The 115042-nt window shown below is 72.8% G+C and carries 96 protein-coding genes, 1 pseudogene and 2 riboswitches (2 of these 99 cut by a window edge); of the genes and pseudogenes, 34 read left to right on the top strand and 63 right to left on the bottom strand.

Features of this window, described 5'->3' with window-relative positions:
- Positions 1 to 37, bottom strand: a riboswitch (ZMP/ZTP riboswitch); it reaches 50 nt to the left of the window's first position.
- Positions 38 to 96: 59 nt separating this feature from the next.
- From AMK11_RS08740 to pdxR, 3 genes are all read right to left on the bottom strand, one after another.
- Positions 97 to 1281: a glutathionylspermidine synthase family protein gene (locus AMK11_RS08740; RefSeq protein WP_073724866.1), complete on the bottom strand. Its 1185-nt coding sequence runs from the start codon at positions 1279 to 1281 to the stop codon at positions 97 to 99.
- A 9-nt stretch (positions 1282 to 1290) separates the two neighbouring features.
- On the bottom strand, positions 1291 to 1650 hold the full coding sequence (locus AMK11_RS08745) for a hypothetical protein (RefSeq protein WP_073724868.1): 360 nt from the start codon (positions 1648 to 1650) through the stop codon (positions 1291 to 1293).
- A 76-nt stretch (positions 1651 to 1726) separates the two neighbouring features.
- Positions 1727 to 3142, bottom strand: coding sequence for a MocR-like pyridoxine biosynthesis transcription factor PdxR (gene pdxR, locus AMK11_RS08750; protein WP_073724870.1), 1416 nt, complete (start codon positions 3140 to 3142; stop codon positions 1727 to 1729).
- A 47-nt stretch (positions 3143 to 3189) separates the two neighbouring features.
- Between pdxR and AMK11_RS08755 the strand changes: the two genes are divergently transcribed.
- Together AMK11_RS08755 and AMK11_RS08760 are read left to right on the top strand one after the other, a co-directional pair.
- Positions 3190 to 3699 carry a carboxymuconolactone decarboxylase family protein gene (locus tag AMK11_RS08755; protein ID WP_073724872.1) on the top strand — a complete coding sequence of 170 codons (510 nt, stop codon included), beginning with the start codon at positions 3190 to 3192 and terminating at the stop codon, positions 3697 to 3699.
- Positions 3696 to 4448 carry an isocitrate lyase/PEP mutase family protein gene (locus AMK11_RS08760; protein WP_241846922.1) on the top strand — a complete coding sequence of 251 codons (753 nt, stop codon included), beginning with the start codon at positions 3696 to 3698 and terminating at the stop codon, positions 4446 to 4448. Before AMK11_RS08755 ends, AMK11_RS08760 begins: the two co-directional genes overlap by 4 nt.
- A gap of 3 nt (positions 4449 to 4451) precedes the next feature.
- On the opposite strand, the gene AMK11_RS08765 is transcribed toward AMK11_RS08760, so the two are convergent.
- The 9 genes from AMK11_RS08765 to AMK11_RS08805 form a co-directional block, all read right to left on the bottom strand.
- Positions 4452 to 5414 carry an ABC transporter substrate-binding protein gene (locus AMK11_RS08765; protein WP_073724874.1) on the bottom strand — a complete coding sequence of 321 codons (963 nt, stop codon included), beginning with the start codon at positions 5412 to 5414 and terminating at the stop codon, positions 4452 to 4454.
- Position 5415: 1 nt separating this feature from the next.
- Positions 5416 to 7362, bottom strand: coding sequence for an ABC transporter permease (locus AMK11_RS08770; RefSeq protein WP_073724876.1), 1947 nt, complete (start codon positions 7360 to 7362; stop codon positions 5416 to 5418).
- Positions 7362 to 8495 carry a quaternary amine ABC transporter ATP-binding protein gene (locus tag AMK11_RS08775; protein WP_073724878.1) on the bottom strand — a complete coding sequence of 378 codons (1134 nt, stop codon included), beginning with the start codon at positions 8493 to 8495 and terminating at the stop codon, positions 7362 to 7364. The genes AMK11_RS08770 and AMK11_RS08775 overlap by 1 nt, the downstream gene beginning before the upstream one ends.
- Complete coding sequence (locus AMK11_RS08780) at positions 8492 to 10024, bottom strand: GMC family oxidoreductase (RefSeq protein ID WP_073724880.1); 1533 nt, start codon at positions 10022 to 10024, stop codon at positions 8492 to 8494. Before AMK11_RS08780 ends, AMK11_RS08775 begins: the two co-directional genes overlap by 4 nt.
- Positions 10025 to 10079: 55 nt before the next feature.
- Positions 10080 to 11609, bottom strand: coding sequence for an aldehyde dehydrogenase family protein (locus tag AMK11_RS08785; RefSeq protein ID WP_073724882.1), 1530 nt, complete (start codon positions 11607 to 11609; stop codon positions 10080 to 10082).
- 233 nt (positions 11610 to 11842) lie between these two features.
- Entirely contained in the window at positions 11843 to 12832 is a 990-nt protein-coding gene (locus AMK11_RS08790; RefSeq protein ID WP_073724884.1) for a malate dehydrogenase, read from the bottom strand.
- A gap of 400 nt (positions 12833 to 13232) precedes the next feature.
- Entirely contained in the window at positions 13233 to 14513 is a 1281-nt protein-coding gene (locus AMK11_RS08795) for an XRE family transcriptional regulator (protein WP_073724886.1), read from the bottom strand.
- A gap of 406 nt (positions 14514 to 14919) precedes the next feature.
- On the bottom strand, positions 14920 to 15486 hold the full coding sequence (locus tag AMK11_RS08800; protein ID WP_073724888.1) for a DUF3017 domain-containing protein: 567 nt from the start codon (positions 15484 to 15486) through the stop codon (positions 14920 to 14922).
- Entirely contained in the window at positions 15476 to 16330 is an 855-nt protein-coding gene (locus AMK11_RS08805; protein ID WP_073724890.1) for a bifunctional methylenetetrahydrofolate dehydrogenase/methenyltetrahydrofolate cyclohydrolase, read from the bottom strand. Before AMK11_RS08805 ends, AMK11_RS08800 begins: the two co-directional genes overlap by 11 nt.
- A gap of 274 nt (positions 16331 to 16604) precedes the next feature.
- Between AMK11_RS08805 and AMK11_RS08810 the strand changes: the two genes are divergently transcribed.
- The 6 genes from AMK11_RS08810 to AMK11_RS08835 all read left to right on the top strand — a co-directional run bounded on the left by AMK11_RS08810 (position 16605) and on the right by AMK11_RS08835 (position 22525).
- Positions 16605 to 17186: a hypothetical protein gene (locus AMK11_RS08810; protein WP_073724891.1), complete on the top strand. Its 582-nt coding sequence runs from the start codon at positions 16605 to 16607 to the stop codon at positions 17184 to 17186.
- 127 nt (positions 17187 to 17313) lie between these two features.
- Positions 17314 to 18081: an FHA domain-containing protein gene (locus AMK11_RS08815; RefSeq protein ID WP_073724893.1), complete on the top strand. Its 768-nt coding sequence runs from the start codon at positions 17314 to 17316 to the stop codon at positions 18079 to 18081.
- Positions 18078 to 19658 carry a protein kinase domain-containing protein gene (locus tag AMK11_RS08820; RefSeq protein ID WP_073724895.1) on the top strand — a complete coding sequence of 527 codons (1581 nt, stop codon included), beginning with the start codon at positions 18078 to 18080 and terminating at the stop codon, positions 19656 to 19658. The genes AMK11_RS08815 and AMK11_RS08820 overlap by 4 nt, the downstream gene beginning before the upstream one ends.
- Before the next feature lie 101 nt (positions 19659 to 19759).
- A complete protein-coding gene (locus tag AMK11_RS08825; RefSeq protein ID WP_073724897.1) occupies positions 19760 to 20230 on the top strand; it encodes a hypothetical protein in 471 nt (156 codons plus the stop codon).
- A 199-nt stretch (positions 20231 to 20429) separates the two neighbouring features.
- Positions 20430 to 21170, top strand: a complete 741-nt coding sequence (locus AMK11_RS08830; RefSeq protein WP_073724899.1) for a hypothetical protein — start codon at positions 20430 to 20432, stop codon at positions 21168 to 21170.
- Positions 21167 to 22525, top strand: a complete 1359-nt coding sequence (locus AMK11_RS08835) for a protein kinase domain-containing protein (RefSeq protein ID WP_073724901.1) — start codon at positions 21167 to 21169, stop codon at positions 22523 to 22525. Before AMK11_RS08830 ends, AMK11_RS08835 begins: the two co-directional genes overlap by 4 nt.
- A gap of 119 nt (positions 22526 to 22644) precedes the next feature.
- Here the strand turns inward: AMK11_RS08835 and purH are convergent, their stop codons facing one another.
- On the bottom strand, positions 22645 to 24222 hold the full coding sequence (purH, locus tag AMK11_RS08840; protein ID WP_073724903.1) for a bifunctional phosphoribosylaminoimidazolecarboxamide formyltransferase/IMP cyclohydrolase: 1578 nt from the start codon (positions 24220 to 24222) through the stop codon (positions 22645 to 22647).
- Positions 24219 to 24857 carry a phosphoribosylglycinamide formyltransferase gene (gene purN / locus AMK11_RS08845; RefSeq protein ID WP_073724905.1) on the bottom strand — a complete coding sequence of 213 codons (639 nt, stop codon included), beginning with the start codon at positions 24855 to 24857 and terminating at the stop codon, positions 24219 to 24221. The genes purH and purN overlap by 4 nt, the downstream gene beginning before the upstream one ends.
- Positions 24858 to 25157: 300 nt before the next feature.
- On the opposite strand from purN, the gene AMK11_RS08850 reads away from it, so the two are divergent.
- Positions 25158 to 25946: a hypothetical protein gene (locus AMK11_RS08850; protein ID WP_073724907.1), complete on the top strand. Its 789-nt coding sequence runs from the start codon at positions 25158 to 25160 to the stop codon at positions 25944 to 25946.
- Between the two features lie 160 nt (positions 25947 to 26106).
- Here the strand turns inward: AMK11_RS08850 and AMK11_RS08855 are convergent, their stop codons facing one another.
- Positions 26107 to 27720 carry a cell division protein PerM gene (locus AMK11_RS08855; protein ID WP_073725698.1) on the bottom strand — a complete coding sequence of 538 codons (1614 nt, stop codon included), beginning with the start codon at positions 27718 to 27720 and terminating at the stop codon, positions 26107 to 26109.
- 107 nt (positions 27721 to 27827) lie between these two features.
- On the opposite strand from AMK11_RS08855, the gene AMK11_RS08860 reads away from it, so the two are divergent.
- On the top strand, positions 27828 to 29093 hold the full coding sequence (locus tag AMK11_RS08860) for a helix-turn-helix domain-containing protein (protein ID WP_073724909.1): 1266 nt from the start codon (positions 27828 to 27830) through the stop codon (positions 29091 to 29093).
- Positions 29094 to 29173: 80 nt separating this feature from the next.
- Here the strand turns inward: AMK11_RS08860 and sucD are convergent, their stop codons facing one another.
- From sucD to AMK11_RS08895, 7 genes are all read right to left on the bottom strand, one after another.
- Positions 29174 to 30058 carry a succinate--CoA ligase subunit alpha gene (gene sucD / locus AMK11_RS08865; RefSeq protein ID WP_073724911.1) on the bottom strand — a complete coding sequence of 295 codons (885 nt, stop codon included), beginning with the start codon at positions 30056 to 30058 and terminating at the stop codon, positions 29174 to 29176.
- 28 nt (positions 30059 to 30086) lie between these two features.
- Entirely contained in the window at positions 30087 to 31268 is a 1182-nt protein-coding gene (gene sucC / locus AMK11_RS08870; protein ID WP_073724913.1) for an ADP-forming succinate--CoA ligase subunit beta, read from the bottom strand.
- A gap of 472 nt (positions 31269 to 31740) precedes the next feature.
- Positions 31741 to 32685 carry a hypothetical protein gene (locus AMK11_RS08875; protein WP_073724915.1) on the bottom strand — a complete coding sequence of 315 codons (945 nt, stop codon included), beginning with the start codon at positions 32683 to 32685 and terminating at the stop codon, positions 31741 to 31743.
- Between the two features lie 170 nt (positions 32686 to 32855).
- Positions 32856 to 33797, bottom strand: coding sequence for a hypothetical protein (locus tag AMK11_RS08880; protein WP_073724916.1), 942 nt, complete (start codon positions 33795 to 33797; stop codon positions 32856 to 32858).
- A 175-nt stretch (positions 33798 to 33972) separates the two neighbouring features.
- Complete coding sequence (locus AMK11_RS08885; RefSeq protein WP_073724918.1) at positions 33973 to 35142, bottom strand: vWA domain-containing protein; 1170 nt, start codon at positions 35140 to 35142, stop codon at positions 33973 to 33975.
- A complete protein-coding gene (locus AMK11_RS08890; RefSeq protein WP_443333924.1) occupies positions 35139 to 37748 on the bottom strand; it encodes a DUF5682 family protein in 2610 nt (869 codons plus the stop codon). Before AMK11_RS08890 ends, AMK11_RS08885 begins: the two co-directional genes overlap by 4 nt.
- A 102-nt stretch (positions 37749 to 37850) precedes the next feature.
- Positions 37851 to 39005, bottom strand: coding sequence for an ATP-binding protein (locus tag AMK11_RS08895; RefSeq protein ID WP_073724920.1), 1155 nt, complete (start codon positions 39003 to 39005; stop codon positions 37851 to 37853).
- A gap of 131 nt (positions 39006 to 39136) precedes the next feature.
- Between AMK11_RS08895 and AMK11_RS08900 the strand changes: the two genes are divergently transcribed.
- Both AMK11_RS08900 and AMK11_RS08905 read left to right on the top strand, forming a co-directional pair.
- On the top strand, positions 39137 to 40492 hold the full coding sequence (locus AMK11_RS08900; RefSeq protein WP_073724922.1) for an SWIM zinc finger family protein: 1356 nt from the start codon (positions 39137 to 39139) through the stop codon (positions 40490 to 40492).
- Between the two features lie 48 nt (positions 40493 to 40540).
- Positions 40541 to 42172 carry a DUF5691 domain-containing protein gene (locus AMK11_RS08905; RefSeq protein ID WP_073724924.1) on the top strand — a complete coding sequence of 544 codons (1632 nt, stop codon included), beginning with the start codon at positions 40541 to 40543 and terminating at the stop codon, positions 42170 to 42172.
- Positions 42173 to 42421: 249 nt separating this feature from the next.
- On the opposite strand, the gene AMK11_RS08910 is transcribed toward AMK11_RS08905, so the two are convergent.
- Positions 42422 to 42838, bottom strand: coding sequence for a cobalamin B12-binding domain-containing protein (locus tag AMK11_RS08910; protein ID WP_073724926.1), 417 nt, complete (start codon positions 42836 to 42838; stop codon positions 42422 to 42424).
- A 432-nt stretch (positions 42839 to 43270) separates the two neighbouring features.
- Here AMK11_RS08910 and AMK11_RS08915 point away from each other — a divergent pair, with 432 nt between their 5' ends.
- A complete protein-coding gene (locus AMK11_RS08915) occupies positions 43271 to 44227 on the top strand; it encodes an esterase/lipase family protein (RefSeq protein ID WP_073724928.1) in 957 nt (318 codons plus the stop codon).
- Positions 44228 to 44457: 230 nt separating this feature from the next.
- Complete coding sequence (locus AMK11_RS08920; RefSeq protein WP_073724930.1) at positions 44458 to 46029, top strand: M23 family metallopeptidase; 1572 nt, start codon at positions 44458 to 44460, stop codon at positions 46027 to 46029.
- A 76-nt stretch (positions 46030 to 46105) separates the two neighbouring features.
- Here AMK11_RS08920 and pcrA read toward each other — a convergent pair whose 3' ends face one another.
- On the bottom strand, positions 46106 to 48601 hold the full coding sequence (gene pcrA / locus AMK11_RS08925; RefSeq protein ID WP_073724932.1) for a DNA helicase PcrA: 2496 nt from the start codon (positions 48599 to 48601) through the stop codon (positions 46106 to 46108).
- Positions 48602 to 48832: 231 nt separating this feature from the next.
- Positions 48833 to 49012, top strand: a riboswitch (cyclic di-AMP (ydaO/yuaA leader).
- A gap of 7 nt (positions 49013 to 49019) precedes the next feature.
- On the opposite strand from pcrA, the gene AMK11_RS08930 reads away from it, so the two are divergent.
- Together AMK11_RS08930 and AMK11_RS08935 are read left to right on the top strand one after the other, a co-directional pair.
- Positions 49020 to 50210, top strand: a complete 1191-nt coding sequence (locus AMK11_RS08930; RefSeq protein ID WP_073724934.1) for a C40 family peptidase — start codon at positions 49020 to 49022, stop codon at positions 50208 to 50210.
- Between the two features lie 27 nt (positions 50211 to 50237).
- A complete protein-coding gene (locus AMK11_RS08935; RefSeq protein ID WP_073724936.1) occupies positions 50238 to 51269 on the top strand; it encodes a tellurite resistance/C4-dicarboxylate transporter family protein in 1032 nt (343 codons plus the stop codon).
- Here the strand turns inward: AMK11_RS08935 and AMK11_RS08940 are convergent.
- The gene (locus AMK11_RS08940) at positions 51247 to 51600 is read right to left on the bottom strand and encodes a hypothetical protein (protein WP_073724938.1); all 354 of its coding nucleotides are present in this window, start codon (positions 51598 to 51600) and stop codon (positions 51247 to 51249) included. The genes AMK11_RS08935 and AMK11_RS08940 overlap by 23 nt on opposite strands.
- Positions 51601 to 51981: 381 nt before the next feature.
- Here AMK11_RS08940 and AMK11_RS08945 point away from each other — a divergent pair, with 381 nt between their 5' ends.
- The gene (locus AMK11_RS08945; protein WP_079187320.1) at positions 51982 to 53037 is read left to right on the top strand and encodes a C40 family peptidase; all 1056 of its coding nucleotides are present in this window, start codon (positions 51982 to 51984) and stop codon (positions 53035 to 53037) included.
- Positions 53038 to 53042: 5 nt separating this feature from the next.
- Here the strand turns inward: AMK11_RS08945 and AMK11_RS08950 are convergent, their stop codons facing one another.
- A complete protein-coding gene (locus tag AMK11_RS08950; RefSeq protein WP_073724942.1) occupies positions 53043 to 53786 on the bottom strand; it encodes a LuxR C-terminal-related transcriptional regulator in 744 nt (247 codons plus the stop codon).
- Positions 53783 to 55075 carry an ATP-binding protein gene (locus AMK11_RS08955; protein WP_073725700.1) on the bottom strand — a complete coding sequence of 431 codons (1293 nt, stop codon included), beginning with the start codon at positions 55073 to 55075 and terminating at the stop codon, positions 53783 to 53785. Before AMK11_RS08955 ends, AMK11_RS08950 begins: the two co-directional genes overlap by 4 nt.
- A 180-nt stretch (positions 55076 to 55255) precedes the next feature.
- Between AMK11_RS08955 and AMK11_RS08960 the strand changes: the two genes are divergently transcribed.
- The 3 genes from AMK11_RS08960 (at position 55256) to AMK11_RS08970 (ending at position 57630) form a co-directional block, all read left to right on the top strand.
- Complete coding sequence (locus AMK11_RS08960; protein ID WP_073724944.1) at positions 55256 to 56683, top strand: PspC domain-containing protein; 1428 nt, start codon at positions 55256 to 55258, stop codon at positions 56681 to 56683.
- On the top strand, positions 56670 to 56912 hold the full coding sequence (locus AMK11_RS08965; protein ID WP_073724946.1) for a hypothetical protein: 243 nt from the start codon (positions 56670 to 56672) through the stop codon (positions 56910 to 56912). Before AMK11_RS08960 ends, AMK11_RS08965 begins: the two co-directional genes overlap by 14 nt.
- A gap of 187 nt (positions 56913 to 57099) precedes the next feature.
- Positions 57100 to 57630 (top strand): DoxX family membrane protein, encoded by a 531-nt coding sequence (locus AMK11_RS08970; RefSeq protein WP_198941320.1) that lies wholly within the window; start codon positions 57100 to 57102, stop codon positions 57628 to 57630.
- A 31-nt stretch (positions 57631 to 57661) separates the two neighbouring features.
- On the opposite strand, the gene AMK11_RS08975 is transcribed toward AMK11_RS08970, so the two are convergent.
- Entirely contained in the window at positions 57662 to 58957 is a 1296-nt protein-coding gene (locus tag AMK11_RS08975) for a hypothetical protein (RefSeq protein WP_073724950.1), read from the bottom strand.
- 359 nt (positions 58958 to 59316) lie between these two features.
- On the opposite strand from AMK11_RS08975, the gene AMK11_RS08980 reads away from it, so the two are divergent.
- Positions 59317 to 59826 (top strand): pyridoxamine 5'-phosphate oxidase family protein, encoded by a 510-nt coding sequence (locus AMK11_RS08980; protein ID WP_198941321.1) that lies wholly within the window; start codon positions 59317 to 59319, stop codon positions 59824 to 59826.
- 11 nt (positions 59827 to 59837) lie between these two features.
- Here the strand turns inward: AMK11_RS08980 and guaA are convergent, their stop codons facing one another.
- Complete coding sequence (guaA, locus tag AMK11_RS08985; protein WP_073724952.1) at positions 59838 to 61418, bottom strand: glutamine-hydrolyzing GMP synthase; 1581 nt, start codon at positions 61416 to 61418, stop codon at positions 59838 to 59840.
- A gap of 398 nt (positions 61419 to 61816) precedes the next feature.
- On the opposite strand from guaA, the gene AMK11_RS08990 reads away from it, so the two are divergent.
- Positions 61817 to 62104 carry a chorismate mutase gene (locus AMK11_RS08990; protein ID WP_073724954.1) on the top strand — a complete coding sequence of 96 codons (288 nt, stop codon included), beginning with the start codon at positions 61817 to 61819 and terminating at the stop codon, positions 62102 to 62104.
- A 609-nt stretch (positions 62105 to 62713) separates the two neighbouring features.
- Positions 62714 to 63736 carry an LAETG motif-containing sortase-dependent surface protein gene (locus AMK11_RS39200; RefSeq protein ID WP_073725704.1) on the top strand — a complete coding sequence of 341 codons (1023 nt, stop codon included), beginning with the start codon at positions 62714 to 62716 and terminating at the stop codon, positions 63734 to 63736.
- A 77-nt stretch (positions 63737 to 63813) separates the two neighbouring features.
- Here the strand turns inward: AMK11_RS39200 and AMK11_RS09000 are convergent, their stop codons facing one another.
- The 8 genes and pseudogenes from AMK11_RS09000 to AMK11_RS09035 all read right to left on the bottom strand — a co-directional run bounded on the left by AMK11_RS09000 (position 63814) and on the right by AMK11_RS09035 (position 78770).
- Positions 63814 to 65631, bottom strand: a complete 1818-nt coding sequence (locus AMK11_RS09000) for a GMC family oxidoreductase (protein ID WP_073724956.1) — start codon at positions 65629 to 65631, stop codon at positions 63814 to 63816.
- Between the two features lie 49 nt (positions 65632 to 65680).
- On the bottom strand, positions 65681 to 67294 hold the full coding sequence (locus tag AMK11_RS09005) for a succinic semialdehyde dehydrogenase (protein WP_073724958.1): 1614 nt from the start codon (positions 67292 to 67294) through the stop codon (positions 65681 to 65683).
- Between the two features lie 176 nt (positions 67295 to 67470).
- Positions 67471 to 69210 (bottom strand): serine/threonine-protein kinase, encoded by a 1740-nt coding sequence (locus tag AMK11_RS09010; RefSeq protein ID WP_073724960.1) that lies wholly within the window; start codon positions 69208 to 69210, stop codon positions 67471 to 67473.
- Between the two features lie 82 nt (positions 69211 to 69292).
- Positions 69293 to 70322 (bottom strand): annotated as a pseudogene (locus AMK11_RS09015) (serine/threonine-protein kinase).
- Between the two features lie 120 nt (positions 70323 to 70442).
- On the bottom strand, positions 70443 to 72143 hold the full coding sequence (locus AMK11_RS09020) for a serine/threonine-protein kinase (protein ID WP_073724962.1): 1701 nt from the start codon (positions 72141 to 72143) through the stop codon (positions 70443 to 70445).
- Positions 72144 to 72299: 156 nt separating this feature from the next.
- Complete coding sequence (locus tag AMK11_RS09025) at positions 72300 to 74744, bottom strand: protein kinase (protein ID WP_073724964.1); 2445 nt, start codon at positions 74742 to 74744, stop codon at positions 72300 to 72302.
- A gap of 152 nt (positions 74745 to 74896) precedes the next feature.
- On the bottom strand, positions 74897 to 76915 hold the full coding sequence (locus AMK11_RS09030; RefSeq protein WP_073724966.1) for a serine/threonine-protein kinase: 2019 nt from the start codon (positions 76913 to 76915) through the stop codon (positions 74897 to 74899).
- Between the two features lie 148 nt (positions 76916 to 77063).
- Positions 77064 to 78770, bottom strand: a complete 1707-nt coding sequence (locus AMK11_RS09035) for a glycerol-3-phosphate dehydrogenase/oxidase (protein ID WP_073724968.1) — start codon at positions 78768 to 78770, stop codon at positions 77064 to 77066.
- Between the two features lie 303 nt (positions 78771 to 79073).
- On the opposite strand from AMK11_RS09035, the gene AMK11_RS09040 reads away from it, so the two are divergent.
- Positions 79074 to 80282, top strand: a complete 1209-nt coding sequence (locus tag AMK11_RS09040) for a nucleotide sugar dehydrogenase (protein ID WP_073724970.1) — start codon at positions 79074 to 79076, stop codon at positions 80280 to 80282.
- Between the two features lie 69 nt (positions 80283 to 80351).
- Here the strand turns inward: AMK11_RS09040 and AMK11_RS09045 are convergent, their stop codons facing one another.
- The 4 genes from AMK11_RS09045 to AMK11_RS09060 all read right to left on the bottom strand — a co-directional run bounded on the left by AMK11_RS09045 (position 80352) and on the right by AMK11_RS09060 (position 84710).
- Positions 80352 to 81476, bottom strand: coding sequence for a GuaB3 family IMP dehydrogenase-related protein (locus AMK11_RS09045; RefSeq protein WP_073724972.1), 1125 nt, complete (start codon positions 81474 to 81476; stop codon positions 80352 to 80354).
- A gap of 115 nt (positions 81477 to 81591) precedes the next feature.
- Positions 81592 to 83097 carry an IMP dehydrogenase gene (gene guaB / locus AMK11_RS09050; protein ID WP_073724974.1) on the bottom strand — a complete coding sequence of 502 codons (1506 nt, stop codon included), beginning with the start codon at positions 83095 to 83097 and terminating at the stop codon, positions 81592 to 81594.
- Positions 83098 to 83235: 138 nt separating this feature from the next.
- Entirely contained in the window at positions 83236 to 83823 is a 588-nt protein-coding gene (locus AMK11_RS09055; protein WP_019329587.1) for a sigma-70 family RNA polymerase sigma factor, read from the bottom strand.
- A gap of 275 nt (positions 83824 to 84098) precedes the next feature.
- A complete protein-coding gene (locus tag AMK11_RS09060) occupies positions 84099 to 84710 on the bottom strand; it encodes a response regulator transcription factor (RefSeq protein ID WP_003948568.1) in 612 nt (203 codons plus the stop codon).
- A 388-nt stretch (positions 84711 to 85098) separates the two neighbouring features.
- On the opposite strand from AMK11_RS09060, the gene AMK11_RS09065 reads away from it, so the two are divergent.
- Complete coding sequence (locus AMK11_RS09065; RefSeq protein WP_073724976.1) at positions 85099 to 85443, top strand: WhiB family transcriptional regulator; 345 nt, start codon at positions 85099 to 85101, stop codon at positions 85441 to 85443.
- A 44-nt stretch (positions 85444 to 85487) separates the two neighbouring features.
- Here the strand turns inward: AMK11_RS09065 and AMK11_RS09070 are convergent, their stop codons facing one another.
- Positions 85488 to 86414 carry a LysR family transcriptional regulator gene (locus AMK11_RS09070; RefSeq protein ID WP_073724978.1) on the bottom strand — a complete coding sequence of 309 codons (927 nt, stop codon included), beginning with the start codon at positions 86412 to 86414 and terminating at the stop codon, positions 85488 to 85490.
- 81 nt (positions 86415 to 86495) lie between these two features.
- Here AMK11_RS09070 and AMK11_RS09075 point away from each other — a divergent pair, with 81 nt between their 5' ends.
- From AMK11_RS09075 to AMK11_RS09085, 3 genes are all read left to right on the top strand, one after another.
- The gene (locus AMK11_RS09075; RefSeq protein ID WP_107429654.1) at positions 86496 to 87164 is read left to right on the top strand and encodes an MOSC domain-containing protein; all 669 of its coding nucleotides are present in this window, start codon (positions 86496 to 86498) and stop codon (positions 87162 to 87164) included.
- Between the two features lie 97 nt (positions 87165 to 87261).
- Positions 87262 to 88035 (top strand): SDR family NAD(P)-dependent oxidoreductase, encoded by a 774-nt coding sequence (locus AMK11_RS09080; RefSeq protein WP_073724982.1) that lies wholly within the window; start codon positions 87262 to 87264, stop codon positions 88033 to 88035.
- Positions 88036 to 88168: 133 nt separating this feature from the next.
- On the top strand, positions 88169 to 89416 hold the full coding sequence (locus AMK11_RS09085; RefSeq protein WP_073724984.1) for a hypothetical protein: 1248 nt from the start codon (positions 88169 to 88171) through the stop codon (positions 89414 to 89416).
- 155 nt (positions 89417 to 89571) lie between these two features.
- On the opposite strand, the gene groL is transcribed toward AMK11_RS09085, so the two are convergent.
- The 4 genes from groL to AMK11_RS09105 form a co-directional block, all read right to left on the bottom strand.
- Complete coding sequence (gene groL / locus AMK11_RS09090; protein ID WP_073724986.1) at positions 89572 to 91197, bottom strand: chaperonin GroEL; 1626 nt, start codon at positions 91195 to 91197, stop codon at positions 89572 to 89574.
- 119 nt (positions 91198 to 91316) lie between these two features.
- Positions 91317 to 91625, bottom strand: coding sequence for a co-chaperone GroES (groES, locus tag AMK11_RS09095; RefSeq protein WP_019329594.1), 309 nt, complete (start codon positions 91623 to 91625; stop codon positions 91317 to 91319).
- Between the two features lie 242 nt (positions 91626 to 91867).
- Positions 91868 to 92587: a polysaccharide deacetylase family protein gene (locus AMK11_RS09100; protein WP_073724988.1), complete on the bottom strand. Its 720-nt coding sequence runs from the start codon at positions 92585 to 92587 to the stop codon at positions 91868 to 91870.
- Complete coding sequence (locus tag AMK11_RS09105; protein WP_198941322.1) at positions 92584 to 93525, bottom strand: polysaccharide deacetylase family protein; 942 nt, start codon at positions 93523 to 93525, stop codon at positions 92584 to 92586. The genes AMK11_RS09100 and AMK11_RS09105 overlap by 4 nt, the downstream gene beginning before the upstream one ends.
- A gap of 90 nt (positions 93526 to 93615) precedes the next feature.
- Between AMK11_RS09105 and AMK11_RS09110 the strand changes: the two genes are divergently transcribed.
- A complete protein-coding gene (locus AMK11_RS09110; RefSeq protein ID WP_073724992.1) occupies positions 93616 to 94806 on the top strand; it encodes a class I SAM-dependent methyltransferase in 1191 nt (396 codons plus the stop codon).
- Here AMK11_RS09110 and AMK11_RS09115 read toward each other — a convergent pair.
- The 8 genes from AMK11_RS09115 to tsaB all read right to left on the bottom strand — a co-directional run bounded on the left by AMK11_RS09115 (position 94803) and on the right by tsaB (position 101450).
- Positions 94803 to 96062, bottom strand: coding sequence for an RNA polymerase sigma factor (locus AMK11_RS09115; protein ID WP_073724994.1), 1260 nt, complete (start codon positions 96060 to 96062; stop codon positions 94803 to 94805). The genes AMK11_RS09110 and AMK11_RS09115 overlap by 4 nt on opposite strands.
- Before the next feature lie 44 nt (positions 96063 to 96106).
- Positions 96107 to 96463, bottom strand: coding sequence for a YciI family protein (locus tag AMK11_RS09120; RefSeq protein ID WP_073724996.1), 357 nt, complete (start codon positions 96461 to 96463; stop codon positions 96107 to 96109).
- Positions 96464 to 96572: 109 nt separating this feature from the next.
- The gene (locus AMK11_RS09125) at positions 96573 to 97622 is read right to left on the bottom strand and encodes an LCP family protein (RefSeq protein WP_073724998.1); all 1050 of its coding nucleotides are present in this window, start codon (positions 97620 to 97622) and stop codon (positions 96573 to 96575) included.
- Positions 97623 to 97762: 140 nt separating this feature from the next.
- Entirely contained in the window at positions 97763 to 98815 is a 1053-nt protein-coding gene (locus AMK11_RS09130; protein ID WP_073725000.1) for a LacI family DNA-binding transcriptional regulator, read from the bottom strand.
- 110 nt (positions 98816 to 98925) lie between these two features.
- Positions 98926 to 99183: a hypothetical protein gene (locus AMK11_RS09135; RefSeq protein WP_073725002.1), complete on the bottom strand. Its 258-nt coding sequence runs from the start codon at positions 99181 to 99183 to the stop codon at positions 98926 to 98928.
- Positions 99180 to 100271 (bottom strand): tRNA (adenosine(37)-N6)-threonylcarbamoyltransferase complex transferase subunit TsaD, encoded by a 1092-nt coding sequence (tsaD, locus tag AMK11_RS09140; protein ID WP_073725004.1) that lies wholly within the window; start codon positions 100269 to 100271, stop codon positions 99180 to 99182. Before tsaD ends, AMK11_RS09135 begins: the two co-directional genes overlap by 4 nt.
- Positions 100264 to 100749 (bottom strand): ribosomal protein S18-alanine N-acetyltransferase, encoded by a 486-nt coding sequence (rimI, locus tag AMK11_RS09145; protein ID WP_073725706.1) that lies wholly within the window; start codon positions 100747 to 100749, stop codon positions 100264 to 100266. The genes tsaD and rimI overlap by 8 nt, the downstream gene beginning before the upstream one ends.
- Before the next feature lie 47 nt (positions 100750 to 100796).
- On the bottom strand, positions 100797 to 101450 hold the full coding sequence (gene tsaB, locus AMK11_RS09150) for a tRNA (adenosine(37)-N6)-threonylcarbamoyltransferase complex dimerization subunit type 1 TsaB (RefSeq protein ID WP_073725006.1): 654 nt from the start codon (positions 101448 to 101450) through the stop codon (positions 100797 to 100799).
- 215 nt (positions 101451 to 101665) lie between these two features.
- On the opposite strand from tsaB, the gene AMK11_RS09155 reads away from it, so the two are divergent.
- Positions 101666 to 102220, top strand: coding sequence for a hypothetical protein (locus AMK11_RS09155; RefSeq protein ID WP_073725008.1), 555 nt, complete (start codon positions 101666 to 101668; stop codon positions 102218 to 102220).
- Positions 102221 to 102245: 25 nt separating this feature from the next.
- On the opposite strand, the gene AMK11_RS38120 is transcribed toward AMK11_RS09155, so the two are convergent.
- The 4 genes from AMK11_RS38120 to alr form a co-directional block, all read right to left on the bottom strand.
- Positions 102246 to 102407, bottom strand: a complete 162-nt coding sequence (locus AMK11_RS38120; protein ID WP_198941323.1) for a hypothetical protein — start codon at positions 102405 to 102407, stop codon at positions 102246 to 102248.
- A 164-nt stretch (positions 102408 to 102571) separates the two neighbouring features.
- A complete protein-coding gene (gene tsaE / locus AMK11_RS09160; RefSeq protein ID WP_073725010.1) occupies positions 102572 to 103114 on the bottom strand; it encodes a tRNA (adenosine(37)-N6)-threonylcarbamoyltransferase complex ATPase subunit type 1 TsaE in 543 nt (180 codons plus the stop codon).
- A complete protein-coding gene (locus AMK11_RS09165; protein ID WP_073725708.1) occupies positions 103080 to 104339 on the bottom strand; it encodes an alpha/beta fold hydrolase in 1260 nt (419 codons plus the stop codon). The genes tsaE and AMK11_RS09165 overlap by 35 nt, the downstream gene beginning before the upstream one ends.
- Before the next feature lie 93 nt (positions 104340 to 104432).
- Positions 104433 to 105599, bottom strand: a complete 1167-nt coding sequence (gene alr, locus AMK11_RS09170) for an alanine racemase (RefSeq protein ID WP_073725012.1) — start codon at positions 105597 to 105599, stop codon at positions 104433 to 104435.
- Between the two features lie 82 nt (positions 105600 to 105681).
- Here alr and AMK11_RS09175 point away from each other — a divergent pair, with 82 nt between their 5' ends.
- The gene (locus tag AMK11_RS09175; RefSeq protein WP_073725014.1) at positions 105682 to 106053 is read left to right on the top strand and encodes a holo-ACP synthase; all 372 of its coding nucleotides are present in this window, start codon (positions 105682 to 105684) and stop codon (positions 106051 to 106053) included.
- Positions 106054 to 106068: 15 nt separating this feature from the next.
- Here the strand turns inward: AMK11_RS09175 and AMK11_RS09180 are convergent, their stop codons facing one another.
- Positions 106069 to 106689: a helix-turn-helix domain-containing protein gene (locus AMK11_RS09180; protein WP_073725016.1), complete on the bottom strand. Its 621-nt coding sequence runs from the start codon at positions 106687 to 106689 to the stop codon at positions 106069 to 106071.
- A gap of 71 nt (positions 106690 to 106760) precedes the next feature.
- Here AMK11_RS09180 and AMK11_RS09185 point away from each other — a divergent pair, with 71 nt between their 5' ends.
- Positions 106761 to 108221 (top strand): bifunctional ADP-dependent NAD(P)H-hydrate dehydratase/NAD(P)H-hydrate epimerase, encoded by a 1461-nt coding sequence (locus AMK11_RS09185; protein WP_073725018.1) that lies wholly within the window; start codon positions 106761 to 106763, stop codon positions 108219 to 108221.
- A 48-nt stretch (positions 108222 to 108269) separates the two neighbouring features.
- Here AMK11_RS09185 and AMK11_RS09190 read toward each other — a convergent pair whose 3' ends face one another.
- From AMK11_RS09190 to AMK11_RS09200, 3 genes are all read right to left on the bottom strand, one after another.
- Entirely contained in the window at positions 108270 to 109406 is a 1137-nt protein-coding gene (locus AMK11_RS09190) for an acyltransferase family protein (protein WP_073725020.1), read from the bottom strand.
- Positions 109407 to 109640: 234 nt separating this feature from the next.
- Entirely contained in the window at positions 109641 to 111488 is a 1848-nt protein-coding gene (glmS, locus tag AMK11_RS09195; protein ID WP_073725022.1) for a glutamine--fructose-6-phosphate transaminase (isomerizing), read from the bottom strand.
- A 100-nt stretch (positions 111489 to 111588) separates the two neighbouring features.
- Positions 111589 to 112401: a hypothetical protein gene (locus AMK11_RS09200; protein WP_073725024.1), complete on the bottom strand. Its 813-nt coding sequence runs from the start codon at positions 112399 to 112401 to the stop codon at positions 111589 to 111591.
- A 271-nt stretch (positions 112402 to 112672) separates the two neighbouring features.
- Between AMK11_RS09200 and coaA the strand changes: the two genes are divergently transcribed.
- A complete protein-coding gene (coaA, locus tag AMK11_RS09205) occupies positions 112673 to 113641 on the top strand; it encodes a type I pantothenate kinase (RefSeq protein WP_383584971.1) in 969 nt (322 codons plus the stop codon).
- A 29-nt stretch (positions 113642 to 113670) separates the two neighbouring features.
- Positions 113671 to 114612: a DUF389 domain-containing protein gene (locus AMK11_RS09210; RefSeq protein ID WP_073725028.1), complete on the top strand. Its 942-nt coding sequence runs from the start codon at positions 113671 to 113673 to the stop codon at positions 114610 to 114612.
- Positions 114613 to 114698: 86 nt separating this feature from the next.
- On the opposite strand, the gene glmM is transcribed toward AMK11_RS09210, so the two are convergent.
- Positions 114699 to 115042 carry the end of a phosphoglucosamine mutase gene (gene glmM / locus AMK11_RS09215; protein WP_073725047.1) on the bottom strand. 1015 nt of this gene lie beyond the right edge of the window, so the window shows 344 of its 1359 coding nt (coding positions 1016–1359); its start codon lies off the right edge, out of view — the gene reads right to left on this strand; the stop codon is at positions 114699 to 114701.

Here is a 115042-nt window from a genome sequence, read left to right on the forward strand (position 1 = left end):
TCGGTCCCATCCCAGCGCGCCAGTCACGGCCCACGGGCAGCCTACCGGGCGGCCCGGAGTGCCGGGGTGCGGCGTCCACCATGCGAGCGACGGTGCTCAGAGGATCACATGGGGCAGGAAGCGCGCGTACTCGTCCGTCACCAGGCCCGACGACTCCCTGATGCCGAGGCCCGCCGACTCGTTCTCCACCACCCAGGCACCGAGGACGACCCGGTTGCCGTCGAAGTCGGGCAGGGGGGCCAGCTCCTGGTAGCAGCAGGGCTCGGTGCGCTCGGGCGCCTCGGTGCCGGGGCGGTGGATCGTGACGCCGGCGCCCTCGCGGCCGAGGAGGGGCTTGGCGACGTAACCGGTGGTGTCGGCGAGGTCGCGGGGGCCGTCGAGGTAGGCGGGGAGGAGGTTGGGGTGGTCCGGGTACAGCTCCCAGAGGATCGCGAGCAGTGCCTTGTTGCTCAGCAGCATCTTCCAGGCGGGCTCGATCCACAGGGTGGTGCCGGTGCCGCCGCCGTTGTCGAGGGTGTCGAGGACGTGGTCGGCGAAGCGGTCGGTGGTCAGCCACTCCCAGGGGTAGAGCTTGAAGATGCTGCGGATGAAGCGCAGCTTGGTGTCGACGAAGCGGCCGGAGAGGCGGTCCCAGCCGATCTCCTCCATGGAGATCCACTCGGTGGCCAGCCCGGCCTGCTCGGCGGTCTCCTTGAGGTAGGCGACCGTCATCAGGTCCTCGCCCAGCTCGTCGGCCTCGGAGTTCGCGAAGTACAGCGGGGTGCCGGGCGGGAGGAGGGCGGCCTGCCTCTTCCAGGCGTCGATCAGACGCTCGTGGAGGCTGTTCCACTGGTCGGCGCCGGGGAAGCGCTCCTCCATCCAGAACCACTGCGGGGAGGCGGCCTCCACCAGGGAGGTCGGGGTGTCCGCGTTGTACTCCAGGAGCTTGGCGGGCCCCGTGCCGTCGTAGCGCAGGTCGAAGCGGGCGTAGACGGAGGGGAGTTCGGCGCGGCGGTGCCAGGCCTCGGTGACCGCGCGGACCACGCGCGGGTCGGTGATGCCGAGGTCGGCGAAGCGGTTCGCGGTGACGATGTGCTCGGCCGCCGCCAGGCACATGCGGTGCAGTTCCTCGACGACCTCCTCCAGCGCCTCGACCTCCGGCAGGGAGAAGACGTAGTAGGCGCTCTCGTCCCAGTAGGGGCGCAGGGTGTCGTCGGGGTAGCGGGTCAGGGGGTAGATGCACCCCTGTTCCTCGACGGTCTGCTGCCAGCCGGGGCGGGGTTCGGTGGTGCGGCGTTCCATGGTCCGGGCTCAGCCGCCGCCGCTGCCGGAGCCGGAGCAGCCGAAGCCGCCGCGGTCGACGGCCTCGTCACGGCTGAAGGTGCCGTAGTCGGCCCAGCCGTTGCTGACGTCGGCGTCGTAGTACCAGTCGGCGTCGTCGACGCCCTTGGCGCCCTTCTTCTTGCCGCCCTTGCCGTACGAGCCGCCGGTGGAGCCGGACTTGCAGTTCTTGTCGGCCACGACCTTGTAGCCGTTGATGTAGTCGTAGCTGTCGCGGTCCACACAGCGGCGGTCGGGGTCCGACCCGCACGCGCTCAGGGCCGCCGCGAGCACTCCCATGCCGCCGAGCACCACGGTGCTCGACCGCAGCCGTCGCCGGGTCTCCGCCATGTCCGTCTCTCCCCCGTTGTCCGCTTTCCGGTAAGACAGTTGAGCCGATCGAGTGTACGGCCGTCGCCGGGGGACTTTACGGCAGCGCCCGGCAGAGCGCGTCCAGGGCCCCTGCCCAGGCGTGGTCCGGCGGGGTGCCGTAGCCGACGACGAGGGCGTCCAAGGGGGCGACGTCCGCGTCGGGGTGGCGGAAGGTGGACAGGCCGTGGACGGCGAGTCCGTGCCAGGCGGCGGAACGGACGGCCTGCTGCTCGGTGCCGGGCGGCAGCCGGAGTACGGCGTGCAGTCCGGCGGCGATGCCGGTGACGCGGACGCCGGGGGCACGTTCGGCCAGCGCGGCGACCAGGGCGTCGCGGCGGCGCCGGTAGCGCAGGCGGGCGGCGCGGACGTGACGGTCGTAGTCGCCGGAGGCGAGGAACTCGGCGAGGGTCAGCTGGTCCAGGACACCGGGGGTGCGGCCCGCCATGGCGTCCATGGCGTCCTCGACGAGCCCGGGCGGCAGCACCAGCCAGCCCAGGCGCAGGGCGGGGGCGAGGGACTTGCTGGCGGTGCCGAGGTAGACGACGCGGTCGGGGTCGAGGCCCTGGAGGGCGCCGACGGGCTGGCGGTCGTAGCGGAACTCGCCGTCGTAGTCGTCCTCCAGGACCAGTCCGCCGGTGCGGCGGGCGCGGTCGATCAGGGCGGTGCGGCGTTCGGGGAGCAGGGGCAGGCCCATCGGGAACTGGTGGGAGGGGGTGAGGAGGACGGCCCCGGCGGCGCCCGTGCCCGCGTCCGGGTCGCCGTCCGGGTCTTCCTCGGGCGGCCGGGTGCCGCGGTCGTCGAAGGGCAGCGGCGGCGTGGCGAGGCCCGCGCGGGTGAGCAGGCCGCGGTGGTGGGGCAGGCCGTAGGACTCGACCGACACGGAGCGGGTGCCCCGGTGGCGCAGCAGGTCGGCGAGGACGCCGAGGCCGCCGAGGAAACCGGCGACGACCACGATGCGGTCGGGGTCGGCGTGCACGCCGCGGGCGCGGGAGAGGTAGCCGGCGAGCGCGGTGCGCAGTACGGCGTGGCCGCGCGGGTCGCCGTAGCCGAGGGTCCGGTCGGGGGCGGCGGTCAGGGCGCGGCGGGCGGCGCGCAGCCACTGGGTGCGGGGGAACGAGGCGAGTTCGGGGGTGCCGGGGATCAGGTCGTAGGCGGGGCGGGCCGGTTCCCGGCGGTGCGGCGCGGGGTGGTCGTCGGGGGTGGCGGGGGTGCGGTCGGCGACGCGGGTGCCGGAGCCCTGGCGGGCGGCGAGCCAGCCCTCGGCGACGAGGTCGGCGTAGACCTCGGCGACGGTGTTGCGGGCCACGCCCAGGTCGGCGGCGAGGGAGCGGGAGGAGGGCAGCCGGGTGCCGGGGGCCAGCCGGCCGCCGCGGACCGCCTCGCGCAGCGCGTCGGTGAGACCCCGGCGCAGTCCGGGGCCGGACCGGTCGAGGTGCAGGTCCACGCCGAAAGTGGCCCATGGTTTCGCCATGGGAATGGACCATACCCGTGGGCTGCCTCGCCCATAGTCTCGACGGCATGACGACGACGAACGAGAACACCGCAACCGATGCCTTCGCCCCCGAGGAGCCCGCCCGGCTGGAGTGGGCCAAGCACGCCCCCGAGGTCTGGAAGGCGATGCTGGGGCTGGAGAAGGCGGCGGGCCGGGGCCTGGACCCGAAGCTCAAGGAACTGGTGAAGATCCGCGCCTCGCAGCTCAACCACTGCGCCTTCTGCCTGGACATGCACACCAAGGACGCGCTCGCGGCCGGTGAGAGCGTGGAGCGGATCGTGCAGCTCTCCGCGTGGGAGGAGTCGCGGCACTTCTACACGGAGAAGGAGATCGCGGCGATCGAGCTGACCGAGGCGGTCACCGTGCTGACGGACGGCTTCGTCCCGGACGACGTGTACGCGAGGGCCGCCAAGCTCTTCGACGAGAGCGAGCTGGCCCACCTGATCGCCGCGATCACGGTGATCAACGCCTGGAACCGCTTCGGTGTGACGTGCCGGCTGACGCCGGGGCACTACACGCCGGGGCAGCACGGATGACCGACCGTACGGCGCGGCCGGTGACGGATGCGGACCGTTTCCGTGCCCTGCACCACGGCCGCGCGCCCGGCGACCCTCTCGTCCTGCCCGGCCCGTGGGACGCGGCGAGCGCCCGCGTCTTCGCGGACGCCGGGTTCCCGGCGCTCGCCACGCCCAGCGCGGGCGTGGCGGCGTCCCTCGGGTACGAGGACGGGGCGACCCCGGCCGACGAGATGTTCGCGGCGGTCGCGCGGATCGCGCGGTCCGTGGACGTGCCCGTCTCGGCGGACGTCGAGGACGGGTACGGGCTGGCGCCGAAGGAGCTGGTGGAGCGGCTGCTGGAGTCGGGCGCCGTGGGCTGCAACCTGGAGGACTCCGCAGGCGGGGTGCTCAAGGACCCGCGCGAGCACGCGGAGTGGCTGGGCGAGGTGCGGGCGGCGGCCGGGGACCGGCTGTTCGTCAACGCCCGGATCGACACGTTCATCAGGGGCGTCGCCGACCCGGACGCCGCGATCGGGCGGGCCGCGCTGTACGTCGCGGCGGGCGCCGACTGCGTGTATCCGATCGGCGCCCCCGTCGGCGTACTGCCGCTGCTGCGGTCCGGCATCCAGGGGCCGGTGAACGTCGGCGGGCGGCCCGGGGAGGGCCCCGCGTCCGCCGAGCTGAGGAGGCTCGGCGAACTCGGGGCCACCCGGATCACGTTCGGGCCGGGCCTCCAGCGGCGCGCGGAGGGCGCGCTGCGGGAGATCGCGGCGGAACTGGTGAGGTGAGGGTCAGGGCAGCCACTGCTTCCAGACGGACTCGTGGCTGTCCACCCACTTCTTCGCGGCCTCCTCGGGCCGCATCTTCTGCTCGGCGATCATCAGGGAGACCTGGTTCTGGTCCTCGGTCGTCCACTTGAAGTTCTTCAGGAACTCCGCCGCCTCGCCGCCGTTCTCCGCGAAGTCGGCGTTGAGGTACTTCTGGAGCTCGGTGACCGGGTAGGCGCAGTCGACCTTCGCCGGGTCGGCGTCGCAGCCCTCCTCGTACGGCGGAAGCTTCACCTCCGTCATCGGGACCTTCTCGAACAGCCACTGGGGGGTGTACCAGTAGGTGAGGAAGGGCTTCTTCTCCTTGGCGAACTGCTGGATCTGGGTGATCTGGGCGGCCTCCGAGCCGGCGAAGACGACCTTGTAGTCCAGGTTCAGGTTCTTGACCAGCGCCTTGTCGTTGGTGACGTAGGACGGGGAGCCGTCCATCAGCTGGCCCTTGTCACCACTCTCCGCGGTACGCATCTGGTCGGCGTACTTGTCGAGGTTCTTCCAGTCCGTGACGTCCGGGTGCTTCTTCGCGAAGTACGTCGGCACGAACCAGCCGATGTGGCCGGTGACGCCGAGGTCGCCGCCGGGGGCGATGGTCTGCTTGTCCTCGACGTACCGCTGTTCCTGCTCGGGGTGGCCCCAGTCCTCCAGGATGGCGTCGACCCGGCCCTGGCTGAGCGCGTCCCACGCGGGGACCTCGTCGACCTGGACGGTGTCGACGCGGTAGCCGAGCTCGTGCTCCAGCAGGTACTGGGCGACGGCCACGTTGGCCTGGGCGCCGACCCAGGACTGCACGGACAGGGTGACGGTCCTGGCGCCCTGGGCGTTCGCGAACGGGGACGCCTGCTTGGTCATGTCGGCGGCGCCGCAGCCGGTGAGCAGCGTCAGCGCGGCCACGCCGGCGATCGCGGAGGTCGTACGCATACGCGGTCGCATGTCAGGCTCCCTTCTTCGTCGTACGGCGTTCGGTGGGCTGGGTGACCCGGTCGAGCATCAGGCCGAGGCAGACGATCGCCGCGCCGGCCACCAGGCCGGTCGCCAGGTCGCCCTGCGCCAGGCCGAAGACGACCTGGTAGCCGAGGGCGCCGCCGCCGACCAGGCCGCCGATGATGACGACGGCGAGGACCAGGACGACGCCCTGGTTGACGGCGAGCAGCAGGGCCGGGCGGGCCAGCGGGAGCTGGACCTGGCGGAGCTGCTGGCCGCTGGTGGCGCCGAGCGAGCGGGCCGACTCCATGGCGGCCGGGTCCACCTGGCGCAGGCCCTGGGCGGTGATACGGACGACGGCCGGGAGGGCGTAGACGACCGCGGCGGCCACGGCGGGCGCCCGGCCGACCCCGAAGAGGGCGACGACAGGGATCAGGTACACGAACTGCGGCATCGTCTGGAAGACGTCCAGGACGGGCCGCAGCGCGCGCTCGACGCGGTCGCTGCGGGCGGCGGCGACACCGGTCGCGAAGCCGATGACCAGGGTGACGGCGACGGCCGCGAGGACCTGCGAGAGCGTGTCCAGGGACGGGTTCCACACGCCGAGGACGCCGATCGCCGCCATGGCGAGGACGGCGGTGAGCGCGGTGCGCCAGGTGCCGATCAGCCAGGCCAGTGCGGCGACGATCAGGAGCACCGACCACCAGGGCAGCCATTGGAGGCCGTCCCGCAGCGGGTTGAGGACCCAGTTGGTGAAGTGCGCGGCCCAGTCGGCGGTGCCGCCGACGACGGGGACGCCGGAGTACAGGTGGGCGGTCATCCAGTCGACGGCCCGGTTGACGGGCTCGGCGATGTTCAGCTCCCAGCCGTCGGGCCACTCCAGGAACCCGGCGAGACGTCCGGCGACCGCGACGGCCGCGGCGGCGGCCAGGGCGTACAGCCAGGTCAGCGGGGGCTTCCCGGGCTCGCCGAGCCGCTCCCCCGCCGCGCCGGTCACGCGGTCCAGGACGACGGCGAGCAGCACGATCGGGATGCCGGCCGCGAGGGCCGCGCCGACGTCGACCGAGGCGAGGGCCTGGTAGACGCGGTCACCGAGGCCGCCGGCGCCGATGACGGAGGCGATGACGGCCATGGAGAGCGCCATCATGATCGTCTGGTTGACGCCGAGCAGGAGTTCCTTGCGGGCCAGCGGAATGCGGGCGGTCAGCAGGCGCTGGCGGCTCGTGGTACCGAGGGACTCGACGGCTTCGAGGACCTCCTTGTCGGCGCCGCGCAGGCCGAGGGCGGTGAGGCGGGCCATCGGCGGGGCGGCGTAGACGACCGTGGCCAGGACGGCGGCGGGGACGCCGATGCCGAAGACCAGGACGACGGGGAGCAGGTACGCGAAGGCGGGGAGCACCTGCATGGTGTCGAGCACCGGGCGCAGGACGCGGTCCATGCGGTCGGAGAGGCCGGCGGCCAGGCCCAGCAGGGCGCCCACGGCGACCGACGCGAGCACGGCCACGACCATGAGCGCGAGGGTCTGCATGGTCGGCACCCACATGCCGAGCAGGCCGCAGGCCAGGAACGCGGCGGCCGTGCCGAGGGCCAGCTTCACGCCGGCCACGCGCCATGCGACCAGCGCGCCGATCGCGGTGACCCCGGCCCAGCCGACGGCGAGGAGGGCGAGGTAGACGGCGCGTACGGCGATGACGACGACGTTGCTGACGTGCCCGAAGAAGTAGAGGAACAGCGGGTGGCTGTCCCGGTTGTCGATGATCCAGTCGCTGGCCTTGCCGAGGGGTTCGGAGAGGTCGACGGTGAGGGCGCTCGGCCAGGTGGTGCCGCCCCACTGGGTGACGGCCAGGGGGACGAGAATCGCGGCGGCGACCGCGAGGGTGAGGAGCTTGCGGACGGCGGGGCGGGTGAGGACGCCCGGCGGGGCGGCCTTGGCGGGCGCCGCGGTGATCGTCGCCATCAGACCGCCTCCTTGGGCAGCTCCGCCTCCCCCGGGAGCACGGCCGCCCCCTCGGGGCGTTCCGCGGGTACGGCCGTACCCGCGACGACACCGAGCAGATCCCCCGCGTCGACCACGCCCAGGCAGCGGCCCTCGTCCATGACGCGGGCGGGGGAACCGGCCCGCGCCACCGCCTCGATGGCCTCCGACACCGTGGCCTCGGGCCGGATCGCCGGGCCCGTGCCCGCCTCGTCCGCCGAGGTCGCGGGGCGCATCGCCGTGCGGACGGTCAGGACCTGCTCGCGCGGGACGTCGCGGACGAACTCGCGGACGTAGTCGTCGGCGGGCGAGCCGACGATCTCCTCCGGCGTGCCGAGCTGCACCACGCGGCCGTCCCGCATCAGGGCGATGCGGTCGCCGAGCTTGAGGGCTTCCTGGAGGTCGTGGGTGATGAAGACCATCGTGCGGCCCTCCTCGCGGTGCAGCCGGACGACCTCCTCCTGCATGTCCCGCCGGATCAGCGGGTCGAGCGCGCTGAACGGCTCGTCGAAGAGCAGGACCTCGGGGTCGACGGCGAGGGCGCGGGCGAGGCCGACGCGCTGGCGCTGGCCGCCGGAGAGCTGGCCGGGGCGGCGGTGCTCCAGCCCCTCCAGGCCGACCTTGGCGACGACGGCGGCGGCCCGTTCGCGGCGCTCGGCGCGGCCCATGCCCTGGACCTCCAGGCCGTAGGCGACGTTGTCGAGGACCGTGCGGTGCGGGAGCAGGCCGAAGTGCTGGAAGACCATCGCGGCGCGGTGGCGGCGCAGTTCGCGCAGCCGGGACTTGTCCATCGCGCGGACGTCCTCGCCGTCGATGGCGATGGACCCGGCCGTCGGCTCGATGAGCCGGGTCAGGCAGCGTACGAGGGTGGACTTGCCGGAGCCGGACAGGCCCATGACGACGAAGACCTCGCCCTTGCGCACGTCGAAGGAGACGTCCGCGACGGCGGCGGTGCAGCCGGTGCGCGAGCGCAACTCGGCCGGGCTCAGGGCGGCCAGCCCGGGGTCGGCGGGGATCTTGGCGGCCTTCGGGCCGAAGACCTTCCACAGGCCGTCCACGGAGAAGACCGGGGGACGCTCGGCCACGGTCTCGGCGTCGGTGACGGTCGCGCTCATCGGGCGTCACCGCCGATCAGCTCGACGGCGCGCTCGCCGACCATGAGGACGCCGATCATCGGGTTCACCGCGGGCATCGTCGGGAAGACGGAGGCGTCGGCGATGCGGATGCCCTGCAGGCCGCGGACGCGCAGCTCGGGGTCGACGACGGCGGACTCGTCGGTGGCGGCGCCCATCTTGCAGGTGCCCGCCGGGTGGTAGACGGTGTGGGCGACCTTGCGGGCGTACTCGCTCAGCTCCTCGTCGCCGGTGACGTCCGGGCCGGGGCAGACCTCGCGCTTGAGCCAGCCGGCCAGCGGCTCGGTCTTGGCGATCTCGCGGGCGATGCGGATCCCGTCGACGAGGGTGCGGCCGTCGTAGTCGTCCTCGTCGGTGAAGTAGCGGAAGTCCAGGGCGGGCTTCACGGACGGGTCGGCGCTGGTGAGGTAGAGGCGGCCGCGGGACTTCGGCTTGGGGATGTTCGGGGTCATGGAGACGCCGAACTCCGGGCGCTCGTAGCCCAGTCGCTCCGGGTTGTCCGTGAACGGGATCTGGTAGAAGTGGAACATCAGGTCGGGGCCCGCGTGTTCGGGGTCGCGGCGCACGAACAGACCGGCGTCGGAGTCCATCGCGGAGTTGTCCGGGATGGGGCCGTTGGTCTCCCACACGATCACCGACTCGGGGTGGTCGAGCAGGTTCTCGCCGACGCCGGGCAGGTCGAGCGCCACGGGTATGCCGAGGGCCTCCAGCTGGTCCTTCGGCCCGATGCCGGAGTGCATCAGCAGGCGCGGGGAGTCGACGGCGCCGGCGGACAGGACCACTTCGCCCCGGGCCTTGACCAGGATCTCCTCGCCGTCCTTGGTGCGGACGTGGACGCCCTCGGCGCGGGTGCCGTCGAGCTGGAGCTGGTACGCCCAGGTCTCCAGCATGATCGTGAGGTTGGGGCGCTCGTCCATCACCGGGTGGAGGTACGCCACCGACGCCGACGAACGCTTGTTGTTCTCGGGGTGGTAGGCGAGGTCGAAGAAGCCGACGCCGTCGTTGAACGGCTTCTTGTTGAAGCCCTCGATCCGGGGGACCTCCAGCGTCTTCTGCGCGGAGTCGACGAAGTCGCGGGCGATGGCGTTCCGGTCCTTCTCGTCGACCGGGACGATGTTGTTCTTCAGCCGGGCGAAGTACGCCTCCATCTGGACCGCGCCCCAGCCCTTGGCGCCGGCGGCCTCCCACTCGTCCCAGTCGGACGGCAGCGGCTTGAAGGCGATGAGGGTGTTGTGCGAGGAGCAGCCGCCGAGGACGCGGGCGCGGCTGTGCCGGATGTACGAGTTGCCGCGCGGCTGCTCGGTGGTGGGGTAGTCGTAGTCCAGTTCGCCGCCGAGCAGGCCCATCCAGCGGCGCAGGGTCAGCACGTCGTCGCGGCCGACGTCACTGGGGCCGCCCTCGATGACGGCGACGGTGACGTCCGGGTTCTCGGTGAGGCGGGAGGCGATGACGGAGCCTGCCGTGCCGCCGCCGATGACGACGTAGTCGTATTCGTGAGTGGTCTCGGACATGGGGGTACTCCAGTGGGGCGAGCGGATGGTGCGGGGACGTACGGAAACGGGAGTGTCAGCCGGTGAACCAGCGGACGGGCTGCGGTGCGAGGTTCTGGTAAACGTGCTTGCTCTCGCGGTACTCGGCAAGGCCCGCGGGGCCCAGTTCGCGGCCGACGCCGCTCTTGCCGAAGCCGCCCCACTCCGCCTGCGGCAGGTAGGGGTGGAAGTCGTTGATCCACACGGTGCCGTGGCGCAGCCGGCCGGCGACCCGGCGGGCGCGGCCCGCGTCGGCGGTCCACACGGCGCCCGCGAGGCCGTACTCGGTGTCGTTGGCGAGGGCGACGGCCTCGTCCTCGGTGCGGAAGGTCTCGACGGTGAGGACCGGCCCGAAGACCTCCTCCCGCACGACCCGCATCTCGCGGTGGCACTGGTCGAGGACGGTCGGCTCGTAGAAGTAGCCCGTCTCCGGCCGCTGGGGGGACGGCTCGGGGCGCTTGCCGCCGCAGCGCGGTACGGCGCCCTCGGCGAGGGCGGAGGCGACGTAGTCCTCGGTCTTGGCGCGCTGCTGCTCGGAGACGAGCGGGCCGCACTCGACGCCGTCCTCCGTGCCGCGGCCGAGGCGGATCTTGGCGGCGCGGCGGGCGAGTTCGGCGACGAAGCGCTCGCGGACCGACTCCTCGATGATCAGGCGCCCGCCGGCGGAGCAGACCTGGCCGCTGTGGATGAAGGCGGCGTTGAGGGCCTGGTCGACGGCGGTGTCGAAGCCCTCTTCGGTCTCGCAGGCGTCGGCGAAGACCACGTTGGGGTTCTTGCCGCCGAGTTCGAGGGCGACCTTCTTGACGGTGACGGCGGCGGCCTGGGCGACCTTGGTGCCGCTGACCAGGCCGCCGGTGAAGGAGACCAGGTCGACGTCGGGGTGTTCGGCGAGCCGGGCGCCGACGGTGTGGCCGGGGCCGGTGACGATGTTCGCGACGCCGGTGGGGAGGCCGGCCTCGGTCAGCAGGTCGATCAGGGCGACGGTGGTCATGGGCGTGATCTCGCTGGGCTTGATCACGAAGGTGTTGCCGGCAGCGAGAGCGGGGGCGATCTTCCAGCTGGCCTGGAGGAGGGGGTAGTTCCAGGGGGTGATCATCGCGCAGACGCCGACCGGCTCGTGCACGACGACGCTGTGGATGTCCGGCGAGCCCGCGTCGACGACCCGGCCGGGTGCCTCGCCGGCGACGAGGTCGGCGAAGTACCGGAAGGCGTCGGCGACGCAGTCGATGTCGACGCGGCCCTCCTCCACGGTCTTGCCCGCGTCGCGGCTTTCCAGCAGGCCGAGCGCTTCCCGGTCGCGCACGAGGAGGTCGGCGACACGGCGCAGCAGGGCGGCGCGTTCGGCGACCGGGGTGTGCGGCCACTCGCCCGCGTCGAAGGCGCGCCGGGCGGCGGCCACCGCGAGGTCGGTGTCCTTCTCGTCGCCCTCGGCGACCACGGCGAAGGGCTGGGCGTCGGCCGGGTCGAGGACGTCGCGGGTGGCGCCGGAGGACGCCGCCAGCCACTCGCCGCCCGCGTGAATGGTGCGGTGACCCCGCTCCGCCTGGGTTTCCGTTCGGTTCGCCATGGTGGGAAATGCCTTTCGTTCCTGATCAACCCCTGTGTCACACGCGTGTCACTCTCGGGGACCGTGAGCCCCTGCCCCACGGCCCGGTATGCATGCCGAATCGGTGTCCGAAAGTGCGGCGCATCACTTGCAAAAGGGTCGAAGGGCACGGAAACGGGCCCCGTTCCGGTCGTGACCGGAACGGGGCCCGTGCGGGGCCTGCGGGGCCGCGGGCGGCCCGGAACGCGGGTGGCTCAGATGAGGCCGAGGGCGCGGACCGCCTCGCGCTCTTCCGACAGCTCCTTGACGGAGGCGTCGATGCGGGCGCGGGAGAAGTCGTTGATCTCCAGGCCCTGGACGATCTCGTACTTGCCGTCCTTGGTGGTGACCGGGAAGGAGGAGATGATGCCCTCCGGGACGCCGTAGGAGCCGTCCGACGGGATGCCCATGGAGGCCCAGTCGCCGTCGGCGGTGCCGTTGACCCAGGTGTGGACGTGGTCGATGGCGGCGTTGGCGGCGGAGGCGGCCGACGAGGCGCCGCGGGCCTCGATGATGGCGGCGCCGCGCTTGGCGACGGTCGGGATGAAGTCCTCGGCCAGCCACTTCTCGTCGTTCACGGTCTCGGCGGCGTTCTTGCCGGCGATCGTGGCGTTGAAGATGTCCGGGTACTGGGTGGCGGAGTGGTTGCCCCAGATGGTCAGGCGCTTGATGTCGGTGACCGACGAGCCCGTCTTCTTCGCGAGCTGGGTCAGCGCGCGGTTGTGGTCGAGGCGGGTCATCGCGGTGAAGCGCTCGGCCGGTACGTCCGGGGCGGCGGCCTGGGCGATCAGGGCGTTGGTGTTGGCCGGGTTGCCGACGACGAGGACCTTGATGTCGTCCGCGGCGTGGTCGTTGATGGCCTTGCCCTGCGGCTTGAAGATGCCGCCGTTGGCCTCCAGGAGGTCGCCGCGCTCCATGCCCTTGGTGCGGGGGCGGGCGCCGACGAGGAGGGCGACGTTGGCGCCGTCGAAGGCGACGTTCGGGTCGTCGGTGATCTCGATGCCCTGGAGCAGCGGGAACGCGCAGTCGTCCAGCTCCATCGCGGTGCCCGCGGCGGCGTTGAGCGCCGGGGTGATCTCCAGGAGGCGCAACTTGACCGGCACGTCCGCGCCGAGCAGCTGGCCGGAGGCGATGCGGAAGAGCAGGGCGTAACCGATCTGGCCGGCCGCGCCGGTGACGGTGACGTTCACGGGAGTGCGAGTCATGGCGTTCTCCGTATGACAGCTGGCGGTGGGGCGTCCCGGCCCCGGGCGTTTGATCGATCTCTTGGTATCAAGAGATCGATCCAGCGGTCAGGCTATCGCGCCCGCGGTGCCCGGCACCTCCGGGTCGGTGTGGCCCGGCCCACAGGGCCACCGTCGGAGCACGCCACGCCCGCCGCGGGGGGGTACGCGCGGGCATGAGGAGGCGGCCGCCTGTCCGGGAGAGGGGGGACGAAGGCGACCGCCGTTCGGGGATACCGTTGCCGGACTCCCGTGGGGGTACTTCTCGCGTGCCCGCCCCCGGGAGGGCCATGCCTGGCGCCGGGGGACTTTCTTCAGGACGGTCCGACGCGGGGCCGGCCCGGGGACGGCGCGCGGTGCGGCCCGTCCCCGGTCGCGCCGGTCACTCCGTGCAGCCCTTCTGGCCCGCGGCCAGCGTCACGCACGCCTTGGCGTCGGCCGCGGACTTCACGGCCACCATCGGGGTGTACGCGACGGTGTCGGTGGCCCCGGTGACCGCGCCCGTCTGGCGGTTCGCCCCGTCCGCGCTCACCTCGACCTCGGCGCCCTGCGTGGCCTGGGTGACGCGGGCCCACGCGGCACCGCAGGTCTTGCTGTAGCGGACCTCGACGGAGGCCGCGCCGACCGTGGCGGTCGCGGCGGTGGTCACCAGGTCGCCGCCGCAGCCCATGATCTCCGGGTCCTTGCCGGTGCAGGCGTCGCCGCTGCACTTCACGCCCGGCGGCAGGGCGGCGTCGGTGGTCACGGTCGGAGACGGGGACGGCTCGGCGCCCTCGCTCTTGCCCCCCTCCTCGTTCATGACGTAGAAGGCGCCCGCGATCACCACGAGCACGCCGACGACACCCGCGACGAACGTGGTCACCCGCTTGCCTCCGCCCCCCGAGGAGCCGCCCCGGGCCCGGGAGCCGCCGCGCGGAGGCTCGCCGCGCGCGTTCGTGCGGCCGTGACCGCTCGGGGCGACGGACGCCTGTGCGGGTGGCGTCGCGGGGCCCGCGGCGTCCCCGCGGTCGGCCCGCGTGCCGAGCCGCGCCGTACGGTCGCCGGCCGGTGCCGGACCCCGGTAACCGGCGAGGCCCCACGAATTGCCGTCGGCCGCCCCGCCGGAGGAAGGGACCGAGGGCGCGCCGGGTGAGGCGCCGCCCCGGGCCGTGCCGACGGCCGAGTCGGCGCTGTCGGCGGCGGTCGGCTGCGCCGGGACCGACGGCGGCAGCGTGGGCGCCACACCGGCCGGTCCGGCGACGCCGGGCTTGGCCGTCGCGCCGCCGGCGTGGCGGCCGGCCCGGCTGCCCCGGCCGGCGCCGCCCGACTTGGCGGCGGGCGTGCCCAGCTCGCCGAGCGCGGCACGCGCCTGGGAGATCCGGATGGCCTCCATGGTCATGTCGTGACGCATCTCCGAGCGGCTCCAGGCGCGCTCGGCCAGCTCCCACATGGTGGTGAGGTGCATCGGGTTGGTGCCCGTCACCTCGGCCAGGGCCACGATGGCGCCCTTCGGCGCCAGCAGCCGACCGTTCAGATACCGCTCCCATGACGTCTTGCTGTAGCCGGTGGCGTCCGCCACCGACGCGATGCTCAGGTCGTGGCGGTCCACGAGCCGCCGCAGCTGGCTCGTGAACTCCTTGATCTGCGGATCGAGTTCCTCCGGCAAGGCCTTCCAACGAGGCATTGCTTCCCCCCTCTTACCCCCGGCGACGTGCTGTTCGTTCCCCGCTTGGTCCTCTCGCGCGGCGTCCCGCGCGAAGTCCCCGTTCTGGCTACCCACAGGGATGCGCCCGGTCAGGATCTCAGTTCCCGGGGTGGGGGCGCACAGGAGCACAGAGGCCGCGAGCATGCACCGTCGCACGCCCAGCGGTTGGGGTCCAGTGTCCCACCGGCTCTGCCGTGCCCGGAACCGAACCCCGTTTTTCACGACACGTGCGGTGGGGGCACGTAGCGGAGTAGCGGAACGGTCACTTCCGTGCCACAGCGCCCTGACAGGCGTTGAACAGGGCCTTCGCCGTGCAGGAGGGTTGGTCCCGGCGGCGGCCCGTCCTCTCACGGGGGTGAGGACGGGCCGCCGTACCGGACCAGCGCTAGCTGACCGTGAAGTGCAGGATGTCCTGGAGGAACGGGAGCTTCAGCACCGGTTTCGGCTGGACCATCAGCGCCAGCAAGGCGATGGCGAGGCCCAGGACGCCGTAGGTGGCGACGTCCGTGAAGCGCGAGCGCACGGCGAGCATGCCGACGTCGGGCAGCGTCCAGCGGAGCGCGGCGCCGACCAGGAGCGCGGCGCCGACCAGGAACGTCCCCCAGCGGAACACGTCCAGCGCCGTCAGCAGGAGCCCCAGGCCGACCAGCAGCACCACGGTGAGCACGGGCCACTGCCGGGCGGGCGCCGGCGCGTCACCGGCCGCGGCCCGGCCGCCGCCCTCGGGGCGCGCGGTGTCGCGGGTGAAGAGCGGGAAACGCCGGGTGGTCCGGCGCGGCCTGCCCTCGGCGTCGGGCGCGCTGACGGGGTCGCGGACGGTGAGGTCGTCGGAGTCGGAAGGGCCGTCGGGGTCCGGGGTCTCGCCGGGCTCGAGGCTGCTCTCCGCGCTCTCCGCGCTCCGCGAGCGCCCCAGGTTTCCCGGGCGCCCCCCATGGGTGTCCTCAGCCGGCACTGCGCTCCGCCGCCTCCACCACGTTCACGAGCAGCTGGGCACGGGTCATGGGGCCGACGCCGCCGGGGTTCGGGGAGATCCAGGCGGCGACCTCGGCCACGCCGGGGTGGACGTCGCCCACGATCTTGCCCTCGGCGTTGCGGGAGACGCCGACGTCGAGGACGGCGGCGCCCGGCTTGACGTCCTCGGGGCGGACCAGGTGCGGGGAGCCGGCGGCGGCGACGACGATGTCCGCGCGCTTGAGGTGGGCGGACAGGTCCCGGGTGCCGGTGTGGCACTGGGTCACGGTGGCGTTCTCGCTGCGCCGGGTCAGCAGCAGCGGCATCGGCCGGCCGATGGTGACGCCGCGGCCGACGACCACGACCTCGGCGCCCTTGATCTCCACGCCGTAGCGGCGCAGGAGGGTGAGGATGCCGTTGGGGGTGCAGGGCAGCGGGGCGGGCTCGTTCAGGACGAGACGGCCCAGGTTCATCGGGTGCAGGCCGTCCGCGTCCTTGTCCGGGTCCATCAGTTCCAGGATGCGGTTCTCGTCGATGCCCTTGGGCAGCGGCAGCTGGACGATGTAGCCGGTGCAGGCCGGGTCGTCGTTCAGCTCGCGGACGACCGCCTCGATCTCCTCCTGCGTCGCCGTGGCCGGCAGCTCGCGCTGGATGGACGCGATGCCCACCTGGGCGCAGTCGCGGTGCTTGCCGGCGACGTACTTCTGGCTGCCGGGGTCGTCGCCGACCAGGACGGTGCCGAGGCCGGGCGTGACGCCCCTCTCCTTCAGCGCCGCCACGCGGGCGGTCAGTTCGGACTTGATCGCGGCTGCGGTGGCCTTGCCATCGAGAATCTGGGCGGTCATGCCCCCATCCTCGCGGATGACCGGCCCCGGGTTCCAATCCGGCCGTCGTACGGACGCCACGGGACGCGTCCGCCCGTACCCGCGCATGATCGGCGTTGTTGCACTTGCACAACACCTTGCGGCCGGACTGGACAAGTAAGAGATAGGTCAAGAACGATTGGGCAGTAGCACAGTGCCGCGGGGCCGTACCGGGGGGACGAACCGCACGAAGTACCTCCTCCGAGCCGAGCCGCGCGCCGTCCCCGCACGTGACAGCTACGGAGGAAGTCCCGCCATGAGTTTCGGCGATCCGAACAACCCCTACGGTCCGCCGCAGGGCCAGCAGCCGGGCTACGGCAACCAGCAGCCGCCCCAGGGCCAGCCCGGCTACGGCTACCCCCAGGGGCAGCAGCCCGGCTACGGCTACCCGTCGGCGCCGCCCGTGCAGCAGCCGTACGGCGGCGGCGCCCCCACCACGATGCCGGGCACCGTCAGTGCCGCCCGGGTCATGCTGTGGGTGATCGTCGGCCTCCAGGTGATCGGCACGATCCTGTTCGCCTTCTCGGCCGTCGCGGTCGACCAGGCCAAGGACGACCCCGCCTTCGAGGAACTGGCCGACTACCCGACCGGCGCGCTGTGGGGCATCGCGGTGCTCGCGCTGGCGTGGGGCGTCTGGGCGGCCGTCCTGGCGGTGAAGTTCAAGGCGGGCGGCAACGGCCTGCGCATCACCGCCCTGGTGTTCGGCGTCCTCACCGCGGTCCTCGCCATCTACCCGTTCCTCGTCTTCGGCATCATCCACCTGGTGCTCGGCATCCTCATCGCCGTGTTCGCGGGCAACTCCAACGGCGCCGCCTGGTTCAAGCGCCCGCGCTACTGACGCACCGCTGAGCGCTTTCGCGCCAATCACGACCCGGGGCCGTGTCTCACCCGTACGAGGGGAGGCACGGCCCCGGTGCGTCGCAATAGTCTGACGCGGGTAGCCGTCAGGCACGGGGAGACGCACCTTGTACAGCATCATCGTGGTACCTCCGCCGACCACGGAGGACGAACCCACCCGCACCCAGTACCGGCTCGCACCCGGCGAACGGCTCGTCTTCGGGCGGTCCGTGCCCGAGGGCGGACTGCTGATCGGGCACGACGGAGTGTCCCGCAGAGCCGGCGAGATCACCGCCCACGGCACCTTCTGGACCCTGAGCAACCTCTCCGCCCACCAGACCTACGTGGTGGAGAACCCGGAGGGCGCCGGCGAGCACATCAAGGTCGCGCCGGGCCGGCTGGACGCACCCGTGCCCTTCGAGTTCTCGCGGATCGTGCTGCCCGCGGCCGGCGACCTGCTGCCGCTGGAGGTCTGGGCGCCGCGCCACGACTACCTGCGCGCCGAGGAGGACACCGACGGCGAACCGGCCGGCACCGACGGTGAACCGACCGCCCCCGCCTTCTCCGTCGACCGCACCAAGCGCTACTTCGCGGTGCTGGCCGCCCTGTGCGAGCCGCGGCTGCGCGGGGCACCGCACGCGCCGCTGCCGACCGTCGAGCAGGTCGTCGAGCGGCTGCGGCCGCTCTGGCCGGCCGCGTCGCGCACGTCCGTGCAGTGGAACATCGACTACCTGGCGGTGAAGCTGCGGCTGAAGCCGGGCCCGGAGACGGCGGAGGCGGGCGCGCGGCTCAACGGCAAGAAGGAGTCCCTGGTGGCCATGGCGCTCCGCTTCGACCTGGTCCGGGAGGACGACCTCGTGGTCCTGACCGCGCCGCCGCGCCGGGTGCCCCGGTGACCGAGGCGTACGCCGTCCCGGTGCCGAAGGGCTACCGGGTCGGCGACTGGGAGGTGCGGGCGCCGATCGCGACGGGTGCCTTCGGCAGCGTGTACGAGGCCCGCCGGGTCGGCGACGACGGGGCCGGGCTGCCCAGGACGGCCGCCCTGAAGTTCCTGCCCACCGGCACGGGCACGCCCCGCCAGCTGACACACCTGCGGGAACTGGTGGAGCGCGAGGTCGAGTTGCACCGCAGGCTGCGGCGGCCCCGGCTGGTGCGGATGTACGAGACCCTCGTCGTCGACGACCCGGCCCGCCCCGCGCTCGACGGCGCCACCGTCCTCGTACTGGAGAAGGCCGAGGGCTCCCTCTCCGCGCTGCTGTCCGCCGCGCCCCGCCCGGCCGACGGGACCGCGCTGGTCGCCGGGATCTGCGAGGGCCTGGCCCAGCTGCACCGTGCCGGATGGGTGCACGGGGATCTGAAACCGGCCAACGTGCTCCTGATGAAGGACGGTTCGGTCCGCCTCGCCGACTTCAACATGGCCGCCGAACTGGAGGGCACCCACGCCTACACACCCGCCTTCTCCACCCCGGACTACACCCCGCCGGAACTGCTCTGGTCGGAGATCGGCGAACGCGGCCGGCGCATCCGCCCCTCCGCCGACGTGTGGGCCTTCGGCGTCCTCGCCCACCTCGTGCTCACCGGCTCCTTCCCGCTGCCCGGCGGCACCCCGGCCGCCCGCCGCGACGCCGCGGCCGCCTACGCGCGCGGCACGGAGGAGCTGCGCCTGTCGCCCCAGCTGCCCGAGGCGTGGCGCGAGGTCGTGCGCGCCTGCCTGACCCGGACGCACGCCGAGCGCATCGGCACGGACGCCCTGGCCCGGCGGGTGGCGGCGGCCGCCGGGACCGGCACCGTCGCCGGCACCGTCCGGTCCTTCCTGCCGCGCCGGGCCCGCTCCCGGCGGGCGGTCCTCGCCGCGGCGACCGCCACCGCGGCCGTCGCCGCGCTGGGCTACGGCGTCACCGTCCTCGTCGACGGCGACGACGGCGGCGGCCCCGGCCAGGGTGTCCCGGGCGCCGGCGGCAGCGCGTCCAATGTCTCCGCCGCCTCCTACGGCGCCGGCGAGCTGCGCACCGACAAGGGCGTGCCGGCGGCCTACCGTCTGCTCATCGTCGAGACGGCCCACGATTGCGATCGCAAGGAGGTCAGTCCGCCCCTGATCGCCGCCATGCTGAAGGTGGAGAGCGACTTCGACCCGGGCCTCTCCGACCCCGCCAAGGACGAGTACGGCATCGCCCGCTGGACGCCGAAGGTGCTGCGCTGGTGGATGAACGAGGACGGCACCCCCGGCGAGACCGTCCCCGAACCCCCGTTCCCGCCCGCCGAGTCCATCCCGGCGATGGGCCGCTACCTGTGCTGGATCACTCCGCGCCTCGACGCCGGCCTGCCGGGCGACCGCCGGGTGCTGATCGCCGTGGCCTACCGGACGTCGTACGACAAGGTGAACGACGCGGGCGGGGTTCCCCCGAAGTACCGCGACTACGCCGACCGCGTCGCTCACCACCTCAAGGAGTACACGCCGCCGGGCAGGAAGTGACCCTGAGAGTTGTGAGGTACCGCCCGGCGGGGGCGGCGGGCACGGTGTGAGCACACCGCTTCGGCGGTGCGACACCGACCGACGTTCATGGGGGAACCACAGTGAACATCTTCAAGCCCGCCGCGCTGCTCCTCGCGGCCTCGGCCCTGGTCGCCGGCTCGACGGTCACGGCCGCCGCCGGCGACGCCCCGGGCGGCACCCGGGTGACCGCTCTGCAGCAGGCGGCCGACGAGGTGCTGGCCGACAACCCGAAGCCCCTGCACGTGACCGCCGACGCGGTGAAGTACGAGGGCCTGACCGTCACCAAGGCGCCCCGGACCAAGGGTGCCCAGGACCTGGCCTGCGGATACGGCCACCTGTGCATGATCGTCAAGGGCACCAAGTTCGACTTCTACAAGTGCCAGACCTGGAACCTCACCAACTGGACCGGTGACGGCCCGTTCACCAACAACCAGACGCCGGGCACGGTCGCCAAGTTCTTCAACAAGGACGGCAGCGTCCGCTGGACGTCGACGGCCTACCAGGCGGGCACGGCGACCTGGGACCCGATCTGGTCGCTGCGCCCCTGCTGATCCGCCCCACCGGAGCCGGCAGGACGACGGCCCCCGGTCCCCTCCGCGGAGGGGACCGGGGGCCGCTTCGGCTCCGCGTTCCACCGACCCGCCGAGCCGTCCGAATGCTTGGGGCGCCCTCACTCGCCTCCCGTACGCTGCCCCTTGTTGGACTGGGGAAGGTTGACCCCGAGGGGAATCGGGGGAGGGGGACGACTCCATGTACAGCGTCATCGTCGTGCCGCCGTCGTGCGGCAGTGTGGCCGACCAGTTGAGGATCAGCGCGGGTGAGCGCGTCGAGTTCGGCAGGGCCGGATCCGGCGGCGGGCTCACCATCGCCCACGAGGGGGTGCCCCGGGTCGCCGGGGAGATCGCGGCGCACCGGACGTTCTGGCTGCTGAGCAACCTCAGCGAGGATCAGACCTACGTGGTGGAGAACCCGGAGGGCGCCGGCGAACACATCAAGGTCGCTCCGGGCCGCGTGGAGGCGCCCGTACCGTTCGAGCTGGCACGGGTGACCCTGCCCGCAGCGGGTGACCTGCTCACCTTCGACGTCTGGGCACCGCGGCACGTCTTCCGCAGCGTCGAGCGCGGGGGTCTGGAGGGGACGGGGACCGTACCGGCGTTCGCGCTGGACCGCACCAAACGGTACTTCGCGGTGCTGGCCGCGCTGTGCGAGCGGCGCCTGCGCGGTGAGCCCCGCGCCCCGCTGCCCGCCGTCGAGGAGATAGTGGAACGGCTGCGCCCGAGCTGGCCCAGGGTCAGCCGCTCCGCCGTCTACTGGAACATCGACTACCTCGCCGTCAAGCTGCGGCTGAGACCCGGCCCGGAGACTGCGGAACCGGGTCGGCGCACCCACGGCAAGAAGGAGTCCCTGGCCTCGCTCGCCCTCCGCTTCGACCTGGTCCGCGAGGACGACCTCGTGGTGCTGGAGCCGGTCCCGAGCGGGGCGCAGCGGTGACCGGGCGGCCGTACGCGGTCCCGGTGCCGAGGGGATACCGGATCGGGCCGTGGGAGGTGCGTGAGCCGCTCGCGTCCGGAGCGTTCGCCACGGTCTACGAGGCGGTCCGTGACGGTTCCGCCGGACCGGACCGCGCCTCCGACGGCGGTGGGCCACCACGCCGGGCGGCACTGAAGTTCCTGCCCACCGGCACCCGTACCCCGCGCCAACTGCACCACCTGCGCGACCTGGCCGAACGCGAGGTGCAACTGCTGCGGCGGCTGCGCTCGCCCCGGCTGATCCGCATGTACGACACGCTGACGGTCGACGACCCGGACCATCCGGAGCTGGACGGCGCGACCGTCCTCGTCCTGGAGCTGGCCGAGGGCTCCCTGGACGCGGTACTGGCCCGGACACCGAACCCGGAGTCGGGGCCCGCCCTGCTGGCGCAGATCTGCGAGGGCCTGCACCAGCTCCACCACGCGGGCTGGGTGCACGGAGACCTGAAACCGGCCAATGTTCTGCTGATGGCGGACGGTTCGGCCCGCCTCGCCGACTTCAACTTGGCCGCGGAGCTGGAGGGCACCCACGCTTACGCGCCGGTCTTCGCCACCCCGGACTACACCCCGCCGGAACTCCTGTGGCCCGAGGTCGACGAGCGCGGCACCCGTATCCGCCCGTCCGCCGACGTGTGGGCCTTCGGCGTCCTCGCCCACGTGGTGCTGACCGGCGAGTTCCCGCTGCCCGGCGGCACTTCGGAGGCCCGCTCCGACGCGGCGACGCGCTACGCCCGGGGCCACGAGGAACTGCGCCTGTCCCCCGGCCTTCCGGACGCCTGGCGGGGCATCCTGCGGGACTGCCTGGCCCCGAGCCACGCGGAGCGCACCACCGACACCGCATCGCTGCTGCGCAGGGTCGAGGAGGCCGCGGGCGCCTCCCGGTCCGCCCGGCTCCCGAGGCTCCGCCCCCGGCGGTGGCGCCGCCCCGCCCTGGCGGCGGCGACCGCTGCGGCGATCGTGGGCGTGGTGAGCCTCGCCTACACGGCCCCGTGGGAATCGGCCCCGGCCGCCGCGGCGCCGCCCACCTGTGAGAGGCCCGTGGTGTACGAGAGCTCCGACGGCCGCGGCTACATGGCGGGCCACAGCGGCACCTGGGACTTCACCATCAAGCGCGGCGACGGCGGCAGCCAGGTCAGGGAGTTGCAGTGCCTGCTCCGCCACCTCCACGGGATCACGGAGGTCGGCGAGGTGGACGGCGACTTCGGCCCGAAGACCCAGAGCGCGGTCGTCATCTTCCAGAAGCGGGCGGGCCTGGACGCGGACGGGATGGTGGGGCCGGCGACTTGGCGGGCGCTGCGCGAGGGCCGGGAAAGCTGACCGGCTGCCCGTCCCCCGCCCTCCGAACCGGGGCACGAAGAGCGTGAACCCCTCCCAGCGAGGTGTTCACGCTCTTCTCAGTCGTTCTTCTCAGTCGTTCTTCTCAATCAGTCTTCTGGTCAGTGGAAGAAGTGCCGCGTCCCCGTGAAGTACATGGTCACGCCGGCCTTCTTCGCGGCCTCGACGACCAGTTCGTCACGGACCGAGCCGCCGGGCTGGACCACGGCCTTCACGCCGGCCGCGGTGAGGATCTCCAGGCCGTCCGGGAAGGGGAAGAACGCGTCGGAGGCGGCGTACGCCCCCTGCGCGCGCTCGGCGCCGGCCCGCTCCACCGCGAGCTTCGCGGAGTCGACGCGGTTGACCTGGCCCATGCCGACGCCGACGGAGGCGCCGTCCTTGGCGAGGAGGATCGCGTTGGACTTGACGGCCCGGCACGCCTTCCAGGCGAAGGCCAGCTCGGCCAGCTCCGCCTCGGACAGCGCCTCGCCGGTCGCGAGGGTCCAGGTGGCCGGGTCGTCACCCTCGGCCTGGAGGCGGTCGGTGACCTGGAGGAGGGCGCCGCCGTCGATGGGCTTGACCTCGACCGGGGCGGCGGGGGCCTCGGGGGCGCGCAGCACGCGGATGTTCTTCTTCTTGGTGAGGGCTTCGAGGGCGCCGTCCTCGTAGTCCGGCGCGACGATGACCTCGGTGAAGATCTCGGCGACCTGCTCGGCCATCTCCTTGGAGACCGGGCGGTTGACCGCGATCACGCCGCCGAACGCGGACAGCGGGTCGCAGGCGTGCGCCTTGCGGTGGGCCTCGGCGACGTCCGCGCCGACGGCGATGCCGCACGGGTTGGCGTGCTTGATGATCGCGACGCACGGCTCGGCGTGGTCGTACGCGGCACGGCGGGCGGCGTCCGTGTCCGTGTAGTTGTTGTACGACATCTCCTTGCCGTGCAGCTGCTCGGCCTGCGCGAGGCCGCCGCCCTCGGGGGCGGTGTAGAGCGCGGCGGGCTGGTGCGGGTTCTCGCCGTAGCGCAGGGTGTGGGCGCGGTCGTACGTGGCGCCGAGGAAGTCGGGGAACCGGGACTCGTCCACGGGGGCGTACTCGGCGGCGAACCAGGAGGCGACGGCCACGTCGTACGCGGCGGTGTGCTGGAAGGCCTCGGCGGCCAGCCGCTTGCGGGCGGCGAGGTCGAAGCCGCCGTCCTTCACTGCGGACAGCACGTCGGCGTACCGGGCGGGGCTGGTGACGACCGCGACGGAGGGGTGGTTCTTGGCGGCGGCGCGGACCATGGAGGGGCCGCCGATGTCGATCTGCTCGACACACTCGTCGGGGGTGGCGCCCGAGGCGACGGTCTCGCGGAACGGGTAGAGGTTGACCACGACCAGGTCGAACGGCGCCACGCCCAGCTCGTCGAGCTGCTGCCGGTGGCTGTCCAGACGCAGGTCGGCGAGGATGCCGGCGTGCACCTTGGGGTGCAGGGTCTTGACCCGGCCGTCCAGGCACTCGGGGAAGCCGGTCAGCTCCTCGACCTTGGTGACGGGCACGCCGGCCGCGGCGATCCGCCCGGCGGTGGAGCCGGTGGAGACGAGCTCGACGCCGGCCTCGTGCAGCCCGCGCGCCAGCTCCTCCAGCCCGGTCTTGTCGTAGACGCTGACGAGCGCGCGACGGATGGCCCGCTTGTTGCTCCCGGCGGTGGCGGTGGCGGTCACTGGATAACTACCTTTCGTCCCTCAATGCGATAGCCGTTGCGGGCGAGCCGCCCCACGACATCGACGAGCAGCCTTCGCTCGACTTCCTTGATGCGCTCGTGCAGAGCGCTCTCGTCGTCCTCGTCCCGGACCTCCACCACGCCCTGCGCGATGATCGGCCCGGTGTCGACGCCGTCGTCGACGAAGTGGACGGTGCAGCCGGTGACCCTGGCGCCGTACGCGAGCGCGTCCCGCACACCGTGGGCTCCCGGGAAACTGGGGAGGAGCGCGGGGTGGGTGTTGACGAACCGTCCGCCGAACCGCGCCAGGAACTCCTTCCCCACGATCTTCATGAACCCGGCCGAGACCACGAGGTCCGGCTCGTGGGCGGCGACGGCCTCGGCGAGCGCCGCGTCCCACGCGTCACGGGTCCCGTAGTCCTTGACCTTCGTCACGAAGGTCGGCAGGCCGGCGCGCTCGGCGCGCGCGAGTCCCTCGATGCCGTCACGGTCCGCGCCCACGGCGACGACCTCGGCGCCGTAGGCCTCGACGCCGGTGGCGGCGATCTCGTCGAGGAGCGCCTGCAGGTTGGTGCCGGATCCGGAGACCAGCACCACTAGGCGCTTGGCTCGCTGGGCCACGGGCTTGGCGGCCACGGTGGGGGCCTTTCTCGGGGGAGCGGGTCTTCACGGCCGTACGTTTTGTACGTTCATCCGTTTGTGCGGTCGTACGAATGCTTCGCGCCCCGGGATACGGGGAAGTCTACGAAGCGGTCGACCGTCAGCAACGATACCGGCACACCGGGCGGCCCCCTCGGGACGGGGGCGTGGCCGGAAGGTAGCGTCTGCGTGGAGCCGGACCGGGAACGCGGCCCGCGCGTCACGCGTTCACAGGTCGGGCCGACCAGTTCGCCCGTGCCTCACCGTCAAGATCGCCAAGGGGAAGACGCTCACTTGATGCCGGACCGCAGCCTGCGACTGCTCACGCTCCCCCAGCAGTCGGCACAGCCAGGGGAGCGCAGCACCGTGTTGCTGCGGGAGCGTCCCTCCTCACCGCCCGACTCTCCCTCGGACGGCGCCGCCGACAAGGACGCCGGCAGGGGCGCCGACAGGGACAATCCGTTCGCACCGCCCCCGGAGGGCACGCCGGACCGCCCCTGGCAGCCGCGGCACCCGTCGGGCGACGACGACTCCCAGGGCGGTGGCGGACGTTCTCCGTGGGGCGGCCAGTGGAGCGACCGGCAGCCCGGCCGGTCCTCCGGCGGCTTCGGCGAGCGTCCCGGCGGTTCCGGTTCCGGTTCCGGCCCCGAGGGCCCGGGCGGCGGCCCCGGTCCGCGCTGGGACCCGACGGACCCGGTCCAGCGACGTGCCCGCTACGCCTTGCTGAGCGGCATGTGGGCCCTGTTCTTCGCCCTGTTCACCTGGCCGTACGTGGCCCTGCTGCTCGGCGCACTCGCCCTGTACTGGGGCATCAGCTCCCTGCGCGCCAAGCCCCGCGCCGCCTCCGACCCGGACACTCCGGCCCGGCCCGCCGACCAGACCGGCCGACCGCAGCGCACCGCGGCGATCAGCGGCCTGGTCACGTCCTCCCTGGCCGTCCTCCTGGTCGCCGCGTCCTTCGGCGCCCAGCTGGTCTACAACGACTACTACACCTGCCGCAACGACGCCCTCACCAACGAGGCGAAACAGGCGTGCGACCGCCACCTGCCGGAACAGCTGCGGGATCTGCTGGGCACGGAGGGCTGAGACGGCGGGGGGCCGCTTCAGCCCGTCCGGCGTTTGAGGACGAGGCCGTTCAGGCCGAAGCGGGGGTCTGGGGGCGGCAGCCCCCAGGAACGGGACGGGAAGGGGCGGCGGGGGCGAACAAACCTCCCGGCCCCCTATCCGGGCCCGCCGCCCCCACCACTCACGGCGCCCGAGGCGGCTCCCGAGCAAAGTCGACCGGCAGAAGATCGTACGGCACCGCGCCCTCGTCAGCCGGCTCCTCCCCCACACCCCCGCCCTCCCCACGCCGCCCCCGGAACGGCAACCGCGCCCACCCCCACCGACGCCCACCGGCATCGCCCGCCTCCGCTCCCGCCCTCGGCGCCTCCACCGCGCCCTCCGCCACGGCTCCCGCCGCAACTCCCCACCCCCGCCACCGCCACACCCGCGCCCCCCGCGCCACCACCGCCACCGGCACCGCCACCACCGCGATCCACCCCAGCGCCGCACCCCCGACCTGCCACCACACCGGCCCGAACCGGGCAAGCGCGGCACTGCCGAGCGGACCGCCCGCCAACGCGGCCAGCAGGGCGACCAGCACCGCGCACAGCACGGCGGCCAGGACGGCGGCGCCGACGGTTCGCCGCCACGACCACACCGCAGCGGCCTCATCGCCCGCCGACGCTGCCTCCCGGCCCACACCCGCCGTGGCCGCCCTCGCCGTGAACCACCCCACCACCACCCCCGACACCAAGGGCACCGTCCCGGCCGCCCAGTGCAGCGGCGTGCCCGGCCCCTCGTCCGGCACCGCCGCCAGCAGCGGGAACGGCGGCAGCAGCGGTGCCGGCGCGGAGGAGAGCGGGCCCACGACATGACCGGCGCCGAGCACGAACCCCGGGCCGAGGGCGTACGCCGCCGCCCACACCGCCGCGTTCGGCACCAGGGTCAGACAGAGCAGCAGTACGGCGAACCGCCCCGACCACCCCTCGGTCAGCCGCAGGAACGCCTCCTGCGCGGCGCCCCCGTGCCACACCAGCGACACGGCGAGCAACAGCGCCCCGCCCCCGACGAGCACCGCCGCACCGGCGCCCGCGGCGCGCGTGGCGGCGCCCAGGCGCGCGTCCGGCTCCACGATCAGCTCCCGCAGGCTCCGCGGCAGCACCCGCAGCACCCGGCCCACCGGGCCGCCCGGACGGCCGAACGCCGTCCACACTCCCGCGCCCGCCGCACCCATGGTGACCAGCGGCAGACAGATCGCCGCCCACCACAAGGACGGCCGCAGGGCAGCGTCGGCCGAGTACAGCACGACGGGCGTGGCGACGGCGAGGTAGCCGAGCACGACCCCCGCCCAGGCGTTGCGCGCGGAGACGGGCGGTGGCCCGGCGTCCCGCAGGCGCCCGCCCGCGCCCAGGCGTACGGCCCCCGCCTTCGCGCCGGCTCCCACGGCCACCCCCACTCCGTCCCCGGGGTCGGTGGCGTCCCGGGCCGCGCGATGCAGCAGCCACACCGGCAACAGGAGCAGCAGCAACGGGGTGACGCCCACGGGCGCGGGAGTACCCGAGAGCGTGTCGGCACGGACCAGTTCGGCCCCGTGCGCGAGCACCCACAGTGCCGCGGCGACGTGCAGCGTGCCGCCGGGGCCGTTGTCGGGGTAGGGCGAACTGATCCAAAGCACCGTCACGAGCACGGCGCACGACGCGAGTCCCAGCCCGGCCGCGACGGCGCCGCCGAGGAGGCCGTCGGACAGACCGGGCGACCGGTCGCGCCACCGGGTGCGCAGCAGGGACAGCGGGGCTGGACGAGCGGTCGTCTGCATCACGCCGCCATGCTCCCAACGACACGCGCTTTCCCGGCGTAACAGGCGAAGCCCCGCTGTGTCGCTCAATATATGTTTATGTACTTTTTCGTACGAAGGGGCGTCCTGTGACACGGAGCCCCGCAACCCCGCTCCCTCCCCCCAAGGCACGCCGACGCCTGCGCGAGTCCGCCGCGCTGACGCAGGCTCAGCTCGCGGCGCGAGTCGGGGTCGCCCGCGAGACGGTCCGTGCGTGGGAGTCCGGCCGCACCACTCCGCGCGGCCGCAAACGGGAGGCGTACGCGCAGCTGCTGAGCACCCTGGCCGAGGAGGCGGCGGCACGGCGGGCCAAACCGACACTCACGCCGGAGCCGGAGCCGGAGCCGAGGCCGGAGCCCGAAACGGAACAGTCACCGGTGCCCGTCGTCGTGGCCGTGGGAGCCGGGGCCCCGAGCCCCGCCGAGGAGGCCGTCGACAGTCTCGTACTCCCCGCGAAGCCGCTGGAAGAGCGAGGTCCGGAGGAGCAGCCGGACCGCAGCACGGAAACGGAACCCCACTCGGAGCCGGTGCCCGGGGCAGCGCTCCCCGGCCGGGACGGCCTGACCCCCGCTCAGGCCTTCGACGCCCTGTACCAGTTCGGTGCCCCGTCCCTGGTGCGACAGGCCTACCTGCTGACCGGCCGGCGCGAACTGGCGCGCGAGTCGGTGGAGCGGGCCTTCCAGGTCGCCTGGGAGCACTGGCCCGAGGTGGCCCGCGACCGCGACCCGATGGGCTGGGTGCGGGCGGCGGCGTACGAGTACGCGCTCTCGCCCTGGCAGCGGTTCCGGCTGCGCCACCGGCACCCGGAGCCGCCCCCCGCCGATCCCGGCGACCGCACTCTGCTGAACACCCTGCTCAGACTCCCCCCGCCACACCGCCGCACGCTCCTGCTGTACGACGGCGTGGGCCTGGGCCTGCCCGAGACCGCGGCGGAGACGGAGGCGAGCACCCCGGCGGCGGCCAACCGGCTGATGCGCGCCCGCGAGGCCCTCGCCGGCCGGCTGCCCGAGCTGGCCGATCCGCAGGTGCTGCACCGGCGGCTGGCCGAGCTGGCGTCGGCCGAGCGGCTGCGGGCGGCCGAACCGACGGCGGTGCGCACGGGCAGTGAACGCCGGGCGCGTTTCCTGACCCGGGCCGCGATCGCCTTCACGGTCGCCCTCATCGGGACCACGGCCCTGACCCTGCGTACCGCGCCCACGCACTACGAACCGCCCGTCTCCCCCGGGGAGACGGTGCGCGGGGTGCCGCCCAGGGTCGCGCCGGGACCGTTGTCCGACGAGCAGCTGGAGCTGCGGCAGAAGCTGCGGGACCAGTTGCAGGACGGCCCGGAACGGCTGACGCCCCGGATCGGATGACGTACGCCGAGTGGGCCCGCCCTCTGACGAGGACGGGCCCACTCGGTGTGGTGCGCTGTGCGCCGTGGCGCGGAAGGTGCTCAGCCGGCCAGGATCTCCCGGGCGAGCTTCGCCGTCTCGGTCGGCGTCTTGCCGACCTTGACGCCGGCGGCCTCGAGGGCCTCCTTCTTCGCCTGGGCGGTGCCGGACGAACCGGAGACGATGGCGCCGGCGTGGCCCATGGTCTTGCCCTCGGGCGCGGTGAAGCCGGCGACGTAGCCGACGACCGGCTTGGTCACGTTGGCCTTGATGAAGTCGGCCGCACGCTCCTCGGCGTCGCCGCCGATCTCGCCGATCATGACGATCAGGTCGGTCTCGGGGTCGGCCTCGAACGCGGCGAGCGCGTCGATGTGCGTGGTGCCGATGATCGGGTCGCCACCGATGCCGACGGCGGTCGAGAAGCCGATGTCACGCAGCTCGTACATCATCTGGTACGTCAGCGTGCCGGACTTCGAGACCAGGCCGATGCGGCCCGGCTTGGTGATGTCGCCCGGGATGATGCCGACGTTGGACTGGCCCGGGGTGATGATGCCGGGGCAGTTCGGGCCGATGATGCGGGTCTTGTTGCCCTTCTTGCCCGCGTACGCCCAGAAGGCGGCCGAGTCGTGCACGGCGATGCCCTCGGTGATCACGACGGCCAGCGGGATCTCGGCGTCGATGGCCTCGACGACGGCGTCCTTGGTGAACTTCTCCGGCACGAAGATGACGGAGACGTTGGCGCCGGTCTTCTCGATGGCCTCCTTGACGGTGCCGAAGACCGGTACCTCGTTGCCGTCGAAGTCCACGGACTGACCCGCCTTGCGCGGGTTCACGCCGCCCACGACGTTGGTGCCGTCGCCGAGCATGAGCTTGGTGTGCTTCATGCCGGTGGCGCCGGTCATGCCCTGGACGATGACCTTGCTGTCCTTGTTGAGCCAGATAGCCATGGTGTGTTGGTGTCCTCGTCCTGAGTGCTTACTTGGCGGCGTGGGCCAGCTCGGCGGCCTTGTCGGCCGCGCCGTCCATGGTGTCGACGCGCTGGACCAGCGGGTGGTTGGCGTCGGTGAGGATCTTGCGGCCCAGCTCGGCGTTGTTGCCGTCGAGGCGGACGACGAGCGGCTTCTCGACCTTCTCGCCGCGGTCCTCGAGGAGCTTCAGCGCCTGGACGATGCCGTTGGCGACCTCGTCGCAGGCGGTGATGCCGCCGAAGACGTTGACGAACACGGAGCGGACGTCCGGGTCGCCGAGGATGATCTCCAGGCCGTTCGCCATCACCTGGGCGGAGGCGCCGCCACCGATGTCCAGGAAGTTGGCGGGCTTGACGTCGCCGTGCTTCTCACCGGCGTACGCGACGACGTCCAGGGTGCTCATGACGAGACCCGCGCCGTTGCCGATGATGCCGACCTCGCCGTCGAGCTTGACGTAGTTGAGGTTCTTCTCCTTGGCAGCCGCCTCGAGCGGGTTGGCGGCGGCCTTGTCGTGGAGCTCCTCGAAGTCCGGGTGGCGGAACTCGGCGTTGTCGTCAAGCGACACCTTGCCGTCGAGGGCGATGACGTCGCCGGAGACGACCTTGGCCAGCGGGTTGACCTCGACCAGGAGGGCGTCCTCCTTGATGAAGGTGTCCCACAGCTTGACCAGGATGTCGGCGACCTTGTCGGCGACCTCGGCCGGGAACTTCGCGGCCTCGACGATCTCGCGCGCCTTCGCGGGCGTCACGCCGTCGATCGCGTCGATCGGCGTCTTGGCGACGGCCTCCGGACGGGTGGCCGCCACCTCCTCGATCTCCACGCCGCCCTCGACGGAGGCGATGGAGAGGAAGGTGCGGTTGGCACGGTCGAGGAGGAAGGAGACGTAGTACTCCTCGACGATCTCGGGGGCGGTCTCGGCGATCATCACCTTGTGGACCGTGTGGCCCTTGATGTCCATGCCGAGGATGTCCGTCGCGCGGGCGACGGCCTCGTCCGCCGAGGCGGCCAGCTTCACGCCACCGGCCTTGCCGCGGCCACCGACCTTCACCTGAGCCTTGACGACGGACTTGCCGCCCAGACCCTCGGTGATCGCGCGCGCCGCCTCAGGCGTGTCGATGACTTCACCGGCCAGCACCGGTACATCGTGCTTGGCGAAGAGGTCCCTCGCCTGGTACTCGAACAGGTCCACGCGCTTCCGTCCCTATCAGTGATCTCGCGGTTCGTTGGATGCGTGGGCGTGCCGCGAAGGGCAACGTGACGTCCGCTGTGAGTCACAAGGGAGGCGCACACGGTGTCCGAGCGCGCGGCATGTCCGTCTCGCAGGTTATCGCCGCTTGCGGGGGGTCTCTAAATCGTGGGTCACACCTGAGCGGTGATGCCTGTCACATGATGCCGCGCTCACTGGCACGGGGTGCCTGGTGTGAGGGGCGGAAAACGCAGGGAAGGGCCTCACCGGGTTGGGGTTGACCCGGTGAGGCCCGTGGAACGCCCCGGAGGGCCGCGGGAGTGCGGCCGTCCGGGGTGCGGGCGGCCGGTCCCCACCCCAATGGGGACCGGCCGGCCCGGTCCGCGGAGCTACGGCCGGACGGGGGCCGACGGCTTTCGGCCGGACCGTCCGGGCCGCGCGCTCCGCGAAGCCGGCCTGATGGCGGAGGCGGTCGTCAGGCCCCGTAGGGGTTGCCGAGCGCGCCGTAGGCGCCGTCCCGGAGGTCCTGGGCGTAGCCCGGGGTGACCGACTCGGCGACGTTCTGCGCGCCGGTGACGGCGTTGCCCGCCAGCGGGGTGCCCTGGACGGTGCCAGTCAGGTCCTGCGCGAAGGGGACGGCCTGCCCTGTGACGTCGTACGCGAAGGGGGCCGCCTCCCCGGCGACGCCGTACGCCAGCGTCGTGGCGCTCTCGCCGACGCCCCCGACGACCGGCCGCACCGTGTCGGCCACGGTGTCGACGACCGGGCGCACAGCGCCCTCGACACCCCCGGCGAACGCCCCGGCGTGCCCGGTCACGCCCTGGGCCAGGGGCGGCACGGTCCCGGCGACACCGTCCGCGAACGGGCGTACGTCGCCCACGACCCCGTCGGCCAGGACGCCGGCGTCCCGGACGGCCTGCCCGGCGACGGGCACGGCACCGTCCACGGCGGTGTTCGCGACCGGCGGCAGAACGGCGTCCCCGGTGTCGCCGGTGACCTCACCGGCCAGCCCGGCGGCGTACGGCCGCACGTCGCCGACGATCCCCTCGGCGACCGGCACGGCACCGCTCACCGCCTGCTCCGCGACCGGCGGGGTGACCGTGCCGGCCGTCTCCTGGGCGGCGGCCTGTGCCTGGTCGAGTTCCGGGGCGAAGGCGGAGAGGGGGCCGAAGAGGTAGTCGATGTCGGCGGTGGCCGCGTCCGCGTCCGCGTCCGGCACGGGGGTCTCGACGGAGGTCGTCACGGAGGCGGTGTCGGGGGCCGGGACGGGGGCCGGGACGGTGTCCGACGCGGAGGGGGCGTCGGGGACGGACACGGAGGCGGCGGGCAGTTCATCGGCACTGGCCACGGCGGAGCCCAGTGCCCAGGCGCCGGTGACGCCGGCGGTGATGACGATGGAACGGCGGATGTTCTTGTTCATGGGTGTGTCAGGTCCTTCGAAGAGCTGAGCTTGGGACATTCCGAATCCCGGATGCCTGGCCGGCGTCGCGCCACTGGGGTCGGCCCCTGAGGGCGGACCAGGGCGAGCGGCTCGGGGCAGCGGCCGGCGGCGTCCGGGCGGCGGGTCTGCGGCGGGGAAAGGTCCCGCCGCTAGGCGGGAGAGACCGGAATGTCCCGGTACCGGTCCCGTGTCTCGGCAGCGTCGGCGCGCACGAGGGCGCCGGGCACGAGTCGGAACGGGATCCGGGGATGCGGGGTGACCGCGTGCGCGTCACCGTGGCGGGGTGTGCCGTGGTCGGCACCGGCACCTGCGCCCAGCGCGCCGTCCGGATCACCGGTGGGCGACTGGCTGGCGGGGGCGGGGCTCGGGGTGGTCGCGGGCGACTCCGACACGGCGCGGTCGGTGGCGTCGTGCGCCGCGGGCCAGGCGGCGGACGTGGCGGGCCGCGGGCCGAAGGCAGCGGCCATCCGGCCCGCGGCCTCTTCGGTGGACCGGGCGTCGGAGACGGCTGCCGAGGCCGCGGAGGCTGCGGAGGCTGCGGATTCATCCTCGGCGCCGACCGCGTCGGAGGCGGCCGGTTCCGTGATCGACGGCAGGGTCTGCGGGAGGGGGTCGGCGGGCACCACCCGACCGGGGAGGCCGGTCAGATCGGGGAGGTCACCCAGGCCGGGCGGGGCGGTCAGGTTCTCCAGCGGGGCGGTCAGGCTCTCCAACGGAGGAACCTCCGCCTGCGCGGCCGATCCGAGCCCGTCCGCCACCGTCTCCACCACGTCGACGACCGGCCGCACGACCCGGTCCGCCACGGGCCGGTCCGCCACGGGCCGGTCCGCCACGGGCTGGACGACATCCTCGGTCACGTGTCGAAGCCCGAGGTCGGGTACGTCCACCCGGTGCTGCTGGGACACGTCGACGACCCGACCGGTGACGCCCCTCGGCGACGGAACGCCCTCTGCGGCCTGTGCCCGCTCTCCGCAGAGCACCCCCAGCACGAACAACCCGCCCACCAGCAGCGTCACGCGCAACGCACGCCGCCCGGCCGCCGTGCGCATCACGCGCCAAGCGGCCTCGGGCAGAACTGCTGACCAGATCAAGAGGGGGAGATTCCTCCCGTGCGGCGGAACGGTTCACGCGTCGTATGCACACGACCTGTCGATACGACGCGCGATCCTCGCACGTGCCTCCGTAGGTCACGCAAGCCTGGCCGCACCGATGACCAGTCATGTCCGTTTTTACGGGCGGAATCGGGCCACGCGGGTCGACAAATCGTCACCCGGCATCCGGTATCGGCAGCGCCCGCTTCTCGATGGCCGCGGCCATCACCTCCGGGAAGAGGTCGGGCGTGCAGGCGAAGGCCGGTGCGCCCAGCTCGGCGAGTGCCGCCGCGTGCTCCCGGTCGTACGCGGGTGCCCCCTCGTCCGACAGCGCCAGCAGCGTCACGAACTGCACGCCGGCCGCCTTCATCGCCGCGACCCGCTTGAGCATCTCGTTCCGTATGCCTCCCTCGTACAGGTCGCTGATCAGCACGACCACCGTCTCGGCGGGCCGGGTGATCTGCGACTGGCAGTAGGCCAGCGCGCGGTTGATGTCCGTGCCGCCGCCGAGCTGGGTGCCGAACAGCACGTCGACCGGGTCGTCGAGCTGTTCGGTGAGGTCGGCCACCGCGGTGTCGAAGACCACGAGCCGCGTGCCGATCGACCGCATGGACGCGAGCACCGCCCCGAACACGGAGGCGTACACGACGGACGCCGCCATCGATCCCGACTGGTCGACGCAGAGGATGACCTCCTTCTTCACGGAGCGGGACGCGCGGCCGTAGCCGACGAGCCGCTCCGGCACGACCGTCCGGTACTCGGGGAGGTAATGCTTGAGATTGGCCGCGATCGTGCGGTTCCAGTCGATGTCGTGGTGGCGGGGCCGGCTGACGCGCGCACCGCGGTCGAGGGCTCCGGTGAGGGCGGTCCGGGTACGGCCGGCGAGCCGCTTCTCCAGGTCCTCGACGACCTTGCGGACGACGGCACGTGCCGTCTCCTTCGTCGTCTCCGGCATCGCCTTGTTGAGGGACAGCAGGGTGCCGACGAGGTGCACGTCCGCCTGCACGGCCTCGAGCATCTCCGGTTCCAGCAGGAGTGTGGCGAGGCCGAGCCGGTCGACGGCGTCCCGCTGCATGACCTGGACGACGGAGGAAGGGAAGTAGGTCCGTATGTCCCCGAGCCAGCGTGCCACGGCCGGCGCGGAGGCCCCCAGCCCCCCGGAGCGGTCCCGCCCCGTCCGTGGCTCCGCCCCCTTCCCGTAGAGCGCGGTGAGTGCCCCGTCCATCGCGGCGTCCGGTCCGGAGAGCGGGTGGCCGGTGCCGTCGGCCTGGTCACCACCGAGCACGAGCCGCCACCGCCGCAGCCGCTCCTGTGCCGCCTCGGCGTCCACCGGATCGGTCGTCATGCGTCCACCTCCACTGGCTCGTTGACGGCGCAGCCCACGGGAACGGCGCTCGTGCCCGCCTGATCAGCTGATTCCGCCGCGCCCGCTGGGACCGCCGGGCCTGCTGATTCCGCCGGGCCCGCTGGGTCGGTCCGGCCCGCCCGGTCCACCGGGCCCGTCGGACGGGCCTCGCCCACCGTGTCCGCCTCGCCCACCGCCTCCCCCTCGCCCTCGCCCTCGCCCTCGAGGCCGAGCAGCAACCGGACCACCGGCAGCACGGCGTCGGCCCGCCCGGTGTCGAAGCCGGTGGCGGAACCGGGTGCGCCGCCATCAGTCGCCGTCACCCCCGCTCGGCCTCCCGGGCCACGCCGGACCAGCTCGCCGATGCCGCGGCGGACTCCCGGCTCGTACGCCGAGAAGGTGCGCCGCACCAACGGCAGTACGTCCGTGAACGCCTCCGCCGGTACACCGGTCAGCCACCCGTCGACCAGCGCGAGCAACCGTTCGTCGTGGAGGAGCAGCATGCCGCCGCCCGAGCCGCCGCCGAAGAAGCCCTCGATCCACGCCGCGGCGTCCGCCGGCCGCGTCCCCGGGGACAGCACCAGGCCCATGAGCCGCGCCGCTTCGTCCGGCGCGAGATCGCCGTCGTCCAGCAGGAGCCGGACGGCCCGCCCCCGGATGACACCGGGCACGGTGTCCCGGCCGGAGAGGGTGCGCAGCACGGCCCGCCAGCGGGCTCGCAGGTCGCCGTCGCCGGGCGCCGCGGCGTCGCCGAGCAGTCCCACCGCGCCGTGCACGGCGTCCACGTGCCGGCACATCTCCCGCGCCGCGTCGGCGTCCAGCGCGGCACAGGCCGGTGGCAGCCCCACGAAGATCCGCTCGGCGAGGCCCGCGGCGACCTCGGCCAACGCGCCGGTGCCGGTGCCGCGCACATCGCCGTAGCGCAGTGAACGGACGAGGGCCGGCAGGGCCCGGGCGAGGTGACCGACGTCCGCGTCGAGCGCCGCGCGGTCGGCGAGTATCCGCATCACCGGGCCCAGCGCGTCCGGCAGTTCGGCCAGCAGACAGCGTTCGGCGAGCGCGGTGACCTCGGCGAGGGTGTGTGCGGTGACGGCGTCCGCCTCCGCCCTGGCGGTCGCGGCGGCCACCACCGTGGTGCCCCACACCCCGGCCTCGGCGACCCGCACCGACAACTCCGGCTCCCACCGCAGCCGCCACGTCTCCCGGAACGTACCCGTGCTGCCCCGCGAGGAGGCCGGCTCCCCCCAGCCGATGCCGAGCAGCCGCAGCCGGTGCAGCAGTCTGCTGCGCCCCGCGTCGGTCTCCTTGCGCAGGTCGAGCTCCAGCTCCCGCTCCGGGGCCTCCGGCTTCAGCCGCAGCCGCCGCTGCAGCCGGGCCAGATCACGCTGGAGGGGCACCGCGGGCGCACCGGCGGGCACCTCGCCCAGCACGTCACCGACGACGAGCCGGTCGTGCACCAGTGTCAGGGGCACGTCCGAGCCCTCGCACATCACCGCCCGTGCGGCCTCCGTCGTCTCGCTCAGCCCGGGCAGCGGGCGGCCGCGCAGCACGGCGAGGGTCTCGGCCAGCCGCACCGCCTCGATGACGTGCGCCGAGGAGACAAGCCGGTCCTCCGCCCGCAGCAGCCCGGCCACCTTGGTCAGCCACCGCTCCACGGGCCGGTCCGGCGCGTCGAACAAGTGCCCGTACCAGCCCGGCGACTCGACACCGGCCCCGTACCCACTGGCCCGGGACAGCCTGCGGTGAGTCCAGGGCACCCAGGTCATGTCCACCTTGGTCCTGGGCAGCCCCTTCAACAGCGCCCGGTCGGCGCCGACGGCGACCTTGCGCCGGAGCGCGGGCACGTGCCAGGCCCCGCACACGACGGCGACGCCCCGGCCGAACTCGCGCTGCGCCGCCCGTACCTGGAGCCGCATGTACGCCTCCCGCAGCGGCTCCCGGTCGTGCCCGCCGCCCTCCTCGGTCTCCCGCAGCACCGTCATGGCCTCCTCCAGCGCCGTGAACGGTGCGAGCACGTCCCCGTCGCCCGCGTCCCGGTGCTCGACGGCGTCCTCCCACCAGAGCTCGGGATCGTCGTAGCCCGCGGCCTCGGCCAGCACGGCGAGCGGATCGCCCCGGAGGCCGGGGAGGGCGGCACCCGACTCGCCCCCCTCGCCGCCTGGGGACTCGTCCTCCTCGCCCTCGGACGCCCGCCACGCCAGCGTGTGCGTCGCCGGCAGGTCGATGAAGCGGGCCGGTACGTCGTGGTCCAGGGCCCAGCGGACGGCCACCCACTCCGGGGAGAACTCGGCCAGCGGCCAGAACGCCGAGAGCCCGGGTTCGTCCACGGCGTGGGCGAGGAGCGCGACCGGGGGACGCATGTCCTCGTCCGCGGCCAGCGGGATCAGGGCGTCGGCCTCGGGCGGCCCTTCGATCAGCACGGTCCCCGGCCGGGCCGCCTCCAACGCCGCCCGGACCGCCCGCGCCGACCCCGGCCCGTGATGGCGTACGCCCAGCAGCAACGGCCCGCCGCCGGCCCCCGTGCCCCCGCCGGGCTCGTCACTCCCGGCGTCGCCGCGCCCGTTCCCGCCCGGCCGGCCGTTCCTGGTGCTCTCAGCGCCCGCCACACCGCCCCCCTCGCCTACGGGACCAGGACGAGTCCTCGTCGACCGCCGTGACGCCGGGCGCCGGGGTGCCCGTCCGCGGCGGCGCCCACGTCCGCATGCCGCTCACGTGCTCACCTCCCGGCACGCCCGGTAGAAGTCCTTCCACCCGTCGCGCTCCCGGACGACCGTCTCCAGATACTCCTGCCAGACGACACGGTCGGCGGCCGGGTCACGGACGACTGCGCCCAGGATGCCCGCGGCGACGTCACCGGGCCGGAGCACCCCGTCGCCGAAGTGAGCCGCCAGCGCCAGGCCGTTGGTGACGACGGAGATGGCCTCGGCCGTGGACAACGTGCCGCTGGGCGACTTCACCTTCGTGCGCCCGTCGCCCGTCAGACCGTCGCGCAGCTCACGGAAGACGGTGACGACACGGCGGATCTCGTCGACGCCGTCCGGCGCCGTCGGCAGGTCGAGGGAGCGGCCGATCTGGTCGACGCGGCGCGAGACGATCCGGACCTCGGCCTCCGCGGTCTCGGGCAGCGGCAGCACCACGGTGTTGAAACGCCGGCGCAGGGCGCTGGACAGGTCGTTGACCCCGCGGTCCCGGTCGTTGGCGGTGGCGATCAGGTTGAATCCGCGGACCGCCTGCACCTCCTGGCCCAGCTCCGGTATCGGCAGGTTCTTCTCCGACAGGATGGTGATGAGGGTGTCCTGCACGTCGGCCGGGATGCGGGTCAGTTCTTCCACCCGGGCGGTCATGCCGTCCGCCATGGCGCGCATGACGGGGCTGGGCACGAGGGCGTCGCGGCTGGGGCCGTGGGCGAGGAGCCGCGCGTAGTTCCAGCCGTAGCGGATGGCTTCCTCGGGAGTGCCGGCCGTGCCCTGCACCAGCAGGGTCGAGTCACCGCTGACAGCCGCGGCGAGATGCTCGGACAGCCAGGTCTTCGCCGTGCCGGGCACGCCGAGCAGGAGCAGGGCGCGGTCGGTGGCGAGCGTGCTGACGGCCACCTCGACGATGCGGCGCGGGCCCACGTACTTCGGCGAGATCTCCGTGCCGTCGGGCAGGGTGCCACCCAGCAGGTAGGTGGCGACCGCCCACGGCGACAGCTTCCAACGGGGCGGGCGCGGGCGGTCGTCCTGCGCCGCCAGCGCGTCGAGTTCGGCCGCGAACTCGTTCTCGGCGTGCGGACGCAAGACCTCCGCTCCCGGTGCGGCGCCGTCCCGGCTCGGGTCGACGGACGTCGGTGCCGCGGATGTCGGCGCTACGGACACAGGCATGGCTGATTCCCCCTCCAGCTCGGCCGGTTCGATCTGTCATCCACGGTGCACCACGCCACTGACAATCGCTCTGACCTGCACAAATACTCGCTCGGAGTCGATTGTCAGTGGTGGGATCTACCTTCGATGACATGACTCAGCAGGGGGTGCGCTGGACCGCGGACCAGGTGCTGGCACTGGCACCTGACGCGGCGTCACGCAGAGCAGGCGGCAGGCTCGCCACGGTCGGCCCTTGGTCGGAGATGGGGAGCTCCGAGGAAGGGGCGGTGTGGGGGCTGTGCCAGGGCAGCGGCAGCCGGCCGTACCGGACGGTCGTCGACATCGCGGACGTGTCCGGGCCCGCGTACACGTGCGGTTGCCCGAGCAACAAGTCTCCGTGCAAGCACGCGCTCGGGCTGCTGCTGCTCTGGGCGGGCGGAGACGGTGCGGTCCCGGCGGGCGAGCCGCCGGGCTGGGCGGAGCAGTGGGTCTCCGGGCGACGCACGCGCGCGGCGGAGAGGACGGCCGCGGGACCGCCAGGGTCCGGCACTCGGTCCGGTGACCCGGCGGCGGCGCGGCGCCGCGCCGCACAGCGGGCGGAGCGGGTCACCGCGGGCGCGACGGAGTTGGAGCAACGCCTGGCGGACCTGTTGCGCGGTGGCCTGGCCGAAGCGGAACGGGCGGGGTACGGACTGTGGGAGGAGACGGCGGCCCGCATGGTCGACGCCCAGGCGCCGGGGCTCGCCTCCCGCGTGCGTGAACTGGGGTCGATACCGTCGTCCGGTCCCGGTTGGCCGGTCCGGCTGCTGGAGGAGTGCGCTCTGCTCCACCTCCTCGACCAGGGCTGGCTGCGGCGCGATCGGCTGCCGGAGGATCTCGCGGCGACCGTCCGCACCCGCGTCGGTCTGCCGTCGGCCGCGGACGGCCCTCCGGTGCGGGACGACTGGCTGGTCCTCGCTCAGTACGACACCGCCGACGCCCGGCTGACGACACGTCGCATCTGGCTGTCCGGCACGGAGACGGGCCGCTCCGCACTGCTCCTCTCCTACGGCGCCGCGGGCCGGGCCCCGGAGCTGACGCTGCCCGTGGGGCTGAGCCTGGACGCGGAGTTGTCGGCGTATCCGGGTGCCGGCCGGCAGCGGGCGGCCCTGGGCGAACAGTTCGCGCCGCCCGCACCCGCGGAGATACGCCCGGAAGGTGTCACGACTTCCCAGGCGGTGGCCCACTACGGCAGGGCCCTCCGTGACGATCCGTGGCTGGAGTCGGTACCGGTGACTCTGGAGCGTGTCGTTCCGGTGCCGGACGGCGACTCCTGGCAACTGGCGGACGCCGCCGAGGACACGGCGCTGCCACTCAACCAGGCCGTCGGCAACCGCAGGGGGCTGTGGCGCCTCGTCGCCCTGGCCGGTGGCGCACCCGTGACGGTGTTCGGTGAGTGCGGCCACCGGGGTTTCACGCCGCTGACCGCCTGGCCGGACGGGCCGTGCCGTGCAGTGCCGTTGTGCTGACCCACCCCTGCTGACCCGCCCCACGACACGGAACCGGAAGGGAACCGCATGACCAGGACGCCAGCGAGCGCGGACGCGGACACACCCGCGCCAGCACCCAGCCTCTGGGAGGACCTGGTCACCGCAGCGCTGCTCGGTACCAACCGGCGCACTCCCCGCGGCTGCGAGCCCGGGGCGCGTGCGCCGGCGGCACTGCTGGACGCGGCCGCCGCCGAGACCCTCCGAAGGCGTGCCGGGCTGTGCCCGGTCCCCGCGGCCGGGCGGCCGGAACCGGCTCCGCAGGACCCTCGCCCGCCCCTGCCGGCCGCCGCGGCGCAGCGGCTCACGATGCTGCTCACCGACCGGCCGGGCACACCGGGCGGCCGTCGGGGCACCGCGCCCGACCTGATGGAACTGCTCCCCAAGTGGCTGGCAGCGGCGAACGCCCGAGGCTTCGCGGCACCGCCCCAGTCGGTCCCGGCCCTGCTGGACGCCGCACGGGGTCGCACGGACCTGCGTCCGGCGGCACTGGCGTTCGCGGGTCCCCGCGCCCTGTGGCTGGCCCGGCTGAACCCGGACTGGCGGTTCGCCCTGCGGGCGACGCCGGGGGGCGGCACCGCGCTGCCCGGCCCGGAGGCCGCGGAGCGGATACGCCGCCTGTGGGAGGAGGGGCTCTTCGCCGAGCGAGTGGCCCTGCTGGCGTCCCTGCGGGCCCGCGATCCCGTGGCGGCCCGAACGCTGCTCGCCTCGACGTGGGTGACGGAGCGGGCCGAGGACCGGCTGATGTTCCTCGACTCACTGCGGACGGGGCTGGAGGCGGCGGACGAGCCGTTCCTGGAGCAGGCGCTGGCCGACCGCAGCCGCAACGTGCGGGCGACAGCGGCGGAGCTGCTGTCGGCGCTGCCCGAGTCGGCGCTCGCCGCGCGCATGGCGGCGCGCGCGGCGACTTGCGTGTCCCTCGACCGTTCCCTGGACCCACCGGCGATCGCCGTCGAGGCTCCACACGAGTGCGACGCGGCCATGGAACGGGACGGCGTCATTCCCAAGCCGCCTTCGGGGCGGGGAGAACGGTCCTGGTGGTTCGGTCAGTTGGTGGAGGCGGCGCCGCTCGGGACGTGGCCGGCCCGGCTCGGCGGACGTACCGCCGACGAGATCGTCGCCCTGCCGGTGGCGGACGACTGGCAGGGCGATCTGCAGGCGGCGTGGTGCCGGGCCGCGGTACGGCAGCGGAACGGGGCGTGGGCGAGGGCGTTGCTGGGCGCGCCCACGGCGCCCGAGGCCGGGGGGCCGGGTGCGGTGTCTCTGGCCGAACGGGCCAAACTCCTCGGCACGCTGCAGGCCGGCGAACGGGCCGAGTGGGTCGCCGGGTTCATCGCGACGCACGGCCTGTCGGAGGCGTTCCAGCTGCTCGGGATGTGCGCGGTGCCGTGGGCCCCGCCGCTCGGACGTGCGGTGGTCGACGCGCTCAACATCGCCCGGGACGCGGGGAGCTACCCCTGGAGCTTCAGCGGTGTCATGGGTCTGGCCGAACGCTGCCTCGACCCCTCGGAGGCAGGCCGCCTCGACGGCCTGCTGGCGATACCCGACGAACCGGAGGACGCTTCGCCGGGAGCCGGCGGGTACTGGGCGGAGGCGTTCCAACGGCTCATGACGACACTGCGGTTGCGTGCGGCGATGGCCGAGGAACTGGAGGCGGAGTAGCGGCGGGGCGGGTGGTGGAGACGCGCGACGTCGCACGCCGGTCGCGCCACCGCGCGGCCCGCCGCCCAGGCGATCACAGCACCCCGGCACCCGGCGACCGAATCCGGCGCGCTCCAGCTGCCGGCACCGGCACCGGCACCGGCACCGGTGCGCGACTCACACCACGCGGACGCACCACCACACCACCGCACCACGCGGTCGGACCACGCGGTCGGGCCACACGTCAGCCCGCACCGCCGGACCGCACGGCTACGCCCCCGCCGGCTCCCGCACGTTCGTCCGTACCCAGTCCACGATCGACGCCGTCGTCGCGCCAGGGGTGAAGATCTCCGCGACGCCCTTCTCCTTCAGCGGGGCGATGTCCGCCTCCGGGATGATCCCGCCGCCGAAGACCAGGATGTCCGCCGCGTCCCGCTCCTCGAGCAGCTCGATCACGGCGGCGAAGAGCGTGTTGTGGGCGCCGGAGAGGATGGACAGCCCGATGGCGTCGGCGTCCTCCTGGATCGCGGTGTCCACGATCTGTTCGGGTGTCTGGTGGAGCCCGGTGTAAATGACCTCCATACCGGCGTCGCGCAGTGCCCGCGCGATCACCTTCGCCCCGCGATCGTGGCCGTCGAGCCCCGGCTTGGCCACCACCACGCGGATCGGACCGGCTGCCACACCCATCACTGCCTCCATGAAGCGACTACATCCATCCGTACCGACAAGTACCGCACATCTCGCCGGCGCGGACACCCCGCACCACGTCGTCCGGGGAAGTGAACGCACGTTATCGCCAGCATCCCGCAACCGGCAGTTTCGCGGTGGATACAGAGGGGGAAATCACACGGTGGGACACGTTCGCCGCGCACCGTTCACAGGGCGCGGCGGCATCACGCGTACGGAGAGCTACAGCGAGGGCAGGCCCGGACAGCAGCCCGCCTCATCGCCGTTTCACCGACACCACAGGACTCACAGAGCACCTGAGCACCGGGTGTCACTTCGGCACCCCCATTCAGGCATACCTCGCAAACATCACCGGTCACTGGTGTCACGACTCTCCACGAGGGCACACGGGGGACAGAGGCGTCCCTGCGCGTGCCGACAGGAGGTCGGCCTATGAAGGTCACCACGGCAGCACTGCCCCTTCTCCCGCTCTGCCAGCGTCTCCTGCCCGGCCTGCCGGGGCTCCCCGGCCTGCCGGGACTGCCAGGGCTGACGAGTCTGACGGGTCTCCCGGGTCGGTTGACCGGGCTCTCCATGACCCTCCTGAAGGCCAGCGCCCTGGAGGTCGCGATCCTCGCCGGGCATCTTCTGCTCTACCCCTCGGGGATCATCCAGGAGCGCCGCTCCGCCTGCGCCCTCCCGCCGACGGACTCCCACGACGCCGAAACCTCACCCCCCACCCCTCGGCTCCCCGCCCCCGCCAGCCCCCCGGTCGTGATGCTGCACGGTTTCATCGACAACCGGTCGGTTTTCCTCCTGCTGCGCCGCAGCCTGGCCCAGCACGGCAGGCATCAGATCGAATCGCTCAACTACTCGCCCCTGACCTGCGACATCCGCACCGCGGCCGAATTGCTCGGACGGCACATCGAGGAGATCTGCGAGCGGTCGGGCAGCGAGCGGGTCGACGTCGTCGGGCACAGCCTCGGCGGGCTGATCGCGCGGTACTACGTGCAGCGCCTCGGCGGAGACCTCCGCGTGCGGACGCTCGTCACGCTCGGCACCCCGCACGCCGGCACCCGGGTGGTCCCCCTGGCGAACGCGCACCCGATCGTGCGCCAGATGCGCCCTGGTTCCGCGGTGATCGAGGAGCTGACCCGGCCGTCGCCCGGTTGCCGCACGCGGTTCGTCAGCTTCTGGAGCGATCTGGACCGCGTGATGGACCCACTCGAGACGGCCTGCCTGGACCACCCCGATCTTTCCGTGCAGAACGTACGGGTGAGCGGCATCGGGCACCTGGCTCTGCCCGTGCACCCCGCCGTGGCCACCGGCATCCGCGAGGCGCTCGACGCCGTCGCACCCCAGGCGGGCACGGGGACGGGCAAAGACACCGGCGGCCTGACGGTCGCCTGAGACCCGCCTCAGCCGACAGGAGAGCCCGAAACCGCGCGGCCACCACCCGATCAGATTCGAACAAGAATCGAATTCAAAGCCAAACTCGTGCCTGCCGTCCCCCAAAACACGGCCGATTGCCCGTTTCCTGCGCGCGCGAAACCTGACGAAGATTGTCGTGCCCGTATACCGCCGGGTACAGTCGCCGCACTGCTCTGGCAGCCCCTGTTGTCGAGGCGAAAGAGAAGTTGGTGAACGACCGTCACCCGTCGGGGACCATGACCACCCCGGCCCCGGCTTCCGACGCCGATCCGGCGCAGTACGCGTCGTACGGCACAGGGGAGGCCCAGTACGGCGACCTCACCACGTACGGCGGCTACGGCACCACCGGTTTTTCCACCGGCGCCACCGCCACGGCGGCCTTCGACGCGGACCCCCTCTTCGGCAGCCTCCCGGGCCAGGGCGCCGGTACCTACGACACCACGGGTTCGTACGACGCCACCCAGTGGTCCACCGGCAGCGGACAGACGCCCGGCTACGACGCCTACACGGACCAGAACCACGCCGCCTACGACACCGGCGCCTACGACACGACCGCCTGGGCGGCCGAGTACCAGCAGCCCGCTCCCGTACAGCCGCAGGCGGCGGGCGCCGAGGCCACCGGGCAGTGGGACACGGGCGCCTGGGACCAGCCGGACCAGTCCGGCAATCCCGCCGACCGGACCCAGCAGTGGGACTGGGGCACGCAGACCTTCGAGACCGGCTCGTTCACGACCGGCACCTTCAACGCCGGCACGTTCGACACCGGCGCCTACGACGCCACGCAGTGGAACTCGGCCGGCACCGCCCCGGAGATGCCCGAGGCTCCGGAGAACGCCGCGCCCGACGCCACACCGGCCCCCCAGGAGACCGGCTCGACCGGCTCGGACCCCGACTCACGCGACGTCGAGTTGACCGCCACCGGCGAACTCCCCACGGTGACCGCCCTCCTGGAGGACCAGGAGGAGGTCGTCGCCCCGGCCGCCCACATCCCGGCCCCCCGCGCCGGCTCCCGCAGCGGCGCCCGTTCCCGCCGTCGCCAGCCCGCCAAGCGCTCGGCGCTGATGACCATCGCCGTACCGTCGGCCTGCGTGATGAGCGTCGCGGGAATCGCGGCAGCCTCCGTCGGCGGCCTGAGCGGCGACGACGGCACGGAGGCCGCGGCGTCCGCGGCGGACGCGGACACGGATGAGGGCAAGGCGGCCCCGGTCAGGCCGTCGGCCGCCAACAACAAGCTGGACACCCAGCTCACCAGCCTCGCCGCCGGAGCCGACGACTTCGCCGACCGGGCCAGCCGGACCCAGGAACGCATCGACCTCAAGGCCCAGCAGGCCGCCGAGAAGAAGCGGGCGGCGCAGGAGGCGGCCCGCAAGGAGCGGCTGCGCCCGAAATTCGCACTCCCCGTCGAACAACACGGTCTCAGCGCGTACTACGGCCAGGCCGGCATCAACTGGATGTCCGTGCACAGCGGCATCGACTTCCCCGTGGCGTACGGCACGACGGTGATGGCCGCGACCGACGGCACGGTCCGCACGCAGTACAACTCCGCGTACGGCAACATGATGATCGTGACCGCGAAGGACGGCACGGAGACCTGGTACTGCCACCTCTCCAGCTACCAGGTGCCCTCCGGTACGACGGTGAAGGCCGGCGACGCCATCGCGTTCTCCGGCAACTCGGGCAACTCGACCGGTCCGCACCTGCACTTCGAGGTGCGCCCCTCGGGCGGTTCGGCCATCGACCCGCTCTCCTGGCTGCGCAGCCACGGCCTCAATCCGGCGTAGCGGAGTAACGTCTCAGCAACACGCCGAGCGGGGTCCGAGCCCTCCGGCCCGAACCCTCACCCCGCACACGACACCCTCAGAGCTTCTCCACCGGCGCGTACCGCAGCAGCAGCCGCTTCGGCTTGGTGTCCCCGAAGTCGATCGTCGCCTCGGCGTTGCTCCCCGTGCCCTTGATCCCGACCACCGTGCCGAGCCCGAACTGGTCGTGCGTGACCCGGTCGCCCACGGCCAGCGACACCGTCGGCTGGTCGGCCGCGGCGGACCGGCGGGTGGCGAAGCCGGAGGCGCCCGACGCCGAGGAGCGGGAGCGGGACGACGACAGCGAGGCGGCCACCGCGGAGACCGGCGCGGCGGGCGCGGGCCCGTTCGCCCCGGTCCGCTTCCACTCCAGGTGGGGCGTGGGAATCTCCTCCAGGAAGCGCGAGGGCGGGTTGTACGACGGCTGGCCCCAGGCGCTGCGAAGTGTGGACCGGGTCAGGTACAGCCGCTCACGGGCACGGGTGATGCCGACGTACGCCAGGCGCCGCTCCTCCTCCAGCTCCTTCGTCTGGCCGAGGGCGCGCATGTGCGGGAAGACGCCGTCCTCCATGCCGGTGAGGAAGACGACCGGGAACTCCAGGCCCTTCGCGGTGTGCAGGGTCATCAGGGTGACGACGCCGTCGCCGTCCTCCTCGTCGGGGATCTGGTCGGAGTCGGCGACGAGGGCGACCTTCTCCAGGAAGTCCGCCAGCGTCCCGGTCTCCTCGCCCTCTCCCTCGCCCTGCTCCTGCTCGAACTCCAGGGCGACGGCCGCGAGTTCCTGGAGGTTCTCGATGCGGGTCTCGTCCTGCGGGTCGGTGGAGGCCTGGAGCTCGGCGAGGTAGCCGGTGCGCTCGAGGATCGCCTCCAGCACGGTCGCCGGTCCGGCGCCGGACTCGACGACGGTGAGGAGGTCCTCCATGAGGGTGTTGAACCGCTTGACGGCGTTGGCGGAGCGCGCGGCCATGCCGTACGCCTCGTCCACGCGCCTGAGTGCCTGCGCGAAGCTGATCTTCTCGCGCTGGGCGAGGGCGTCGATCATCGCCTCGGCGCGGTCGCCGATGCCGCGCTTGGGAACGTTGAGGATGCGGCGCAGCGGCACCGAGTCCTCCGGGTTGGCCAGCACCCGCAGGTAGGCCAGGACGTCCCGGACCTCCTTGCGCTCGTAGAAGCGGACACCGCCGACGACCTTGTAGGGCAGGCCGACGCGGATGAAGACCTCTTCGAAGACGCGGGACTGCGCGTTGGTGCGGTAGAAGACCGCGACGTCGCCGGCCTTGGCCTCGCCCGCGTCCGTGAGGCGGTCTATCTCGTCGGCGACGAACTGGGCCTCGTCGTGCTCGGTGTCGGCGACGTACCCGGTGATCTGCGAGCCGGCGCCCTGGTTGGTCCACAGGTTCTTGGGGCGGCGGGACTCGTTGCGCTCGATGACCGCGTTGGCCGCACTGAGGATGGTCTGGGTGGAGCGGTAGTTCTGCTCCAGGAGGATCGTGGTCGCGTCCGGGTAGTCCTCCTCGAACTGGAGGATGTTGCGGATGGTGGCGCCGCGGAAGGCGTAGATCGACTGGTCGGCGTCGCCCACCACGCACAGCTCGGCGGGCGGGACCTCGGCCTCGGGCGGCACGTCGACGGGGTGTTCGGCAGGCGTGCCGACGAGCTCGCGCACCAGGGCGTACTGGGCGTGGTTGGTGTCCTGGTACTCGTCGACCAGGACGTGCCGGAAGCGGCGGCGGTAGTGCTCGGCGACGTCCGGGAAGGCCCGCAGCAGGTTGACCGTCGTCATGATCAGGTCGTCGAAGTCGAGGGCGTTGGCCTCGCGCAGCCGCGACTGGTACATGGCGTACGCCTGGGCGAGCGTCTTCTCGAAGCCGTCGGCGGCCTGGGCGGCGAAGTCCTCCTCGTCGATCAGCTCGTTCTTCAGGTTGCTGATCTTGGCGCTGAAGGACTTGGGCGGGAAGCGCTTGGGGTCCAGGTCGAGGTCGCGGCAGACCAGGGCCATCAGGCGCTTGGAGTCGGCGGCGTCGTAGATCGAGAAGGACGACGTGAAGCCGAGCCGCTTCGACTCGCGGCGCAGGATGCGGACGCAGGCGCTGTGGAAGGTCATCACCCACATCGCGTTCGCCCGCGGGCCGACGAGCTGCTCGACGCGCTCCTTCATCTCACCCGCGGCCTTGTTGGTGAAGGTGATCGCGAGGATCTGGCCGGGGTGGACACCGCGCTCGGCGAGCAGGTGGGCGATGCGGTGGGTGAGCACGCGCGTCTTGCCGGAGCCGGCACCGGCCACGATGAGCAGCGGGGAGCCGGAGTGGACGACGGCGGCGCGCTGGTTCTCGTTCAGCCCCTCCAGGAGCGCGGCCGGGTCCAGGGCGGGGCGGGGGGCGCCGTCCCGGTAGTACTGGTCCCGGTCCGGAGGCACGTCGAACTTCCCGCCGAACAGATCGTGCGGGACCGGCTCCGGTCCGTGATCGTCCTCGGGCGGCGGCGGAGGTTCTTCCTCGTGACCGCGGGGGGTCTGGAGGCTCGCCAGGAAGCTGTCGTCAAAGAGGCTGCTCATCGCTCTCCGAGTCTAGGGCGCCCCACCGACAACCGGTTCCCGCCCCGGAAAATGGCCGCGCTCCCCGCCCCGGACACGCCCCGCGACCGAACGGCACACCTTGCGTGACCCTCTCACCGAAGGTCACGAAAATGTATCGGGCATATCACCCACCAACCTTCACAGCCGCCACACGAGTTGGCTACGGTGCGGACAGGCCGCACGACCCCCTCCGGCGAACCTCGCCGGGCCGCGCGGCCTCCGCCGAGTCCGGCGTGCCCGCACGGCGCCCGGAGCCGGGGACCCAACCGAGAACCCTGGGGTGAATCGGCACACGCGCCCTCGTCGGGGCGCACGCCGTAGGGCAACCCTTCCGGATCCACTCCGCCCGAACCCGACAGCTAACCCGGTAGGCGGATCTTTGGAAGGAGTCGCCTCCTTGGCGTCGCACCGCAAGCCGCGCCCCACGGGTACGCGCGTCGCAGGCATACGGACCCCCACCCTCGCCACGGCGGCCCTCACCTCTGTGGCGCTGCTGTCCCAGACGGCCAGCGCCACGCCGTCGGACGAGGACAAGCCGAGCCTCGAAGAGGTCGAGAAGAAGGTCGACGACCTCTACCGGCAGGCGGGTTCGGCGACCGAGAAGTACAACGCGGCCAAGGAGAAGACCGCCAAGCAGCGCAAGCGCGTCAACAACCTCCTCAACGACGTCGCCCAGCGCACCCAGAAGCTCAACGAGGCGCGCGAGGAACTGGGGTCCTTCGCCTCCGCCCAGTACCGCACGGGCGCCGTGCTCCCGCAGACCGCGACCTTCCTGCTCGCGGACTCGCCGCAGGACTACTTCGACCAGAACCAGCTGATGAGCCGGCTCACCAGCCGCCAGAAGGACGCGGTCGACGACTACGTCACGCAGCAGTCCGAGACGATGAAGAAGCGCCGGGAGGCCACCGAGAGCCTCGAGACGCTCACCGATTCGCAGAACGACCTGAAGACGGCCAAGGCCACCGTCCAGAAGAAGCTCGCCACCGCCCGTGAACTGCTGTCGGAGCTGACCGCCGAGGAGAAGGCCCGACTCGCGGCGATCGAGAAGAAGAAGCAGGAGGAGGCCGCCCGCAAGGCCGCCGAACTCGCGAAGCAGCAGGCGGAGGAGCGGGAGCGGCAGCAGCGGGAACGGGAGCAGGCGGACCGGCAGGAGAGCGGGTCCGGCGGTTCCGGCGGCACATCCTCAGGCACCGGCACGACCAAGCCCTCCGCACCGGACGCCTCCTACGGCACCAAGGCCGAGAAGGCACTCGCCTTCGCCCGCGCCCAGATCGGCAAGCCGTACGTCTGGGGCGCCACCGGCCCCGGCTCCTACGACTGCTCGGGCCTGACCCAGGCCGCCTGGAAGGCCGCGGGCGTGACCCTGCCGCGCACCACCTACGACCAGGTGGACGCCGGCACGACCGTCCCCGTCTCCCAGGCACAACCCGGTGACCTGGTCTTCTTCTACGACGACCTCAGCCACGTAGGCCTCTACATCGGCAACGGCATGATGATCCACGCCCCGAAGCCGGGCGCGTACGTCCGCGAGGAGTCGATCTACTACGACGGCGAGGGGTCCATCCACAGCGTGGTGCGTCCGGCCTGACCCGCGAGGCTCTCTAGCATCGGGTGCATGTCATCCGGCGCCGCTCCCACCTCTCCTGTCTCCCCCTACCCTCTGCGCGCCTGGTGGGCGCAGCGCCCGCCGGCGGCCGGGGCCGCGGTGATGGCGACCGGCATCCTGTCGGTCGGCCTGCACCTCACCGGCCACGAGATCCTGTCCCGGATCGCCCTGGTGCTGGCCTGCGCCGCCTGGCTGACCCTGGCGGCGAACTTCGTCTACCTGCTGCTGGTCGAGCGTGCGCAGTGGGTGACGCGGGCGGGGACACCGGGCGCGCTCACCGCCGTGGCCGCGACGACCGTGCTCGGCACCCGCTTCTCGCTGCTCGGCTGGACGCCCCTGGCGGCGGTGCTGCTGGCGCTGGCGGCACTGCTGTGGCCCGGACTGCTGTTCCTCGTCGTACAGCACTGGGGGCGCCGGATGCCCGGGGCGGTGTTCCTGGGGTGCGTCGCCACGGAGGGACTCGCCGTGCTCGGTGCCACGCTCGCGGCGGCGACGACGACACCGTGGCTGGCGCACGCGTCCCTGGTCCCGTTCTGGCTGGGCATCGTGCTCTACCTGATCGCGCTGTTCCGCTTCGATCTCCGGCAGGTGGCCCGGGGCTCCGGGGACCACTGGGTGGCGGGCGGCGCGCTCGCCATCTCGGCCCTCGCCGGCGCCAAGCTGCTCGCCGCGGCCGGGACGGGCATGTACCTGTGGAACGCGGACGACCAGGCCGTACTGCACGACGTGACCGTCTTCCTGCTCGTTCTCGACCTGGCCTGGTACGCCGTCCTGCTCGCCGCCGAGATCGCGTGGCCGCGGCTCCGCTACGACGTGCGCCGCTGGTCGACCGTCTTCCCGCTCGGCATGACGGCGGCGGCGACGCTGTCCGTCGCCGCCGTCGTCGACGTGCCGTGGCTGGACGCGCCCGGTCAGGCGCTGCTGTGGGTCGCGGTCGCCGCGTGGCTGGCGGTCGCGGCGGGGGCACTCTTCCAGGCCCGGGCCGGGCTGCGGTCGGCGGGCGCGGGCCCGGCGGCTGTCAGGTCCACAGCACGGCGATGAAGATGTTGGCCACGGTCAGCAGGCCCACCAGCCCGAACAGCGGCTTCTCCACCTTCTCGTCGTCGCGCTTCACGTAGACCAGTCCGAGGATCACGATCAGCAGGGCGAGCTTCACGCCCATCTTGATGTTGTCGACGGACTGGTCGTCGGCCTGGTTGAGGCCGATCAGGACGACGCCGGTGACCAGCATCGTCAGCGCGCCGTGCAGCATCGCGGGAACGAAACGGGCCGTTCCCTGGCCCATGGCCTTCATCTGGGTCAGGAAGCCGCCCAGGAGCGACGCGATGCCGATGATGTGCAGACCGACGAAAATGTGGATGAGTACGTCCATGAGGCCGGAGCCTAATCAGGGGGCCGGACACGCTCCGACACCGGCCCGTCCGGACCGCGGCGCCGCACGCCGAGCTCGGGCGCATATATGCGTCCCCTAGGCCCTGTCGTCAAATTCCCGTCGTCCGCCCGCCGGGCAGGCGGGAATTTGACGACAGGGCCTAGCACCTCACCTTCCCCTCCCGCCCCCGATCCGGCACATCGGTCATCACCCATCGTGAAGACGACGGCCGCGGGGCGGGCCCACGGTCACATGCGGTCGCCCGACGGACCGGTACCGCCAGTTCCGCACAACCCGTCACCGGGCCGTTACCGTCACGCCTAGCGTCCTCCCCCGGGCAGGCCCAGCCGGGCCGAGTCGTACGGAAGGACGTGGAGCGCAGTGGGAACGCACCGCAGGCCGCGGCAGCGCATGACGGGCGGCGGAAGAGTCCGTACGGCGGCCACCATCACCCTGGCCGGTGCGGCCACCGCGACCGGCCTGGGCGGCGGCACCGGCCACGCCGACCCGGAGCCGACACCTGCTCAGGTCAAGGCCAAGGTGGACAAGCTCTACCGGGAGGCGGAGGTCGCCACCGAGAAGTACAACGGCGCCAAGGAGAAGGCGGACACCGCCGAACAGCGCCTCGAGGAACTGCGGGACGAGGTGGCCCGCAAGGAGGACCGGCTGAACTCGGCGCGCGAGGACCTCGGAACGGTCGCGGCGGCCCAGTACCGGAGCGGGGGCCTCGACCCGGCCCTGCAGCTCATGCTCTCCGCCGACCCCGACCGGTATCTGGACGGCGCCGCCTTCGCCGAGCGGGCGGGCAGCCGGCAGCAGGCCACCGTGGGCCGGGCGCGCAATGAACTGCGGGAGATCCAGCAACTGCGCGGCGCCGCACGCGTCGAGGTGGCGTCGCTGACATCACGCCGGGAGGAGCTGAAACGTCACCGCGAGACGATCACCGGCAAGCTGGCGACCGCCCGCCGCCTGCTGTCCCGGCTGACCGCCGAGGAACGCGCCCGCCTCGGCGACGGCACCGGTGACCGTGCCTCCCGCTCCTCGCCCGGCCCCCGGGACGGCCTCTCCGCCCCGGCCCAGGCGCCCAACTCCCGTGCGGCGGCGGCCGTCGCCTACGCCTACCAGAAGCTGGGCAGCCCTTATGTCTGGGGCGCGACCGGCCCCGACGCCTTCGACTGCTCGGGTCTCACCCAGGCCGCCTACCGCGCCGCGGGCGTCTCCCTGCCCCGCACGACCTACGCCCAGATCGACGCCGGCCGCCGCGTCGCCCGCTCGGAACTGCTCCCCGGCGACCTGATCTTCTTCTACTCCGGCATCAGCCACGTCGGCATCTACGTCGGCGACGGCAAGATGATCCACGCCCCCAACCCGTCGGCGCCGGTGCGTGTGGCGCCCGTGGACCAGATGCCGTTCGCGGGCGCCGCGCGGGTGGCGTGACCGAGTCAGACCAGCCGCCGCGCCGTCGCCCACCGGGTCAGCTCGTGCCGGTTGGACAGCTGGAGCTTGCGCAGCACCGCCGAGACGTGGGACTCGACCGTCTTCACCGAGATGTACAGCTGCTTGGCGATCTCCTTGTACGCGTAGCCGCGGGCGATCAGGCGCAGCACCTCGCGCTCGCGCTGGGTGAGGCGGTCGAGGTCCTCGTCGACCGGCGGGGCGTCGGTCGACGCGAACGCGTCGAGGACGAACCCCGCCAGGCGCGGGGAGAAGACGGCGTCGCCCTCCTGCACGCGGAAGACGGAATCGACCAGGTCCGTGCCGGTGATCGTCTTGGTCACATAGCCCCGGGCACCGCCGCGGATCACGCCGATGACGTCCTCCGCCGCGTCCGAGACGGAGAGGGCGAGGAAGCGGACGGGCCGCTCCGTGTCGCTCATCAAGGGGGCACAGCGGCGCAGCACTTCGACGCCGCCGCCACCGGGGAGGTGGACGTCGAGCAGCACCACTTCGGGCCGGGTGGCGGTGATGACGGTGACGGCCTGGTCGACGTCGGCGGCCTCACCGACGACCTCCACACCGGTCTGCGCGGTCTGACCGATCTCGGCCTGGACGCCGGTGCGGAACATACGGTGGTCGTCGACGAGCACCACACGCACGTGACGCTCCCCCGCGCCCGCGTTCGCCGGCTGTGCGGGCTCGGCCGCCTCTCCCGCCGCCGTTCCGTTCGCCTCGGTCGGGTCGCTCATGACGTCTTCTCCGCCCTCTCCATCTCCAGCTCGACCTCCGTGCCGCCGTCCGGCACCGCGCGCAGCCGCGCCGTGCCGCCGTTGCGCTCCATGCGGCCGATGATCGATTCTCTGACACCCATCCGGTCGGCGGGTATCGAGTCGAGGTCGAAGCCGGGACCGCGGTCCCGGACGGACACGAAGACCGTCCTGCCCTCGACCTCGGCGTAGACCTGAACGGCGCCGCCCTCGCCACCGTACTTGGCGGCGTTCACCATGGCCTCGCGTCCGGCCTGCATCTGTGCCCCGATCCTCTCGTCGAGCGGGCAGTCGCCGACGACCACCACCTCGATGGGGACGCCGTGCTTGTCCTCGACCTCGGCCGCGTTGCGCTTGACGGCCTCGGCGAGGGTGGTGGGCTCGTCGTCCTCGTCCTTGCCGTTGCCCTCCGGTTTGTAGAGCCAGGCGCGCAGGTCCCGCTCCTGGGCACGGGCGAGGCGGCGCACCTCCCCCGCGTTCTCCGCGTTGCGCTGGATCAGGGTCAGGGTGTGCAGCACCGAGTCGTGGACGTGGGCGGCGACCTCGGCCCGCTCCTGCGCGCGGATGCGCATCAGCCGCTCCTCGGAGAGGTCCTGGGTCATGCGCACCAGGTAGGGGCCGGCGAGGAGCGTTATACCGACGAGGACGGCGAGCGCGGCCTGGAGCACGGAGCCGAGGTGGGCGGCGGACCCCTGGAGGACGAAGATGCCGGTGACGCCCGCCGTCACCAGCAGGACGCCGGCCACGGAGCGCAGCAGGGTGACGGTCCGCCGGTGGCGTCCCACCTCGGCCCAGCGGGCCCGGCGGGCGTTGTCCGCCTGGCGCCAGACGAGGGCGACACCGGCACCGACGAGGACGGTCGGCCAGAGGTAGGCCTTCGCTCCGCCGCCGAGGTCGACATTGCCCACGAAGACCAGGGCCACGACGACCATGAGGAGCAGAGCGACGATCTGGCCCTTGTCCGGCTTGCGGGCGACGAGTCTGCGCCGGCCGTCCGGCGCGGTCTCCGCGGTGACGAGGGACGGCGGCTTCTGGGAGTCGACGCCGCCGACACCCAGCGGCACGAAGAACCAGAACGCCGCGTACAACAGCGCGCCGAGCCCGTCGGCCATGAACAGGCCGACGAAGGCGAACCGCACCCAGATGACGGGCAGCCCCAGATGCCCGGCGAGCCCCCGCGCCACCCCGCCGAGCCAGCGTCCGTCGCTGCTGCGGTAGAGCTTGCGCGGCGGCCGCGGTTCGACGAGTGGCGCTGCTGCGGCTTCCGGCATGACACTGATGGTCACACGGCCCCGGGAGCCGGAGCATCAGGGTCGGCCCCCTAGACTCCCCTGATCTTCGGACCGCGGGCCCTTCGAACGCTCCCCCGGCGCCGGCTCAGGGCCGATATCAGGGTCCGACCAGGGTCGAACCGACTGCCGCCTCGGCGCCGCGCCCGTCACCATGGACTCATGACAGATCACGAGCACGCCGCGACGGGTCCGGGACCCGGCCCCGGCCCGCGCCCACCGCAGGGCACCGGGCCGCAGGATGCCGCGCCCGCCGCGGATGCCACGGGTGCCGGAGCCGCCCCGGGCGCCACCGCCGGAGCCGACGGCGACGCCCCCGGACCGCCTCACCGGTTCCGGCGCGACCGGCGGCACAAGACGTTCGGCGGCGTGTGCGCCGGCCTCGGGCGTCAGTGCGACATGGACCCGGTGATCTTCCGGATCACGCTCGCGGTGCTCTCCGCGACCGGCGGCATCGGCCTCATCTTCTACGGCTTCGCCTGGCTCTTCGTCCCGTACGACGACGAGGAGGAGAACGAGCTGCGCAAGCTGCTGACCGGCCGAGTCGACGGCCAGGCCCTGGCGGCCGTGCTGTTCGCCCTGGTCGGCTGCGGGGTCTTCCTGACGATGCTGAACAACGGCGGAGTTCTGACCTTCGCCGTGGTGCTGTCCCTGGTTCTCGCCGGCGCCGGGTACTGGTCACGGCACCGGCGCACTCCCGACCCCGACCCCCTGGCCACTCAGGCCGTCGCCGACGCCCCGCCCGAGGCTCAGGCACCGCCGATCATGTACACCTGGCCCTCCTGGTGGCGCGAGCCCATAGTCAAGGACGGCAGCCACGTCGGCGGGACCGGATATCTGTGGGGCCCGCCGGACTCCGAGGACCGTGACATCGCGGCGGCCGTCAACATCGGTCGCGGTGCCCCGGGCGACCGCGTCCCCGTGGGCGACCGGCGCCCCCGCACCCCGCAGCCGCGCGGCCCTCGCGGCATCGGCGGCTGGATCTTCCTCCTCGCGCTGCTCGCCGGATTCCTCGGCACCCGCCTGACGTGGGACGAGCAGCCGCTCGGCACGAGCCTGCAGACCGGCCTGGCCTGCGCGCTCGCCGTCTTCGGCGTCGGCATCGCGGTCAGCGCCTTCCTGGGGCGCACAGGGGCCGGTTCCATCTTCCTCGCGATCATCACGGCAGGCCTGCTGGCCGGCTCCGCCACCCTGCCCAAGGACGTCGGCACCGACTGGGTCCGAAGGACTTGGGAGCCCACGACCGTGGCCGGCGTGCGCGAGCAGTACGACATCGGGGCAGGTACCGGCACCCTGGACCTGTCCCGGCTGGATCTGGCCGAGGGACAGACGGTGACCACCCGGGCCGACGTGGGGATGGGCCGAATACAGGTCGTGGTGCCGCCGGACGTGACCGTGCGGCTGAGCGTCGAGGTGGGTGTGGGCGACATCCAGTTGCCCGGCGACGACAAGAAGGACGTGGACGTGGCGCCGGGCAAGCACAAGGAGGTCACCCTGCCCCCCACGGCGGACGGCGAGAACGCCGGCACGCTCGACCTCGACCTCCAGGTCGGCGTCGGACAGGCGGAGGTGACCCGTGCTGCGTCATAGGTTCCAGCCCGGACGGCTGGTCGCCGGCTTCTTCCTGACCCTGGCGGGCGTCGTCTACGCGGGCGATGCGGGCGGGCTCTGGGAGACGCCGTGGTTCGTCGTGATCCCCCTCGTGGTGGGCGGCCTCTGCACGGCGGGAGCGGTCGGCGTCCTGGCCCGGTCCGTGCACCGGCGCCGGGGAAGGCTCCGGGCGAAGGCGGACGGGCCGCGGGCGGACCTGCCCGGCTGACGTCCACCGTCCTGCCACCCCGACCGGCACCGGCACCGGCACCGGCACCGGCAGCCCACCTGGACGGAAGCCTGTCGAAACCGACAGGAAGAAACCGGCCGGAGGAGGATTGAGCGGCGCCTCGGCGTCGTACGTATGGACCTATGAGGGGGTCTCGGCACGCGCGGGCGAGAGGCGGCTGGCAGTGATGACTCACGGCATGCGGACGGATGCGTACACCTCACATCCGGACGGCGGCGGAGGCTGGCGGGACCAGGCCACCCGCTACGCCCTCCTGCCGCTGCGGATCTTCCTGGGCGTCACCTTCGTCTACGCCGGTCTCGACAAGCTCACCGACAGCGCCTTCATGAAGGACTCCGGGGCCGGCTCCGTAGGCGACATGATGCGGACGGTCCGCGACTCCTCGGCCATCCCGGGCCTGGTCGACCTGGCCCTGAAGAGCCCCTCCGGGTTCGGTTACGCCATCGCCCTGGGCGAGCTGGCCGTCGGCATCGGCACGCTGCTCGGGCTGCTGACCCGGCTCGCCGCGCTCGGCGGCGCCCTGATCTCGCTCAGCCTCTGGCTGACCGTCAGCTGGGCCTCCGACCCCTACTACTACGGCAACGATCTCGCCTACCTCATGGCCTGGATCCCCCTCGTACTGGCGGGCGCCCCGCTGCTGTCACTGGACGCCGCATTGCGCTCCCGACGACACCGGAGGACGGGCGGGTACCGGTAGGACCACCCTCCCCGGCCCACGCCCGCGCCGGTCAGTCCGTCACGTCGATCGCGTACCGGTTGGTCTCCACCCCCGCGCTCGTGACGACCTGGACGTCCACCCGGCCCGGTTCGACGTCCGCCGGGACGGGGACCGTCAGCAGGTCGTCCGTGGGGTTGCTGAAGCCGCCGGTGACCGGGACCAGGGGTACGTGGACGTTGACCGCGCCGATGCGGACGACCATGCGAGACAGGCGGTCCGCGCGCTGGGCACCCGGCGGTACGAAACCGGCACCACGAATCTCGATGTCGTCCCCCGTGCGGATCGGCGCGTCCAGGTCGCCCGCCTCCCGGGCCCGGACCACGGAGAGGATCACGGGGCGCCCGCCCTCCGCGTACTTGCCGGCCACGTAGGTCGCGGCCGACACCAGCACCACCACCGCCAGACCCCACGGCAGGTCGGGCAGCTGGTCCGGGCGCCGGGCCAGCCGTACCGCCGCGAAGACGAGGGCGACCGTGCTGATCACGACGTACTGGATGTCGGCGAAGGTGCCGCGTCCGGCGTCGTCCGTCAGAAGATCGGAGGCGCGCGGCCGGTCCGCCCGTACCTTCTGCAGCCGCTGGGCCAGGACCCGCAGTCCGACCACCCGCCGTACGAGGACGGCGATCCCGCACACCACCGCGAGCACCGTCACCGCACCGGCTCCGCGGGCCAGTTCCAGCCCGGAGACCAGCGCGTCGCGCCGGGCGTGCCCCGAGGCGAGGGCCAGCTGTCCGGCCAGGACGAGCACGGCGTAGGCGACGAACAGCACCCAGGCCGCCGCCACGGCGCGGGACGTGGAGAGGCGGTTGTCCTCACCGATCACCGGGGCCAGCGCCCCGCCCCGCGCCCGGTGGAACCACGACGCCGCCGTCAGCGCCCCCGCCACCACCAGCGCCGCCGAGAGCCCCGCGGTCCGCGCGGCCGTCCAGCCGCCGCCGACGGCGGTGAGCGCCTGTACGAGGAGCAGCAGCACGACCCCGCCCCACACGACGGTCACCGTGCGACGCCCGAGGCCCGCGAGCCATGCCTCGCCCTCGGCACGGCCCCGCTCGGCGACTTGTTCCGCGGACTGGGTCAGCTCCTCCGAGACCCACTGCCGGGAGGCGGAGGCGGAGTGGGCCACCGCGGCCGGCAGCCCTTGCCCGGCCGCGAACTCGTCCCGCCGCGACAGGAACGCCGCGACCGCCCGGCGATGCCCCTCCCGGGCGCCGTGCGGGCAGTCCCCGCAGGTGCAGCCGCCCCCGTGCGCAGCTCCGTACGCGCCCCTGCCCGAGCCGCTCCCGCGTCTCGCCTCCTGCACCGCCACGCCCGACGCCCGCCTTCCCCGACCCCTGCGACAACCCCGCGCACACCGCGGTGGAACCCAGCAACGACACCCGCACGACATGCGCGCGACGTCCGCACGGCACCGGCCCGGGCTTCCACCGCGCCGGCCGCGGCGGAAGCCCTAAGTCCCGTGGGACGGAAGCGAATTGTGCCGTACGGAGCCCCCTGCGCGCCCGCCGCCCCGGCCCGCACTGCCCGGCGCGGGTGACACGCGGCCCCGCCGTGTTGACCCGACCGGGCGAACCGGCGACCGGTCGACGACGGACAGACGACGACAGACGAGGGACCCGGTTGCGATACCGGACACAGGATGTCGCCTTTCGGGTTCACACTCGTCGTATGACTGACAGCGCCGCACCGGGCACCGCACCCGGCCCCACCGTGAACTGGTCGCACTTCGCCACCGCCGAACCCGCGCTCGCCGCCACCGTCGAGGCGCGCTTCGGCGCGTACACCCACCACGTCCTCGCCACCCTGCGCAAGGACGGCTCGCCGCGCACCACCGGCCTGGAGGTGCGTTTCCTGGGCGGCGAGCTGTGGCTCGGCATGATGCCGGGCTCGGTGAAGGCGCTCGACCTGCGCCGTGACCCGCGGTTCGCGTTGCAGGCGAACCCGGGGGACGGGACCGGGATGGGCGGCGGGGACGTACGGATCGGCGGGCGGGCGGTCGAGGTCGAGGACGCGGCGACGCGGGCCCGGTACGTGAAAGAGGTGGAACCGCCGGAGCCGTTCCACCTCTTCCGGACCGAGCTGACGGAGGTCGTGCGGACCTGCGTGGAGGACGACGCGTACCTCGCCGTCCAGATCTGGCAGCCCGGGAAGCCCCTGCGCGCCGTCAGGCGCGCCTAGGGGTTACCCGGTCACTCCCACTCGATGGTGCCCGGCGGCTTCGAGGTCACGTCGAGGACGACGCGGTTGACGTCCTTGACCTCGTTGGTGATGCGGGTCGAGATCTTGGAGAGCACGTCGTAGGGCAGCCGCGACCAGTCGGCCGTCATCGCGTCCTCGGAGGAGACGGGCCGCAGCACGATCGGGTGACCGTAGGTGCGGCCGTCGCCCTGGACGCCGACGGAGCGGACGTCCGCGAGCAGCACCACGGGGCACTGCCAGATGTCGCGGTCGAGGCCGGCCGCGGTCAGCTCCTCGCGGGCGATGGCGTCGGCCTCGCGGAGCAGGTCGAGCCGCTCCTTGGTGACCTCGCCGACGATGCGGATGCCGAGACCCGGGCCCGGGAAGGGCTGGCGCTGGACGATCTCGTCCGGCAGGCCCAGCTCCTGGCCCACCATCCGGACCTCGTCCTTGAACAGCTTGCGCAGCGGCTCGATGAGCTTGAACTCGAGGTCCTCGGGGAGGCCGCCGACGTTGTGGTGGGACTTGATGTTGGCGGTGCCGGTGCCGCCGCCGGACTCGACGACGTCCGGGTAGAGGGTCCCCTGGACCAGGAACTCCACGGCCGGGCCCTGGTCGGCGATGATCTCGGCCTGGGCCTGCTCGAAGACGCGGATGAACTCGCGGCCGATGATCTTCCGCTTCTCCTCGGGGTCCGAGACCCCGGCCAGCGCCTTGAGGAACCGCTCGCTGGCGTCCACGACCTTCAGCTGCACGCCGGTCGCGGCGACGAAGTCCTTCTCGACCTGCTCGGTCTCGCCCTTGCGCATCAGGCCGTGGTCGACATAGACGCAGGTCAGCTGGGAGCCGATGGCCTTCTGGACGAGGGCTGCGGCGACGGCGGAGTCGACGCCGCCGGACAGGCCGCAGATGGCGCGCTTGTCGCCGACCTGCTCGCGGATGGCCGCGACCTGCTCGTCGATCACGCTGCCCGTGGTCCAGTCGGGGGCGAGGCCCGCGCCGCGGTACAGGAAGTGCTCCAGCACCTGCTGTCCGTGCGTGGAGTGCATCACCTCGGGGTGGTACTGGACGCCGTAGAGCTTCTTCTCGTCGTTCTCGAAGGCGGCGACCGGGACGACGTCCGTGGAGCCGGTGACGGTGAAGCCCTCGGGGGCGGCGGAGCAGGCGTCGCCGTGGGACATCCACACGGCCTGCTCGGCCGGGGTGCCCTCGAAGAGGGTGGAGGAGTTCTTGGAGACGTGCAGATCCGTACGGCCGTACTCACGGGCGCCGGAGTTGTCGACGGTGCCGCCGAGGGCCTGCGCCATCAGCTGGAAGCCGTAGCACATGCCGAAGACGGGGACGCCCGCCTCGAACAGGGTGCGGTCGAGGGTGGGGGCGCCCGGCTCGTACACCGACGAGGGGCCGCCGGACAGGATGATGGCCGCCGGGTTCTTGGCGAGCATCTCCTCGACCGGCATGGAGCTCGGCACGATCTCGCTGTAGACCCGCGCCTCGCGGACACGGCGGGCGATGAGCTGGGCGTACTGCGCGCCGAAGTCGACGACCAGGACGGTGTCGGGGGCGGCGGCAGCGGGAGTCGCTGATGACACGGGGTGCCTTCCGGCGGTCGGGCGGGGGTCTTGTGCTCCCGATTCTACCGAGGCGGACGGCCGCCCCCTCCCGGCCGTGGCGCCCGGCGCCGCCCCAGTGGCACGTCTCACCATGCGGATCGACTCGGATCACCTTCGGATCACCTTCGGATCACCATGCGAACCGGGTTGGCCACGGACCGTTCGCAGGGCATACTGGCGCCATGCGCAAGTACCAGGTGTTCAGCTTTATCTATGGCAACCGGCCTACCGGCTGCCATGGTCGTGCTGCTTGAGCAACTGACGAGCGACAACTTCCCAGGCGCCCCGGGCCGACAAGGCCCGGGGCGCCTGTCGTTTCCGGGTCCTGCCGCCCCGGGGCACCGCCACCACCCCCTTCCCGGCGAGGAGCCCCCGACATGACCGTCACCACCGCAGACAAGACCGGCGCCCGCACCGCCGAGGCCGCCGACGTGATCACCGGCGCCCGGGAGCGCATCGACGCGCTCGACGACCGGATCATCGGCCTGATCCAGGAACGGATGGCCGTCTCCGCCGTCATCCAGCAGGCGCGGATCACCTCCGGCGGCCGGCGCGTGAATCTCTCCCGCGAGATGGAGGTCCTCGGCCATTACAGCGAGGCGCTGGGCAAGCCTGGTACGCCGCTGGCGATGACGCTGCTGGAGCTGTGCCGGGGGCGCGTCTGAACGTCGTATCTGAGTTCGGGCCACTTCTCACCCGTACGGCGCGTGACCGCCGCGCGGGACGCTTCGTTGGTCCCGGTGTCCGTGCCAGCCAGGGGCGGGCCCGAAAGAACCACGCGTGGCTCGCTGGGGCGATGAGACGTACGGATCGTGCCGTACGTCGTGGGACCTCGCCCCAGGAAGTGACCGGACGGCAGGGGACAGCAGCCCGGTCACCCATGAGAACGGCCGGCTCCGGGGACGCCCGGGGCCGGCCGACGGGAAATGCCCGGGCCCGGGACGCCCCTCCCCTCGACAACCGCATGCTCGACAGACCAGCGGCGCGACCCCCCGGCGCCGCTCCGAGGCACCGGCGCAGCCCTGACGCCGGTGCTGGCTGAGGAAGGGCCCCGCGGCGCAGCCCGCGGGGCCCTTCGCCATGCCGTTCCCCCCTTGGCCAGAGGTGACGAGCGCCACATAAAAGTTCTGTGAGTTCGGGGGCAACCATTCACAGCTTTCACAGATCAAACAGGCGTACGGATCGCACCAAGGGCACTCCCGCGCCCCACACGCGGAGGCCTCCCTGACTCTCCCGTGCCGCGCGTGCGGTACGCCGGACCACCCGAGGTCTTCATGAAGCTTCGTCGCGCCATGGCAGCTGCGGCCGCCACGGCAGTGATCGCCCCGCTGGCACTGCTCGCGGCTCCCGCCGCCTACGCGACCGACGGCACGCCGTCGCCGGCCAGTTCCACCGAGACGACGGCCCCGGGGAGCACGCCGTCGACCGGGGCCCCGTCCCCGAGCCAGTCCACGAGCGAGACCGCTCCGGCGCCGAGCAACTCGCCGAGCGGTTCCCCGAGTGGTTCCCCGAGCAGCTCTCCGAGCACCTCCGCGCCCGAGTCCCCGGCGCCCAGCACGTCCACCTCCACGCCCGCCTCGCCGTCGCCGAGCACGTCGGCGCCCGAGGAGTCACAGACCCCGGAGCCCGAGCCGTCGGTGTGCGAGGACAGCAAGGTCGACGTCAGCATCACGGGTCTGCCCGGCCGGATCGCGGCGGGCAGCGGCTGGCACGAGTTCTCGCTGAACGTGGCCAACAACTCCGACTCCACGCTCCAGAACCTCGACTACCTGGCCGGCGCCTCCGCCGACCGCGACGGCGAGGAGCTGTTCGAGAGCAAGAAGGTCAGCCTTCAGGCCTGGAACCCTGACGACAAGGTCTGGGAGGACCTCAACGAGTTCGGCTACGCGGTCGGCTATGTCGGTTACACCGACGAGCTGGCTCCCGACTACGAGGTCGCCATCCCCATGCGCGTCAACGTGAAGGCCTCCGCCCCGGTCGGCGCGGGCTTCACGCTCGGCGCGACCATCTACGGCGACGCGGACGGCGAGTGCACCGGCTACGGTCAGGTCGCCTACAAGTTCCGGATCGTGGCCGCCGGCACGGACACCGAGGGCACCAAGCCGCAGGAAGGCGGCAAGGCTCCCGTGGCCGTCCAGAAGCCGGCCTCGGACACGCCCGAAGTCACCGGCAGCCTCGCCGAGACCGGCTCCAGCTCGGCACTGCCGATGATCGGCCTCGTCGGCGGGATCGCCGTCGTCGCGGGTGCCGGTGCGGTGTTCGCCGTCCGTCGCCGCAAGGCCGGTGTCGAGGCGTAGCCGACGGTACGGCTTCACAGAACGAGAAGGACCTGCGCTCGGAGGGGGGCGCAGGTCCTTCTGTTCTGTGTCGTCCGCTACTTCTTCGGCGGTACCGCCGGCATCCCGAGGAACGGCAGCCGCAGCGCGCCGAAGGCCTCCGCCGGAACCGCCGGGGACTTGGGCTCGACGGGCGTCAGGCGCCGGTACTCCGTGCCCTGCGCCGGGCGCGGGTCCTCCTCGCCCTTGTTGGGCCAGTACGACATCGCGCGCTCGGCCTGCGCCGTGATGGTCAGGGACGGGTTGACGCCGAGGTTCGCGGAGACCGCGGCGCCGTCGACGACGGAGATGCCGGGGTGGCCGTAGAGGCGGTGGTACGGGTCTATGACACCGGTCTCGCGGGAGGCGCCGATGGGGCAGCCGCCCAGGAAGTGGGCGGTGAGCGGGGTGCCCATCAGTTCGCCGACGTTGGAGCCGGCGAAGCCGTTGATCTCGGCGGCGAGGGCTGCGGCACCCTCGGTGGCGGCCTTGATCTGCTTGGGGTTGGGCGAGCCGTGGCCCTGGCGGGCGGTGAGCAGGCCCTTGCCGACGCCCGTCGGTTTCAGGTGCGTGGTCAGGGAGTTGTCCAGGGACTGCATCACCAGGCCGATGATGGTGCGCTCCGACCACTTGCGGTTGGAGAGCGAGCGCAGGACCAGGAGAGGGTGCTTGGCCGCGTGGCCCAGGAAGCCCAGGACGCGGGAGGCGCCGGAGGCGGTGTGGCCGGCGTAGGGGACCTGGAGGATGGACAGGCCGCCCATGGAGTTGGAGCCCTTGCCGTAACGGACCGGCTCGATGTGGGTGTTGGCGTCCGGGTGGATCGAGGACGTGATGGCGACGCCGCGCGTGAAGTCGGCGCGGGACTCGCCGGTGGCCTTGCGGTAGCGCCGGTCGTCGGTCTGGGCGCCGACCAGGGCCTCGGAGTTGGTGCGGGTCAGCTCGCCGAGCTTGTCGGAGAGGTGCGGGAGTTGCCCGTTGGCCTTCATGCGGTGCAGCAGGGTCTGGGTGCCGTAGGTGCCGGCTGCTACGACGACGCGGCGGGCGGTGAAGGTGCGGCCCGCGCCCTTCTTCTTCCGGTCGGTGGGGAGCGTGGCCACCGCGAAGCCGCCGCGCGAGTCCTCGGTGACCGAGACGACCGACGTCATGGGGTGCACGACCGCGCCCGCCTTCTCGGCGAGGTACAGGTAGTTCTCGTTGAGGGTGTTCTTCGCGCCGTGGCGGCAGCCGGTCATGCACTCGCCGCACTCGTTGCAGGCCTTGCGGTCGGGTCCCGCGCCGCCGAAGTACGGGTCGGGTATCTCCTCGCCCGGCTTCGCCTTCGCCGTGCCGTCGGCGTCCTCGCCGTCGCCGAAGAAGACACCGACCGGCGCCATGTGGAAGGTGTCGCCGACCCCCATCCGCTGGGCGGCGGCCTTCAGGTGCACGTCGGAGGGGGTCATGGTCGGGTTGAGACGGACCCCGAGCATGCGCTTGGCCTGGTCGTAGTACGGCGTCAGCTCGTCCTGCCAGTCGGTGATGTCCCGCCACTGGGGGTCGTCGAAGAAGGGCTTCGGCGGTACGTAGAGGGTGTTGGCGTAGTTGAGGGAGCCGCCGCCGACGCCCGCGCCTGCCAGGACCATGACATTCCCGAGCAGGTGGATGCGCTGGATGCCGAACATGCCGAGCTTGGGCGCCCACAGGTAGTTCTTCAGGTCCCAGGAGTTCTTCGGCAGCGACTGACGGGTGAAGCGGCGGCCCGCTTCCAGGACGCCGACCCGGTAGCCCTTCTCCGTCAGGCGGAGGGCGGACACCGAGCCGCCGAAGCCGGAGCCGACGACGAGGACGTCGTAGTCGTACCCGTTCTCGTCCCGGGTCTGGGCGGAGTTCTCCTGCGACACGTGCTCTCCTCGTTGAGAACGGGCGGGGGTCGGGGGTTGCCTGGGTGGATCAGCGGAAGCGGAATGCCTTCATCAGCCGCAGGCTCCGGCTCATGAACGCCGCGTACTTCTCGTCGTCCATGCCGAGCGACGGCGCCATCGGCAGCAGCCGCTGGTGGGCGACCGTCTGGGCCTCGGTGTACTTGAGGATGCCCTCGGAGCCGTGCCGGCGGCCGAGGCCGGAGTCCTTCATGCCGCCCATCGGGGCCTGGGCGCTGCCGTAGGCGGGGGCGTATCCCTCGTTGATGTTGACGGTGCCGGTGCGCATCCGGGCGGCGACCTCGTGGCCGCGCCGGGCGTCCCTCGTCCAGACCGAGGAGTTCAGGCCGTACGGCGTCGAGTTGGCCTGCTCGACCGCCTCCTCCTCGGTCTTGAAGCGGTAGACGGAGACGACCGGGCCGAAGGTCTCCTCGGTGCACACGGTCATGGGGGCCACGACGCCGTCGAGGATGGTCGGCTCGTAGAAGTACGGGCCGATGTCCGGGCGGGCGACCCCGCCGGCGACGAGCTTCGCGCCCCGCTCCACGGCGTCCGCCACGTGCGCCTTCACGGTCTGAAGCTGCCGCTCCCCCACCAGCGAGCCCATGTCGGCGCCGTAGGAGAGGGAGGTGCCGAGGCGCATCGCCTTGGTGCGGGCGGCGAAGCGGTCCAGGAAGGCGTCGGCGACCGACTCGTGGACGTAGAGCCGCTCGATGGAGATGCAGAGCTGGCCGGCCGAGGAGAAGCAGGCCCGCACGGCGCCCGCCGCGGCCTTCTCGATGTCGGCGTCCTCCAGGACCAGCATGGCGTTCTTGCCGCCGAGTTCGAGGGAGACGCCGACCAGACGGGCGGCGGCGCCCTGGGCGACCTCGCGGCCGGTGCGGGTGGAGCCGGTGAAGGAGACGTAGTCGGCGTGCTTGACGACCTCGGGGCCGACGACCGGGCCGTCGCCGAGGACGACCTGGAAGACCTCGGCGGGCAGGCCGGCCTCGATGAGCAGGTCGCGGGCCCACAGGGCGGTGAGACAGGTCTCGGTGTCGGGCTTCATGACGACCGCGTTGCCCGCGACGAAGGCCGGGAGCGCGTCGCCGACGGACAGCTCCAGCGGGTAGTTCCACGGGGCGATCTGGCCGACGACGCCGCGCGGGTGGCGCAGTTCGGTGACCTTGGTGAGGGTCGGTACGGCGCCGGTGTGCCGCTTGGGGCGCAGGTACGCCGGGGCCTTGCGGCCGTAGTGCCGGGCGGCGACGGCGACGGCCTGGACCTCCTCGTGGGCGTGCAGGCGGGCCTTGCCGGTCTCCAGCTGGATGAGGTCGAGGACCTCGGCCTGGCGCTGCAGGACCAGGTCGTGGAAGCGGAGCAGGACCGCGGCGCGCTGCCGTACCGGTGTGCGCTCCCACACGGCCTGTGCGGCGCGGGCGCGCTCGAAGGCGCCGGCCACGTCCTCGGGCGTCGACTCGGGCAGGTCGGCGAGCTTCTCGCCGGTGAACGGCGTGTGGTTGGCGGTGCGGCCGGAACCGGCCACGCCCTTGGTGAGCTGGGCGACCAGCTCGGGGGTGACCACGTCCGCAGCGGTGCGGGCGCCCGCCGGGCTGGGGGCGAGGGGGTTGGTGCCGGTGATTTCCGGGGCCTGCGCGTCCGTCATGAGCCGCAGGGTATGACGCCGCGACGGCTTTGTGTACCCGTCGGTAATCGGGATTCACCGAGTGCTCACACATTGCCAGTGATCGCTGGCAACAAACCCGCTGATCAGGGCGTTACGCGGATGCGTCGCACCTGACGGTTTCCACGACCCGGGGCGGTCCGCCGGGTCGGGCTCCGTCAGGGCTCCGCGACCTCCCAGTTGGCGATCACCGTGCGGGCGATCTCGCGTCCCTCGTCGGCGAAGTAGCCCTTGCGGGGGTAGTCGATCCACAGCCGGTACATGTCGCCGTTCGCGGCCCGGTAGTACAGGATGTGGAACTCGCGCTCGCGCGGGTCCTGCGAGTCCGTCGTCGTGTACGCGATGACGTTCTCGGTGGCCTTCTCGCCCCGGTACTCGGTCTCGCTCGGCTCGCCCCTGGGCGCGGGCTCGTCGGCGAAGTTCCAGGAGTACTCGCCGTCCTTGAGCACGTCCCAGTCCGCCCACGCCTGTGCCGCCGCCGTGTCCGGGATCTTCCCGTCCTCGTCGTCGGCCTTGATGTCACGGTCGACGAAGACGGTCACCGCGCCGCTCGGGTCGGCGAACGTCTCGTTGGTGCCGTCCCAGTCGTCGGCGTGCTCCGCCTTCACGAACGCCGTCGGCAGGGCGACGCTGATGCCGGTCCTCGCGCCGAGTTCGTGCGTCCTCCAGCCCTTCGGCAGCGGCCCCGCGAAGGGCTCCGCGACCACCAGGTACGACGCCAGGGCCGCCGCGACGACCGCCGCGCCCAGGGTGATCCACGCGTTGCGGCCCAGCCGCACGCCCCACTTGGATCCGGCACTGGACGACCTGGCAACACCGTCCGGCCCGTCCGCCCCGTCGCCCCGGACCACGCGGGTGGGCGCGGGCTCGGGCGGGTTCGCGGCGGCCTCCAGCAGGGCGCGGGTGCGGGCCGCGTCCGGGCGGCGTGCCGGATCCTTGTCGAGCAGGCCGGTGATGAGCTCGGCGAGCGGTCCCCGCGCGGCGGCGGGCGGCGCGGGCGCGGCGTTGAGCACGGACTGGAGGGTGGCGGGGGTGTTGCTGCGGCGGAACGGCGAGACGCCCTCCGTCGCCGCGTACAGCACCACGCCCAGCGACCACAGGTCGCTCGCCGGGCCGGGGCGCCGGCCCAGCACCCGCTCCGGTGCGATGTACTCGGGCGAGCCGACGAATCCGCCGGTGTCGGTCAGGTTGGTCTCGCCCTCGATCCGGGCGATGCCGAAGTCGGTGAGGACGACCCGGTCGTGCCGGCCGAGCAGGACGTTGTCCGGCTTCACGTCCCGGTGCAGGACGCCGGCCGCGTGCGCGGCCTCCAGCGCGCCGAGCACCTCCAGGCCGATCCGGGCCGCCTCGCGGGCGCCGAGCGTGCCCTCCTGCAACGCGTCGCCCAGCGAGCGGCCCCGGACCAGTTCCATCACGATCCACGGCTGGTCGTCCACCACCGCCACGTCGTGCACGCCGACGACGGCGGGATGGTCGAGCCGGGCGGCGGCGCGGGCCTCGCGGCGCATCCGCTCGAAGGCGTTGGCCCGTTCGCGTTCGGGAAGGTGGTCGGGGACGCGGGGCTCCTTGACGGCCACCTCGCGGTCCACGGTCTCGTCCTTGGCCCGCCACACCGTGCCCATGCCGCCGTGCCCGAGTCTGGCGATCAGCCGGTAGCGGCCGGCGATGAGCCGCCCGGCGCCCGGGTCCGGCGCGCCCGCGGAACGGGGCGGCGCCGGTGCCTGGTTCTCCGACTGCCCCCGGGCCTCCGGCCGGGCCTGCGTCTGCGGCGGCACGACCTGGGTGGGTGCCGCGTACGGGTTGCCGGGACGGGGCACGGCCACGGGCGGGTTCGGTGGTTGCAGGCCGAAACTCGTGGGCTCGTCCGGCCCGTTGTGCGGCCCCCCGTTGCTGCTCATGGGTCCATGCATACCGTGCCGGACGTACCCGCATCCACCACCCGTGCGCGGCGGTCACAGAGCCGTGACGCACGGCTGCCGTTTATCTCCCGTTTGAGGGTGTTGCGGAGGCCTCTGAGGGCGTCGGGGACGCGGGCTCCGTCGTCGAGGTGGCGGACGGCGAACGCGTCGGCGCGCCGCCCCCGTCGCCGCCGTCCCCGTCGGCGAGCAGGGCCGCCGCCGTGACGCCCGCGCCGGCCGCCGCGACCACCAGCAGTACGGCGGTGAGCACGGCCCGTGGCCAGGAAGGCGCGCAGCATCCGCTCCGCCTCCGCCGCGTCCAGACGCCGTCGCGGATCGCGTTCCAGCAGGCCCCGGACGACCGGGAGCAGCGGCCCGGCCTCGGCGGGCGGGCGGATCTCCTCGGTGACCACGGCGTGCAGGACACCGCCCAGCGAGTCCCGGTGGAAGGGTGAGGCGCCGCTGAGGACCGCGCACAGCAGCACGCCCACCGACCACAGGTCGGACTCCGGGCCCGTGCCGGCGCCCGACATCCGCTCCGGGGCGGTGTACTCGGGGGAGCCGACGAAGGAGCCGGTCTCGGTGAGCGTGGTGGCACCGGCGACCTGGGCGACGCCGAAGTCGGTGAGCACGACCCGGCCGTCCTCGGACACCAGCACGTTGGACGGCTTCACGTCCCGGTGCAGGATGCCGGCCGAGTGCGCGGTGTGCAGGGCGCCGAGGAGGGCGATGCCGATGCGGGCGGCCTCGGCGGCGTCGACCGGGCCCTGGCCGAGCACCCGGTCGGCGAGCGAACCGCCGTCGACCAGTTCCATGACCATGTACGCGCGTTCGTCGTCCTCGACGACGTCGTGCACGACGATGACGTGGGGGTGGCTGAGCTGGGCGACCGCGCGGGCCTCGCGCAGGGTGCGCTCGCGGCGCCGCCGGGCCTCGGCCGCGGAGAGCGTCTCGTCGAGGGGGAGCGCCTTCACGGCCACCTCGCGGCCGAGCAGCTGGTCGGTGGCCCGCCACACGATGCCCATGCCGCCGCGGCCGAGCCGCTCGTGGAGCCGGTAACGGCCCGCGATGACACGCCCGCCCGCCCCCTCGGTCACCATGCGCCCCATCATGCCCCACCGGACGCATCGGCTCCGGGCGGCGTCACCAGGGTGGCCGACAACCGACGGACGTACGAACGCCGTTGCGACGACTTCCGGCCACCGTCCGCCCGCCACCCGGTGCGGGGGAGGTCAGGCGGTCCTGGTCTTCTCCTGCCAGCTCTGCAGCACCGTGCGGAACCGCTGCCGTGTGGTCTCCCAGTCGTCGGCGGGGCCCGACATGTTGAGGGCGTACTCGACGCCGTCCCGGGACATGTACGTCTGCGACACCGCGCGGCGCGGTCCGGGGAAGGGGGTGTCCTTCGCCAGCGCGGTCCAGGTGTACTCCCAGCGGGCGCTGTCGCGGTCGCGGTAGCCGGTCGGTTCCAGGACGACGCGCCGGTAGTCCACCAGCCGCTGGAGCTGCACCTCCAGGTCCAGCTGGTGCGCGTACGGGTCGTTGTAGTCGGGTGCGCGGTCGACGGATATGCGCAGGACGTGTTCGCCGCCGTCGGGGGTGTAGTCGATCTGCCGGAGTTCGCCGCTGTCGCCGCCGAAGTCCGTGCGCTGCCAGTCCTCGGGCAGGTACAGGCTGAAACCCAGCGGGTCGTCGCGGCGCACCCAGTCGGCCGGAACGGAGCCACCGGGGCCCTTGCCCTGCGTGGCGGACGGGGAGGCGGAGGGCGAGTGGGTGGTGTCCGGGCCGGCCGTCGAGCCCGTGTCGTCCCGCTGTTGCAGCACCACGGCGGTACCCGCGCCGATCAGCGCGGCCACGGCGACGACCAGGGCGAACGTACGCAGGCGGCGACGGGGGCGCGGCCCGGTGGTGGCCGGCGGCGGGTACGGGTGTCCCGCCGCGGTGGGGCCGGGCGCGGCGTGTCCCATGGGTGCCGGGCCGACCGCGGTCGGGCCGGTGGCCGTCCGGTACGGCGTCGCCGTCGTCCCACCCGCGGGCCCCGCGGCCCCCTGGTGGACCGTGCCGTCCTGCCAGGACGGGCCCGAGTACCGCGTCGGCACATACGCCTGGGCGGACTTCGGCTGCCGCCCCTCCGCCGCCTCCGCGAGCATCTGCTCGGCCTCGGTGGCGTCGGGGCGCGTGGCCGGGTCCTTGCGCAGCAGGGCGTCGATGACGGGCGCGAGCGGACCGGCGTACCGGGGCTCGGTGGCCTCCTCCTCGACGACCGCCTGCATGGTGGTCAGCGGTGACGTGCGGCGGAACGGCGATCTGCCCTCCACCGCCGTGTACAGGGTCGCGCCCAGTGCCCACAGGTCGGAGGCGGGGCCCGGGTCGTGGCCGCGGACGCGCTCGGGGGCCAGGTAGTCGACGGAGCCGACGACCTCTCCGGTCCGGGTGATGGTGGAGTCGCCCTCTATCTGGGCGATGCCGAAGTCGGTGAGCAGTACGCGGCCGTCCTCGCCGAGCAGCACGTTGCCGGGCTTGACGTCTCGGTGCAGCACGCCCGCGGTGTGCGCGGCGCGCAGGGCCCGCAGGACCCACAGGCCGATCCGGGCGGCCTCCCGGGGCTCGACCCGTTCCTCCTCCTTGACCGCGTCGGCCAGTGAGCGGCCCTCGACCAGCTCCATCACGATCCACGGCCGGCCGTCGTGTTCGAGTACGTCGTGCACGGTGACGACGGCCGAGTGGTTGATCCGTGCGGCCGCCCGTGCCTCTCCCCGGGTGCGCGCCAGCAGTATCGCCTGGTCGCTCTCGGAGACGTAGAGCGCGGCGGTCAGCTCCTTGATGGCGACGGCCCGGTGCAGTACCTCGTCGTGTGCGCGCCACACCCGGCCCATGCCGCCGCTGCCGATGGCGTCGCTGAGCCGGTAACGGCCCGCGACGAGCCGGCCCTGCATCTGATTCACGTTGCCCCGCAATGATCTGGTCAAAGGTCAGACTAGGGACCGCTCACCCCGCGGGGAACGGGTGGGGTGGTATGGAAACAGCTCTGTGACGGTTGTCGCTTTCCTCGCTCCGGCTCAACCACCCGCCCGGGATGGGTCCCTGGGCGGTCAGCCGGTGTACCGGTAGGTGGCCGAGGCCTGTTCGAACAGCCGGGACACCTCGTCCCGCTCCGACACCGGACCGCGGACCTGCACCACGTGGTAACGGCCGTCGACGAGCATCGCGAGGTTGCGCACGTACAGCTCGCCGTCCGCGCCGGTCCAGGTGAACTGGCCCTCGGCCATGGTCCGTCCGCCGACCTCGATGGTCTTCAGCCCGCTGGAGGTGGCCCAGCTGGAGGCTCGGTACGAGGCCAACTCCGGCTCGGAGTCGCGCTGGTAGGCCATCGGGTCGTCACCGTACTCGGCGGCGCGGTCCCGGCCCGGTACGACGATGAGCTCGAAGCCGCCCTTGCTGTAGGCGACCTGCCCGCTGCCGTTGCGGGGCGTGCGCTCCCAGCCCTCGGCGACGGCGACGCGGAAACCCTCGTCGTCCTCGCGCAGGGTGAACCCGTCGGCCGCGGCGGGGGTGTCGCCCTGCGTCTCGGTGCCACCGGACGCCGACCTGGAGGGGGCGGGGTCGTTCTCCGGTGACGTCTGCTCCGGGCGGGGCTCGGCGCCGCCGTCCGGGGTCCGCTCGGGCGGCGCCTGGCTCGCCTCTCCGGCGGCGCCCGTGCGGTCGCCGGCGCCGTCCGTGCCGCTCTTGGGCATGAAGAGCATGGCGTACGCGACCGCTCCGGCCAGGGCGAGCAGTATCAGCAGGAGCAGGGTGCGGCCGAGGCTGCGCGGGGAGCGGGCCTTCTCCCGCCGGTCGCGTTTGTGCCGTCCGTGGTGTGCGGGCAGGCCGGCGCGCCGCTTGCGCACCAGTTCGCCACGGCGGCGCACGATGGGCAGGCGGCTGGTCTCGGCGGGCGGCGCGGAGACGACGTGCAGGCCGGCCTCGGGCTCGGGCGCCGACCTGACGAGGGAGCGCAGCCAGCCGCGGAGTTCCTCGATGTCGAGGCGTTCGGTGGGGTCCTGACGCAGCAGCGACTCCACGACCGGCCGCAGCGGCCCGCACTCCTCGGCGAACGCCGGCGGCTCCGCGCAGACGATCTGCACCAGTTCGGCGGTCGACTCCTCCGGGTACGGCGCGTGCCCCTGTACGGCGCGGAAGAGCAGCGCGCCCAGCGCCCACAGGTCGGTGGCGGGTCCGATGGGCGCGGCCAGCTGCCAGTTCTCGTGCACGGGCCCGGCCTGCTCCGGGGCCCAGCGCTCGGTGACCGGTCCGACCACGGCCATGCGGGTCTGCCGGGCCCGTTCGGCGGCGAGCGCGGTGGCCGGGCCGCGCGGGGCGGGGGTCAGGGCGGGCCCGGCCGCCGGGGCGGGGGCGGGGGCGGGCGGTTCGCCGGTGGCGCGGGGGGCGGCGCCGTGCCAGGAGGTCGTCGTGCGTACGCCGTAGGGGTCGGCGATCTGTCCCGGCGGGGCGGCGGCCGGTGCCTCCTGTCCGGCCGTGTCGGCGGGCCGGGGGACGGCGAGGTGAGGGCCGCCGGGACCGTCGTCGGGGGCGGGGCGGGCGCCGGGCAGGGCCGCGCGGCCGTTCCTCCCCTCCTGGACGCGGGCGGCCGCACGGGCGCCGGCGCGGTAGGCGGCGATGGCTCCGGCGCGCGCGGCGCGGGCGTCCCCGCTGGTCTCCAGCGGCGCGGGAGCGAGCCCGGAGACGGTGCCCCCGGGGCCCTGGGGGGCGGGCAGCCCGCCCACGTCCCGGGCCTCGATGGCGGCCCGCCGGGCGGCCTCGGGATCGCAGCCGTCGGACCCGGAGGCCCCGGACCGCGCACCCCCACCGCCCCGCCCGAAGGTCCCGTCAGGAGCGACCGGGGCGCTGCCGCTCTCCTCGTCGTCGGGGGCCGGCACCGGGTCGTATCCGCACAGCGCCTCCTCCGCCGCCCCGGCCGCCAGGCCGGTCAGCACCACGCGCCCGTCGTCGCAGACGAGCACGGTGCGCGCGGTGATGTTGCGGTGCACCCAGCCGTACGTGTGCAGCACCCGCAGCGCCAGGAGGATGTCGGAGGCCACCTCGGCCGCCCGGTAGGGCGTCAGCGGCTGCTCGGCGAGCAGGGCGGCCAGCGGCCTCGCGGTCACCAGCTCGCTGACGATCCACAGGGAGCCGCCCTCGGCGAACACGTCGAAGACCTGGTCGAGGCGCGGGTGGTCGGGTACGGCCGCCGCGGCCTGCGCCGCCTCGACGGCACGGCGTACCACCGGGTCCGCGGGCTTGCGGGAACCGCCGCGCGCTGCCGCCGAACGGCCGCCGGCGTGCCTGAAGGCGCCGTCGCGGGCCGTGAACCCGTCGGGCAGGCCGTCCGCGTCGAGCACCTCGGCCTCGACGACCTCGGGCAACGGCACCTGCCTGACCAGGACTTCCTGTCCGCTGTAGGTGTCGAAGGCCCGGGTCTCGGTGAGTTCGTACTCGTCGGACGGCGGCAGCGGCAGGCGGTAGCGGTCGGCGAGCACCCGTCCCGCATAGTCGTCCACGTCGCCACCCCCGGCAGCCCGTCGGTCAATTCCGTTCGCCCGGCGGGCCGTTCCGGCTGCGTACGGTCCGCAAGCACTCACGATACGTGCCGGAGGCAACCCGCAAAGAGGGGATGCCAGATATCGGACCGCGCAAACCCGGCCCGCCCGGTTCAGGACTTGGGTTCGAACGATGTCGTCAGCGTCCGCCAGGTGTCGCGGCGCAGGTCGCTGTCCCAGTCGCCGGCCTTCGCGGTGTACATCAGCGCGTAGCCCTGATGGTCGTTGACGACGAAGCCCCGGTCCACGGTGCGGAACTTGGTGCCGTCGTCCGTGTAGGTGAACTCCCAGTCGGCCGCGTTCCAGCCGCGGTAGCCCACCTTCTCTATGCGGATCTTCTTGTACTGGGAGCGGACCATGTACCGCTCCTGGTTCTTCCAGTCGGCGACCGGGTCGTCCTTGGGCGTGGACGTCCAGGCGACGAGCAGCTTCTGCCCGTTCGGACCGGTGAAACGGTCCCCCGCCGAGCCCTTGGCCTGGTACTTCCAGCCTTCCGGCAGCCCGATGGAGTAGCCCTGGGCGCCCTGGTGGGTGGCCGCCGCGCCCTCGTCGTCGGCCTTGCCCGCGTCACCCTGGCCGGCGCCGTCCGCCCCGGTGTCGCCGGACGCGCTCGCGCCGGAGTCCGGCGCGCCGGCCGAGCCCCCGTCCGTCGCCTCCTGCGACGCGGAGCCGTCGGTGCGGGCCCCGCCCTCGTCGTCCTGCTTCGTGTCGCCGCTCGCGCCCGCGGTGGCGACGGTCTTGTCGCCGTTTCCGCCCTGGGCACCCTTGTCGTCGTCGCCGCCGAGCGTGAGGGCCAGTACGGTGCCGAGCACGGCGAGCGCCACGACCACCGCGATGACGACCAGCGTCCGGCGCGGCACCACGTCGGTGAGCGGCGCCCGGGGCGCGGGCCGGGGCGGCAGGTCCGGGGGCGGCACGACGGGCCAGCCGGAGCTGCGGGTACCCGCGGGCGCGTTCGCCGCCCCGGAAACCGCACCGGCTCCGGCGCCCGCACCCGGGCGGGCACCGGAGGTGGCACCCGTACCGGCACCCGAGCCCGTACCGGTGCCCGGCCCGCCGCCCCGCACCGACGCGTTCACGGCCGCCCCGGCGGACGCCGAAGCGGTGGCCGGACCGGCGGCGGCCTTGCGGACGGAACGCAGCGCGCCGCGCAGCCGCTCCCCGGCCTCCTCGCCGCGCTTGCCCCCGGCGCCCGCCGGACCGCCCCTGCGGGACCGCTCGTCCGGCTGGGCGGGCAGCGGTACGACCTTGGTGGCGTCGGCCGGCTCGTCCGCCGGGTCGGGGGCGTGGAGGACCTTGTTGAGCAGCGCGCGGGCGCCCGCGTCGTCGAGCCGCAGCGCGGGGTCTTTGTTGAGCAGGCCGTAGATGACGTCCCGCAGCGGGCCGGCGTTCTTCGGCTCCTCCAGGTTCTCCGTCATCACCGCGGTGAGCGTGGCGATGGCGGAGCCCTTGTCGTAGGGCGGGGTGCCCTCGACCGCCGCGTACAGCAGCCCGCCGAGCGACCACAGGTCGGCGGCCGGGCCGGGCTTGTGGCCGCGGGCGCGCTCCGGGGAGATGTAGGAGGGGGCGCCGACGAGCATGCCGGTGGAGGTGATGGACGGGTCGCCCTCGACCTGGGCGATGCCGAAGTCGGTGAGCACGACCCGGCCGTCCTCGGCGATCAGCACGTTGGACGGCTTCACGTCGCGGTGCAGGATGCCCTCGCGGTGCGCCGAGCGCAGCACGTCGAGGATGGCGAGGCCCACCTCGGCGGCGCGCCTCGGCTCCAGCAGGCCGTCCTCACGGATGGCCTCGGCGAGCGACTTGCCCTCGACGAGTTCCATCACGATCCACGGACGGTCGTCCTCCTCGACGACGTCGTAGACCGTGACGGCGCTGTTGTTGCGGATCCGCGCGATCGCCTTGGCCTCACGCAGGGTGCGCGTGATCAGGCGCCGCTTCTCCTCCTCGTCGATGTTGCCCGGGAACCGCAGCTCCTTGACGGCGACCGTGCGTCCGAGGGTCTCGTCCTCCGCCCGCCACACCGTCCCCATGCCGCCGCGGCCGAGCACGTCTCCCAGCCGGTACCGCCCGGCGAGGAGACGTGCGCTCTTGTCCGTACGGGGTGTCCCCGCCCGCTCCGCCTCCGACATGCGTCCCCTCATGCAACCCGCCCTGACAGAGCCTTCATTGTCCCTCACCCGACAAGTGCTCGACGCCCAGGGTGCCCCTGGCGCCGGCCGGGCGAGCGGGCGGGCGGCACGGCGGGGTGACCCTGCGTCACACCCGCCCCGGCGGCCCCTACCGTGGCACGATGTCCGGCGCTCCCAGCCGTGCCGCGTCGGCCGTCAGGTCGTCGGGCTGACGCTGCGACTCCCGCTCGGCCTCGACCCGCTTCTCGTAGTGCTGGACCTCCCGTTCGACCTGGTCCTTGTCCCAGCCGAGCACCGGCGCCATCAGCTCGGCGGCCTCGCGGGCGCTTCGGGTGCCCCGGTCGAAGGTCTCGATGGAGATGCGGGTGCGCCGGGTCAGTACGTCGTCCAGGTGGCGCGCGCCCTCGTGCGAGGCGGCGTAGACGACCTCGGCGCGCAGGTAATCGTCGGCGGCGTGCAGGGGTTCGCCGAGGGAGGGGTCGTCGGCGATGAGCCCCAGCACCTCCTCCGTCAGGGCGCCGTACCGGTTCAGCAGGTGCTCCACGCGTACGACGTGCAGGCCGATGCGCGCGGCGATCCGGGCCCGCGCGTTCCACATGGCCCGGTACCCTTCGGCGCCGAGCAGCGGCGTGTCCTCGGTGACGCAGTCGGCGACCCGCATGTCGAGCCCGTGCACCGTCTCGTCGACGGCGTCCTTGGCCATCACCCGGTACGTCGTGTACTTGCCGCCGGCCACGACGACCAGGCCGGGCACCGGGTGCGCGACGGTGTGCTCGCGCGAGAGCTTGCTGGTGGCGTCGGACTCGCCGGCCAGCAGCGGGCGGAGCCCGGCGTAGACGCCCTCGACGTCGTCGCGGGTGAGCGGCACGTGGAGCACCGAGTTGACGTGCTCCAGGAGGTAGTCGATGTCCGCGCTGGACGCGGCCGGGTGCGCCTTGTCGAGGTCCCAGTCGGTGTCGGTGGTGCCGATGATCCAGTGCCGCCCCCAGGGGATGACGAACAGCACGGACTTCTCGGTGCGCAGGATGAGCCCGGTGGTGGAGTGGATGCGGTCCTTGGGGACGACCAGGTGGATGCCCTTGGAGGCCCGGACGTGGAACTGACCGCGCTCGCCCACCATCGACTGGGTGTCGTCGGTCCACACCCCGGTCGCGTTCACGACCTGCTTGGCGCGGATCTCGTACTCGCCGCCCGCCTCGACGTCCTGCACCCGTGCCCCGACCACACGCTCGCCCTCGCGGACGAAGGAGGTGACGCGCGCCCGGTTGGCGACATGGGCACCGTACGCGGCCGCGGTGCGCACCAGGGTCGTCACGAACCGGGCGTCGTCCATCTGGGCGTCGTAGTACTGGAGCGCGCCGACCAGCGCGTCCTTCTTCAAGGCGGGGGCGACGCGCAGGGCGTGACGCCGGCTCAGGTGGCGGTGCATCGGCAGTCCCCGGCCGTGGCCGCGAGCCATCGACATCGCGTCGTAGAGGGCGACGCCCGAGCCGGCGTAGAGCCGCTCCCAGCCCTTGTGCTGCAACGGGTACAGGAACGGCACGGGCTTCACGAGGTGCGGTGCGAGCCGCTCCAGCAGCAGCCCGCGCTCCTTCAGCGCCTCCCGTACGAGGGCGAAGTCGAGCATCTCCAGGTAGCGCAGGCCGCCGTGGATCAGCTTGCTGGACCGGCTGGAGGTGCCCGAGGCCCAGTCCCGCGCCTCGACCAGGCCGGTGGACAGGCCGCGGGTCACCGCGTCGAGGGCGGTGCCCGCGCCGACCACGCCCGCGCCCACCACCAGAACGTCCAGCTCGCGCTCGGCCATGGCCGCGAGCGACTCGGCGCGCTGCGCCGGCCCCAGGGTCGCTGTCCTCACTGCTGCCTCCCGCTGTCGGTCGCGTCGGCCGCGCCCGCCGGGCCAACACACCCGTCGGGCGAAGCCCGGTTCCTGGTACCCACCATGCCCAGATTCTGACCCGCTCGCCCGACATCGGGCCTCGCGCGGCCCCAGCCTGTGGACAACCTCCCCGCGGGTCGCCGTCGACACTCGCCGAAACCAGGCCGACCAATCCCGCAAATCGGTCATATTTACTCCTAGTCTGACGTTGTGCTCGCCCATCCTGTCCACCGGGCTTGCGCACCTGTCCCGCTTCGGCTACTGGGAAGGACGGCCCACGCCATGCCCGCAGATCTCGCCGTCATCGGTCTCGGCCCGTACGGCCTGCCCCTGGCCCAGGCCGCCGTCACCGCAGGCATCCCCACCCTCGGCTACCGCACCGGCCCCGAGGCCGACCCGCTCACGCCCGCCGAGGTCCGCCGGATGCTGGCGACGGGCTTCCGCACCCCCGCCACACCGGCCGAGCTGGGCCGGGTCCGCACCGCCGTCATCTGCGCGCCCACCCCGCCCGCCCCGGACGGCGGCCTGGACCTCACCCAGGTGGAGGCCGCCGCCCGCACCCTCGCCGCCCACATGCGCCCGCACACCACGGTCATCCTGGAGTCGCCGGTGCGGCCGGGGACGACGGAGGAGTTCCTGCGTCCGCTCCTGGAGCAGGGCTCCGGCCTGCGCGCCGGCCGCGACTTCCACCTCGCCTACTCCCCCAGCCGCGTCGACCCCGGCAACCGCGAGCACACCCCGGCCAACACCCCGAAGGTCATCGGCGGCCTCACCCCCGCCTGCACCGAGTCCGCCGCCACCTTCTACGGCCGCCTCACCGACAAGGTGGTCCGCGCCCGTGGCCCCCGCGAGGCGGAGACGGTGCAGCTCCTGGAGACCAACTTCCGGCACGTCAACATCGCGCTCGTCAACGAGATGGCCGTCCTCTGCGACGACCTCGGCGTCGACCTGTGGGACGTGCTGCGCTGCGCGGAGACCAAGCCGTACGGTTTCCACGCCTTCCGCCCCGGCCCCGGCGTCGGCGGCCACTCCGTCCCCCAGGACCTGACCGGCCGGGCCCCGCACAGTCTGCGCATGGTGGAGCTGGCCCAGCAGGTGAACGGCCAGATGCCCCGCTACGTCGTCCAGCGCGCCGCCGCCCTCCTCAACGAGCACGGCAAGTCCGCGCGCGGCGCCCGCGTCCTCCTCCTCGGCGTCACCTACAAGGCCGACCTCGCCGACCAGCAGGCCACCCCGGCCGAGGAGATCGCGACCCGCCTGATGTCGATGGGCGCCGCCGTCAGCTACCACGACCCGCACATCCCGTCCTGGAACGTCGCCGACCGCCCCGTCCCGCGCGCCGACTCCCTCTACGAGGCCGCCGCCGACGCCGACCTCACGATCCTCCTCCAGCAGCACCGCACGTACGACCTCCAGGGCCTGTCGGTCAAGGCCCAGCTGCTGCTGGACACGCGGGGGGCGACGCCCACGGGGGCGGCGCACCGGCTCTGACTTCTAGGCGCACACACGCGAGGGGCCCGGAGCGATCGCTCCGGGCCCCTCGCTACTGCGTACGGGTGACTACCGCCGGTGCTGCGAGTCCGCCACCGTCACCTCGACGCGCTGGAACTCCTTGAGCTCGCTGTAGCCGGTGGTGGCCATCGCGCGGCGCAGGGCGCCGAAGAAGTTCATCGAACCGTCGGGGGTGTGGGACGGGCCGGTGAGGATCTCCTCGATGGTGCCGACCGTGCCGAGGTCGACCTTCTTGCCGCGGGGCAGCTCCTCGTTGACGGCCTCCATGCCCCAGTGGTTGCCCTTGCCCGGCGCGTCGGTGGCGCGGGCCAGCGGGGAGCCCATCATCACGGAGTCTGCGCCGCAGGCGATGGCCTTGGGCAGGTCGCCGGACCAGCCGACGCCGCCGTCGGCGATGACGTGCACGTACCGGCCGCCGGACTCGTCCATGTAGTCGCGGCGGGCGGCGGCCACGTCGGCGACCGCGGTCGCCATGGGGACCTGGATGCCGAGCACGTTGCGCGTGGTGTGGGCGGCGCCGCCGCCGAAGCCGACGAGGACGCCCGCGGCGCCGGTGCGCATCAGGTGCAGGGCGGCGGTGTAGGTGGCGCAGCCGCCGACGATCACCGGGACGTCCAGCTCGTAGATGAACTGCTTCAGGTTCAGCGGCTCGTGCGAACCGGAGACGTGCTCCGCCGAGACGGTGGTGCCCCGGATGACGAAGATGTCGACGCCCGCGTCCACGACGGCCTTGGAGAACTGGGCGGTGCGCTGCGGGGAGAGCGCGGCGGCGGTGACGACGCCGGAGTCGCGCACCTCCTTGATGCGCTGCCCGATCAGCTCCTCCTTGATCGGAGCGGCGTAGATCTCCTGGAGGCGGCGGGTCGCGGTCTCCGGGTCGAGGCCGGCGATCTCGTCGAGCAGCGGCTGCGGGTCCTCGTGCCGGGTCCAGAGCCCTTCCAGGTTCAGGACGCCGAGGCCGCCGAGCTCGCCGATGCGGATGGCGGTGGCCGGGGAGACGACCGAGTCCATGGGAGCGGCCAGGAACGGCAGCTCGAAGCGGTAGGCGTCGATCTGCCAGGCGATCGAGACCTCCTTCGGGTCCCGCGTACGGCGGCTGGGGACGACGGCGATGTCGTCGAAGGCGTACGCCCGGCGGCCGCGCTTGCCGCGCCCGATCTCGATCTCAGTCACGTCTGTGGCCTTTCCCTGATGCGTTGCAGCGCCTTCCAGTATCCCCGACGGGCTCGGCGGGGCACCGCAGAGGGCGGCCCCGGATGGTCCGGGACCGCCCTCGGAAGGCTGCCGCCTACTTGCTGCGGCTGTAGTTCGGTGCCTCGACCGTCATCTGGATGTCGTGCGGGTGGCTCTCCTTGAGGCCCGCGGAGGTGATCCGCACGAAGCGGCCCTTGGACTCCATCTCCTCGATGGTGGCCGCGCCCACGTACCCCATGGTCTGGCGGAGACCGCCGACGAGCTGGTGCAGCACGTTGGCCAGCGGACCGCGGTAGGGCACCTGACCCTCGATGCCCTCGGGCACGAGCTTGTCGTCGGAGGCCACCTCGGCCTGGAAGTAGCGGTCCTTCGAGAAGGACCTGCCCTGGCCGCGGGACTGCATGGCGCCCAGCGAGCCCATGCCGCGGTACGACTTGAACTGCTTGCCGTTGATGAACTGCAGCTCGCCCGGCGACTCCTCGCAGCCCGCGAGGAGGCTGCCCAGCATCACCGTGTCGGCGCCGGCGGCCAGCGCCTTGCCGATGTCGCCGGAGTACTGCAGGCCGCCGTCGCCGATCAGCGGGACGCCCGCGGCGCGGGCCGCCAGGGACGCCTCGTAGATGGCGGTGACCTGCGGGACGCCGATGCCGGCGACGACGCGGGTGGTGCAGATGGAGCCGGGGCCGACGCCGACCTTGATGCCGTCGACGCCGGCGTCGATCAGGGCCTGGGCGCCGTCGCGGGTGGCGACGTTGCCGCCGATCACGTCCACGCCGACGCTCGACTTGATCTTCGCCATCCAGCTCAGCGCGTTGCTGTTGTGGCCGTGCGAGGTGTCGACGACCAGGAAGTCCACACCGGCCGCGGCCAGCGCCTGGGCGCGCTCCAGGGCCTCGGGGCTGGCGCCGACGGCGGCGCCGACCAGCAGCCGGCCCTCCGCGTCCTTGGCGGCGTGGGGGTACTGCTCGGCCTTGACGAAGTCCTTGACCGTGATCAGGCCCTTGAGGACACCGGCGTCGTCGACCAGCGGAAGCTTCTCGATCTTGTGGCGGCGCAACAGCTCCATGGCGTCCACGCCGGAGATGCCGACCTTGCCGGTGACCAGCGGCATCGGCGTCATGACCTCGCGCACCTGGCGCGTGCGGTCGGACTCGAAGGCCATGTCGCGGTTGGTGACGATGCCGAGCAGCTTGCCGGCCGGGTCGGTGACCGGGACACCGCTGATGCGGAACTTGGCGCACAGGGCGTCGGCCTCGGCCAGCGTGGCCTCGGGGTGGACCGTGATCGGGTCGGTCACCATGCCGGACTCGGAGCGCTTGACCAGGTCGACCTGGTTGACCTGGTCCTCGACCGAGAGGTTGCGGTGGAGGACGCCCACGCCGCCCTGGCGGGCCATGGCGATGGCCATGCGGGACTCGGTCACCTTGTCCATCGCCGCCGAGAGCAGCGGGATGTTCACCCGGACGTTGCGGGAGATGCGGGACGAGGTGTCGACCGCGTTGGGGAGCACCTCGGATGCACCCGGCAGCAGCAGCACGTCGTCGTAGGTCAGCCCGAGTGTCGCGAACTTTTCGGGCACTCCGTCGACGTTGGCAGTCATGACACCTTCCCCAATGGCCTTGCTCGGTGCGGATGTCCATGCTAACGGGAAGCGGAGGTGTCTCATTCCACGATCAAGCATCCCACCGGCGTTCATATCTTCCTACGAGCAGAACGCGCCGCCCGTTCACGCCCGGCGTTACTGCTCCGCCAGGGCCCGCAGCCGGCTCAGCGCCCGGTGCTGGGCGACCCGGACGGCGCCGGGTGACATTCCCAACATCTGCCCCGTCTCCTCGGCCGTGAGGCCCACCGCGATGCGGAGCAGCAGCAGCTCGCGCTGGTTCTCCGGCAGGTTGGCCAGCAGTTTCTTGGCCCAGGCGGCGTCGCTGTTGAGCAGCGCGCGCTCCTCGGGGCCGAGGGAGTCGTCGGGGCGTTCGGGCATCTCATCGGACGGGACGGCCGTCGAGCCCGGGTGCCGCATCGCGGCGCGCTGGAGGTCGGCGACCTTGTGGGCGGCGATGGCGAAGACGAACGCCTCGAAGGGGCGGCCGGTGTCCTTGTAGCGGGGCAGGGCGAGCAGCACCGCGACACAGACCTCCTGGGCGAGGTCCTCGACGAAGTGCCGGGCGTCGCCGGGCAGGCGGGACAGCCGCGTGCGGCAGTAGCGCAGCGCCAAGGGGTGGACATGGGCGAGCAGGTCGTGCGTGGCCTGCTCGTCCCCGTCGACGGCGCGGTGCACGAGCCCGCCGACCGTCCCTTGATCAGGGGCCGCCTCGTCGTCACGCATCGGTCCATGGTGCCTTGCGGCCGTCCGATCCGTGGCTTCGTGCCCGTTGTTGTGCACCGAAGCGTTATGAGCAGGTGCGCCGGAACTCATCCCCTGCGCCCTCCCCTTCCGCTCGACCGACTCGTCCCCGAGGAACTCCACACCTCAAGGATGCGTCATCCGCGCCGAAACGAGCAGTGGGCACCCGGCGGGTCGCCTTGTCACCCCCGCTCACCTCGCGATAAGCGGGGATCGCCGCTCCCCCGACGGGTCCCTTCGGACTCCGTCGCACGGCCTCAGCGGACCAGGCCCCACCGGAAGCCGAGCGCCACCGCGTGTGCCCGGTCCGAGGCGCCGAGCTTCTTGAAGAGCCGCCGGGCGTGGGTCTTGACGGTGTCCTCGGAGAGGAACAGCTCGCGGCCGATCTCCGCGTTGGAGCGGCCGTGGCTCATGCCCTCCAGCACCTGGATCTCACGCGCGGTGAGGGTGGGCGCGGCGCCCATCTCGGCCGAGCGCAGCCGGCGCGGGGCGAGCCGCCAGGTCGGGTCGGCGAGGGCCTGCGTGACCGTGGCGCGCAGCTCGGCGCGCGAGGCGTCCTTGTGCAGGTAGCCGCGGGCACCGGCGGCGACCGCGAGGGCCACGCCGTCCAGGTCCTCGGCGACGGTGAGCATGATGATGCGCGCGCCGGGGTCGGCGGACAGCAGCCGCCGGACGGTCTCGACGCCGCCCAGGCCGGGCATGCGCACGTCCATCAGGATGAGGTCCGAGCGGTCGGCACCCCAGCGGCGGAGGACTTCCTCGCCGTTGGCGGCCGTCGTCACGCGCTCGACGCCGGGCACGGTCGCGACCGCGCGGCGGAGCGCCTCTCGGGCAAGCGGGGAGTCGTCGCAGACGAGGACGGAAGTCATGGCCGTCCTCCGCAGCTCTTGCGCGTCACGTTGAGCCTCCAGGCTGGTACGAAATCGTCACCTGTGCGGTCGACCGTCCCGGACGCCCGCCCGAGCACTTGTTCCTTCAACCGCCTCCGCACTCTCAACGACGGTCACTCGAAAGAGTTACGGGGCTGTGTGTCGTCTTCGGCACTCTACGTGAGGGGGCGGCCACGCAGCAGACATGCGCGTCGGACCCGCCCCGTTTCATCACATCCCATGCCCCATTTAGCCGCTTTTCTTCCACTTCGCTGGTGTCTGCGGCTAGATTCGCAATGAGTCATATTTTCATCTCCTTAGATCGTAGTTGTACGGTTGCGGACGCTGTATCCCGCATCTACCCATATCGGCTACAAGGGGTCACGCAATGGCAGATTTCTCCCGCCTTCCAGGACCGAACGCGGACCTGTGGGACTGGCAGCTCCTGGCTGCGTGCCGCGGGGTGGACAGCTCGCTCTTCTTCCACCCGGAGGGCGAACGGGGAGCGGCGCGGAGTGCTCGCGAGAACTCGGCCAAGGAGGTCTGCATGAGGTGCCCGGTCCGCGCCGAGTGCGCGGCGCACGCGCTGGCGGTGCGCGAGCCGTACGGCGTGTGGGGCGGACTGACGGAGGACGAGCGCGAGGAGCTCATGGGCCGGGCCCGCCACCGCCTGGTGGCGGCGACGGCATCGGCATCGGCGTCGGTCGGCGGGGAGGCGGCCGCGCACCACTGAAGGAACGTTTCTCTATAGCGCGGACGCGGTAGTGCGCCCTGCCCTCAGCGCGCCGCCGACTGGCGCGCGCCCGCCCGCGCCAGCTCGTCGAGCGTCGCCGTGACCGCGGGCACCTGCGCCAGGTCGGGCAGGGTGAGCGCGACGATCTCCCGCCGCACCGCCGGCTCCAGCGTCACCGTGCGCGCACCCCGGGGCCGTACGGACTCGACGGCGAGCTGGGGCAGCACGGCCACGCCCAGGCCGGCCCCGACCAGGCCGACGACCGCCGGGTAGTCGTCGGTGGCGAAGTCGATGCGGGGCGTGAAACCGGCCCCCTCGCAGACCTCGACCAGCTGGCCCCGGCAGCGCGGGCAGCCCGCGATCCAGGGCTCCCCCGCCAACTCCCCGATGGCCACTGAACCGGCGGATTCCGCTTCCGTCCTCGCGAGCCGGTGCCCCTCCGGCACCAGCGCCACCAGCCGGTCGGTCAGCAGCGGCCGTACGACCAGGTCGTCCCACTCCTCAGCGCCCGCCGCCCCCTCGTAGCGGAAGGCCAGCGCCACGTCGCAGTCGCCCTCGCGCAGCAGCTCGACGGACCTCGGCGGCTCGGCCTCCTCCAGGGAGACCCGGGTGCCGGGGTGCGCGGCACGCAGTGCGGCCAGCGCCGTCGGTACGAGGGTGGAGCTGCCGCTGGGGAAGGAGACGAGGCGGACCCGTCCGGCGCGCAGCCCGGCGATGGCGGCGACCTCCTCCTCGGCGGCGGTCAGCCCGGCGATGATCCCGGCGGCGTGCCGCACCAGCGCCTCTCCCGCCTGGGTCAGCCGCATCTCGCGGCCGGTGCGTACCAGCAGCGGAGTGCCGACGGAGGTTTCCAGTGCCTTCATCTGCTGGCTGACGGCGGGCTGGGTGCAGCCCAGTTCGCGCCCGGCGGCGGAGAAGGAACCGGTCGATGCCACGGCGCGCAGCACGCGGAGATGACGAGCCTCGATCACACCACCGAGGATAAGCGACCCTTTGACCGAACGGCGAATAATGCGTCGACGCTTTGATGAGGGCTGTCCTACCGTTCGGCCATGAAGCTTCTCTCCGTCAATCTGGGCCGCGCGAAGGCCGTGCCGTACACCGACCAGCCCGAGGGCGTCACCGGTATCGACAAGCGGCCGGCGGACGGGGCCGTACGGGTGACCGCTCCCGGGCCGAAGGGCACCGGGGCGAGCGGGCTGGCCGGGGACACGGTCTGCGACACCCGGCACCATGGCGGCACCGACCAGGCGGTCTACGCGATGGCGCGCGAGGACCTGGACGACTGGGAGCGCGAGCTGGGCCGCCCGCTGCCGAACGGCTCCTTCGGCGAGAACCTCACCACGACGGGCGTGGACGTCTGTGGCGCCCGGATCGGCGAGCGCTGGCGCATCGGCCCCGACCTGGTCCTGGAGGTCACCTCCGGCCGCATCCCCTGCCGCACCTTCCAGGGCCATCTGGGCGAGGAGCGGTGGGTGAGGCGCTTCACGGAGAAGGGGGCGCCGGGCGCGTACCTGCGGGTGATCGAGCCCGGGGAGATACGGGAGGGCGACCCGGTCGAGATCGTCCACCGGCCCGGCCACGAGGTGACCGTCGCCCTGCAGTTCCGGGCGGTGACGACCGAGCGGGAGCTGCTGCCCCGGCTGCTCGCGGCGGGCGAGGCGCTGCACCCGGAGACGCTGGCGACGGCTCGGAAGTACGTCGCGAAACGGACCTCCTGACCCCCATTCACCATGCGCTGGTCACCGGTTCTTCACGATCGGCGATCACGATGTGAGCGAAGCGGACGTGCCCGGTCCGGCCCCATAACCTTGCGCCATGACAACGGCATTGATTACGGGATCGACGGCGGGCATCGGCGCCGCGTTCGCGCGGCGGCTGGCGGCCGACGGGCACGACCTGGTGCTGGTGGCCCGCGACACCGAGCGGCTGCGCGAGCAGGCCACCGAGCTGCACGACCGGCACGGCATCGAGGCGGAGGTGCTGACGGCCGACCTGGCAACGGACGCCGGCATCGACGCGGTGGCCGCCCGGCTGGGCGAGCGCAGGAGCCCCGTCGACCTGCTGGTCAACAACGCCGGCTTCGGCAACAAGGGCCGTTTCCTCGACGTCTCCATGGGCGACGAGCTGACCATGCTCAAGGTGCACTGCGAGGCGGTGCTTCGGCTGACCTCGGCGGCGACGGAGTCGATGCGGGAGCGGGGCCGCGGCGGTGTCGTCAACGTCGCCTCGGTCGCCGCCTTCGTCCCGCGCGGCACCTACGGCGCCTCCAAGGCGTGGGTCGTGCAGTTCACGCAGGGCGTGGCGAAGGACCTGGCCGGCAGCGGGGTGCGCCTGATGGCCCTGTGCCCCGGCTTCGTGCGCACGGAGTTCCACGCGCGGGCGGGCATGGGCACGGACAACATCCCGGGCTGGATGTGGCTCGACGCGGACAAGGTCGTCGCGGCGGCGCTGGACGATCTGGCGCGCGGCAAGTCCCTGTCGATCCCCGACCCCCGCTACAAGGCCCTGATGGGCGCGGCGAAGCTGGTGCCGCGGGGGGTGCTGGGCGGGATCACCTCGCGGACGGGGCGGAAGTACGGGCCGCAGTAGGGGCCGGATGTCACCCGAACGTGTGGTCCATTCCGGTCCCGCCCTGGCAGGGCGCCGGTGGGACGTAGCGTCAGGTGGCTGCGCCCGCAGCGGGCGGGAGGTCGCAGGCCGGCAAGGGAGAAGGTGGCATCGGGTGAGCGCGGGCACGGGTGGCCGGGACGGGCTGTTCGTCGACGGCACCGGCAGGGGTCGTACGGACAAGGTGACCACGGGGCGGGGGGCGGTGAACGGCGGTGGGGCGATGATGTTCTCCGACCTCGACTCCGCTCCTTCCGGCTTCCCCTCGTCTCCTTCCGACCCTCCCGCACCTCCTTCCGGCACCCCCATCCCGGCCCCCCGGCCCGCACCGCTGACCCAAACTCGTACCGCCGCCCAGCGCGGCGGGTCGTCGCGGCGTGCGAAGCAGCGAGCGGCGACGATCGCGCAGCGGATCGTGCCGGACGACCTCCAGCCCGACGCGCTGCGGATCGAACTGGTCGAACTCGGGGACGCGTTCCGTGCCTACCAGCGGCGGCCGGAACCCGACCTGGCCCTCCTCGCCGAACTCCACGACCGCAAGGCCCGCGCCTTCGCGGTGTGGGCCACCGTCACCGACGACGCGACCCTGCGCGAGGAGGCGGAACGGGCGGAGACGGCCGCGCGGACGACACGCGAGATGAACGCCAACCGCCTCGGCGTCCCGGTGGACGGGGACGGACCGGGGGTGGAGCGGTTGCTGACCCGGGGTCAGGGGGCCCACGCCCGACGCGTGCTGGAGCACATCAGGACGCAGGCACCGCTCCCCGGCGCCCAGGAGCGGCTCGCGGTGCTCATGCTCACCCTGCGGGCGGCGCGCGCCGGCACCGGGAACGTCACCGGGCAGGACCTCAGCGGCTGGTTGGCGTCGGACGCCGAGCAGGTGTTGCAGGAGCTGGCCGACGCGGGCTGGCTGGTCCTGCCGGAGGACGTCACCGCCGACGATGCGCTGATGTCCCGGCCCGAGGAACCCACCCAGATCACGGTGCCCACGCTGATTCCCACCCAGCCCCGCCCGTTCTTCTTCGGCAAGGTCACCCGGGCTCGGCTCTCGGGGTGGGCGCAGAAGGTGGTGGGCGACCGGAAGCTGCGGAAGAAGAAGGCTGGGCCCGCCACGCGGCTCCTCGCCGTGTACACCGCCGCCCACAGCCGTCCTGAGGGGCACCTGGGAGGTTGCGGCGAGGAGGGTGACGGGCTCGCTCTGGACGTGGTCGCCTCGTTCTGCGGGCTGCGGCCCGAGGACGTCGCCGAGCACGTCGGGCTGCTGGTCGCAGCGGGCTGGCTCGCGGAGGAGGCCGACACCGCCGGGGACCGGCTGCGCGGGCGGCTCACCGAGCGCGTACTGCCGCTGAGCGGGCTGCTGTGACGGCTACTCGGTGACGCGGCACCTCTGTGCTTCCACCGGCGTCCCTCCTTCGCGGTCACCGGGGCGCGTGCTGGTGGAGGTGAGCGAGGAAACGCGCGGTGCCCGGCACCCCCGCAGGGGCACCGGGCACCGTTCGGCTCAGCTCAGCGCAGCGCTCAGTGGGCGTGGCCGTGGCCGTGGCCCGCGGCGGCCGGCTCTTCCTCTTCCTTCTTCTCGACGACCAGGGTCTCGGTCGTCAGGAGGAGGGAGGCGATGGAGGCCGCGTTCTCCAGGGCGGAGCGGGTGACCTTCACCGGGTCGATGACGCCGGCCTTGACCAGGTCGCCGTACTCGCCGGTGGCGGCGTTGAAGCCCTGGCCCTTGTCGAGCTCGGCGACCTTGGAGGTGATGACGTAGCCCTCCAGGCCGGCGTTCTCGGCGATCCAGCGCAGCGGCTCGACGGCGGCCTTGCGGACGACCGCGACACCGGTGGCCTCGTCGCCGGTCTTGCCGAGGTTGCCCTCGAGGACCTTGACGGCGTGGACCAGCGCGGAGCCACCACCGGAGACGATGCCCTCCTCGACCGCGGCGCGGGTCGCGGAGATGGCGTCCTCCAGGCGGTGCTTGCGCTCCTTCAGCTCCACCTCGGTGGCGGCGCCGACCTTGATCACGCACACGCCGCCGGCCAGCTTCGCGAGGCGCTCCTGGAGCTTCTCGCGGTCCCAGTCGGAGTCGGTGGACTCGATCTCGGCCTTGATCTGGTTGACGCGGCCCTCGACCTCGTCGCGCTTGCCGGCACCGTCGACGATCGTGGTGTCGTCCTTGGTGACGGTGATGCGGCGGGCGGTGCCGAGCACCTCGAGGCCGACCTGGTCGAGCTTGAGGCCGACCTCCTCGGAGATGACGGTGGCGCCGGTGAGGACGGCCATGTCCTGCAGCATCGCCTTGCGGCGGTCGCCGAAGCCGGGGGCCTTGACGGCCACCGCGTTGAAGGTGCCGCGGATCTTGTTGACGACCAGGGTCGAGAGGGCCTCGCCCTCGACGTCCTCGGCGATGATCAGCAGCGGCTTGGAGGAGTTGGTCTGGATGACCTTCTCCAGCAGCGGCAGCAGGTCGGTGATGGAGGAGATCTTGCCCTGGTTGATGAGGACGTACGGGTCCTCCAGGACGGCCTCCATGCGCTCCTGGTCCGTCACGAAGTACGGCGACAGGTAGCCCTTGTCGAAGGCCATGCCCTCGGTGAAGTCCAGCTCCAGACCGAAGGTGTTGGACTCCTCGACGGTGATGACACCGTCCTTGCCGACCTTGTCCATCGCCTCGGCGATCAGCTCGCCGACCTGCTGGTCCTGGGCGGACAGCGCGGCCACGGCGGCGATGTCGGACTTCTCGTCGATCGGGCGGGCGGTGGCGAGGAGGTCCTCGGACACGGCGGCGACGGCCGCGTCGATGCCCTTCTTCAGCAGCGCCGGGGAAGCGCCGGCGGCGACGTTCTTCAGGCCCTCGCGGACCAGCGCCTGGGCCAGGACGGTGGCGGTGGTGGTGCCGTCACCCGCGATGTCGTTGGTCTTGGTCGCCACCTCCTTCACCAGCTGGGCGCCGAGGTTCTCGTAGGCGTCCTCGATCTCGACCTCACGGGCGATGGTGACGCCGTCGTTGGTGATGGTCGGGGCGCCGAACTTCTTGTCGATGACGACGTTGCGGCCCTTGGGGCCGATCGTCACCTTCACCGTGTCGGCGAGCTTGTTGACGCCGCGCTCGAGGGCGCGACGGGCGTCCTCGTCGAACTTCAGGATCTTCGCCATGGGAGCGTGAGCCCTCTTCCGGAAATCTTGGGGTTATACGGCACTGCGCCCCGGGCGCCCGGCTTTTTTATGGTCGCGGGAGCCAGGGGCGCAGCTGAACTGCTGGGTGCTTCGGTGAATTACTTCTCGACGATCGCGAGCACGTCGCGGGCCGAGAGGACGAGGTACTCCTCGCCGTTGTACTTCACCTCGGTGCCGCCGTACTTGCTGTAGAGCACGACGTCGCCGACGCTGACGTCGAGCGGAAGACGGTTGCCGTCCTCGAAGCGGCCCGGGCCCACGGCCAGGACGACGCCCTCCTGGGGCTTCTCCTTGGCGGTGTCCGGAATGACCAGGCCCGAAGCCGTGGTCTGCTCGGCGTCGAGCGGCTGGACCACGATGCGGTCCTCGAGCGGCTTGATGGCAACCTTGGAGCTGGCGGTCGTCACGATCCGACCTCCCCCTTCGGAGATCTCACGGGGTTAACTGTCTGAGGTGGCGACCAGGTCGATCCGTCGTCGCGGGTGCCGGACCTGCCCGTCGCTGTGTTGGCACTCTCCGGTGGGGAGTGCCAGAGCCGAGACTATGACCGCGATTAGCACTCGGTCAAGCGGAGTGCCAATGCCGACGGCGCGTCGGCGGGGAAATCGGCCTGGACGGCCTCGTCCTCAAGCGCCGGAGGGGCTGGAGCTCAGAGGTAGTCCCCCAGGTCCGCCACCCTCAGCCCCTGCTCCTCGATCGTCTCCAGCAGCGCTTCCGTGCGGGCGCTCAGGCCGGTGCCCGTCGGGTGGTCCGGTGTGACGGCCACGATGTCGCCGGGGTGCAGGCGGTGTTCGCCGCGGGTGTAGGTGAGGTCGCCGTCGGCGTTCAGGGCCGCTCGCCACAGGACGACGGCCGTGATGCCGCAGTCGGCGGCGGCGCGCAGGGTCGTGGTGTCGTACCTGCCGTAGGGCGGGCGGAACAGGTGGGGGCGGACGCCGAAGCGGGAGCGGAGCTTGGTCTGCTGGCCGCAGATCTCCGCGCGCTGGCCGGCGTAGGGCAGGCCGCGCAGGGAGCGGTGGTCGAGGGTGTGGTTCTGCAGGCTCGCGCCGACCGACCGCAGCCGGGCGAAGTGGCCGTACGCGGGTCCGGCGACCGTGTCGGTGAGGAAGAGCGTGACCGGGAGCCGGTGTTCGCGGACCGTGTCGGCGAAGTGGCGGTCGCGCTCGGCGCTGTCGTCGAAGGTCAGGAAGACGACCGGGTCGGTGGTGCGGACGTGGTCCACGACGGGCGGCAGGCGCTGCCCCCGGTCGCTGCCCCGGGCGGGCTCCGCGCCCGCCGGGGGCTGCGCGGGTCCGGCGAACTGGGCGCAGCCGGTGAGCAGTACGGCGGCCAGGGCGGCCCCGGCCGGCCGGAGCCGCCCGCGCCTCACAGGTAGTCCTCCAGCCGGGCCACGGCGTATCCCTCGGCGGTGACCTTGTCGAGGAACTCGCGGACCATGTCGCGCATGGTGCCGTCCCAGTCGTCCTCGCCCCGGAAGTGGGTGAGGACGATGTCACCGGGGTGGATCTTCCGGTCCCACTCGCGGTAGTCCCAGTGGTCGGCGAAGACCTCCTCGTTCCAGATGGGGGCGTACTCGATGCCGCAGGCCTTGGCGGCGCGCAGGGTGTCGCGGTTGTAGTTGCCGTAGGGCGGGCGGAAGACGGTGGGGCGCTTGCCGTAGCGCTTCTCGATCACGTCCTGCATGCCGCAGATCTCGCGCTTCTGCTCGGTGTAGGACAGGCCGGGCAGGTAGGGGTGGTTGAGGGTGTGGTTGTTGAGGGTGACGCCGCGGTCCTGCATCTTCTTGAAGTAGCCGTAGTCCTCCTTGACCAGGTAGTCGCTGAGGAAGGCGGTGTACGGGATCTTCAGCTCGCTCATCATCCGCAGGAACGCCGGGTCCTTCTCGGCGCCGTCGTCGATGGTGAGGAAGACGATCTTCTCCTTGGTGGGGACCGAGGTGAAGACCGGCGGGAGGTTCTCCTGCCCGTCCACCTCGAAGCCCTTGCGGGCCTTGATCTCCGGCTTCTTCGCGGGGGGCGGCGGGGCGGTCAGCGGGACCTTCTTCAGCTTCCAGCGCTTGGCGGCGGCGACCCGGGCGGCGTGCGCCGCGCCCAGCTTGGAGGCGTAGGCGTCCAGCGCGCGGGCCGGGGGCGCCTGGAGGGGCTGCTGGCCGGAGGCGCCGCGCACCTCGGAGGCGTCCTGCGCACAGCCGGAGGCGAGGGCGGCGACGGCGAGGACGGCGGCGCCGCCGCGCGTCCGGAGCCTCGCGAACGGCGCCCGATACGCCCTGAACACCCGGCTCTTGTCATTTTGTACGACTGCTCGCATGGTGCGGGATCCTCGCAGTCCCCGGCCCCCGGACCCGGCCCGACACCGCGCCGGAGGCACACCATCCACCGACTGGCCCACAATGTTCCGGTGAACGACCTCGACGCCCTCCTCGCCCTGCTCACCCCCGAGGGCCGCGCCCTCCTCGACGAGGTGCGCGACACCGACCCGGCACAGGAGCTGGCGGTCGCGACCCGGTTGCGGCGCACGCACCCCGCGGAACTGGTGTCGGCCGCGCTCGGACAGGCGCGGCTGCGGCAGCGGGCGGTGGCGAAGTTCGGGGCCGAGGACGCCGGGCGGATGTTCTTCACGCCCAACGGGGTCGAGCAGTCGACGCGGGCGAGCGTGGCGGCGTACCGGGCCGAGTGCCTCCGGGCGGTCGGGGTACGGTCCGTCGCCGACCTGTGCTGCGGGATCGGCGGCGACGCGGTGGCGATGGCGCGCGCGGGGATCCGGGTACTGGCGGTCGACCGGGACCCGGCCACGGCCGCGGCGGCCCGTGCCAACGCGGAGGCGCTGGGGCTGGGCGAGCTGATCGAGGTGCGCGAGGCCGATGTGACGGAGGTGGACCCCGCCTCGTACGACGCCGTGTTCGTCGATCCCGCGCGGCGTTCCTCCAGGCGTGGCCGGATCTTCGATCCGGAGGCCTACTCCCCTCCCTTGTCCTGGGCGGTGTCTGCCGCGCTCGGGGCGCCGCTGGGCCTGCTGAAGATCGCGCCCGGCATTCCGCACGAGGCGATCCCCGCGGAAGCGACGGCCGAGTGGATCTCGGACGGCGGGGACGTCAAGGAGGCCATGCTGTGGTTCGGCCCGGACGTGACGCCCGGAGCGCGGCGGGCGACGCTGCTGCCCGCCCATGCGGGTATCTACGCGACACCCGAGACCATGCTCCCGGACCCCGAGGTGCGGGAGGTCGGAAGGTACCTGTACGAGCCGGACGGCGCCGTCATCCGAGCCCACTTGGTGGCCGAGGTCGCCGAGGAGCTGGACGGCGGGCTGATCGACCCGACCATCGCCTACGTCACCGCGGACGAACTGCACAATACGCCGTACGCCAGCGCCTACGAGATCACCGACCGGATGCCGTTCAACGTCAAGAAGCTGAAGGCGCTGCTGAGGGAGCGCGAGGTCGGCACGCTGACGGTGAAGAAGCGGGGCTCGGCCGTCGAGCCGGAGGAGCTGCGCAGGAAGGTCAAGCCGCAGGGGCCGAACGCGGCGACGGTGTTCATGACCCGGGTCACCGGGGCACCGACGATGCTGATCGGGCACCCCGTCCGCTAAGCGGTGTCCGCCTCCCGTGCCCGGCGCGACAGGAGCGCGCGTTCGCGTTCGTTGCGGGCGAGGGACGCGGCGCGGTCGAACTCCGCGCGGGCCTCCGCCCGGCGGCCCAGGCGGAGCAGGAGGTCGCCGCGGACGCTGGGGAGCAGGTGGTAGTCGCGCAGGGCCGGTTCGGCGGCGAGGGCGTCGACGAGGGCGAGGGCCGGGGCCGGGCCCTCGGCCATCGACACGGCGACCGCGCGGTTGAGTTCGACGACCGGTGACGGGGCGCGGTGCGCGAGCAGGCCGTAGAGCGTGGCGATGCGCGGCCAGTCGGTCTCCTCGTAGGTGTACGCCGTCGCGTGGCAGGCGGCGATCGCGGCCTGGAGGGTGTACGGGCCGGGGGGACCGGCGTCCCTGGCCGCGTGGGCGTGGTCGAGGGCGGTGACGCCGCGGGCGATGAGCATGCGGTTCCAGCGGCGGCGGTTCTGGTCCTTCAGGAGGACGGGCGTGCCGTCGGGGCCGGTGCGGGCGGCGGTGCGGGAGGCCTGGAACTCCAGCAGGGCGGTGAGGCCGTGGACCTCGGGTTCCTTCGGCATCAGCGCGGAGAGTACGCGGGCCAGGCGCAGGGCGTCCTCGCACAGGGCCGGGCGGAGCCAGTCGTCGCCGGCGGTGGCGGCGTAGCCCTCGTTGAAGATCAGGTAGATGACCTCCAGGACCGAGCCGAGGCGGGCGGCGCGGTCCGGGCCGTACGGCACCTCGAAGGCGACGTTCTTGCGGGCCAGGGTGCGTTTGGCGCGCACGATGCGCTGCGCCACCGTCGGTTCCGGGACGAGGAAGGCGCGGGCGATCTCGGGTGTGGTGAGGCCGCCGAGCAGGCGCAGGGTGAGGGCGATGCGGGCCTCGGCGGACAGCACCGGGTGACAGGCGGTGAAGACCAGGCGCAGCAGGTCGTCGTCGATGTCCTCCGGGTCGGCGGGCTCCTCGGGCGGCGCCGTGGCGGTGGGCAGGTCGCGGCCGATCTCCGCCAGCTTGCGGGCGTAGTTCTCGCGGCGCCGGATGAGGTCGACGGCGCGGCGCCGGGCGGTGGCCATGAGCCAGGCGCCCGGGTTGTCGGGCACGCCGTCCCGGGGCCACTGCTCCAGGGCCGCGACCATCGCGTCCTGCGTGAGCTCCTCGGCGATGCCGACGTCCCGGACCAGGCGGGCGACGCCGGCGATGACGCGCGGGGACTCAAGGCGGAAGACCGTCTCGACGGCCTCGGTGGGCTGTGGTCGCACAGCCCACCATGCAACACCGCCGGGCCGCCGGAGCCAAACGGAACTCAGCCCTCCATCAGCTCCCGCACCTCGCAGGTCACCGTCCAGTACTCCTCGTGCACCTTGAGGAAGCGCTTGGTCCACTCGACCGCCTCGGCCTTGTCCTTGGCCTGAAGGAGCGAGTAGCCGCCGATGACCTCCTTGGACTCGGTGAACGGCCCGTCGGTGACGGACAGCTGCCCGCCCTCGTAGTGGACGCGGGTGCCCTGGGCGGTCGGGGTCAGCCCGGCGGTGTCGAGCAGCACGCCGGCCTTGGTCATCTCCTCCATCAGCTTCTCCATGCGCTGCACCAGCTCGGGGCTGGGGCCGCCGGAGAGGGCGTCGTTCTCCTCGATGCGGATCAGCGACAGGAAGCGGGGCATGGTGACTCCTCGAGTGGTTCGGTGCCGGGTCCGTCCCGGCCTCTCACCCGTGCGTCGAACGGGCGGGGCATGGATCGACACCCGCCGCGAGATTTTTCCGAAGGACCTCTCAGCGCAGCGATTCCCACAGGTCGGCGGCTTCCGGCTGGTCCGCCACCACCCGGTTGGGGTCGGAGGGTGCGGGCAGCACCGGCATGGTCAGCGTGCGTACGTCGTCCGCGTCGAGGTCACCGAGGCTGCGGCCGAGGCTCACCAGCTCGCTCAGCGAGTCCAGGCCGGTGTCGGTGGTGAGGCTGCCGGTGACCGCGTCGGCGGCCTGGTAGAGGCGGGTGGGGTCGGTGAGCAGGTCGGTGGTGGAGATCTGCTCCAGCAGCGCCTCGACCAGCTTGTGCTGGAGCTCTATGCGGGCGAGGTCGCTGCCGCCCGCCAGGCCGTACCGGGTGCGGGCGAGGCCCAGGGCCTCGGTGCCGTCGAGGTGGTGGGTGCCGGCGTCCAGGTGCAGGTGGCTCTTGTCGTCGTCGATGTCCACGTCCGTGGTGACCGTGACCCCGCCGAGCGCGTCGACCAGGTCGGCGAAGCCGGAGAAGTCGATCTCCATGTAGTGGTCCATGCGGACACCGGTGACCGACTCGACGGTCTTGACCGCGCAGACCGGCCCGCCCACGGCGTAGGCGGTGTTGAACATCGCGCCGCTCGCCTCGGGGGTCGTTCCGCCGGACGGCAGCGGGCAGGAGGGGCGGTCGACGAGCGTGTCGCGGGGGATGCTGACGACGGTGGCGGCGGTCCGGCCGGCGTCGAGGTGGACGACCATCGCCGTGTCGGAACGGGCGCCCTCGCTGTCGCCGCCGCCGAGCTCCTGGTTCTCCTCGCCGCTGCGCGAGTCGGAGCCGAGGACCAGGATGTTGAGGGCGCCGGTGGGCACCGGGGACGCGGAGGGCGAGGCGGAGGGGACGGTGACCGGCCTCGCGGGGCGGTCGTCACCGAGCGCGCCGTTGATGTCGACGCTTCTGATGTTGTCGTTGAGGTGCCAGTAGGCCCAGCCCGCCGCGCCGGCCCCGAGCAGCAGGGCGCCGGCCAGGGCGAGACCGGCGGCCCGCAGCCCTTTCGAGCGCCCGCTGGGCCGCCTCTGTCGCGCGCCGTGCGCGTCCCGTCCCGCCATGCGTCCGCCCCCGCTCGTGCCGGTGCCGTTCCCGGTTCCGTTCGCGTCCCCACCCGAGTGCCCCGTCGACAGGAACATACGTCTGAATTGTTGAAATCAGGAACATGCGGGACCGCATTCTGCGGGAATTCTCAGACTTCTCAGCCCGTCGCAGGCGCCGCCGTACTGCTGCGCACCTCCAGGCTGGTGGCCAGTTCCACCCGGGTCGCCGCCGCCGAACCGTCGTCGCGCCCGAGGTCCAGGACCAGCCGGGCCGCCGCCTCGGCCATCTCCATCAGCGGCTGCCGTACGGTCGTCAGCGGCGGGCCCACCCAGCGCGCCACCGGCAGGTCGTCGAAGCCGACCACGCTCAGGTCCTGCGGGATGCGCAGCCCCAGTTCGCGTGCGGCCTCGTACAGCCCGAGCGCCTGGAGGTCGTTGCCGGCGAAGACGGCGGTCGGCCGGTCGGGGCGGCGCAGCAGCTCCAGGCCCTGGCGGTAGCCGGCCTCGTGGTGGAAGTCGCCGGTGACGATCAGGCCGGGGTCGACCGGCAGCCCCGCCGTCTCCAGGGCCGCCCGGTAGCCGTCGACGCGGGCGCGGCTGCACATCATCCGGGTGGGTCCGCTGATCGCGCCGATGCGGGTGTGACCGAGGTCGACCAGGTGCCGGGTGGCGGCGAGTCCGCCCTGCCAGTTGGTGGCGCCGATGGACGGCACGTCGGCGCCCGGGTCGCCGGCCGGGTCCATCACCACGAACGGGATGGAGCGGCTGGTGAGCAGGGCCCGCTGGGACTCGTCGAGGCCGGACAGGACGAGGATCACGCCGTGCGGGCGGCGGGCGGCGACCTGGTCGGCCCAGCTCCGGCCGGGGGTGAGGCGTCCCGCGCTCTCGGAGAGCACGACGCTGAGCCCCGCGTCCCGCGCCACGTTCTCCACGCCGCGGATGACCTCCATCGCCCAGGCGCTCTCCAGTTCGTGGAAGACCAGGTCGATCAGGGGCGAGCGGGTCGCCTCGGCCCGCCTGCGCCGGTACCCGTGGGTGCGCAGTAGTTCCTCCACCCGGGACCGGGTGGAGGGCGCGACGTCGGCGCGGCCATTGAGGACCTTCGAAACAGTCGGCGCCGACACGCCGGCCTCACGCGCGATCTCGGCGAGGGTCGCGGTCTGCGCGGAACGCCTTTGCGTCCGGGTTCCAGCGGGCTGCGGGGATGTCATGGCGGCGATCGTAACCCTGCGGGCCCTCTTGACGCAGTCCTCGGACGGCGACGGAGCATCGGCACATTCGCCATACGCTCCGAAACATTCTGCCGTTCAAGGAGCGGTCGTCAGTCAGCGGCCACCGACTCGAACCGCCACCGGTGCACCGCGCGTGTGACCAGACCGCCGTCCGGTTCCGGCAGTTCCGGCAGTTCGGCGTCGTAGGCGGCGTCCCACCAGGTGATGACGAGGACCCGGTCCTGCGGGGCGCACAGCACCTCCCGGCGGACCGGGGCGCCGGCGAGCGGCTGCGCCCGCGCCCAGGCGAGCAGGTCCTCGCCCCGGCCGGGCACCGCCCGCGCCTCCCACATCAGCGCGACCGTCACGAGTACAGGTTCTCCTTGCTGACCTCGTGCACGTGCTCATGGGCGTGCCCCGGCACGTGCGGGTCGGTCACCGGCAGCGAGGAGTCGGCCGACAGGTCCCAGTCGGAGGCGGCCCGGCCCCGGGCGACCATCTCGGCGCCGAGGGCGGCCACCATCGCGCCGTTGTCCGTGCACAGCTTGGGGCGCGGCACGCGCAGCCGGATGCCGGCCGTCTCGCAGCGCTCCTGCGCGAGGGCCCGCAGCCGGGAGTTGGCGGCCACGCCGCCGCCGATCATCAGGTGGTCGACGCCCTGGTCCTTGCAGGCCCGCACCGCCTTGCGGGTCAGCACGTCCACGACCGCCTCCTGGAAGGACGCCGACACGTCCCGCACCGGCACCTCCTCCCCCGCCGCCCGCTTGGCCTCGATCCAGCGGGCCACGGCCGTCTTCAGCCCGGAGAAGGAGAAGTCGTACGCCGGGTCGCGGGGGCCGGTGAGCCCGCGCGGGAAGGCGATCGCGTTCGGGTCGCCCTCGCGCGCGTAGCGGTCGATGACCGGGCCGCCGGGGAAGCCGAGGTTCAGCACGCGGGCGATCTTGTCGAAGGCCTCGCCGGCCGCGTCGTCGATGGTGGCGCCCATCGGGCGGACGTCGGAGGTGATGTCCGAGGAGAGCAGGAGGGAGGAGTGGCCGCCGGAGACCAGCAGCGCCATCGTCGGCTCGGGCAGCGGGCCGTGCTCCAGCTGGTCGACGCAGATGTGGGACGCGAGGTGGTTGACGCCGTACAGGGGCTTGCCGAGGGCGTAGGCGTACGCCTTGGCCGCCGAGACACCGACCAGCAGGGCGCCGGCGAGGCCGGGTCCGGCGGTGACGGCGATGCCGTCGAGGTCGCGGGCGCTCACCCCCGCTTCCCTCAGGGCGCGGTCGATGGTGGGGACCATCGCCTCCAGGTGGGCGCGGCTCGCCACCTCGGGGACGACGCCGCCGAAGCGGGCGTGCTCGTCCACGCTGGAGGCGACGGCGTCGGCCAGCAGGGTGGTGCCCCGGACGACACCGACACCGGTCTCGTCGCAGGAGGTCTCGATCCCCAGGACCAGAGGTTCGTCAGGCATGGTTGTCGGTTCCTCGTTCGGTTCCCGGTACGGAGGTGGAAGGGTCGGTCAGGCGCATCACCAGGGCGTCCACGTTCCCCGGCTGGTAGTAGCCGCGTCTGAAGCCGATGGGCTCGAAGCCGAAACGCTCGTAGAGGCGCTGGGCGCGGGTGTTGTCGACCCGGCACTCCAGCAGCACCTCGGTGCACTCGAAGGCGGTCGCCGCCCGCAGCAGTTCGGTCAGCAGCCGCGCGCCGAGGCCGGTGCCCCACTGGTCGCGGGCGACGGCGATGGTCTGCACGTCGGCCTGCTCGCCGGAGGTGACCAGGCCCGCGTAGCCGACGACCCGCCCGTCCGTCTCGGCGACCAGGTACCGCCGGGTCGCGCCGGGCCCGCGCGCGTGGGCCAGCTCGGACCAGAACATGCCGCGGGACCAGGCGTCCTCCGGGAACAGCTCCCGTTCCATCCGCAGGACGGGGTCGATGTCCCACCAGCGCATCTCGCGCAGTGCGGCGGTGGAGGGCCCGGCGGCGGTGGCTGACTCGGTCACTTGGGGGTGACCACCTTGTAGTTCTTGGGGACCTGGGCGTCGGGCCGGCGCAGGTAGAGCGGCCGGGGCGCGGGCAGTTCCTCGCCCGCGGCGAGCTTCTCCGCGGCCAGGCACGCGAGGGCGGCGGCGGAGACGTGCTCGGGCTCATGGGCCTTCGGGAAGGTCTCCGGGTACAGCAGCGCGCCCGCGCCGACGGCCGGGAGCCCGGCGACCCGCTCCGCGATGTCGGCGGGACGGTCGACCGCCGGGTCGGTGAGGCGGGTGCGGGAGTCGGCGTACCGGGCCCAGTAGACCTCCTTGCGGCGGGCGTCGGTCGCCACCACGAAGGGGCCCTCCAGGTCGGCGGCCCGGGCGAGACCGTCCAGCGTGCACACGCCGTGCACGGGGACGCCCAGGGCGAGCCCGAAGGTGTCCGCGGTCATCAGTCCGACGCGCAGCCCGGTGTACGGGCCGGGGCCGGTGCCGGCGACGATGCCGGTGACGGCGTCGAGGCGCAGTCCGGCCTCGGCGAGCACCCGGTCGACGGCGGGCAGCAGCAGCTCACCGTGGCGGCGGGCGTCGACCTGGCTCGACGAGGCGATGACGTCCGTACCGTCGTGCAGCGCGACGGTCACGGCGGGCGTGGCGGTATCCAGAGCGAGCAAGAGCACGCAAACAGCCTACGGCGCCGCGGGGCCCGTGTCGGACGCCCGGTGGGCGGTGCGCGGCGGACGGCGGGGGCGCGCACCCGGGTCGCGCCGGCGGGCCGGCGTCGGCCGCCGCCCCCTCCGTGTTGCGCACCGCGTTCGCACGGTCACGTACTGCTACCTTCGCCGGAGAGGGACGCACGGACACGCACCGACGTACGACGACGAGGTGGTCGCCAGTGGCAAGCAGCAGCGCCGGTTTCGTCGCCGGGCTCACGGCGGCGGCGCTCGCGACGATCGGCTACCTCACCCACCAGGCCTCGGTCGCCGCCCCGCACGACCTCGGCCGGGCGCACGCGAGCAGTACACCCGCCCCCGGCGCCTCCAAGGCACCCCGCGACCGACGGCACCCGGAAGCGCTGCCGACGGGGACCGGAAGGGGTGAACGGGTGGTGTACTCGGTGGACGACGACCGGGTGTGGCTGGTCGGCCCGGACAACCGGGTCCAGCGCACCTTCGAGGTCACGCCCAGCACGGTCGACCCGGCGCCGGGCACCTACGCGGTCACGTCCCGGTCCAACCGCGTCACCGGCTCGGACGGCATCCCGGTCGAGCACGTCGTGCGCTTCACCAGCGTCGACGGCGTGGTCATCGGGTTCAGCGCGGCCGTGGACGGCTCGACGGCGAAACCCGACCCGGACGAGCGCACCGGCGGCATCCGCGAGACCCGCGCGGACGGCGACGCGATGTGGCGGTTCGCGACGATCGGGCAGCAGGTCGTCGTCGTCCGCTGAGCCCTCCACCTGGGCGACCGCGGGGTCAGGCGGCCTCGCGGTGCTCCGGGACGGGCGCCCGGCGGGCCTCCGGCTCGGGTGCGCACGGCGGCGTCGAGACCGCCGCGGCGGCGGCGCAGGAAGCGAGCAGGTCGTACATGGACACACCGGTCGGCGCGGGCCCCGGCTGCGGCTTGGTCTCCGGCATGGACGCCTCCTCATGGTCGGGGGCGGGCGTAGTTAGGCTTGCCTAACTACGAGCTGGGTACCATGTGACCACGCGCAAGACCCGGAACGCAATATCTTGCCGACGTCTTGTCGGAACATCGGCGCCTCGACGGAACGCCCCGCGGCGGGCGCGGGACCGGCGGCTCAGACGGCCAGCACGCCCAGGTCGGCCGAGGTCCAGCGCTCACCGATCCCGGCCAGGGTCACGTGCCGCACCTCGTCGGTGGTGTCGCCCTCGGCCCGGTGGATCCGGAGCTGGAGCCGGTCGTCGGTCAGCTCCTCGACCTTGCCCTCGCCCCACTCCACGACGATCACCGAGTCCGGCAGCGAGACGTCGAGGTCGAGGTCCTCCATCTCGTCGAGGCCGCCGGAGAGCCGGTAGGCGTCGACGTGGACGAGCGGCGGGCCGTCGCCGAGCGAGGGGTGGACGCGGGCGATCACGAAGGTCGGGGAGGTGACGGCGCCGCGCACGCCCATGCCCTCGCCGAGTCCCCGGGTCAGCGTCGTCTTGCCCGCGCCCAGCTCCCCGCTGAGCATCAGCAGGTCACCGGCGCGCAGCACCTTGGCGAGCCTGCGGCCCAGTTCCCGCATCTGGTCCGGGGAGGTGACGGTGATCTCGACGGCGGGGGCGGAGTGGGAGGACCCGGAGGGTTCAGCCGGGTCCTGGTGTGCTGCTGGTGCTTCCATAGCCATTCACGGTAGCGGCTGCCGGGACGGCACCGGCGCGGGCGAGCAGGTCGGCGAGCCGGTCGGTGACCAGCTCCGGATGCTCCAGCATCACCAGGTGGCCCGCGTCGGGCACGAGCACCAGCTCCGCGTCCGGCAGCAGGCCGGCGACCGCCTCGCTGTGCTCGCTGGGCGTCACCAGGTCCCGCACCCCGGCCAGCACGAGCACCGGCAGATCCGCGAAACGGGCGAGGGCGTCGGTCTTGTCGTGGTCGTTGAAGGCCGGGTAGTACTCGGCGACCACGTCGATCGGCGTCGACTCGATCATCCGCTCGGCGAACCGCGCCACGGCCGGGTCGACGTCCCGGGACGCGAACGAGTACCGCTTGATGATCCCGGCGAACAGGTCCGCCGTCGCCCGCCGCCCCTTCTCCACCAGCTCGGCCCGCTGCCCCAGCGCCTTCAGCACGCCCGGCAGCACCCGCCGCACCGCGTTTACCCCGGCCACGGGCAGCCCGAAGTTCACCTCGCCGAGCCGCCCGGAGGAGGTGCCGACGAGGGCGACGCCGACGACCCGCTCGCGGATCAGGTCGGGGTACGCGTCGGCCAGCGCCATCACCGTCATGCCGCCCATGGAGTGCCCGACCAGCACGATCGGGCCCTCGGGGGCGGCCGCGTCGATCACGGTCTTCAGGTCGCGGCCCAGTTCGTCGATGGTGACCGGCCGGTCCTCCCGCACCTGGGCCACGCCCCGGCCGGACCGGCCGTGGCTGCGCTGGTCCCAGTGGACGGTGCGGACGACGCCCCTGAGGGCCGCCCGCTGGAAGTGCCAGGAGTCCTGGTTGAGGCAGTAGCCGTGGCTGAAGACGACGGTCACGGGGGCGGGGGCCTTGCGGCCGAACAGCCGCCGTCGGCGCCCGGTGAGCGCGGACTCCGTCTCCGGCTCGACGTCGTCGACCTCGTAGTACAGCTCGGTGCCGTCGTCGGCGAACGCCCTGCCGGGGGTGCCGCGCAGTCCGCCGTACGGCCCCGCCGAGTCGAGGGCGACCCGCGCCTTGTGGCGCATACCGCGGCCGACGGTCAGCCGCTCTATCGCCACGCCGGCCGCGGCACCGGCCGCGACCACGCCTATCGCGACGCCGGCGATGCCGGTCGCCCGGCGCCAGCCGCCCGCGGCGGCCTCGGTGGCGGCCTCGGTGGCGGAGGCGACGGCCGACGCGACGGCCTCCGCGTTGCTCTCGCTCACGTACACCGCTCCTCTTCGCCGGGCCCGCGGACTGCTGTGCGGATACCCGCTGGTCGTTGACTCACCTGAACCTGAAAGTGCGGACCGTGCGTGTCACTCGTTGACGTAGACGCGCGGAACGCGTGATCCGATCCGGGTGACGATCTCGTACGCGATGGTGCCGGCCGCCTGCGCCCAGTCCTCGGCGGTGGGCTCGCCGCGGTCGCCGGGGCCGAACAGCACCGCCTCGGCGCCCGGCTCCGGCCGCTCCCCGCCCAGGTCGACGACGAACTGGTCCATCGCGATCCGCCCCGCGACCGTGCGCCACTTGCCGCCGACCAGGACCGGCCCGGCGGACGAGGCGTGGCGCGGGACGCCGTCCGCGTAGCCGAGGGGGACGAGGCCGAGGGTGGTCTCGCCGGGGGTGGTGTAGTGGTGCCCGTAGCTGACGCCGTGGCCGCCGGGGACCTGCTTGACCAGGGCCAGCGAGGCGGACAGCGTCATCACCGGGCGCAGTCCGAAGTCGGCGGGGGCGCCGATCTCTGGGCTGGGCGAGACGCCGTACATCGCGATGCCGGGGCGTACGAGGTCGAAGTGGGTCTCGGGCAGGGTGAGCGTGGCCGGCGAGTTGGCGATGTGCCGCACGTCCGGGCGTACGCCCTGCCGCTCCGCGTACGCGGTCATCTCCCGGAAGCGGGTGAGCTGCGCGGCGATGGAGGGGTGGCCGGGTTCGTCGGCGCAGGCGAAGTGCGACCAGAGGCCGGTGACGCGGAGCAGCCCCTCGCTCTCGGCGCGCAGGGCCTCGCGGACCAGTTCCTCCCAGTCCCCGCCCGGCTGGCAGCCGTTGCGACCGAGCCCGGTGTCGGCCTTGAGCTGCACCCGCGCGGGCACCGCGGCCCGCCGTGCCGCCGCGACGACCTCCTCCAGGGCCCACATCCCGCTGACGGACACGTCGAGTCCGGCCTCGACGGCCTCCCGCCAGGGCCCGCCCGGCGTCCACAGCCAGCACATGATCCGCACGTCGTCCGGCAGGGCCGGGTCCGCGCGCAGGGCGAGGGCCTCCTGCGGGGTGGCGGTGCCGAGCCAGGTCGCGCCCGCCGCGACGGCCGCGCGGGCGCACGGGAGCGCGCCGTGACCGTAGGCGTCGGCCTTGACCACGGCCATGAGAGCCGCCCCGGGGGCCCGTTCGCGCAGTGCGCGGACGTTGGCCCGCAGGGCGGCCAGGTCGATCTCGGCACGGGCCCGCGTCCCCGCGTCCCGCCGAGCAGCTGTCTCACTCATCGTGGCCCCAGTCTCTCAGAGCACCCGCCGCCCGCTTCCGCCACGCACCGCGGGCCTTCGGTGAGTGGTTAGGGTGCCCGGCATGAGCATCATCGGGGTCGGGATCGACGTGGCCGAGATCGAGCGGTTCGGCGCGTCGCTGGAACGTACGCCGGCCTTGGCGCGGCGGCTCTTCCGGGAGAGCGAGTTGCTGCTGCCCGGCGGGGAGCGTCGGGGCGTCGCCTCGCTCGCCGCCCGGTTCGCGGCGAAGGAGGCGCTGGCGAAGGCGCTGGGCGCGCCGGGCGGGCTGCACTGGACGGACGCGGAGGTGTACGTCGAGGACAGCGGGCAGCCGCGGCTGCGGGTGACGGGGACGGTGGCGGCGCGGGCGGCGGAGCTGGGGGTGGCGTCGTGGCACGTGTCGCTCAGCCACGACGCGGGGGTGGCGTCGGCGGTGGTGATCGCGGAGGGGTGATCCGGACCGGCGGGGTCAGTTTCCCGCCGGCTGGACGCGGATGTGCATGCGCTCGCCCTGTGCTCCGTACAGGGCGATCCATTCGACGGGCCGGTCCCCCGCGTTGGCGATGCCGTGCGGGACGCGGGTGTCGAACTCCGCCGTCTCACCGGCCGTCAGGACGAGGTCGTGGTCGCCGAGGGCGAGGAGCAGGCGGCCGGAGAGGACGTAGATCCATTCGTGGCCCTCGTGCGATCCCTGTTCGGGACGCGGGGTCCACTCGGTGCGGGCGGTCGCGGGGGCGGGCAGGATCTGCTTGTACGCGTGCAGCCCGTCGTTGGGGTTGCGGGTGAGGGGGACCCAGGTCTGGCCGTGCCGGGTGAAGGGGCGCGGGTGGACGCGGGGGTCGCCGGTGCGGGAGCCGACCAGTTCGTCCAGGGGCAGCCGGTGGGCCCTGGCCAGCGGCAGCAGGTGCCGCAGCCCCGGCTCGCGCTGTCCCGACTCCAGCCGGGACAGGGTGGACACGGAGATGCCGGTGACGGCGCCGAGCTGGGCCAGCGTGAGGCCCCGGGCCTGCCGGATGGCGCGCAGGCGGGCCCCCAGCGAGGTCATCACCTGTGCCGTCTCCTCGTCACCCACGTCGCTCACGTCGCCCATGCAACAACTGTCCCTTATCGCGGACGGCCGGTGCCGTGCGTGATCACGGCGTACGGGGAAGACTCGACGCCATGCGGACTGCGTACAGCGTGGAGACGGTCAGGAACGCCGAACGGGAGCTGATGGCGCGGCTCCCCGAGGGAGCGTTGATGCAGCGGGCGGCGGCGGGGCTGGCCGTCGCCTGTGCCCAGGTGCTCGGCCGGGTGGCCGGCCGGGTCTACGGCGGCCGGGTGGTGCTGCTGGTCGGCAGCGGGGACAACGGCGGCGACGCCCTGTACGCCGGGGCGCGGCTGGCCCGGCGCGGGGCGGGGGTGACGGCGGTGCTGCTCTCCCCTCGGCGGGCGCACGGCGGCGGGCTGGCGGCGCTGCGCCGGGCGGGCGGCCGGGTCGCGGAGAGCGCCGGTGCCCGGGACCTGATCGAGCGGGCGGACCTGGTCGTCGACGGCATCGTCGGGATCGGCGGCAAGGGCGGACTGCGCGAGGAGGCGGTGCCGCTCGCGGACGCGGCGGCGCGGTCCCGGGCGTCCGTCGTCGCGGTGGACCTGCCGAGCGGGGTCGACGCGGACACCGGGCAGGTGCAGGGGGCGGCCGTGCGGGCCGACCTGACGGTGACGTTCGGGGCGCACAAGCCGGGGCTGCTGGTCGATCCGGCGCGGGAGTACGCGGGGTCGGTGCGGCTGGTGGACATCGGGCTGCCGCTGCCGGACGACGCGGCCGAGCTGGAGGCGTTGCAGCACGCGGAGGTGGCGCGGCTGCTGCCGGTGCCGGGAGCGGAGAGCGACAAGTACCGGCGGGGGGTCGTGGGCATCGCCGCCGGGTCGGCGCGCTACCCGGGCGCGGCCGTGCTCGCCGTCGCGGGGGCGCTGCGGGGCGGTGCGGGGGCGGTGCGGTACGTCGGTCCGGCCGGGGACGCGGTGATCGCGCGGTACCCGGAGACGCTGGTGTCGGACCAGGGCCCGAAGCGGGCGGGGCGGGTGCAGGCGTGGGTCGTCGGGCCGGGGGCCGGGGACGACGCCGGGACCGTGGCCCAGGTGCTGGCGGCCGAGGTGCCGGTGCTGGTCGACGCGGACGGGCTGCGGCTGGCCGACGCCGGGGCGGTGCGGGCGCGCACGGCGCCGACGCTGATGACGCCGCACGCCGGGGAGGCGGCGGCGCTGCTCGGAGTGGGCCGCGAGGAGGTCGAGGGGGCGCGGCTGGCCTCGGCGCGGGAGCTGGCGGGGCGGTACGGGGCGACGGTGCTGCTGAAGGGCTCGACGACGGTGGTGGCCGGGGCGGAGGGCGGGCCGGTGCGGGTCAACTCGACGGGGACGTCCTGGCTCGCCACGGCGGGCAGCGGGGACGTGCTGTCCGGGCTCGCGGGATCACTGCTGGCGGCGGGGCTGTCGGCGCGGGACGCGGGGAGCGTGGGGGCGTATCTGCACGGGCTGGCGGGGCGGTTCGCGGCGGAGGGGGCGCCGGTGGGGGCGCATGAGGTGGCGGGGGCGATTCCGGGGGCGTGGCGGCGGGTGCGGGAGGTGCTGCGGAACCCTTGAGCGGACTCGTGAGCGGACCTCCGGAGGCCCGCTCACGAGGCAGTGCACCTAGGGCTTGCCCTGGACGACGGTCGCCGCCGGGCTCGTCGGCACGCCGGCGGGACGGGACTTCGGACCCCGTCTCGTCCACCACTTCTGGGCCGGTTCCTCGACCCACCGGTACAGGAGCCAGGCGAGCGCCTGGGAGATCAGGAAGGTGCCCAGGAGGAAGACGATCGCCTCGTTGTTCGGCTCCATGCGGTGCGGCCAGTACTCGCGGATGAACTGGTTGACGGTCTGGTGGACGAGGTAGAAGGCGTAGGAACTGGCCCCGAGCGCGATCAGTGACCGGTTGGTCAGCAGCCGGGAGCGTCCCGCGCCCTCGTTCTGCACGCACGCGGCGATCAGCAGTACGGAGAGGATCGCCACGACGGGGCGGACGGTGCCCTCCATCTGGTGCGCGACGAAGGGGCTCGCCCAGTCGGAAGCGCGCGTGTAGACGACGGCGTACACGAAGAACACCAGGACCACCGCGGTGGGCCGCACGGGGACCCGGTGACCGCGCCGGAGCGCGATGGCGAAGGTCACGCCGATGAGGAACTGGGGCAGGTAGACCACCGGGTGCCGCATCACCCAGGAGGCGTCATGGCCGTTGAGGTAGTGGTCGGCCGCCATGTGCACCGCCCACATCCCGGCCAGGCCGGCCAGCGTCAACACGGCCAGGCTTCTCGTACGCAGCGCGCGCAGACGCCCGATGACCAGCGGGAAGAGCGCGTAGAAGAGGAGCTCGACACTCAGCGTCCAGGTGACGGGGTTGCCCGGCAGCGTGGGCACCGCGTCCGGCAGCCACGCCTGCACCAGCAGCAGGGAGGCGACGAAGCTGACGGCGTCCGTGCGGTCGTCACCCATGCCGTAGAAGACGGCGACGGCGGCGACGGCGGCGACCAGGTGGGCGGGGTAGATACGGCCGAAGCGCCGCCAGTAGAACACCTTCTTGCCGTTGCCCGGTTTGTGGCTCCAGGTGAGCAGGAAACCGGAGAGGACGAAGAAGAACGTCACCCCGTGTGCGCCGATCTTGGAGTACGGGAAGAGATCCGGCACTTGCCACACACCACCGCCGGGTCCCACACCGTTGAAGTGGTGGACGAAGACCGCGAAAGCGGCGAAGAAGCGCAGGCTGGTCAGCGAGGCCAGACGCGTCGGCAACGCTTTGGCCCCGTCTGTGCGTCCGGACCAGATCACGGTCCGTTTCGCGGGTGCCGGTGGGGCTGTGGTCATGAAGGTCCGCCAGTCGTGTCCGCGTGCCAAAGGCGGCCGGGCGGGAGAAACAAGCTCACCACCGGAGCAGCCGCAAACCCCCGCACTCTAGCGATCATCTCCTGATGCGCACAGAGGTACGCCCGGTGACCTTCGTCCCACACCGGCGCCGGACTGCGCCGCTCACTCCACCGTCACCGACTTCGCCAGGTTCCGCGGCTGATCCACCTCGTTGCCCCGTGCCGTCGCCAGCTCGCACGCGAAGACCTGCAACGGCACCGTGGCCACCAGCGGCTGGAGCAGGGTCGGGGTGGCCGGGATGCGGACCAGGTGGTCGGCGTAGGGGACGACCGCCTCGTCGCCCTCCTCGGCGATGACGACGGTGCGGGCGCCGCGGGCGCGGATCTCCTGGATGTTGGACACGATCTTGTCGTGGAGGACCGACCGCCCGCGCGGGGACGGCACGACCACGACGACCGGCAGGTCCTCCTCGATCAGCGCGATCGGCCCGTGCTTCAGCTCGCCCGCCGCGAAGCCCTCGGCGTGCATGTACGCCAGCTCCTTGAGCTTGAGGGCGCCTTCGAGGGCGACCGGGTGGCCCACGTGCCGGCCCAGGAACAGCACCGTGTTCTTGTGGGCGAGGGAGCGGGCCAGTTCCCGCACGGGCGTCATCGTCTCCAGGACCTGCTCGACGGCGCCGGAGATCCGGGAGAGGTCGCGCACGACGTCGCGGATCTCGTCGCCGAACTTCGTGCCCCGCACCTGTCCGAGGTACAGGGCGACGAGGTAGCAGGCCACCAGCTGGGTGAGGAAGGCCTTGGTGGAGGCGACGGCGACCTCGGGGCCGGCGTGGGTGTAGAGGACGGCGTCGGACTCGCGGGGGATCGTCGAGCCGTTGGTGTTGCAGATGGCCAGCACCTTGGCGCCCTGTTCGCGGGCGTGGCGCAGGGCCATGAGGGTGTCCATGGTCTCGCCGGACTGGGAGATCGCGACGACCAGGGTCTGCTGGTCGAGGATCGGGTCCCGGTAGCGGAACTCGCTGGCCAGCTCCACCTCGCAGGGGATCCGCGTCCAGTGCTCGATGGCGTACTTGGCGATCAGCCCGGCGTGGAAGGCCGTACCGCACGCGACGACGACGACCTTGCCGACCTCCCGGAGCACGTCCGCGGGGATGCGCACCTCGTCCAGGCTCAGCGTGCCGGAGCCGTCGATGCGGCCCAGGAGGGTGTCGGCGATCGCCTGCGGCTGCTCGGCGATCTCCTTGAGCATGAAGGAGGCGTAGCCGCCCTTCTCGGCGGCCGAGGCATCCCAGTCGACGTGGTAGGAGCGGACGTCGGCCGGACTGCCGTCGAAGCCGGTGACCGTCACGCCGCCCGGACGCAGCTCCACCACCTGGTCCTGGCCCAGCTCGACGGCGTTGCGGGTGTGCGCGATGAAGGCCGCCACGTCCGAGGCGAGGAAGGCCTCGCCCTCCCCCACGCCCACCACGAGCGGCGAGTTGCGGCGGGCGCCGACGACCACGTCCGGCTGGTCCGCGTGCACCGCGACCAGCGTGAACGCGCCCTCCAGACGCCGGCACACCAGCCGCATCGCCTCGGCGAGGTCGGCGCAGGCGGAGAACTCCTCGGCGAGCAGGTGGGCGACGACCTCGGTGTCGGTCTCGGAGGCCAGCGCGTGGCCGCGCTCCTCCAGCTCGGCCCGCAGCGGCGCGAAGTTCTCGATGATGCCGTTGTGGACGACGGCCACCCGGCCCGCGTTGTCCAGGTGCGGATGGGCGTTGGCGTCGGTCGGCGCGCCGTGCGTGGCCCAGCGGGTGTGACCGATGCCGGTCACGGCGCTCGGCAGTGGCCGCTCGGCCAGTTCCTTGTCCAGGTTGACGAGCTTCCCGGCGCGCTTGGCGGTGGCGAGGCCGCCGTCCGCGAGCACGGCCACGCCCGCCGAGTCGTATCCCCGGTACTCGAGTCGCTTCAGCCCGGCCATCACGACGTCGAGCGCCGACTGAGACCCCACGTATCCCACGATTCCGCACATGACGGGCAGCCTACGATCAGTTTCGATCGCGAACCGGCCTTCCCGTGCCCGAAATCGGAAATTCCCACCGGGGTACGAACGCCACCGGGCACACCCCGCGTCAGCCGAGCTTGGCGACCTGCGCGTCCACGACGTCCATCGGCACCTCGAAGTCCGCGCCGTTCATCATGGAGGAGAGGTTCGTGGCACTGAAGGTGGCGAGCGTGCCGCCCTTGCGGACCAGGACGATCTTCATGGGCGAGGGAGCCTCCTTGCCGATGTCGATGCCGATGGTGGCGGCGACGCCTGCGTCCCCGCCCTCGGGGGCGGCGGTCGTGGTGACTTCGGCGACCCGCATCTTCTCGCCGTCCACGGTCGCGGTGAAGCCGCCGGCGCACGTCTCGGTGGCCGTCTTCAGCTCCGTCAGCGCCTGCTCGGCGCCGCCGCCCGCGTAGGAGGCGAGGTTCAGCCTGATCATGTTCACCTGGACCTCGGTCATGTCCTGGCCGTCCGGGCCCGAGCCCTCGGAGAGCGTGTCCGTCTGCCCCTCCCAGGAGCGCTTCACCTCGGCACCCGGCTGACCCTGGGCCACCGCGGCGACGGCGAGCGCGACCGGCAGACAGGCCTTGTCGTCCGTGGAGACCTTGTCCCTGGAAACGTCCTCGTCGGCCGGGATCTCGGTGGCGACTTCGCCGCTCTTGACGTCGGCCTGCGCGAGAGCGATCTTCTCCAGTTCCGCGGCGCCCAGCGCGTCGCCCGCCGGGGCTGCCTGCTCCGACTCCGACTTGCCGTCGCCCGCCGGAGCGGACTGGTCCGACGTGGCCTTGGCGTCATCGCCACCCTCGTCGGACGACCCTCCGCAGGCGGTGACGAGCAGGGCAAGGGCGGCGGCCGAGGCCGCGAGGGCGGTGCGGCGGACAGCGGTCGTTCTCACGTCGGCACTCTTTCATCGGGGTGATGTCGCATCACGTGTCGGATCGTGTCGGATCACGTCGAGGTCTGCCGGGGCGGGCAGACGGTTTCCGCTCGAAGTTGTGCACCGTACACACGACAATCGCACCTATGATCGATAACCAGCCATCCGTACCCGCCCGTAACTTCGGCGGAGCCGTCGATCGGCGGCGGTCCGGCCGACGTGACACACCCCACCTGCCGCCCCGTTCGAACTCCGTTAACAATGGACTGTGATCTCTCCGGTCTCCTCGATGCCCCGGAGCGCCCACCGGCACCGCCCGGAGGCGACTCCCTACGTCGACCTCACCCGCCCCGAGTGGAGCGCGCTGCGCGACAAGACGCCGCTGCCGCTGACCGCCGAGGAGGTCGAGAAGCTGCGCGGCCTCGGTGACGTCATCGACCTCGACGAGGTCCGCGACATCTACCTCCCGCTGTCCCGGCTCCTCAACCTCTACGTCGGCGCCACCGACGGCCTGCGCGGCGCGCTGAACACCTTCCTCGGCGAACAGGGCTCCCAGTCCGGCACCCCCTTCGTCATAGGGGTCGCCGGATCGGTGGCCGTCGGCAAGTCCACCGTCGCCCGCCTGCTCCAGGCGCTGCTCTCCCGCTGGCCCGAGCACCCGCGCGTGGAACTGGTCACCACCGACGGCTTCCTGCTGCCCACGAAGGAGCTGGAGGCCCGGGGCCTGATGTCGCGGAAAGGTTTCCCCGAGTCCTACGACCGCCGGGCCCTGACGCGTTTCGTCGCGGACGTCAAGGCGGGCAAGGCGGAAGTGACCGCGCCCGTCTACTCCCACCTCATCTACGACATCGTCCCCGACCAGAAGCTCGCCGTCCGCCGCCCGGACATCCTGATCGTCGAGGGCCTGAACGTCCTCCAGCCCGCACTGCCCGGCAAGGACGGCCGCACCAGGGTCGGCCTGGCCGACTACTTCGACTTCAGCGTGTACGTCGACGCCCGCACCGAGGACATCGAGCGCTGGTACCTCAGCCGCTTCCGCAAGCTGCGCGAGACCGCCTTCCAGAACCCGTCCTCGTACTTCCGCAAGTACACCCAGGTGTCGGAGGAGGAGGCCCTCGACTACGCCCGCACCACCTGGCGCACCATCAACAAGCCCAACCTGGTGGAGAACGTCGCCCCCACCCGCGGCCGGGCCACCCTCATCCTGCGCAAGGGACCCGACCACAAGGTGCAGCGGCTGAGCCTGCGCAAACTGTGACGGCGCCCGGCCCACGGTAGAAATACCGGATGCTGCATCTGCGCCTGATCACCCCGGCCGACCGCACCGACGAGGTCGTCCACCTGATCGACCGGACGGTCGGCACCACGCACCTGGTCGTCCTGCCGGGCGCCGCCCGCGATCCGGTGGGCGACGTGGTCATGTGCGACGTGGCCCGCGAGGCCGGCGACGAGCTCATCAACCGCCTCCGCTCCCTGCGCATCGACAGCTGCGGCGCCATCACCGCCGAGAACATCGACCTGTCGTTGTCCGAGCACGCCGAGCGGGCGGAGCGGGACGCGCCGGGTGAGCCCGCCGACGCGGTGCTGTGGGAGCAGTTGGAGGAGGCGACGCACGAGGAGTCGACCCTCTCCATCACCTACATCGCCTTCATCACGCTCGCCACGATGATCGCGGCCTGCGGTGTGGTGCTCGACAACGCGATCCTGATCGTGGGCGCGATGGCGGTCGGCCCGGAGTTCGGCCCGCTGGCCGGCATCTGCACGGCGATCGTCCAGCGGGCCCCGCGGCTGGCACTGCGCTCACTGATCGCCCTGCTGGCGGGGTTCGCGGTGGCGATGGCGGTGACGGTGGGCTTCAGCCTCTTCATGGACGCCGTGGACCTCTTCAGCGAAGCCCAGTTGGACGCGGAACGCCCCAACACCGGGTTCGTGTACGCCCCCGACTGGTTCTCCTTCGTGGTGGCGATCCTCGCCGGCATCGCGGGGACGCTGTCGCTGACCTCGGCGAAGTCCGGCGCCTTGGTGGGCGTCGCCATCTCCGTCACCACGGTCCCGGCCGCCGCGAACGCGGCCGTAGCCCTCTTCTACGAGGACGCCCACCAGGCCTGGCGCTCGACCGAGCAGCTACTGCTCAACCTGGCCGCCATCATCCTGGCAGGCACCCTGACTCTCCTCGCCCAGAAGGCCCTGTGGGCGACCCAAAGACGCCGGATGACAAAACCCACCTAGGGGCGCGGGGAACTGCGCGACCAGCCACAACGCCGCCGCAGCCCGCAACACACAGAACCCCCACCCCGAACCCGGCAACCGAAAAACTACCCCAGCGCCGACTTGACAGAATCCGCCAGCCGCCCCGCCACAGCCCGAGCCTGCTCGATATCCGCCGCCTCGACCATCACCCGCACGAGCGGCTCGGTCCCGGAGGGACGCAGCAGCACCCGCCCGGTGCTCCCCAGCTCCCGCTCGGCCTCGGAAACCGCGGTGGCCAGCTCGGCAGAGCTCGTCACCCGCGACTTGTCCACGTCCGGAACATTGATCAGCACCTGCGGCAGCCGCTCCATGACGGCCGCGAGATCCCGCAGCGTACGCCCGGTCTGCGCCACCCGCGCCGCCAGCATCAGACCGGTCAGCGTGCCGTCGCCCGTCGTGGCGTGGTCGA

The organism is Streptomyces sp. CB02414, from assembly GCF_001905385.1.
Taxonomy (GTDB): domain Bacteria; phylum Actinomycetota; class Actinomycetes; order Streptomycetales; family Streptomycetaceae; genus Streptomyces.

What these genes read in the sequence shown, in the direction of transcription:
- AMK11_RS08740 (WP_073724866.1), bottom strand. Translation starts at nt 1,281, where the DNA reads ATGGAACGCCGCACCACCGAACCCCGCCCCGGCTGGCAGCAGACCGTC.
- AMK11_RS08745 (WP_073724868.1), bottom strand. Translation starts at nt 1,650, where the DNA reads ATGGCGGAGACCCGGCGACGGCTGCGGTCGAGCACCGTGGTGCTCGGC.
- pdxR (WP_073724870.1), bottom strand. Translation starts at nt 3,142, where the DNA reads ATGGCGAAACCATGGGCCACTTTCGGCGTGGACCTGCACCTCGACCGG.
- AMK11_RS08755 (WP_073724872.1), top strand. Translation starts at nt 3,190, where the DNA reads ATGACGACGACGAACGAGAACACCGCAACCGATGCCTTCGCCCCCGAG.
- AMK11_RS08760 (WP_241846922.1), top strand. Translation starts at nt 3,696, where the DNA reads ATGACCGACCGTACGGCGCGGCCGGTGACGGATGCGGACCGTTTCCGT.
- AMK11_RS08765 (WP_073724874.1), bottom strand. Translation starts at nt 5,414, where the DNA reads ATGCGACCGCGTATGCGTACGACCTCCGCGATCGCCGGCGTGGCCGCG.
- AMK11_RS08770 (WP_073724876.1), bottom strand. Translation starts at nt 7,362, where the DNA reads ATGGCGACGATCACCGCGGCGCCCGCCAAGGCCGCCCCGCCGGGCGTC.
- AMK11_RS08775 (WP_073724878.1), bottom strand. Translation starts at nt 8,495, where the DNA reads ATGAGCGCGACCGTCACCGACGCCGAGACCGTGGCCGAGCGTCCCCCG.
- AMK11_RS08780 (WP_073724880.1), bottom strand. Translation starts at nt 10,024, where the DNA reads ATGTCCGAGACCACTCACGAATACGACTACGTCGTCATCGGCGGCGGC.
- AMK11_RS08785 (WP_073724882.1), bottom strand. Translation starts at nt 11,609, where the DNA reads ATGGCGAACCGAACGGAAACCCAGGCGGAGCGGGGTCACCGCACCATT.
- AMK11_RS08790 (WP_073724884.1), bottom strand. Translation starts at nt 12,832, where the DNA reads ATGACTCGCACTCCCGTGAACGTCACCGTCACCGGCGCGGCCGGCCAG.
- AMK11_RS08795 (WP_073724886.1), bottom strand. Translation starts at nt 14,513, where the DNA reads ATGCCTCGTTGGAAGGCCTTGCCGGAGGAACTCGATCCGCAGATCAAG.
- AMK11_RS08805 (WP_073724890.1), bottom strand. Translation starts at nt 16,330, where the DNA reads ATGACCGCCCAGATTCTCGATGGCAAGGCCACCGCAGCCGCGATCAAG.
- AMK11_RS08810 (WP_073724891.1), top strand. Translation starts at nt 16,605, where the DNA reads ATGAGTTTCGGCGATCCGAACAACCCCTACGGTCCGCCGCAGGGCCAG.
- AMK11_RS08830 (WP_073724899.1), top strand. Translation starts at nt 20,430, where the DNA reads ATGTACAGCGTCATCGTCGTGCCGCCGTCGTGCGGCAGTGTGGCCGAC.
- AMK11_RS08850 (WP_073724907.1), top strand. Translation starts at nt 25,158, where the DNA reads ATGCCGGACCGCAGCCTGCGACTGCTCACGCTCCCCCAGCAGTCGGCA.
- AMK11_RS08855 (WP_073725698.1), bottom strand. Translation starts at nt 27,720, where the DNA reads ATGCAGACGACCGCTCGTCCAGCCCCGCTGTCCCTGCTGCGCACCCGG.
- sucD (WP_073724911.1), bottom strand. Translation starts at nt 30,058, where the DNA reads ATGGCTATCTGGCTCAACAAGGACAGCAAGGTCATCGTCCAGGGCATG.
- AMK11_RS08875 (WP_073724915.1), bottom strand. Translation starts at nt 32,685, where the DNA reads ATGAACAAGAACATCCGCCGTTCCATCGTCATCACCGCCGGCGTCACC.
- AMK11_RS08885 (WP_073724918.1), bottom strand. Translation starts at nt 35,142, where the DNA reads ATGACGACCGATCCGGTGGACGCCGAGGCGGCACAGGAGCGGCTGCGG.
- AMK11_RS08895 (WP_073724920.1), bottom strand. Translation starts at nt 39,005, where the DNA reads ATGCCTGTGTCCGTAGCGCCGACATCCGCGGCACCGACGTCCGTCGAC.
- AMK11_RS08900 (WP_073724922.1), top strand. Translation starts at nt 39,137, where the DNA reads ATGACTCAGCAGGGGGTGCGCTGGACCGCGGACCAGGTGCTGGCACTG.
- AMK11_RS08905 (WP_073724924.1), top strand. Translation starts at nt 40,541, where the DNA reads ATGACCAGGACGCCAGCGAGCGCGGACGCGGACACACCCGCGCCAGCA.
- AMK11_RS08910 (WP_073724926.1), bottom strand. Translation starts at nt 42,838, where the DNA reads ATGGGTGTGGCAGCCGGTCCGATCCGCGTGGTGGTGGCCAAGCCGGGG.
- AMK11_RS08915 (WP_073724928.1), top strand. Translation starts at nt 43,271, where the DNA reads ATGAAGGTCACCACGGCAGCACTGCCCCTTCTCCCGCTCTGCCAGCGT.
- pcrA (WP_073724932.1), bottom strand. Translation starts at nt 48,601, where the DNA reads ATGAGCAGCCTCTTTGACGACAGCTTCCTGGCGAGCCTCCAGACCCCC.
- AMK11_RS08935 (WP_073724936.1), top strand. Translation starts at nt 50,238, where the DNA reads ATGTCATCCGGCGCCGCTCCCACCTCTCCTGTCTCCCCCTACCCTCTG.
- AMK11_RS08940 (WP_073724938.1), bottom strand. Translation starts at nt 51,600, where the DNA reads ATGGACGTACTCATCCACATTTTCGTCGGTCTGCACATCATCGGCATC.
- AMK11_RS08950 (WP_073724942.1), bottom strand. Translation starts at nt 53,786, where the DNA reads ATGAGCGACCCGACCGAGGCGAACGGAACGGCGGCGGGAGAGGCGGCC.
- AMK11_RS08955 (WP_073725700.1), bottom strand. Translation starts at nt 55,075, where the DNA reads ATGCCGGAAGCCGCAGCAGCGCCACTCGTCGAACCGCGGCCGCCGCGC.
- AMK11_RS08960 (WP_073724944.1), top strand. Translation starts at nt 55,256, where the DNA reads ATGACAGATCACGAGCACGCCGCGACGGGTCCGGGACCCGGCCCCGGC.
- AMK11_RS08970 (WP_198941320.1), top strand. Translation starts at nt 57,100, where the DNA reads ATGACTCACGGCATGCGGACGGATGCGTACACCTCACATCCGGACGGC.
- AMK11_RS08980 (WP_198941321.1), top strand. Translation starts at nt 59,317, where the DNA reads ATGACTGACAGCGCCGCACCGGGCACCGCACCCGGCCCCACCGTGAAC.
- AMK11_RS08990 (WP_073724954.1), top strand. Translation starts at nt 61,817, where the DNA reads ATGACCGTCACCACCGCAGACAAGACCGGCGCCCGCACCGCCGAGGCC.
- AMK11_RS39200 (WP_073725704.1), top strand. Translation starts at nt 62,714, where the DNA reads ATGAAGCTTCGTCGCGCCATGGCAGCTGCGGCCGCCACGGCAGTGATC.
- AMK11_RS09005 (WP_073724958.1), bottom strand. Translation starts at nt 67,294, where the DNA reads ATGACGGACGCGCAGGCCCCGGAAATCACCGGCACCAACCCCCTCGCC.
- AMK11_RS09010 (WP_073724960.1), bottom strand. Translation starts at nt 69,210, where the DNA reads ATGAGCAGCAACGGGGGGCCGCACAACGGGCCGGACGAGCCCACGAGT.
- AMK11_RS09020 (WP_073724962.1), bottom strand. Translation starts at nt 72,143, where the DNA reads ATGCAGGGCCGGCTCGTCGCGGGCCGTTACCGGCTCAGCGACGCCATC.
- AMK11_RS09030 (WP_073724966.1), bottom strand. Translation starts at nt 76,915, where the DNA reads ATGTCGGAGGCGGAGCGGGCGGGGACACCCCGTACGGACAAGAGCGCA.
- AMK11_RS09040 (WP_073724970.1), top strand. Translation starts at nt 79,074, where the DNA reads ATGCCCGCAGATCTCGCCGTCATCGGTCTCGGCCCGTACGGCCTGCCC.
- guaB (WP_073724974.1), bottom strand. Translation starts at nt 83,097, where the DNA reads ATGACTGCCAACGTCGACGGAGTGCCCGAAAAGTTCGCGACACTCGGG.
- AMK11_RS09055 (WP_019329587.1), bottom strand. Translation starts at nt 83,823, where the DNA reads ATGCGTGACGACGAGGCGGCCCCTGATCAAGGGACGGTCGGCGGGCTC.
- AMK11_RS09060 (WP_003948568.1), bottom strand. Translation starts at nt 84,710, where the DNA reads ATGACTTCCGTCCTCGTCTGCGACGACTCCCCGCTTGCCCGAGAGGCG.
- AMK11_RS09065 (WP_073724976.1), top strand. Translation starts at nt 85,099, where the DNA reads ATGGCAGATTTCTCCCGCCTTCCAGGACCGAACGCGGACCTGTGGGAC.
- AMK11_RS09075 (WP_107429654.1), top strand. Translation starts at nt 86,496, where the DNA reads ATGAAGCTTCTCTCCGTCAATCTGGGCCGCGCGAAGGCCGTGCCGTAC.
- AMK11_RS09080 (WP_073724982.1), top strand. Translation starts at nt 87,262, where the DNA reads ATGACAACGGCATTGATTACGGGATCGACGGCGGGCATCGGCGCCGCG.
- groL (WP_073724986.1), bottom strand. Translation starts at nt 91,197, where the DNA reads ATGGCGAAGATCCTGAAGTTCGACGAGGACGCCCGTCGCGCCCTCGAG.
- AMK11_RS09105 (WP_198941322.1), bottom strand. Translation starts at nt 93,525, where the DNA reads ATGCGAGCAGTCGTACAAAATGACAAGAGCCGGGTGTTCAGGGCGTAT.
- AMK11_RS09120 (WP_073724996.1), bottom strand. Translation starts at nt 96,463, where the DNA reads ATGCCCCGCTTCCTGTCGCTGATCCGCATCGAGGAGAACGACGCCCTC.
- AMK11_RS09125 (WP_073724998.1), bottom strand. Translation starts at nt 97,622, where the DNA reads ATGGCGGGACGGGACGCGCACGGCGCGCGACAGAGGCGGCCCAGCGGG.
- AMK11_RS09130 (WP_073725000.1), bottom strand. Translation starts at nt 98,815, where the DNA reads ATGACATCCCCGCAGCCCGCTGGAACCCGGACGCAAAGGCGTTCCGCG.
- tsaD (WP_073725004.1), bottom strand. Translation starts at nt 100,271, where the DNA reads ATGCCTGACGAACCTCTGGTCCTGGGGATCGAGACCTCCTGCGACGAG.
- rimI (WP_073725706.1), bottom strand. Translation starts at nt 100,749, where the DNA reads ATGCGCTGGTGGGACATCGACCCCGTCCTGCGGATGGAACGGGAGCTG.
- AMK11_RS38120 (WP_198941323.1), bottom strand. Translation starts at nt 102,407, where the DNA reads ATGCCGGAGACCAAGCCGCAGCCGGGGCCCGCGCCGACCGGTGTGTCC.
- tsaE (WP_073725010.1), bottom strand. Translation starts at nt 103,114, where the DNA reads ATGGAAGCACCAGCAGCACACCAGGACCCGGCTGAACCCTCCGGGTCC.
- alr (WP_073725012.1), bottom strand. Translation starts at nt 105,599, where the DNA reads ATGAGTGAGACAGCTGCTCGGCGGGACGCGGGGACGCGGGCCCGTGCC.
- AMK11_RS09175 (WP_073725014.1), top strand. Translation starts at nt 105,682, where the DNA reads ATGAGCATCATCGGGGTCGGGATCGACGTGGCCGAGATCGAGCGGTTC.
- AMK11_RS09180 (WP_073725016.1), bottom strand. Translation starts at nt 106,689, where the DNA reads ATGGGCGACGTGAGCGACGTGGGTGACGAGGAGACGGCACAGGTGATG.
- AMK11_RS09185 (WP_073725018.1), top strand. Translation starts at nt 106,761, where the DNA reads ATGCGGACTGCGTACAGCGTGGAGACGGTCAGGAACGCCGAACGGGAG.
- glmS (WP_073725022.1), bottom strand. Translation starts at nt 111,488, where the DNA reads ATGTGCGGAATCGTGGGATACGTGGGGTCTCAGTCGGCGCTCGACGTC.
- coaA (WP_383584971.1), top strand. Translation starts at nt 112,673, where the DNA reads ATGCCCCGGAGCGCCCACCGGCACCGCCCGGAGGCGACTCCCTACGTC.
- AMK11_RS09210 (WP_073725028.1), top strand. Translation starts at nt 113,671, where the DNA reads ATGCTGCATCTGCGCCTGATCACCCCGGCCGACCGCACCGACGAGGTC.